The sequence below is a fragment of the Metabacillus sp. KUDC1714 genome (assembly GCF_014217835.1).
GTDB classification, from domain to species: Bacteria; Bacillota; Bacilli; order Bacillales; family Bacillaceae; genus Metabacillus; species Metabacillus rhizosphaerae.
In genome coordinates this window covers 1,603,358-1,702,500 of the sequence record NZ_CP055263.1, presented here as the reverse complement: position 1 = coordinate 1,702,500, position 99,143 = coordinate 1,603,358, and the positions used below count along the sequence as shown (strand labels likewise).

Genomic DNA, 99,143 nt, shown 5'->3' with positions numbered 1-99,143 from the left:
GTACCGGGGCTAAACGTATCACCGAAGCTGTGGACTGTTCTTTTAGAACAGTGGTAGGAGAGCGTTCTAAGGGCTGTGAAGCTAGACCGTAAGGACTAGTGGAGCGCTTAGAAGTGAGAATGCCGGTATGAGTAGCGAAAGAGGGGTGAGAATCCCCTCCACCGAATGCCTAAGGTTTCCTGAGGAAGGCTCGTCCGCTCAGGGTAAGTCGGGACCTAAGCCGAGGCCGAAAGGCGTAGGCGATGGACAACAGGTTGAAATTCCTGTACCACCTCCTCACCATTTGAGCAATGGGGGGACGCAGAAGGATAGGGTAAGCGCGCTGTTGGATATGCGCGTCCAAGCAGTTAGGCTGACAACGAGGCAAATCCCGTTGTCATATAAGGCTGAGCTGTGATGGCGAGGGAACTATAGTACCGAAGTTCCTGATTCCACACTGCCAAGAAAAGCCTCTAGCGAGGTGAGAGGTGCCCGTACCGCAAACCGACACAGGTAGGCGAGGAGAGAATCCTAAGGTGAGCGAGAGAACTCTCGTTAAGGAACTCGGCAAAATGACCCCGTAACTTCGGGAGAAGGGGTGCTTTTTAGGGTGAATAGCCCGGAAAAGCCGCAGTGAATAGGCCCAGGCGACTGTTTAGCAAAAACACAGGTCTCTGCGAAGCCGCAAGGCGAAGTATAGGGGCTGACGCCTGCCCGGTGCTGGAAGGTTAAGGGGAGAGGTTAGCGTAAGCGAAGCTTTGAACCGAAGCCCCAGTAAACGGCGGCCGTAACTATAACGGTCCTAAGGTAGCGAAATTCCTTGTCGGGTAAGTTCCGACCCGCACGAAAGGCGTAACGATCTGGGCACTGTCTCAACGAGAGACTCGGTGAAATTATAGTACCTGTGAAGATGCAGGTTACCCGCGACAGGACGGAAAGACCCCGTGGAGCTTTACTGTAGCCTGATATTGAATTTTGGTACAGCTTGTACAGGATAGGTAGGAGCCTGAGAAGCCGGAGCGCTAGCTTCGGTGGAGGCGTCGGTGGGATACTACCCTGGCTGTATTGAAATTCTAACCCACAGCCCTTATCGGGCTGGGAGACAGTGTCAGGTGGGCAGTTTGACTGGGGCGGTCGCCTCCTAAAATGTAACGGAGGCGCCCAAAGGTTCCCTCAGAATGGTTGGAAATCATTCGTAGAGTGTAAAGGCACAAGGGAGCTTGACTGCGAGACCTACAAGTCGAGCAGGGACGAAAGTCGGGCTTAGTGATCCGGTGGTTCCGCATGGAAGGGCCATCGCTCAACGGATAAAAGCTACCCCGGGGATAACAGGCTTATCTCCCCCAAGAGTCCACATCGACGGGGAGGTTTGGCACCTCGATGTCGGCTCATCGCATCCTGGGGCTGTAGTCGGTCCCAAGGGTTGGGCTGTTCGCCCATTAAAGCGGTACGCGAGCTGGGTTCAGAACGTCGTGAGACAGTTCGGTCCCTATCCGTCGTGGGCGTAGGAAATTTGAGAGGAGCTGTCCTTAGTACGAGAGGACCGGGATGGACGCACCGCTGGTGTACCAGTTGTCTTGCCAAAGGCATAGCTGGGTAGCTATGTGCGGAAGGGATAAGTGCTGAAAGCATCTAAGCATGAAGCCCCCCTCAAGATGAGATTTCCCATAGCGTAAGCTAGTAAGATCCCTGAAAGATGATCAGGTTGATAGGTCTGAGGTGGAAGCGCGGTGACGTGTGGAGCTGACAGATACTAATCGATCGAGGACTTAACCACAAAATATACAGCAGCCTAACGGCTCCTGTAAAAGCAAGAGAAGCTTAGTGAATTGAATTGTGAATCGTTATCTAGTTTTGAAGGAATAACCCTTCAATTTCATAAATTATCTGGTAATGATGGCGAAGAGGCCACACCCGTTCCCATGCCGAACACGGAAGTTAAGCTCTTCAGCGCCGATGGTAGTTGGGGGTTTCCCCCTGTGAGAGTAGGACGTTGCCAGGCAAATCAAAAAGAGTTAGCAAAGGCTGACTCTTTTTTTAGTCTAGATATTCATTTGACCAGCTCTCTTTTTATGCCATTTGTTCTACAGAATATGTCTAAGGGTTTCTTCGGTTTAACGAAAATTTATCCTGTTAAATTTCAATAATTATAGGAAGGATCATTGGCTTTCTCTTAGTTTGAGTAAATAAATATTGGCCAACTGATTTTTTTATGCTTTGTTTAATCACGTTCCACTGAATTTTATTCCCTTTTTGTAGATCGTTAACAGTTTTTGTAATAAGGCGATTAACTTCTCTTATGAGTTCCTCAGAATCTCTATTAAACACGAACCCACGTGAAATGGTGTCAGGTTCAGAAACTAGCTTTCCTTCCCTTTTACTCATCGTTAAAACAATCACGAGCATTCCGTCTTCAGAAAGTTGTTTGCGATCTCTTAACACCATGTCCCCGACATCACCTACACCTATTCCATCCACATAGGTATTGCCTGCTGGTATTTTGCGAGTTTGGCGGGCAATAGAATTTGTAATATCTACAACATCACCATTGTTCATAATAAATGTGTTTCCTTGTTCTACTCCAACAGATTCGGCTAATAATCGATGATGGTGTAACATTCTATACTCACCGTGGATGGGTATAAAGTATTTTGGCTTCATTAGTGTAAGCATTAGTTTTAAATCTTCTTGATAGCCATGACCAGATACATGCATTCCTGATGTACTTCCCGTTCCGTAAATCACTTTGGCTCCAAGTGTGAGTAAGTTGTCTACGATCCGTGTGACATTCCGTTCATTCCCTGGTATTGGACCTGCTGCAAAAATAACCGTATCCTCTGGTAAAATGTCAACACCCCGAAAGTTTCCAGTAGATAATCGGGCAAGGGCTGCTAATGGTTCACCTTGGCTCCCCGTACATAAGATGGCTACCTTTTCAGGGGCCAATTCATTGATTTCATGTTGTTCAATGATCATCCCATCAGGAACTGTTAAATAACCACGTTCAATTGCAATATCCACTACATTTACCATACTGCGTCCAAGTAACGATATCTTTCGATTTGTTTTTTGTGCAGCATCCACAACTTGCTGAATGCGATTAATATTAGAAGCGAACGTTGAAAGAATTACTTTGCGTTCTGCTTTCATGAAGGCGTCCTCAACATGTTTACCTACCATTTGCTCTGATGGGGTTAAACCAGGACGTTCTGCGTTGGTACTTTCAGATAGTAGAAGGAAGACGCCATCTCTTCCGATTTCTGCCATTTTATGAATATCCGAATGTTCATTATTCGCGGGGGTCAAATCGAACTTGAAGTCTCCAGTATGTACGATTTTTCCCTCTGGTGTGTTAAAAACAACCCCTAAGCAATCAGGAATACTATGATTTACTTTGAAAAAAGTTACATTGATGTCATCGAAATTTAAATTTGAGCTAGAGTCAATTTCAATCAGTTCAGTATCCCTTAAGAGTTTATGTTCTTCTAATTTTAATTCAATTAAACCTAGTGTGAAACGTGTTGCATATACGGGTACATTTAATTTTTTTAAGAAGAACGGGATTCCTCCGATATGATCTTCATGTCCATGAGTAACGATTAATGCTGTTATTTTATCTTTATTTTCTAGTAAGTAGGTAATATCAGGAATAATCAAATCAATTCCTAATAAACTTTCATCTGGGAACTTATTACCACAGTCGATAATCACAATATTATTGGAATATTCAATTGCATACATGTTCTTTCCGACTTCATTTAAGCCACCTAAAGCGAAAATAGATAATACATTCTCTTTTGTGCTCAAGATTATAGCCTCCTAGATTCAATATATATTAGCTAATATTCCCTTTGAGGGATCAATTATTAGGGAAAGAAGGTATAAAGGGCATTGAAGTGAAGTAAAGTGATCATTATTATTAGAATTTACATAAACTGTACAGAAGTTAATTTGAGAATTTAACATTATCAATTCTTAAATAAATAGAAACAAAAGTGGCTTAAAGCAAGGGACAAACCTATATTTTTTATAGTGTATAAGAAGTTATCTCTTGCGTTGTTGCAAATGGTTCTTTACAATAGTAAAGTTATAGAAGAATGATGAAAAGGGAGTGTCTACATGTCAGAAAGCACACCTGTTCAAATCCATGTTATATCGGAAATCCACAATGAGCACGATCATGAAAAAGAAACAATTGAGGTCCATACAACAGGGGAGCATGTCCTAAAGGGAAAGACCATTTATTTACGATATGAAGAAGAGCATGAGCTTGGCTTTGTTAAAACAACAGTAAAAGTAACGCAAAATGAGGTTGTTGTAATGCGCTCAGGAGCTGTTACTATGAAGCAACGCTTTATTCAAGATGCGCAAACCTTAACAAATTACTCTACACCTTTTGGCAGGCTTCAACTAGAAACAAATACAAAATCGCTATCATTTGAAACACATGAGCTTGAAGGTAAGCTCGTTATTTTATATGATTTGCAAATAGATGAAAAAGAGAAGCATGTACATAAACTAATGTTGACATATAAGGAGGAACAAAAATGAATATCGTTGAACAAGTTAAAGAACGATTAAAGGATGAAATCAAGGCCGCTGTGATCAAAGCAGGTCTTGCAGAAGAAGCACAGGTACCTGACGTTCTTTTAGAAATTCCAAAAGAAAAAGCACATGGGGATTATTCGACAAACATGGCGATGCAATTGGCTCGTGTAGCAAAAAAAGCACCTCGTATGATCGCGGATGACATTGTCGCAAATTTTGATAAAGAAAAAGGGTCGATTGAAAAGATTGAAATCGCTGGTCCAGGCTTTATTAATTTTTATATGAACAATAGCTATTTAACAGAATTAGTCCCATCTATTTTAAAAGCAGGGGCTAACTATGGTGAAACAAATATTGGTAACAAAGAAAAGGTTCAAGTTGAATTTGTTTCTGCAAACCCAACAGGTGACCTTCATCTAGGTCATGCTCGTGGTGCTGCAGTTGGCGATTCCTTATGTAATGTTCTAACAAAAGCAGGCTATGATGTGTCACGTGAATATTACATCAATGACGCTGGAAATCAAATTAACAACCTAGCTCGTTCAGTTGAAGCGCGTTATTTACAAGCTTTAGGTAAGGACGCTGAAATGCCTGAGGATGGCTATCATGGTGCAGATATTATCGGAATTGGGAAAAAGCTTGCTGAAGAATTTGACGACAGATTTGCTGAGCAGGACAGTGAGGAACGTTTAGGATTCTTTAGAGAATATGGCTTAAAATATGAAATGGGCAAGCTAAAAGCAGACCTAGAAGAGTTCCGTGTCGCATTTGATGTTTGGTATTCAGAAACATCGCTTTACCATAATGGGAAAATTGATGAAGCTCTGGCGGCACTTAAGGAAAAAGGCCATATCTATGAAGAAGAAGGCGCAACTTGGTTCCGCTCAACAACATTTGGAGATGACAAAGACCGTGTACTCATCAAAAATGACGGTTCTTATACGTATTTAACACCAGATATTGCTTACCACAAGGACAAGCTTGACCGCGGATTTACAAAGCTTATCAACGTATGGGGAGCAGATCACCATGGCTATATCCCACGTATGAAAGCTGCCATTGAGGCGCTTGGCTATGGCAAGGAAACACTTGAAGTAGAGATCATTCAACTTGTTCATCTATATAAAAACGGTGAAAAAATGAAAATGAGTAAGCGTACTGGTAAAGCAGTGACAATGAGAGATTTAATTGAAGAGGTTGGTCTTGACGCAGTTCGCTACTTCTTCGCGATGAGAAGTGCTGATACACATATGGATTTTGATCTAGATCTTGCTGTTTCAAAATCAAATGAAAACCCTGTTTACTATGCTCAATATGCACATGCGCGTATTTGCAGCATGCTTCGCCAAGGAGAAGAGCAAGGCTTAACATTTGACGACAACTTAAAGCTTGATGAAATTTCATCTGAAAAGGAATTTGACCTTTTGAAAAAATTAGGTGAATTCCCTCAAGCAGTTGCAGAAGCAGCTCAAAAACGAATCCCACATCGCATCACAAATTACATTTACGATTTAGCATCAACACTACACAGCTTTTACAATGCTGAAAAGGTGTTAGATCCTGAAAATACAGAGAAAAGTCGTGCAAGACTCGGTTTAATGAAAGCAACACAAACAACATTACAGAACGCTCTTACATTGATTGGCGTTTCGTCGCCTGAAAAAATGTAATTAGGTAAAAACTCAGATGGGAATTCTCATCTGAGTTTTTTTATGTAAAATTTAATGGTGACTTTGCAATCTTGGTCAATATTTTTGCAAGTATGAAGATGGATTTTGGCAAAATAGCCACTAGTTTTGCAAGATAGAAGAGTGATTTTGCAATCTTAGCGACTAATTTTGCAAATATAAAGAGGAATTTTGCAACTTGACCAAATAATCTTGCAAATCCAAGGAGGAATTTTACAACTTAACCAAATAATCTTGCAACTCCCCAATTCTATGCATCTACCACTCAATCGTTGCACCCCCAACCCGTTTTACACCTCTAATTTTGCTAAGATCCTCACAAAGTCTAAGAGCGGCTTTATCCTTTTGCTTTGCTTCAATCATAAAGTCTAAATCCACATTCATTTCCTTCAACACCTTCACTAAAGGCAGCAAAAATTCAGCATCGACATAGTCGGCATGACTTCTGTATTCCTTTTCAGATTTAGGTGAGGATACATGAATTTTGGGCTGGATGCCAATCCAAGACCATGTTTTAAAAATGTCAGGTAATAAGTCTTCAACAGCCTCATCATCCTCTTTATTAGCCATAAAATGATGATAGTCAAAAAGCAAAGGGATTCTCTCCTTTTGACAAATTGTTAACGTTTCTGTTGCAGTATAGGTTTTATCATCGTTTTCAAGTGTCATGCGCTTCTTAATATAATCAGGGAGTTGCTTAATATTGGTGTGAAAACGTTCGGTTGCAGCCTGCTTGTTTCCATATGCACCACCAACATGGATATTAATAATCGCTTCATTCGCAAGTCCCATTGCCTCTAAAACGTCATAATGGTATGCCATATCACCAACTGCATTGTCAGTGATATGTGGTTTATCACTCGTGAACAGTGTAAATTGATTTGGATGAAAACTAGTACGAAGCTTATGTTTTTTCACAAGTTGTCCAATTTCAGACAGTAAATCCTTAAAAGGAGTTCTGTAATCCCAAAGCACCTCAGGATGTGTTGCTAACGGCACAATCGATGATGAAAAGCGGTACAAATAAATTTCTTGAGCAATATTATAATGAATCATTCGTAGCGTGTGCTCAAGATTTTTTCTCGTCACATAAAGAAGCTGCTGTTTTCTCTCGTTTTCATCAAGTTTTTTCCAGCGAGTAAACGTTAATGCTTTTGCTGGAGAGCAATCCCAAAGAGAAAGTGCATGTGAAACATATCCAAATCGAATAATCATCCAATTCCCCCTTGTATACTAATCAAGAGACTCTTTATAAAAAGTGAGAAATTATCGTTGCAAATACTTCTTTGCCTCGTTTTAGATAGGAACGCTTTTTATAAGCCTCATAGGTTAAAAGCTCAGATCGACGAAAATCTTCACTGATTTGTTTTTTAACAATTTGGATAAACTCTTGATCAAAGATTAAACAATTCATTTCATCGTTCAAATATAAGCTTCGTTTATCAAAATTAGCTGTTCCAATGTCACAAAGATGGTCATCGATTACGATGCACTTCGAATGATAAAATCCATAGTAAAATTGATAAATTTCACAGCCTGCAAGTAAAAGCTTGCCAAAGTAAGGGTAGGAGGCTTCCTGAACAAGGGGATGATCTTCTTTCATCGGCACCATAATTTTTACGTTTACTCCTCTTGCGATTGCGGCTAACAGTTCATTAAGTATTGTTTTACCTGGAATAAAATAGGGGGAGCAAATAATGATTTCCTGTTGGGCATCTCTTATGAATGAAATAAAATGGTCATTTAAATGTTCGCCATAAGTTGAAATGAACTTATGTGTCTTTGTCCCCTCAGGCTGACTAGGGAAATAACGAGTATCCTTACGTTTATCTTCCTCAGTAGCATCATACCAATCCTTAAAAAATTGTTCTTGTAAATCGTTTACCCCTGTACCAGTAATTTTAAGATGATAATCTCTCCAATAACCGAATTTAGGATCCTTCCCAATATACTCTCTTGCAATATTAAAGCCTCCCAAATAGGCGAATTTCCCATCAATAACAGTTATTTTACGATGATTTCTAGCTTGAAGTGTGTAAAAAATATAAGGGAATTTTACTTTGTGTGAATAGGCAAAGTTAACACCTTTATCCTTTAGTTCGTTAATTTTGTGTTTTTTAAGCTTAAAGCATCCTACATAATCAAGTAATAGGCGTACTTCAATTCCTTGAATTGCCTTTTCACCTAATAATGAAAGAAATTCGTTACTAACCTCATCATTTTTTACAATAAAAAATAAAACATGAATGCTATGTTGACAATTTTTAATTCGCTCAAATAAGTCCTCATATAGCTTTTCTCCGTCGATAAACAGGTTAATCTCACTTTTCCTCAAAGGATATTGAGTATATTTGGATTTGGAAAGATGATCTCTTCTTCCAAGATGATAGTCGATTGTGAACCAACAAATAAGTGCCACTAATATCAAACATATGGTAATGAAGATAGCCAAATTTCATTCCTCCTAGTAGCAAGCTATATTTACAATAGTCTTGGCTTGAGGTGCATTTTTTATGTATTGATCCACACGACGCATATTTTGTTTTCAATTGAATACATTTGGAACAATCATTTATACATTCAGTATGAAAAAGTATTGACTGAATGCTCATTCATTTATTATCATAGTAGTATAATGTAAATGCAGAATTTTAGAAGCGTTATGACCAAAGGGGAGAATTACCAAGTAAGAAATGGCCTGCAACAACTGGGAGATTGGGGGAAAAGGAATGGATGCATTACTATGGGTTAATTTTATTGCATTCTTAATTGTAACCGCTTACGCAGTACACTTATTTATCTACTTAATTCGAACGAGGATGGCCTACATTAAGCTAGGGAAAAAAGTTGAATTCGATGGTGAGGTAAAAGAGAGACTTCAAAAAATATGGGTGAATGTTTTTGGACAGAAAAAGTTGTTAAAGGATAAGAAGAGCGGGATCATCCACGTAATGTTTTTCTATGGGTTTATCCTTGTTCAATTTGGAGCGATTGATTTTATTGTAAAAGGGCTAATTCCTGGTGCTCATTTACCACTTGGACCGCTCTATCCAGCTTTCACCTTTTTTCAAGAGATGGTTACGTTCATGATTTTAGTAGCTGTCGTTTGGGCGTTTCATCGGCGCTATGTTGAAAAGCTTGTTCGACTAAAACGTGGCTTTAAATCAGGATTAGTCTTAATTTTTATTGGCGGACTTATGTTATCTGTCCTTCTTGGTAATGGAATGGGGATTATCTGGCATGGACATGAGCTTACATGGTCAGAACCAATTGCCTCATCATTAGCCTTTTTACTTAGCTTTGTAGGAGATACTGGATCAATTGTCGTCTTCTACATAGCATGGTGGATTCACTTATTATTCTTACTAACATTCCTAGTATATGTGCCGCAATCAAAGCATGCCCATCTAATTGCAGGACCAGCAAATGTGTATTTTAACAGAGTTTCAAATCCTGGCAAACTTGAAAAAATTGATTTTGAAGACGAAACACAAGAAACATTTGGTGTTGGGAAAATTCAAGACTTTACTCAGCCACAATTAATTGATTTGTATGCATGTGTTGAATGTGGACGTTGTACAAATATGTGTCCTGCTACAGGAACTGGGAAAATTCTTTCGCCAATGGACTTAATTCTTAAGCTTCGCGATCATTTAACCCTTACCGGTGCTGCTGTTACACAAAAACAGCCATGGGTACCAGCTGTAGCGTTTAACAATACAAAGGGGAACCAAATTGCGATGATGGCAGCAGGTTCTGGCGTACAAGAGTCTGCAGCAGCAGCTGTTGATTACAATCCATCCTTAATCGGTGATGTCATCACAGAAGAAGAAATCTGGGCCTGTACAACTTGTCGGAACTGTGAAGATCAATGCCCAGTAATGAATGAGCATGTTGATAAAATCATCGATATGCGCAGATATCTTGTGTTAACAGAAGGAAAAATGGATGCTGATGGAAAGCGTGCAATGACAAATATTGAACGTCAAGGCAACCCATGGGGATTAAACCGCAAAGAGCGTGAAACATGGCGTGAGGCTCGTGAAGATGTTATCGTACCTACCGTAAAAGAAATGAACAAGGCTGGTGAAGAGTTTGAATACCTATTCTGGGTCGGCTCAATGGGCTCATATGATAATCGCAGCCAAAAAATAGCCTTATCATTCGCAAAGCTTCTAAATAAAGCAGGAGTGACATTTGCCATTCTAGGTAATAAGGAAAAGAACTCTGGTGATACACCACGTCGTCTCGGAAATGAGTTTTTATTCCAAGAGCTTGCGACTAAAAACATTGATGAATTTGTGAAAAATGATGTGAAAAAGATTGTCACCATCGATCCGCATGCCTATAACATCTTTAAAAATGAGTACCCTGACTTTGGTCTAGAAGCTGAAGTCTATCATCATACAGAACTACTTGCAAAATTAGTGGAGGAAGGAAGATTGAATCCACAACAGCCTGTCAATGAAACCATTACCTTCCACGATTCCTGTTATCTTGGAAGATACAATGAAGTATACGAGGCACCTCGAACAATTTTAAAAGCGATTCCTGGTGTAAAACTCGTTGAAATGGAACGCAATCGTGAAAAAGGAATGTGCTGTGGTGCAGGCGGTGGCTTGATGTGGATGGAGGAAGACACAGGAAGTCGCATAAACGTAGCAAGAACAGAGCAAGCCCTAGCTGCAAACCCAACTGTCATCAGCTCAGGATGCCCATACTGCTTAACAATGCTTAGCGACGGAACAAAAGCTAAAGAAGTAGAAGAGCAAGTAAGCACATATGACGTAGCAGAACTATTGGAGAAATCAATCCTTTAAGAAGAGGGGGACAGTCCCCTCTTTGACAATGAGTACAAGTTGAGCGAGCGTTCGGTCAGTCAAGTTAGGATTGTAAACGGTTACTGAAATATCGAGTGGGATTTTAAATAATAAGTTTGACAGATTTCGGGGACAGTCCCCAACAATCAACAATACAATGTTTGGGGACAGTCCCCAATAATCAAAAAGGGGAGAGATAACATGGCAAAAACAGTGATTTTAAGTGGAGTAAGAACACCGGTAGGGAAATTTGGTGGATCACTTTCAACGTTAACGGCATCTGAGCTTGGTGGTATCGCTATAAAAGAAGCGCTAAAACGTGCTAATGTTGCTGGCGAACAAGTTAATGAAGTGATTTTTGGAAATGTTCTTCAAGGTGGGCAAGGACAAATCCCGTCACGCCAAGCTGCGCGGCAAGCAGGCCTCCCGTGGAATGTAAAAACGGAGACAATTAATAAAGTTTGTGCGTCAGGATTAAGAAGTGTCACTTTAGCAGATCAAATCATCCGAGCCGGGGATGAGGAGGTTATCGTAGCTGGTGGGATGGAATCGATGAGTAATGCACCATACCTTTTACCCAAGGCACGCTTTGGACTAAGAATGGGTGATGGTACTGTTAAAGATTTAATGATCCATGATGGGCTAACTTGTAGTTTCACAGGTGTTCATATGGGCACATACGGTAACAGCACATCAGCAGAATTAAATCTTACTCGAGAACAACAGGATGAATGGGCACTAAGAAGCCATCAGCGTGCCGTTCATGCACAAGAGTCTGGTTTACTAAGTGAAGAGATTGTACCAGTAGCGGTTCCACAGCGTAAAGGTGATCCAATCGTAGTTGAAAAAGATGAAGCACCACGTAAAGATACATCAATTGAGCGTCTTTCAAGTCTTGCCCCTGTTTTTGATCATGACGGTACAATTACAGCAGGTAATGCCCCAGGAATTAATGATGGAGCTGCAGCACTTGTTCTCATGAGTGATGAAAAAGCACAAAAGGAAGGGCATATTCCGCTAGCTACCATCATTGGACATACAGCAGTTGCAGTAGAAGCGAAGGATTTTCCAAAAACACCGGGACTTGTTATTAATGAGCTTTTAAAGAAAACAGGAAAAACCGTCAGCGATATTGACTTATTTGAAATTAATGAAGCATTTGCAACAGTAGCATTAGCAGCTAACCAAATTTCAAATCTTGATCCAGAAAAGGTCAATGTAAACGGTGGAGCTGTAGCGCTAGGACATCCGATTGGCGCAAGTGGGGCAAGAATCATTATTACCCTTATTCATGAATTAAAGCGCAGAGGCGGAGGAATTGGTGTTGCGGCGATTTGCAGCGGCGGAGGTCAAGGCGACGCAATTATGATTGAAGTGTAATCTAGCGATGGGGACAGTCCCCAATTGCTCTGTGGGGACTGTCCCCCATTTAAAACCAAGGGGGATGGATATGGAGATTCAAAAGATAATGGTCATCGGGGCTGGGCAAATGGGCTCAGGTATTGCCCAGGTATGTGCAAGTGCGGGCTTCGATGTCATTTTACATGATATAAAAGAGGAATTTGTAAATAAAGGCTATCACTCCATTGAAAAACAGCTGCAAAGGCAAGTGGAAAAAGGCCGACTAACACCACAAGAAAAAGATGAAACACTTCAAAGAATTACACCCTCTGTAGAACTCTCAAACGCACGTTTTATCGACATCGCCATTGAAGCAGTTGTTGAAAAAATGGATGTGAAAACAACCCTTTTTCATGAGCTTGATCAATTAGCACCAGACCATGCCATTTTAGCAACCAACACATCATCATTGCCGATTACTGAAATTGCTGCGGCAACAAAACGCCCAGAAAAAGTAATTGGTATGCACTTTATGAATCCAGTGCCAGTCATGAAGCTAGTTGAAATTATTCGCGGGCTTGCAACAGATGATGAAGTATTTCAGAACATCTACGACTTGACAAAAAAATTAAATAAAGTCCCAGTTGAAGTAAATGATTTTCCAGGCTTTGTATCCAATCGAATCTTAATGCCAATGATTAATGAAGCAATTTATACCGTTTATGAAGGGGTTGCTTCACCAGAGGCAGTCGACGAGGTCATGAAGCTTGGGATGAATCATCCAATGGGACCACTTACATTGGCCGACTTTATTGGTCTAGATACATGTCTTTTTATTATGGAAACACTTCACGAGGGCTTTGGTGATGATAAATACCGACCATGCCCATTACTCCGTAAATACGTTAAGGCAGGATGGTTAGGGAAGAAGACAGGTAGAGGATTTTATAGCTATTAAAGGTTATTCAAAAAGCCATCAAATGATAAGCAGCGAATCATAGGAGTGCTCGGTTTTTTCGGTTTAAATGTCCGCAAAACTATAGTGACCTGACGTTCTTGCTTCTAGTTTGTCAGCAATTTGATTTCGATTAGTAAGGTTTGACCTATTCCAAAGGGGTGGCATCAAGTGAAATTACATTTTACAGAAGAACAAATCATGATGCGGAAGATGGTTCGCGAATTTGCAAAGTCTGAGATAGAGCCGTTTGTTGAAAGTATGGAAAAAGGAGTATTCCCGCGAGTAATCCTAAAAAAGATGGGAGAGCTTGGGCTAATGGGAATCCCTATTCCTGAAGAGTACGAGGGCGCTGGCATGGACTTTACTTCATATATGATCGCAATCCATGAAATTTCAAAAGTAAGTGCAGCACTAGGAGTGATTCTTTCTGTTCATACTTCAGTTGGAACCCTCCCGATTTTAGCGTTCGGATCAGAAAAGCAAAAGAAAAACTATGTGACGAAGCTAGCAAAGGGTGAGAAATTGGCAGCGTTTTGCCTGACGGAACCAAGCTCTGGCTCAGATGCCGCTAGCATGAAAACACGTGCAGTTAAAAGTGGAAATCATTATCTATTAAATGGTTCAAAAATGTTTATCACAAATGGCGGTGAAGCCGATACGTACATTGTTTTTGCAAGAACTTCGAGTGGATCTGGAAGCGCTGGGATTTCCGCATTTATTGTTGATAAGGATGCTCAAGGATTAATAATTGGGAAAGACGAACACAAAATGGGATTGAATGGCTCTAGAACCGTTCAATTGATCTTTGAGAATGCCCAGGTACCTATAGAAAATCTTCTTGGTGAAGAGGGTCAAGGGTTTAAAATTGCGATGGCAAACCTTGACGGTGGCAGAATTGGCATCGCAGCACAGTCGCTTGGAATTGCTGAGGCGGCGCTTGAAAAGGCAACATTATATGCAAAAGAGCGACATCAATTTGGAAAACCAATTGCTAGCCAACAAGGTATTGCTTTTAAACTAGCAGATATGGCGACAAATGTGGAAGCGGCAAAACTATTAGTCTATCAAGCTGCATACTTAAAGGGAAATAACCTGCCATGTGGAAAACAGGCAGCAATGGCAAAGCTATTTGCTTCTAAAACAGCGATGGAGGTAGCGACTGAAGCTGTCCAAATCTTCGGTGGCTATGGCTATACAAAGGATTATCCGGTAGAACGATATTTTCGCGATGCAAAGGTATGTGAAATTTATGAAGGTACGAGTGAAATACAACGAATTGTTATCAGTAAGCACCTACTAAAAGAAAGGTTCAGTTAAAGCTCACTGTTGTTTCTTGCACTTTGTTGATTGGAGGCTCACGTACCGCCCGCGGAAATCAACAACCAAATTTAACAGAACCAAAAGAAAAGTAAGATGACTCGGGGGATGATCACATGTATTTTAAGTTATCTGATGAACACGAAATGTTAAGAAAGATGGTTAGAGACTTTGCGAAGAAGGAAGTAGAACCAACAGCAGCTGAGCGTGATGAGCAGGAACGTTTTGATATGAACATTTTTAGAAAAATGGCTGATTTAGGATTGCTAGGGATTCCATGGCCTGAGGAGTATGGCGGCATCGGTAGTGATTATTTAGCATATGTCATTGCTGTTGAGGAGCTATCAAGAATCTGTGCCTCAACTGGTGTGACACTATCTGCTCATACATCTTTAGCTGGCTTTCCTTTATTCAAGTTCGGAACAGAAGAGCAAAAGCAAAAATACTTAAAACCAATGGCATTAGGGGAGAAAATTGGTGCGTACGGTTTAACAGAGCCTAGCTCGGGTTCTGATGCTGGCGGAATGAGAACAAATGCTAGATTAGAAGGGGACCATTATGTCTTAAATGGCTCGAAGATTTTCATTACAAATGGTGGTATTGCTGATATTTATCTCGTATTTGCGATAACAGATTCGTCTAGTAAGCATAAAGGAACAACAGCCTTTATCATTGAAAAAGACTTTGAAGGATTCTCTGTAGGGAAAAAAGAGAGCAAGCTCGGGATTCGATCTTCACCAACAACAGAGATTATTTTTGAAGAATGTAAGGTACCAAAGGAAAATGTGTTAGGCGAAATAGGAGAAGGCTTTAAAATTGCGATGATGACATTAGATGGCGGTCGAAATGGAATTGCCGCCCAAGCAGTTGGAATTGCGCAAGGAGCATTAGATGCAGCTGTTGCTTATGCGAAGGAGCGAGAGCAGTTCGGAAAACCAATTGCCGCACAACAGGGAATCAGCTTTAAGCTTGCTGATATGGCAACAAATATAGAAGCGGCACGGCTCTTAACCTATCAAGCGGCATGGCTTGAATCCGTTGGCCTACCATATGGCAAAGAATCAGCGATGTCAAAGCTATTCGCTGGGGATACTGCGATGAAAGTAACGACTGAAGCTGTCCAAGTATTTGGGGGCTATGGTTATACAAAGGATTATCCCGTTGAACGTTATATGAGGGATGCGAAGATTACGCAAATTTACGAAGGTACACAGGAAATCCAACGCCTGGTTATTTCCCGTATGTTAACGAAATAAACAAAGTTTCTAGGGTGAAAACATTAAGTTTGGAACAATTTTAGCTTTATAAAAAGAGGTAAAGCGGATCCGGCCACTTACCTCTATAGGATTGGTGGGAGGTAGATGAAAAAGCGTGAGGTGCTTGCATCTGTCAAGGATGAGAGATTAATAGAAAAGCGGCGGGATCAGATGGTTAAAGGTGCGGTAACCCTTTTTAAAGAAAAGGGGTTTCACCGGACAACTACTAGAGAAATTGCTCGCTCTGCAGGTTTTAGTATCGGGACATTATATGAATACATTCGGCAAAAAGAGGATGTGTTGTACTTAGTTTGTGATACGATCTATGATCAGGTACACATCCGGCTTGAACAGGATATTGATATGAAGCAAGGAACAATCGAAAGCTTAAAGCTAGCGATAAAAAATTATTTTAAAGTAGTCGATGACATGCAGGATGAAGTTCTTGTTATGTACCAAGAAGCAAAGTCCTTATCAAAAGATGCACTTCCATATGTATTGAAAAAAGAAGCTGAAATGGCTGCAATGTTTAAGAAGATTATTGAAAGCTGCATCAAAAATGGTGAATTAACACTAACAGAGCAAGAATCAGAACTAATCTCCCATAACATAATCGTTCAAGGGCAAATGTGGGCTTTTAGAAGATGGACGATTCAAAAAAACTATACGATTGACGAATATATTGAGCTGCAAACAAAGGTGATTTTACAAGGCGTTGGTGAGAAATAGTATTCATTTCTCACAGAATGCCATGAAAAGAAATCGAAGTTCACCGATATCACCAAATTTCATCCTGGCCATTCACATCAAGAGCTACATTTCATCCGAACTAAAAAAATATTAATTTTACACAACTGAAAATAAAAGGGGGGTATATAGATGGCAACAAACGAAATCTACAAACCGAAGCACCCAGTTCGCTTTGTAACGGCATCAAGCTTATTTGATGGGCATGATGCTTCGATAAATATTATGCGTCGTATTCTACAAGGGAGTGGTGCTGAGGTCATTCATCTTGGTCATAACAGATCAGTAGAAGAAATTGTATCAGCAGCTATTCAAGAGGATGCTCAAGGAATTGCCATTTCCTCGTATCAAGGGGGACATGTTGAATTTTTTAAATATATGTATGATCTTTTAGCTGAAAGAGGAGCTGGGCATATACGTCTCTTTGGTGGCGGCGGTGGCGTCATCATTCCTCGGGAAATAAGAGAATTACATGAGTATGGGATTGCAAAGATCTTTTCACCTGAGGATGGTAGGGAATTAGGTCTGCAAGGAATGATCAATTATATGTTAAAGGAATGTGATTTTTCAACTGTAAATGAAAGTGACATGGACCTTGAGAACCTGAAAATAGGAGAGCCTAAAGCTGTTGCAACGTTCATTTCCTATGCAGAAGCAAAGGTTCTTCATAATGAAGTATCTGCTGGTGTTGAATCACTTTTTAAGCAAGTTAATCAACTCGAATCAAATGCACCAGTTATCGGTATAACGGGAACAGGTGGAGCTGGAAAAAGCTCATTAACCGATGAATTAATCAGAAGGTTTCTAAATGAAGTACCTGAATTGAAAATTGCTGTGCTTTCTGTTGATCCGACTAAGCAAAAAACGGGTGGTGCGCTTTTAGGAGATCGAATCCGGATGAATGCGATTTTTTCACCAAGAGTGTATATGAGGAGCCTAGCGACTCGGAAATCAAAAACCGAGCTTTCCTTAGCGATCCAAGACGCCATTTCAGTTGTAAAAGGTGCTGGCTTTGGCTTAGTTATTGTTGAGACGAGCGGAATTGGTCAAGGAGATGCTGAAATAGCGGAAATTTGTGATCTATCTCTCTACGTCATGACAAGTGAGTTCGGTGCACCATCACAGCTAGAAAAAATCGATATGATCGACTATGCAGATTTAATCGTCATTAATAAATTTGAGCGCAAAGGCTCTGAGGATGCAAAACGCCAGGTGCAGAAGCAATATCAACGAAGTCGGCAATTATTTGATCAGCCGCTAGATGCTATGCCAGTGTATGGGACAATTGCTAGTCAATTCAATGACCTCGGTACAAACACATTATTTGCTAGACTTTTGGAGTTAATTAATGAAAAGGCAAATAAAAAGTGGCAAACGTCCTTGCCAGTAGCGGATGATGTTGAAAAGCAAAACGTAATTATTCCCCCAGAAAGAAGATATTATTTACGAGAAATTAGTGAAACAGTAAGAAATTATCACAAGCAATCAGAAGAACAAGCAAATGCAGCAACAAAGCTCTTTCAAGTAAAAGGAACAGTAGAGACTCTTGCAAGCCAAGAAGGAAACGAAGAAGTGATCCGCTCGTTACAGGAATTACAAGTAAGACTTGAAGAAAATTTAACGACACAATCTAAAACACATCTAAAACAATGGGAAGAAATGAAAGAGAAATATGCTCAAAATGAGTTTACAACTGTTATTCGAGACAGAGAAATTATTACTAATTTAAAGACTGTTTCATTATCCGGTTTATCCATCCCAAAGGTGTCATTACCTAAATATAAGAATGATGGCGACATTTTATCCTGGCTTTATAAAGAAAATGTACCAGGTTCTTTCCCTTACACTGCTGGAGTATTCCCTTTTAAACGCGAAGGTGAAGACCCAAAACGACAATTTGCAGGTGAAGGAACGCCGGAACGAACTAATCGCCGTTTCCATTATTTATCAAAGGATGATACTGCAAAACGGTTAAGTACAGCTTTTGATTCGGTGACTTTATATGGCGAAGATCCAGCACATCGCCCAGATATTTATGGGAAAATTGGTGAGAGTGGAGTAAGCATTTGCACATTAGATGATATGAAAAAGCTATATAGCGGCTTTGACCTTTGTGCTCCTTCTACATCAGTGTCGATGACGATAAATGGTCCGGCACCGATCATCTTAGCAATGTTTATGAATGCGGCAATTGAGCAACAAGTGGAGAAAAAAGAAGTAGAACTTAATCGCTCCCTTACCGAGCACGAATATGATGCAGTAAAATCCTTAACCCTACAAACTGTTAGAGGAACAGTCCAAGCAGATATTTTAAAAGAAGACCAAGGACAAAATACATGTATTTTCTCAACAGAATTCGCATTGAGGCTCATGGGGGATATTCAACAATATTTCATTGATCAAAAGGTGAGAAATTATTATTCTGTCTCAATTTCTGGCTATCATATCGCAGAAGCTGGGGCAAACCCAATTTCCCAGCTAGCGTTTACGCTATCAAATGGTTTCACGTATGTAGAATATTATTTAAGCAGAGGCATGGATATAAACTCATTTGCGCCAAACCTGTCCTTCTTCTTTAGTAATGGACTTGATCCAGAATATACAGTAATTGGTCGGGTCGCAAGAAGAATATGGGCTACTGTTATGAGAGATAAGTATGGTGCAAATGAACGAAGTCAAAAGCTTAAATATCATGTTCAAACATCAGGGCGTTCTTTACATGCTCAAGAAATTGATTTTAATGATATTCGTACGACATTACAGGCTCTAATGGCGTTACATGATAACTGTAACTCCCTTCACACAAATGCTTACGATGAAGCAATTACAACTCCGACAGAAGAATCTGTTCGTAGAGCAATGGCGATCCAAATGATTATTACAAAAGAACACGGCTTAACCAAAAATGAAAATCCGCTGCAAGGCTCTTTTATTATCGAGGAATTAACGGATTTAGTAGAGGAAGCAGTTCTTCAGGAATTTGATCGAATCAATGAACGCGGCGGTGTACTTGGCGCCATGGAAACCCAATATCAGCGGGGGAAAATCCAGGATGAATCAATGCATTACGAAATGAAAAAACACACTGGTGAACTGCCGATTATTGGCGTCAATACGTACCTTAATCCAAATCCCCCATCACAGGAATCGGTTGATAATATGGAGCTTGCTCGTGCAACTAAAGAGGAGAAAGAAACACAAATTAATAATTTAAGTGCTTTCCAGCAAGCAAATGCCAAGAAAGTTGATGAGGCGTTACTAAGATTAAAGAAAACCGCAATTGAAAATGGTAATATCTTTGCAGAGCTTATGGAAACAGTAAAGGTAGCAAGTCTTGGTCAAATAACACAAGCACTCTACGAAGTTGGCGGACAGTATAGACGGAATATGTAATAATATATCTCGCTCATGATTAGCAGGCTGCTAATCATGAGTTTTTAATCGTAGTTTAAATGAAAAAATTGCAAGATTATTACCCAAACTTGCAAAATTCTCTTCTATAGTTGCAAAATAAGTACTTAAAGTTGCAAGATTCCGCTTCAAAGTTGCAAGAACACCCCGAATTTAGAGGTTAGAGGCCAGATTATGTGACCTTCTATTAAATTCAAAGCGCAAAAAGTTCTTTTGAATATTTTTTACGTGATAAATGTGGCATAAACTGCTAGAATTTGTTTATAATGAATGGTATGATTTGCAGACTTGACTTTAGATTTATACATATTTACGTATTAAATAGATGATTTACCTAGAAAGGGAGTGCCGAGCTTTGAGTCTAAAGCAATTAACAGACGAACAAATAAAAGAAATGGCAATGGTAGAGGTTGCCTATGAACTTTTTGTAGAAGGTAAAAAACCGTACATTTTTAGTGAATTAGTAGAGGAAGTTTCTTCGCTTCTTGGGTTAACAAAAAAACAAGTAGAAGATAAAATCGCTCAATTCTATACAGATATTAATATCGATGGCCGTTTTATTTGTGTAGGAGAAAACATGTGGGGATTACGTACTTGGTATCCTTATGAGCAAATTGAAGAAGAAATTGTGCCAGTTGCGAAGCCTAAAAAGAAAAAGGCGAAAAAAGGTGTCGAGGATGATCTTGAGGATGACTTCGATGTCATTGATGAAGATCTAGATTACGATGACTTTGATGACACTAGTGACGATGACGACGATGATGATGATTTCGATGATATAGACGATGTAGATTTAGACGACGATGATGATGATGATCTCATTGATGATGACGATGAAGATTATGATTTAGATGATGATGAAGACGATGATGAAGATGAACTAGATGATGAAGAGGAAGAAAAATAAGCGTAAATCGTCTTGACTTTCTTTTTTCAACTAGGTAGAATCTATTTTGGGCTCTTAAAAAAGCAATCGTATTGTATTTATTATACATTTACAGCTCCCTTTCAACTTGTTTGGAAGGGGGCTTTCTATTTTTATGTGGAAAATGAGGATTTTGAGCTTAGTTTTTTATTTAGCTCTAGTGTCTAGACCCTAGACCCTTGAGGTCATAAGCCAATTTGCATGAGGCTGAGCAAGGCGCTTTTCGCTTTTCTAGTAAGATTTTTAAGTTTTTGTACAAAATAACATATATAGCTTCTTTAGGGGGAAAATCATGACAAAGTATATTTTTGTAACAGGTGGAGTTGTATCATCATTAGGAAAAGGAATAACAGCTGCTTCATTAGGTAGATTATTGAAAAACCGCGGTGTAAGTGTGACAATTCAAAAGTTTGATCCTTACATAAATGTGGATCCAGGAACAATGAGTCCCTATCAGCATGGTGAGGTTTTTGTAACAGGTGATGGCGCTGAGACTGACCTTGATTTAGGTCACTATGAGCGTTTTATTGATGTTAATCTAACTAAGTTTAACAATGTGACAACAGGTAGAATATATTCAACGGTATTAAAGAAAGAACGTCGTGGCGATTATCTTGGCGGAACAGTTCAAGTTATTCCTCACATCACGAACGAAATTAAGGATCGTGTTTTCCGTGCTGGAAAAGAAACAGGTGCAGACGTTGTTATTACTGAAATTGGTGGAACTGTTGGTGATATCGAATCATTACCATTTTTAGAAGCAATTCGTCAAATTAAGAGTGATGTCGGCCGTGATAATGTTATGTACATTCACTGTACACTCATTCCATATATCAAAGCAGCAGGTGAAATGAAAACAAAACCAACACAGCATAGTGTAAAAGAACTTCGTAGTTTAGGTATTCAACCAAACGTGATCGTTGTTCGTACTGAAATGCCGGTTTCTCAAGATATGAAGGATAAAATTGCCTTATTCTGTGACATCGATACCAATGCTGTGATCGAGTGCCGTGATGCAGAAACACTTTATTCAATTCCATTGGCTTTACAAGATCAACATTTAGATTCTATCGTATGTAAACACTTGAAGCTTCAATGTAATGAAGCAGATATGACTGAGTGGAAAGAACTGGTAAAACGTGTGACAAATCTTTCTAAAACAACAAAGATTGGTCTAGTTGGAAAATATGTTGAATTACAAGACGCTTATATCTCTGTTGTAGAGGCACTTCGTCATGCGGGTTATGAATATGATTCAGACATTGAGATCAAATGGATTAATGCAGAAACATTGAATGAAGACAATGTGAAGGAAGAACTTGAAGATGTCGATGGAATTTTAGTTCCTGGCGGATTTGGTGACCGTGGGGTAGAAGGAAAAATCCTTGCTACAACATATGCACGTGTGAACAAGGTTCCATTCTTAGGAATTTGTCTTGGTATGCAGGTTGCATCAATTGAATTTGCACGTAATGTTGTAGGCTTAAAAGGTGCCAATTCATCTGAAATTGATCCTAACACGCAATACCCTGTTATTGACTTACTTCCGGAGCAAAAGGACATTGAAGATTTAGGTGGAACATTGCGCCTAGGATTATCTCCAAGTAAGTTGATCGAGAACTCACGTGCTTATGAAGCATACAAAGATGAAGTTGTGTATGAGCGTCATCGTCATCGTTATGAATTTAACAATGAATACCGTCAAGCAATGGAAGAAGCAGGCTTTGTTTTCTCTGGGACAACTCCTGATGGACGCCTTGTTGAAATTATTGAAATTAAAGATCATCCATGGTTTGTGGCATCACAATTCCACCCGGAATTCACATCTAGACCAACTAAACCACAACCATTATTCCGTGATTTTGTTCGTGCGTCATTATCTGAATCAGGGAAAAATTAACAATACACTGGTAAAAAATAGTTAAATAGCTTTTTTAGTATAGGAATTGAGCTAACTTATCTTAAAAGGATAAGTTAGCTTTTTTGTGTAATGTTAATTTGCAAGATTGTTTTCTGAAGTTGCAAGATTTTGATTAAAAGTTGCAAGATTCCCCTTCAAAATTGCAAGATTCCTCATGAAAGTTGCAAAAAAAACTTACTTTTTGCAATAAAGATATAAAAAAAGCAACTAGCTCTTGCCAATTGCTTAATATTCATCCTCATATTCATTTAACATCTCTTTAATAGTGAAGGTGATCGCATAATATACATATAACGATGTCATTAACGCAGGGAATCCGTATCTTTCCCCGTCATCACCAGGAATTAGTGGCTGACGTAGCTTAGCATCTACATGAAGGTCTGTAATAGATTCCAACCCTGGAGCAGCATTTTTAACTAAAGCAGAAACACCAACTGTTTGCACTCCCTGGTTTGAAAGAGTTTTGGCAATAGAGATTGCTTCTTCATCTGTTGATCGATACGTAAAAAGAAGCACTCGATCTTCTGAAGAAAGCTTTTTTACTTGTCCATTTTGATCAAGAAGTGCCTCAGCACGATTAAAGGGCTCACTACTCATTAAAGCCTCCAAGACAATACCATGAAGCTCGTTAACCCCATAAATATATAGGGTTCCTTCTCCGATTAAAGCTTGTGCAAGAAGTCTTGCACTATCTTCTATATTTATTTCTTCTTGGTCTAGTATTCGATTAAAGTGACCAGTTAATTGTGTCGTGAAAATTTTCATCATAAGTAGCAAAGATCTCCTTTCACATTTCACATGTATAAGGTATTATAACGAAAAGTAGTAAAATCTAAAAGAGAACCAGTTTTCCGTGAGACTGTAGGGGAAGATTAGATATTACTTAAATGTCATTAGATCCAGCAAAATATGACAATGATAAGCAGAAATTGTCGACAAATGATTCGAGTTATTTTGCAGGAAATAATAAGTAAGAAAAGAATTACTTAAGTTATGATATAGATAATTTAATCAACAATGTGGACGAATGTTAATGAAAAACCCTAGTTAATTGGTTAAAAAGCTACGGTCTTTAGTACCGATTGCTTAAACTGGGTTAGTAGGAAGCAAGCTAGATTAAGTAACGAACAGAAAGTGCTGATAAACTTTGTACAGAGCTAGCTTGTACCGTCTAGTGCTTAAAGCAAAACACAAAATTTATTTCGTTTTTAAGATGGCATAATGCCATTGGGGTTAAGTATGGAAAAATAAACTAAGAGGTGTAATGATATGTTGAAGGAAAAAATATTAATTGTTGACGATCAATATGGGATTCGAATTTTATTGAATGAGGTTTTTCAAAAAGAGGGGTATCAAACATTTCAGGCAGCAAACGGTTTTCAAGCCTTAGAAATCGTCGAAAAGCATTCCCCAGACTTAGTATTATTAGATATGAAAATCCCGGGTATGGATGGGATTGAAATTTTAAAACGAATGAAAGTTGTCGACCAAGATATTCGTGTTATCATTATGACGGCTTATGGGGAATTAGATATGATTCAAGAAGCGAAGGATTTAGGTGCATTGACACATTTTGCTAAACCTTTTGATATCGATGAAATTCGTGATGCAGTAAAGAAATATTTACCATTAAAAACGAACTAAAACATTATATTACCCAAATATCTGTCGAATTGTTGCTGATTTTCGAAGAAATTGGTATGCTATTAGATGTGAAAAGTATCATGCAGACTCTACATATTAGTGAATATTCTGGTCAAGCTAGGTATGATATACTTTTCTGTATCAGAAAATAAGGTTCATTAGGAGGATTTTTCGACATGCCTTTAGTTTCAATGACAGAAATGCTGAAAACAGCAAAAGACAAAGGATATGCAGTAGGTCAATTTAACTTAAATAATCTTGAGTTCACTCAAGCGATCCTACAAGCAGCTCAAGAAGAGAAGTCACCAGTTATTCTTGGTGTTTCTGAAGGTGCAGCACGCTACATGGGTGGATTTAAAACTGTTGTAAAAATGGTTGAAGGTCTACTTGAGGATTACAAAGTTACTGTACCAGTAGCGATTCACCTTGACCATGGTTCAAGCTATGATAAGTGTAAAGAAGCAATTGATGCTGGATTTACATCTGTTATGATCGATGCTTCACATCACCCATTTGAAGAAAATGTTGAAACAACGAAACAAGTTGTTGAATATGCTCATTCAAAAGGTGTTTCTGTTGAAGCTGAGTTAGGAACTGTTGGTGGACAAGAAGATGACGTTATAGCAGAAGGCGTAATTTACGCAAATCCACAAGAATGTAATGAACTTGTACAACGTACTGGTATTGACTGCTTAGCACCAGCACTTGGTTCTGTTCATGGACCGTACAAAGGTGAACCAAACTTAGGCTACAAAGAGATGGAAGAAATCGCTAACCTAACGGATATGCCATTAGTACTTCACGGTGGTACTGGTATTCCAACACACGATATCCAAAAAGCTATCTCTTTCGGTACAGCGAAAATCAACGTTAACACTGAAAATCAAATTGCTTCTGCAAAAGCGGTTCGTGAAACGTTAGCTGCAAAACCTGAAGAATATGATCCACGTAAATATTTAGGACCAGCTCGTGACGCTATTAAAGCAACAGTAATCGGCAAAATGCGCGAATTTGGTTCTTCAAACCAAGCATAATACAGCTTTAAATATAACCGCCTTTTATAAGAGGCGGTTATATTCTGAATAATAAGAAAGCGCTAACAAGCGGTGTGAAGACCTTCTCTAACCTTAACCTAGCTGACTAGAGATAATAGACTCATAGAGTAACGGACAAGAATAAGCCTTGTCCGTTTTGTTAATACCTCCTCCTTTAGTGTGATCATCACCCATCCCAATTCCAAGAAGAATTCTTAAACTTAAACATTGTTGTCCTGCTTAATAGATGGTTTAATAATAAGAGAGATTATTTATAAATAGTCAATCATTAAACTCTAGGTGAAAGCAATCATAGAAACCAACATTAAAGGAAGTTTCACTTATCTAGTATTGTGATGTATTTACTAAGGCATAAAAGGAAATAAAAGAGATAAACAGGTAGTATTTTTTTACTATCACCAGAATTTGTATCAAAATGGATGATCGTAAAGAAAAAGGCTTTCGCCATTTAGAGCTTGGCGACACCTCAAGCTTTTCGAAGCAATAAAATCCGAAATATTTGTTGACAAGAGATGTATTATTCGGAAAACATGATGGCTAATGAATGTTTAAGCGTGTTTCGTGTAAAGTGAATACATATGTGTGCGAAAATTGCGCAAAGCTCACCCTCCATGTTCTTTCCGGAAAGTCAACTTCTGAAGAAGGGAGACTATTATGGAAAAGTTAAAAGTTGCCGGTGGAGATTTACTGAAAGGTACAGTAAATATAAGCGGGGCAAAAAATAGTGCAGTAGCTTTAATTCCTGCAACCATATTAGCTGAATCACCAGTCACAATCGAAGGATTACCAAACATTTCTGATGTAAATATACTTGGAGATTTATTGGAGGAAATCGGTGGAAAGGTGCTATTGAAAAATAATGAAATGATTGTTGACCCGTCATCGATGATTTCAATGCCTTTGCCGAATGGAAAAGTTAAGAAGCTACGTGCATCCTATTATTTAATGGGAGCAATGCTTGGCCGTTTTAAAAAGGCAGTTATTGGCCTTCCTGGTGGCTGTCATCTAGGACCGCGACCAATTGATCAGCATATTAAAGGTTTTGAAGCATTAGGTGCGCAAATAACGAATGAACAAGGTGCAATCTATTTGCGTGCAGATGAACTGCGTGGTGCGCGAATTTATTTAGATGTTGTAAGTGTAGGAGCAACAATTAACATTATGCTTGCTGCTGTTTTAGCAAAAGGTAGAACGATTATTGAAAACGCTGCAAAGGAACCAGAAATTATTGATGTAGCAACATTGCTTACGAGCATGGGGGCAAAAATTAAAGGGGCAGGAACAGACGTCATTCGAATCGATGGAGTTGAGAGACTGCATGGCTGCCGTCATTCAATTATTCCTGACCGGATTGAAGCTGGAACTTACATGATTATCGGAGCAGCAATGGGAAGAGAAGTGATGATCGATAATGTCATCCCACTTCATTTAGAATCACTAATTGCAAAGCTAAGAGAAATGGGTCTTCATATTGAAACGAGCAATGATCAAATATTAATTATCGGCGGTCAAAAGGAACTAAAGGCTGTTGATATTAAAACCCTCGTTTACCCAGGATTTCCAACTGATCTTCAACAGCCGTTCACTTCATTCTTAACAAGAGCTACAGGAACGAGTGTTGTAACTGATACAATTTACTCTGCTAGATTTAAACATATAGATGAGCTAAGAAGAATGGGCGCTATAATAAAAGTTGAAGGCCGTTCTGCAATTGTCTCTGGCCCAACAAGACTTCAAGGTGCTAGAGTTAAAGCAAGTGATTTACGAGCAGGAGCAGCTTTAGTATGTGCGGGCCTTATGGCTGAAGGAGTAACAGAAATAACTGGTTTAGAGCATATCGATCGTGGATATAGTCAGTTAGAGGAAAAGCTATCAGGACTAGGAGCTACGATCTGGCGTGAAAAATTAACAGATAAAGAAATCGAGCAACTGCAAAATTCATAAGAAGAGGGCATGTGCCTTGTTCATCTGATGGAACACATAGCTTAAAGAAAAAACCAACCTACCGCACTACTTGGTAAATAGCAACAAATTTTGGCGAGTCAGCCTAATAAAAAAAGATAAAGATATCTACATTTTGGAAAGTGAGGGAATAAAATCTCACTTTCCTTCTATAAAAACCTCTAACTTCAAATAGATTTTCCAAAAATGATTGATTAAATCTCTAAAATAGGGTAAAAATAAAGAGTGCTGCATGAATTACTGCAAATCTACTTCAAGCTCACCTTCATTTTCCTTCTCGATCCAAACGTGATAGTTTTTTCTTCATTAATGCAACTGATGGTAAATCTTCTAATATGTGAAATTTGCTATCTAATTACGTTTTCATTACCAGTAGAAATGAATTTGACAATCGATAGATGGAAAACAATTGTAAAAAATTGAAAATTAAAAAGAGTGGTGTTTTTATGAATCAAGTTTCAATTTCTTCATTAGAACATATGAAACTGAAAGAATTATATGAGCTTGCCCGTCATTATAAAGTTTCCTATTACAGCAAGCTGACGAAAAAAGAATTAATTTTTGCTATATTAAAAGCAAATGCTGAACAAGAGGATTTATTATTTATGGAAGGTGTCTTAGAAATCATCCAGTCTGAAGGCTTTGGCTTCTTAAGACCAATTAACTATTCACCAAGCTCAGAAGATATTTATATTTCAGCTTCCCAAATTAGGCGTTTTGATTTGCGAAATGGGGACAAAGTATCTGGTAAGGTTCGTCCTCCAAAAGAAAATGAACGCTATTACGGTTTGCTTCATGTAGAAGCGGTTAACGGCGAAGATCCAGAGACGGCAAAGGAACGTGTTCACTTCCCAGCATTAACTCCTCTCTATCCAGATAGACAAATTTACCTAGAAACAAAACCAAATTATTTATCCACAAGAATTATGGACCTAATCGCACCAGTTGGTTTTGGTCAACGTGGATTGATTGTTGCCCCTCCTAAGGCAGGGAAGACAATGCTGTTAAAAGAAATTGCGAACAGTGTTACAACGAACAATCCTGAAGCTGAACTAATCGTTTTATTAATCGATGAGAGACCTGAAGAAGTAACTGATATTGAACGTTCTGTAGCTGGAGACGTGGTTAGCTCGACGTTTGATGAAGTTCCAGAAAATCATATTAAAGTAGCAGAGCTAGTGCTTGAGCGAGCGATGCGTCTTGTTGAACATAAAAAGGATGTAATTATTTTAATGGATAGCATTACACGTTTAGCACGTGCATACAATCTGGTCATTCCTCCAAGTGGTCGAACATTATCTGGTGGTATTGATCCAGCTGCTTTCCATCGCCCTAAACGTTTCTTTGGTGCAGCACGTAACATTGAAGAGGGTGGAAGCTTAACAATCCTTGCAACAGCGCTAGTCGATACAGGTTCTCGTATGGATGACGTTATTTATGAGGAATTCAAAGGAACTGGTAACATGGAGCTTCATTTAGACCGCTCACTTGCAGAAAAGCGTATCTTCCCAGCAATCGATATCCGTCGTTCTGGTACAAGAAAAGAAGAGCTGCTTGTTCCAAAAGATCATCTTGATAAATTATGGGCAATTCGCAAGTCAATGACAGATTCTCCAGACTTTGTTGAAAAGTTCCTAAGAAAGCTTCGTCAAACAAAATCAAACGAAGAATTCTTTAGTAATTTAGATGTTGAAATGAAATCAGCTAGGAAAGTAACTAAGTAGTATTAGTGGGGAGCAAGGCACCTGCGCTTTTCGAATTGTCTAGCTCCGGTGCCTAGCCCCTCGGGGTCATAAGCCACTCACGAATTGAAGGTAAAGAACACCTTCTATTCGTGTGTGTCTTATGCCTGTCGGGGCTGAACAAGGCACCTGCGCTTTTCGAATTAGTAATATTTAACTTCGGCTTGCTTTTAAACTTGGCACTTGTTATAATTTCATCATGTGCTTTTCTAGTGATGGTTCGTCAACCGGACGAGTTACACCTAGATATTTAACTCTGTTTCGAATGATTCAGGGCGGAAGGAGATGAAAAGAATGAAAACAGGAATTCATCCAAACTTTAATAAGGTTATGGTGAACTGCGCTTGTGGTAACGAATTCGAAACTGGCTCTGTAATGAAAGAGATCAAAGTTGAGGTTTGTTCTGAGTGTCATCCATTCTACACAGGACGTCAAAAATTTGCAGATGCAGGTGGACGTGTAGATAAATTCAATAAAAAATACGGCATTAAGCAACAGCAACAATAAAGGCTTTTTCCAACAGGCAAGACGAAACTGCTCTTGCCTGTTTTTTCACGCCAACTTTTGTGATTTTTAGGCCTTAACCCATATTATTTGGAGAATTTGATCACTTTAGTGAGTGTTAGATAGGTTTATCTAGCTTCGGTAAGAGTGGAAAGAAACCTCAATTGTGGAAGTTTTACTTTAGGATATCCTACATATATTGGTAGGGATTTTTGAACGTATGTGATGCATGAAGTTTCATGTTTTATATAGATGGTAAAGTACCAATATAAACGGTACGGTCAATCGACTCGGGAATATGATGACGAAGGGAGAGGCCGTTTTAATGTATGTAATGAAACAAAGTGGATGGCTTGAAATTATTTGCGGAAGCATGTTTTCAGGTAAATCAGAGGAACTCATTCGCAGAGTTCGACGTGCGCAATTTGCGAAACAAGAAGTAAAGGTGTTTAAACCTAGTATAGATAACCGCTATAGTGAAGAAGAGGTAGTTTCACATAATGGTACGGCGATTATTAGTAAACCAGTGGCTTCCTCTATTGAAATTTTAGAATATATTACTGAGAAAACAGACGTTATTGCTGTTGATGAAGTACAGTTCTTTGATGAACATATTTGTGATGTGCTAACACTCTTAGCTAATCAAGGTTACCGTGTAATAGCTGCAGGGTTAGATCAAGATTTTAGAGGCGAACCTTTTAGTGTTGTACCACAATTAATGGCAATTGCTGAATTAGTCACAAAGCTTCAAGCTGTTTGCTCTGTTTGTGGATCACCGGCAAGTCGCACGCAAAGACTGATTAATGGTAAGCCTGCGTCATATGATGATCCAATTATTCTTGTGGGGGCATCAGAATCGTATGAACCTAGATGTAGACACCATCATGAGGTTCCAGGATCACCTGTGAAGGATTTTAAGAAAGAGAATAGTGCAACGAATCGTTAATATTTCATATAAGAAAGCCACCTTGCAAAAAAATGCAGGGTGGCTTTCTTATATGAAGTTAAGATGAAATGCCCCTGCCTATATACAGGAATTTTTAGAGTGATGTCAAAGAATGTCTTATTCTATTAGAGTTTTGTCAAAGAATTATTTCCTCCGTGTAAAGAAATGTTAACCTGATGAATCGCTAAAAAATTCCTTTTAATGGAATTTATTAGGGTCTTATGTACTATCAAAGTGATTGTCGTCTAAATTTATCTAAATTTTAGGTATTATGCCTTTATGAATATATGAGTGAAAACTCCTGAATTTAAAAACAACATAACTTTTTCATTTTACAAAAAATTAATAATAAGCGGAAATATTTATAAACATTTACACCTCCTTTAATTTTAGTTTACAAAATTCGATTACTATTGACATGAATGTAAATAAAATTTAAGGAGGAAGCCATGAATAAGCGGAAAGTACGACTTAGGGTAAGAAAATTGTTTTTATTTGTCTGTATGGTATCAATTGTACTATCCAACTTTACTACGGTTATTCCTGTGAAAAGGATTTATGCAGAAGAAGTGATTGATAACACGACTTCTAATAATGAAAATCAGACAGGAAAAACAGGTACAGTTGACAATGGACAAATAACAACAAATGAAACAGAACCAGTTTTAGAGGGAGCAGAAGCAACTGAAAGTACTGATTCTTTAGAAGAGACTGTTGAAGAAGAACCACTTACAGTTGATGAAAAACCTCTGACAGAAAATGAGCAGCAAAATCAAGAAAATGATACTGTCCAACAAAAAGAAGAAACATCTGAAGGTACCACTCAACCAGTGGAACAATCTAGTGAGGTTGTTCCAGCTCAAACGTCCCAAGAAAATCAGGGAGAAGTGAAGGATGAAGCAGAAACACCAGCAGCTCCTGAAACTTTAGTAGAAGAAGATTTTAATAGCAATTCACCCTTACTAATTACTGAAGTATCGCCAAACTCAAATGGCACAGATAACTACGAGTTTTTTGAAGTGTACAATAATACGAATCAGCCATTATCTTTAACTAATTATGCGTTTATTTATCGTTATACGGATACTGGAAAAGAAGTAGTATTTCAAGTCCCTCATACAACGATCGCTTCTCAAGAAACTCTAGTATTTTGGTTTAATAATGGCGTACTTTCTTTAGCCGATTTTAATTCACATTATGGACTTGAGTTAACATCAGACCAAGTCATCGAATTTAAGGATGTATTCCCGGGTTTTGCAAATGGTGGGAACAGAGCGGCTGTTATTAAAGATAAAGAAGGAAATGAAGTAATATCTGCAGGTTATTTACCAGGTGAAACAGATAATAGTGGATTAGGTGTTCAATTTAAATATGCTTTAGCAAAAACGGCGATGGACAAGCATCAAGTATTGGCAGCACCAACTCCAGGAACAATTGACTCTGTTCAAGTCCCAACAAAGCCGGTAGAACTAACAGAGATCTCAGCAGACAACGAGTCACCGGTGATCACTCACACGCCTGTTACAGAAAGCAAAGTAGCTTCTTCTGTCATGATTGAAGCAAAGGTAACAGATAATTTGGCAGCGATACCAACTCTGACACTTTACTACAAAACTACTAAAGAAGAGACCTTTACATCTGCCACAATGAATGTAAGTTCAGACGACTGGACAAATTTTTCAGTGGAAATACCAGGCGCTAGTGTGGATTCAAATATTACGTACTATATTGAAGCAACAGATGGTAGCAATAAGGCAAAGAGTGAGGAATATACAATTTCTGTTGAGACTCCTCAAGAAACCTATAGCGAACAAACGCTATTAATTACCGAGCTGTCACCAAATACAGAAGGTGGAGGAACGGATTATTACGAGTATTTTGAACTCTATAATAATACCAATCAACCACAATCCTTAATGAATTATTCCTTTGTCTACAAATATACGGATACTGGTAACGAACTAGTCTTTCAAGTTCCTGCTACTACAATTGATCCTCAAGAAACACTTGTTTTTTGGTTTAATAATGGTGATCGTACTCTAGCGGATTTTAACACTCATTTTGGATTGAATTTATCAAGTGAACAAGTAATTACATATAAGGATAGTTTCCCAGGTTTTGCAAATGGTGGAAACCGAGGAATCGTGATAAAAGATAACACAAGCTCAGAAGTTGTTTCTGCAAGTTATCTTGGAACTGACAATGATAACACAGGCGCTGTTATTCAATATATGTTTCCAAGCGAAGGTACGGAAATGGAAAAGCTTAAAGTACTAGCAGCACCTTCACTTGGTACAGTTGAAGCTGTTCAAGTCCCAACAAAGCCAGTTGAGCTTGATGAAATACCTGTTGATACGGAGGCGCCAGTGATCACGCATACGCCGCTGACAGAAACCGATGCATTTTCTCCGATCAGCATTGAAGCAAATATAACAGATAACATGGCTGTACCATTTGCTACCTTGCATTATAAAAAAGAGGGGGATGAAACATTCACTTCCTTATCAATGAATGCAAGCGCTGATCCAGCAAGTTACATAGCTGAAATCCCTGGAATTAATGTTGATTCAAACATTACGTACTATATCGAAGCAGCAGATGGAACAAATACAGTTAAAACTGAGGAATATGTAATTGCTGTTAAGAAAGATGAAGTGGATTATAGTAAGATGCCTAAATTCCTTGTAACAGAAGTTGTCCCTGATTCAGAGAATGTAGGTTCAGCAGATGGCTATGAATTTATTGAGATCTACAATAATACAGACAAGGATTTAAACTTTAAGGATTATAAACTTCAATATCGCTATGGAACAGATCCGGCAAGTGATGTTGTTTGGCCTTCAGTACCAGATGATGTTGTCATTCCTTCAAAAAGAACACTCGTATTCTGGATCATCAATTCGATGAATGGTGAACAAACAGTTGCAGATTTTAATGGAAATTTCGGTACAAGCTTAATTGAAAACAAAGATATCGTCAAAATTCATAGTGATGGTATGGCAAATGGAAGCCCGAGAGGACTTGTCGTAGCCACAAATACAAAAGAAGAAATCACAGTTTCTTATTATAACGAAGTGGCAAACACAGATGATACTGTGCCTAACAAAGGGATTGTTTACAAGTACCCTGAAGATGGTTCAACCCAATCAATGAAGGTAAGTGCAGGTATCCAAGACGCTACACCAGGTGCTGTTGAAGCATTCCAGGTCCCGAAACAACCGATCCACATTATTGAAGACACAGTTGCTCCGACGATTGAAAATAAGACAGCTGTTACAGACGTTAATCAAACAGATGATATCGAGATCGCTGCATCAGCATCAGATGATAAAGGCGTCAAATCTGTTAGGTTATATTATCGTACAAATGATCAAGCAGATTTCAAAGAAACACTTTTAGGACTTGATTCAGAAACTCATTTATATAAAAATATGATTTATGCTTCAGACCTGATTGCAAAAGAATATGTAGAATATTTCTTTGTCGTTTCAGATGGTTCAAATGAAGTAAAAAGTGACACGTATAAGATTTCTATTAATAATGAGATTGACAATTCTGATCTACGTTTAAATGTTAAAGATGATGATATCCTTTCAGGTGAAAAAATTCTAAAAGGTACATCTAAGAATGAACCGGCTGATAATGTGAAGCTATTCATTGATAACTCAGAATTGCAGGCCGATACGTATAAAGCGTTAGAAACTGGGGCCTACTTTGCTTTTGAAGTAAATGGTCTTAATACGTATTTCCAAAATGCAGTAACAATGGGTGATGACATTCTTTACTTATTGGATAAAGATTGGCTGTCACATTGGAAGACATTCACTGTACCAGTAGAAGCGGACCGTCTCCAGGTCGGAGAAAATATCATCACCGTTCGTGCTGGAAATAAAGCCTCGCCATTCCAGTTAGAAGAAGATGAAGAAAATCGCGACGATTATAGCTTGCGAAATGTTCGTCTAATTTTGGCAGATGGAACAGTTTTAACAGATCCAGCAAAGAATGATCCAACGAAAGTATATGATATGGGTGATGATGGCACATTCCGACCATTTGAAGATTTCACCTTTACGATTACAGAACAACATACTCCATCAAAAACGTTTATATGGGATACAACAACTGTTGAAGATGGTAAACATGTTGTCAAAGCTTTAGATTCTGACAATGAAGTTACTTCTAACGTGCTAATTGATAATACTGCACCAGTTGTAAAAACAAACATCATTGAAGGAAAAGAATACAAAGGTGCTTTTACAATTGATACCGATGTTACGGACGAAATAGCTGGTGTCAATTCTGTTCAAGTCATGTTAGATAATGAGCAAATCAAAGTGCCATATGAAACGTCATCATCAAAGCTTACTCCTGGTGAGCATAAGCTTATCATTGTCGCAGAAGATAAAGTTGGAAATAAAGCAGAGTTAACTGTTCCATTCTCAGTAAATAATGAAAATCCAACTAAGCCTGAGCTTATTTCACCAGCTGATGGTGCTGCATCTATAAATGGTAATCCAAAATTAAAAGTCAAGGTAACAGATCCAACAGGTGATGACCTAGATGTAACCTTCTATAAAGGGTATAAATATGATGCAAGCAATACTAGTGAGGTAAAAGCATTTAAGAATGCAACTGATGTTGAACCACCGCAAATGATGGTTCCAGAAGGTGAAGCGGCCTTTTCGGCAGATGACATCTCTTTAGTATCAGAAAAGGATGGCAACTACCTAACGACTGATTCAAGTACACAATTCCCATACCATCGTTTCGATGTAAAGGTTGATCCAACAATTGATGAAAATGATGTTGTTGAACTGTCTTGGAGTGGTAAATCTCTTGAAGGCAGAAAAGTATCAATGTACGCTTGGAATCACCAAAGCGGTAAATGGACATTGATCACATATAACATAGCTGGAACCGAAGACTTTGAATTAAAAGGAAATGTTGCGGTCAATGAGTATGTAAAAGACGCGAAAATCAATGTAATCATTCAAGATGAGATTCCAAAGAGCCCAGAGGAATATGATTATACATTTGTTTGGATGTCAGATACGCAATATTACGCTGAAAGCTATCCATACATTTTTGAAAGACAAACAAATTGGATTGCAGAGAAGCAAGAAGAGTTGAAAATTAAATATGTATTCCATACAGGAGACCTTGTCGATGAATTTGATAAGGTAGAGCAATGGCAATTTGCCGACGAGTACATGGGAGTACTTGATCAAAACAATATCCCATATGGTGTTTTAGCAGGGAATCATGATGTAGATCAACTATCAAACGACTACACTGAATACAGCAAATATTTTGGTGCAGACAGGTTTGAAGACAAATCGTATTATGGTGACACATACAAAAACAACCGAGGACACTTTGATCTAATCTCATCTAACGGAAATGATTTTATCATGGTATATATGGGTTGGGGCGTACAGGATGAAGATTTAGAATGGATGAACGATATCCTAAAACAATATCCGAACCGAAAAGCCATTCTTAATTTTCATGAGTATCTCTTAGTTTCAGGGAATCGCAGTCCAATTGGTGACAAAATTTACACTCAAGTTGTGGAAGAGAATGAAAACGTAATAGCGGTCCTAAGTGGTCACTATCACGATTCTGAAACTCTTGTAAGTGAAATTGATGACGATGGTGATGGTATTGCAGACCGCGAAGTATATCAAATGCTTGGAGACTATCAAGGTGGACCTGAAGGCGGCCAAGGCTACATGAAACTGCTACATTTTGATCAAGACAATAACAGAATTATCGTCAATACGTATTCACCATATTTAGATGATTACAATTTCTATGACCCAAGTGAATTCCCGGGTAAAGATGAGTTAGTTATTAATTTAGATTTACAAGTTGATGAAAAACGAGTTGCTACTGATTATTTTTCTGTAAATGTGAAGACAGATACAGAAATTGGCAAACAAGAAAATGTTAAAAGTGGAACCGAAGCAGAAGTAAAGTGGAAAGGACTTTCCAAAAATAATACGTACTCATGGTATGCAGTCGCAGAAGACGATTATACAGGAAAAGCAGTTTCAGATATTTGGACATTTACAAAAGGGAAGGGCGAACAACCTGACCCAGGTAATGGAAAAGAAAAACCAGGTAACGGAAAAGATAAGCCATGAGATGGTACAGACTAACTTGTTAATGGAATTGGTCATTTCGACTTACCTAGCACTGCCGCAAATATAGTTAATATGCTGCTAATAGGCTTACTGAATAGTTTGACAGGCATAGCGATAGTCCTTTCTCAACAAAAAAGAACAAGTTTGAATCAATAATAGTTTAATGTTCAAAAACCTTACTCCATTTAATTAGTGAGTAAGGTTTTTTGATGTAAAAGCCATACTATTAGTAAAAACAAGTGAAGTTCTAAAATTTCATCTGGAAGAGGCCATTATGAATGAGGAAGAGTTATCATTAGGACCAATGATCATTATCGGACATTACATAAATGTAAAAGTATACACAACCGAGGAATTGACAGAAGATCAAAAGCTGCAGAAGATAAGGGAAATTCACAGCAAAATGGTCAGTGCTTTGCCAAGATACCAAATTGATGTGGACTTAGATGTAAAATAAAAGAGGGGACTGAAGACCCCTCAAAAGCTAAAAATTGAGCTGATTAAATTTTTTCTTCGCGGTTTTTTTGGTGCAGATGACTGATCAAAGACTAAAACGTTGTCTTTGATTGGTTCGCGCTTTTGCTGTAATTTTTCAAGCTCTTCAACTTTTTTCTCTAAAGAGGAAATTTTGTTGATCAATTCTTCCATCTCTCTACGGTGTTGAAGAAGTTGATAGGAAACAACATCATCAGCTTTGCTTTGCATTTTCCGTTCAAGTTCATCCACTCGTTCGTTTAGTGCAGCGACTTTACTCGCATCTACAGACGTTTCACTTTTTAAAGTACCTGATCTGCTTGTGTGACTCGTTTGTATAGGTTGTGGGAGTGATTGATAGTTTGTTTGTTCTTGTATTTCTTTTAAGCGATCAACATCTGCTTCAGTAAATTGATAGTGACCTAGTTCATTTTTATCCAATTCCATATTTAACTGACTAACCCATCTCATTACAGTTCTTCTCGAAACCCCAAGTAACTTTGCAACGGCTGCTGTACTCATATCTTTATTCCTCCCCAATGTTTAAGTACAATCCAAAAACGACGCCAACTTTCAACAATGAAAATAAGGAACAGATCCCGATTTGTGACCTTCTGTTTTACGTTTTCGACTTCCGAAGCTAGTTACCTTCACGTTAGACAAAACAAGTATCGATTCGGCAAAGAAAGTGGAGGTTTTACATATTACCAATTCTCTTTGTCGATACTTGACCTAAGCTTCATAAAGTTCAAGTGGTAAGCCGTCTGGGTCCTTGAAGAACGTGAATTTTTTATCTGTATGTGGGTCAACTCTGATCGGTTCAACTGCTACACCTTTTTGAATAAGTTCTTTGACTGCTTCATCAATATTAGAAACTTCAAAAGCAAGATGTCTAAGTCCAACGGCTTCGGGTGTAGTAGGCCGCTCTGGTGGATTTGGAAAAGAAAATAATTCAATTTGATAAGTATCATTGACCATTAAGTCTAATTTGTAAGAGTTTCGTTCTTCACGAAAAACCTCAGCTAACACTTTAAAACCGAGTGTCTTTGTATAGAAGGTTTTTGAAAGATCATAATTTGAGCTGATAATGGCAACATGATGGATTTTATTGATGTTCAATGTGATGGCCTCTTTTCGTTTTAGTATCAGTATTTATTGTACTTAGTTTCTAGGTTTTGCTCCAGTATCGAGTCCTTAATGGTCGCACTCTTAGTCCATACGCCGCTAAACGGTCGCTTCCGCTTTTCTAATTCAATTTGCTTTTGACGCTTTATGTGACCTATACTATAATTAAAACGTTATGCATGAAAATTGAGGTGAACATGTGTGTTAGATCGTTTACAATCGGTAGAAGACCGTTATGAAAAATTAAATCAACTTTTGATGGATCCAGATATTATTAGTGATTCTAAAAAGCTGCGCGAATATTCAAAAGAACAATCTGATATACAGGAAACAGTTGAAGTATATCGTGAATATAAAGAGGTTCGCGACCAAATTTCTGATACAAAATCAATGCTTGATGAAAAGCTTGATGCTGAAATGCGTGAAATGGCGAAAGAAGAGCTTTCTGAATTAGAGGCTCGTCAAGGAGAATTAGTAGCACGTCTAAAAATCCTTCTTGTACCTAAAGACCCGAACGATGATAAAAACGTTATTATGGAGATCCGTGGAGCTGCTGGTGGAGAAGAGGCTGCTTTATTTGCGGCGAATTTATATCGTATGTATAGCAAATTTGCAGAGGTGCAAGGCTGGAAAACTGAAGTAATGGAAGCTAGCCATACAGGTACAGGCGGATATAAGGAAATTATCTTTATGATTAATGGTAAAGGCGCATATTCGAAATTAAAGTTCGAAAATGGTGCCCATCGTGTTCAACGTGTACCTGAAACAGAGTCAGGTGGACGTATTCATACGTCAACAGCAACTGTTGCTGTTTTACCTGAGGCAGAAGAGGTAGAGGTTGAAATTCATGACAAGGATGTACGTGTAGATACCTTTACATCAAGTGGTCCAGGCGGACAAAGTGTTAATACGACAATGTCAGCTGTACGATTAACACATTTACCAACAGGGACAGTTGTTTCGTGTCAGGATGAAAAATCGCAGATCAAAAACAAGGAAAAAGCGATGAAAGTATTACGTGCGCGTGTTTATGATAAGTTCCAACGCGAAGCACAGGCTGAGTATGATCAAACCCGTAAGCTTGCAGTTGGTACAGGTGACCGATCAGAACGTATTAGAACATATAACTTCCCGCAAAACCGAGTAACGGACCACAGAATTGGCTTAACGATTCAAAAGTTAGATCAAATTCTTGAAGGAAAGCTTGATGAGATTGTTGAAACATTGATCGTTGAAGATCAATCAAGCAGACTTCAAGATGCGGAAGAGTAAACAATATGAACTATGTATTTGAAGCCCTCAAATGGGCTTCTTCTTTTTTAAAGGAAGCGGGAAGAGATGAAAATGCGGGTGAACTACTGCTGCGTCACCATTTAAACATGGAACGAGCAACACTACTTTCAAACTTGAGACTGGTCCTCTCAAACGAACTACTACAAGCTTTTAAGTCTGATGTCATAAAACATGCTGAGGGAACTCCTGTTCAATACTTAATTGGCTATGAAGAATTCTACGGCAGGCGGTTTAATGTGAATGAAGAAGTGCTCATTCCTCGACCTGAAACAGAAGAACTCGTCGAAGGGATCCTTCAGCGTGCTAATTATTTTCACGGAAATGGTGAACTACACGTAGTAGATGTTGGTACAGGTAGTGGAGCTATAGCTATTACATTAGCATTGGAAAATCCCAGATTCCGCGTAAGTGCAATTGACATTGCAAAGGAATCCTTACAAGTTGCTGAGAAAAACGCGAATGAACTACAAGCAAATGTTCAATGGCTGCACGGTGATTTACTAGAGCCTATTTCAAAAGATTCTAAAATGAAAAAGATCGATATACTAGTATCAAACCCGCCCTACATCCCTGATTGGGAAATAGAAACACTATCCCCAGTCGTAAAAGATCACGAACCAATGCGTGCCTTAGCAGGCGGAAAAGACGGATTAGACTTTTACAGAAGGCTCATTAAAGACATGCAACCACTACTAAACGGGGCAGCAATCATCGCCTTTGAAATCGGAGCTGGACAAGGCCAAGACGTAAAAAACCTACTCACACAAGCCCTACCAATGGCTGAAGTTGAAATTGTATATGATATAAATAGGAAAGATCGAATGGTGTTTGCGACTTTATACGAGTGAATGGAGTGAAGGAATGGGGACAAAGTAATGGGGACAGTCCCCATTCTTAGGTGGAATGTCTCTCATGATGGAGAAATCAAAAAATGGGGGACAGTCCCCCATCCAATAATTTATATATAGATTACCAATTTCAAGACAATGGGAAGTCGTTTTAACATCGTTTTGGGGACAGTCCCCAAACTAGTAAACTATTTTTTCAAAAACATAGTTTAAGAATCTCTCATGCTGTCCATACTGTTTACCAAGGGAGCGTGAGAGAAGATGAAAAAACAACAATTAGCATTTATATATATATTCTTATTATTAATAGGAGCAATTGTGAACGTATATAGAGAACCGGTGGCTGCGAGTACACAGGAGCCAGTTGTTATTCCTGATGAGGCGATACGTTTACGTATTCTAGCAAATAGTAATTCTGATGAAGATCAAGAGTTAAAAAGAATGATTCGTGATGAAGTAAACAAAGAAATTACGCAATGGGTTGCAGAGTTAACTTCAGTTGAAACTGCTAGACAATTAATTCAGTCAAGACTTCCTGACATTGAAGCAATCGTTGAAGATGTATTAGAAAGAGAAAACAAACCGCAATCATACTCAGTTAATTTTGATAATGTAAGCTTTCCAACAAAGCTATATGGTAATTTCATTTATCCAGCAGGTGAATATGAAGCGATTTTAATTAGTTTAGGTGAAGCGAAAGGTGCAAATTGGTGGTGTGTGCTATTTCCGCCACTATGCTTCTTAGACTTCTCAAATGGTGAAGCTGTACAAGCAGCTGAAGCAGAAGAAGTAGAAACTGAAACAGTGAACGACAAAGATAAAACTAATGAAAAACTTGCCTCACTTGTTGTGGATGAAGAGGAAGAAAAAGAAGAAGTAGAAGTGAAATTCTTTATTGTAGAATGGTTCGAAGGTTTATTTTCTTAAGGTGCGGTTGAAAGGTGGGGGACAGTCCCCACCTTTTTTCATGCCTCTTTTAACAGCTTTTGTGATAAGAAAGTTGCGAATATGAAGTGTTTCGGGGACAGTCCCCGAAATAGGCGGGGGACAGTCCCCACCACTTTCTTCTCCCTTTCTAGCAGTCTTTCTGAGAAGAAAGTTACAAAAATGCAGTGTTTCGGGGACTGTCCCCGAAATAATGTCCCCAAAATAATGTCCCCAAAATAAATAGAATAAATTTACTTCCCCCCTCATAGAGTTGATGTAGGAATATAAAATGGGGTGAAGATAAAATATGTTTTATCAATTAAAGATTGCGGAAGAAAAGGACCTTGGGAAGCTAATTGGCTTTGTTGAAAAGGCAGGGGTTAGTTCAGAAGGGTTTGAAAGTTTAATAGATTATTTTGTCATGATGGAAAATGGTGAGCATGAGGTTGTAGCTTGTATTGGTGTAGAGCCGGTGGGTGAATATGGTTTATTGCGTTCGCTTGTTGTGTCGGACAAGCTAAAACAGGCGCATATTTTAACACTTTTTCAAAGTATTCAAACGTTAGCAGAGCAAAAGGGAATCAAGCATTTATTTTTAATTACAAATAAAGAGGCTTCTGTTCAGTTTCTATCGCTAATGGGCTTTGAAGAGATCAATCAGTCATCTATCCCCAATCAACTACTAACATTGGAGCATATGAAGGGATCTCTTGAACAAACCAATGTAATGATCATGGTAAAGTCTTCATAAAGTGGATATATCCACATAGTTTTCCACAAAAACCACAGCCTTATCCACAAATTGTGGATAAGGCTTGTTTTGTTGGTATTCTTTTTATATACTTTCAAGGAGTTATTCACCTAATGATAGTGAAAAGTATTGGTAAAAATGATCGGTAAACAAGGGAGTTAGAACATATGAATACAAAGTTATGGGTTGTGGACAAAATTACTAACTTATCCACAACTTACCCACATATTACACAGGCAGCACATTTATTGAGAGAAAATGAAGTGGTTGCTTTTCCAACTGAAACAGTTTACGGCTTAGGAGCAAATGCTTGTTCAGACGAAGCTGTTCGTAAAATTTATCAGGCAAAAGGGAGACCTAGTGATAATCCACTGATTGTCCACATTGCATCTGTTAACAAGTTAGATGAAATTGTTAAAGATATCCCCGATTATGCTTACAAATTAATAAATGAATTTTGGCCAGGTCCATTAACACTAATTTTACCGAAAAAAGGGGATCGGCTATCCACACTTGTAACAGCAGGTCTTGAAACAGTTGGTGTGAGAATGCCAAGCCATCCAATTGCGCTTTCACTTATACGTGAGGCAGATGTACCAATTGCAGCACCTAGTGCGAATCAGTCAGGAAAACCAAGCCCAACCCATGCCTCACATGTTTATCATGATCTGAATGGGAAAATAAGCGGGATTATTGATGGAGGTGCGACTGGAGTTGGCGTTGAATCAACTGTACTAGATTGTTCGTCAACTGTTCCAACGATTTTGCGACCAGGCGGTGTTACGAAAGAGCAACTAGAATCTGTTATCGGAGAAGTGCAACTAGATCAAGCTCTTATCGATGAAGGGCTTGCACCGAAATCTCCTGGAATGAAATATACTCATTATGCGCCTAATGCTCCTGTCGTGCTCGTAAATGGTCGACTTGAATTTTTGCAGAAGATTATCAACAAGCATCAAAAAGAAGGGAAGAAGGTTGGTGTGTTAACAACTGAAGAAAACATTAACCAGCTGCAGGCAAATAAGGTCATTGCTTGTGGGCGCCGTGCAAATTTGCAGACAGTTGCAGCAGAGCTTTATGATGTACTAAGAAAATTTGATGATGAAGAAGTGGATATCATTTTTAGTGAAAGCTTTCCCCAGATTGGAGTTGGCGAGGCGATTATGAATCGCTTACTTAAAGCTGCAGGTAATCAGGTGATCGAAGAGTATTGAACCAATTTGCAAGGAGAGGAAGTTATTTTATTCTTTTCTTCATATTCAATTAAGAAAAAAACAAGCCCAATCTCCTATCATTATTCTAAGTTCTAATCCAAATCGGGTACGCATAAAGTTAAGTAGGCGTGTCCGAGGAGGGTATTTATGAATGTTGAAGCGATCTTGGGAGAACTACTTACATTATTAATAATGGCACTGGCTTTAGGAATGGATGCATTTTCTGTTGGACTCGGAATGGGATTAATCAGACTAAGGGCCAGACAGATTTTATACATAGGTATTACAATTGGTATTTTTCATATCTGGATGCCATTAGCAGGAATGTTAATTGGCAGAGTATTAAGTGACACCTTTGGAACAATCGCGACTTTATTAGGCGGGGGTCTATTAATATTACTAGGTGTACAAATGGTTTTTGCTTCTTTTAAAAAAGATGAAAAACCACTAATTACACCAGTAGGATTTGGGTTAATTGTCTTTGCACTTAGCGTTAGCCTAGACAGTTTTTCGGTAGGGTTAAGCCTTGGAATTTATGGGGCGAAAACATTTCTAACAGTTGTCATTTTTGGAATTGTAAGTATGGTATTAACCTGGATTGGTCTATTAGTGGGCAAGCGTGTTCAGTCCTGGTTAGGTTCATATAGTGAGGCGCTTGGAGGGAGTATCCTATTAGCGTTTGGCATAAAACTAATCTTTCCTTTCTAAAAAGCCGGTTGTCAATTCATAACCGGTTTTATTCCTCTCTATTTTTGTAAAGAAGATATCGAATGTGTAAACCTCATGTAAATCCACCTCTAAATATATTTTACTAGACCTTTCTGAAAATCCTCACAACAAAAGAAAAATCAAAAAGTTTATAGTACTTATATCCTGATTTGTAAATAAAAAATGGAACAATTTACCTAATGGTGATCCTTTCCTATCTTTTAAAGCGATTTACAATATCGTTACACCCCCTTAAAAGTAGATTAAAACTATCTATTTATAATCAAGCTTAGAATTGATTAGGGGGAATTATTTATGTTTAATAAGAAAGTTAAAAAGAAGCTATTGCCTTTAGCTATTATGACTACAGTAGCGTTTGGTAGTTTAGGAGCAACATTCTCAACTGCTGAAGCGAAGGTAACAAAGTCGAACAATGCGGAAATTAAAAACGTTATCTTCCTAATTGGAGACGGAATGGGAGTTTCGTATACATCTGCCTACCGCTATTTACAAGACAGCAATAAATCAAAGTTTGCAGACCCTACTGAGCTTGATAAATATTTGGTTGGCCAGCAAATGACCTATCCAGAGGATCCAGAACAAAACGTGACAGACTCAGCATCTGCAGCAACTGCAATGTCTGCTGGTATTAAAACGTATAATAATGCAATCGCAGTTGATAATGATGGATCAGATGTCAAAACAGTATTGGAAGCAGCAAAAGAACGTGGTAAAGCAACTGGACTTGTTGCTACATCTGAGATCACTCATGCAACTCCTGCATCATTCGGTTCACATGATCATAGTCGCCAAAATATGAATGCTATCGCCAATGACTATTTTGATGACCTAGTAAATGGTAAACATAAAGTAGATGTTCTTCTTGGTGGAGGAACTGATTTATTCGTTCGTGATGATCGTAATCTTGTTGATGAATTTAAAGCAGATGGCTTTAGTTATGTAACAAACAAGGATGAGCTATTAAAAAATAAAGATGATCAGATTCTTGGTCTTTTTGCAGATCGTGGAATGCCAAAAATGATTGACCGTACGGAGGATATTCCGTCATTAGAAGACATGACAACTTCTGCAATTAATCGTCTAAACAAAGACAAGGACGGTTTCTTCTTAATGATCGAAGGAAGCCAAATTGACTGGGCTGGACATGATAATGACATCGTTTCTGCAATGAGTGAAATGGAAGACTTTGAGAAAGCATTTAAAGCAGCAATTGAATTTGCGAAAAAGGACAAGCATACATTAGTTGTTGCAACAGCTGACCATTCTACTGGTGGTTATTCAATTGGGGCAAACGGCATTTATAATTGGTTTGGTGCTCCAATTAAAGCAGCAAAACGTACACCTGATTTCATGGCAAATCAAATTGCTAACGGTGCAGATGTTGAAGATACTTTGAAAGAATATATTGACCTAGAGTTAACTTCTAAAGAGATCCAATCTGTTAAAGATGCGGCTTCTAAAAAAGAAGTAGATATTGATAATGCAATTGAAAAGATCTTTGACAACCGTTCAAACACTGGTTGGACGACTGGTGGTCATACTGGTGAAGATGTACCAGTTTATGCATTCGGACCATCGTCAGACCGTTTTGCTGGCCAAATCGACAATACTGATAATGCAAAAATAATCTTTGATCTTTTAGAAAAAGGTAAAAATAAAACAGTTATTGAAGATAACTAAGTTGCTTTAGAGGAGAAGGGTCTGACACATAGCTTGTCAGTCTCTTCTTTTTTAGATGATCTAAAACTTTGTCCTACGTTTTGGTCTCTAGCTCCAGCACCTAGTCATAATTATGTCACAGGTCTAATTGACTAAGGCGTTTGTACTTTTAAAAAAAATTGGCTGATAGAGGGGTTTCTCATGAACAAAATTATTGTCCTTATGACATTATTATCTTTATTATTAGTAGCTTGCTCAAACAACGAAAGCACAAGTATTGCTCCAGTAAAGGAACAAATAGATACTGAGTATGTAAAAGATTACTCTTCAAACCCACAAGTAACAGACGATCGTACATTGCTAGAGGTGGGCCAATCCTTTTCAGATGAAAAAGGTGAAGCAACCTTAAAGGCTATGAACCAAGTAAATAAAACGTACGAGGTCGGTCCAATTAAACTTAGTGTGAAAGATGCGAAGGTCATCCACTTAAGACCAGATTACAGCCTAATTGACTATTTTCATATGTTAACACATGAAGAGGAGTTCGATTTTGTTAAGGTCTTTGTCGAAATCGAAAACACTTCTACTGAAAAGGTGAATTTTGCACCAATAGCAATGATCGAAACGAGCTCAGGAGAGAAATTTGATTGGGGAAAAGATATCTATCTTGAAGAATTAAATGGTGAAATTGAAGGGGAAACAATAAAAAAAGGCAACTTAGGCTTTATTATTGACTCTTCCAAAGATCTTGAATGGATTGAAATAACAACAAGCGATGTATTTGATAAAGATGAAAAGAAAATAAATGACTCTCAAAAAATAAAAATAGAGTTTTAATAATTGGCTAGACCGAAAAAAGTATAGAGGTGCTCTATGCTTTTTTTCTTTGCTTTAGAAGAGAATAATCAATTATTCAAGATACCTTACTATTCTCTTCATAACGTTTCCATTATAATAGTGGAAAGGAGTGTTTTTATATGACAAATGTTCTATTCGTATGCACCGGGAATACATGTAGAAGTCCTATGGCAGAAGCATTGTTAAAACATGCTAAAAACTCTGATGAGCTTGACGTGAGGTCTGCTGGAGTTTTTGCATTAGATGGAAATGATGCATCAGCCAATGCTATTGAGGCATTAAGTGAAAAAGGAATACAATGCACCCATCAATCCTCAAGTTTGAGCGAAGAGCTCATCGAATGGGCAACGATTATCTTAACAATGACGAATAATCATAAGCAATCGGTCATAGACCTCTACCCACATGCAGGTCGAAAAACCTATACTCTTGTAGAATATGTCGCAGAGGACAACGTGGAGAAAAGGGATATCACAGATCCATTCGGTGGCCCGCTCCATATGTATCGCCAAACATTAGAAGACTTAGAAGGTTTAATTAATAAATTAATAACCAAGTTTGAGCAATAAAGCTACGGGGAGAAACAGGATATGAGAAGAGAAAAAAAGTATACATTTAGCTTGCGGCTGAAGCTGGTTATTTTTACAACAGTCTTAGCCCTGATTACATATTCGACAAGTGCATTTTTTATTCATTTCCTAGTGAAGTATGCTGATCACATTGTTTCACCAGAAATCTTTACGTTAATAACGCTTTTACTAGGTATTTTTTGGTCTAGTGTATTAGCATATTTTGGATCAGGCTTTCTTACTAGAGCGTTGCAATTGCTTGAAAGTGCAGCATATAAGGTTGCGGAAGGTCAAATTAATGAAGATGTTCCAGTTTCAAAAAGTGACGATGAGATAAGAGGCTTGAGTATAGCATTTAACAAAATGCTGCATAACATGAGAAGCATGGTTCAAAGTATTGACGAAAATTTTCATGTAACAAACGAACAAGTGAACAAAATGGCAGCTGCCTCAAGCAATGCCTCGATACAGGCTGAAGCTATTTCAATAACGGTTCAAGAAATTTCAAGGGGAGCAGACCAATCTGCTAGTTCGATTCAGGAAACCGCTACTTCTGTTGAGGATATTATTGAATTTGCTGCACAGGTAGAAGACAAAGCATCTTCTTCTGAGAAAATGTCCAAAGAAATGGTTGCCTCTTTAACTGAAAGTAAACAGGTATATGATGCCCTAATAACGGGTATTCAAAAATTAGCTGAAGAAAACGAAGAATCAATGACAGCAGTTCGTCGATTAGAAGAGCATGCGAATGAGGTTTCAACGATTGTATCTCTAGTAGGAGATATCGCAAGTCAAACGAATTTACTGGCATTGAATGCTTCAATAGAGGCAGCAAGGGCTGGGGAGCATGGGAAAGGCTTTGCGGTTGTAGCTGAAGAAGTACGAAAACTAGCTGACGAAAGTGCCAAGGCGGTTAAAGGTATATCGGGATTAATTCAAAACATTCAACAAGAAGTTCAAAATGTTGTAGGACAAATTGGTGAACAAGTAAAAACAGCAAAGTTCCAAGCGGATAAAGGACAAACGTCAACTAGAATGCTAGAGGAAACAAGTCAATCCATTTTGGAAGTTGCGAAATCTGTAAATCAAATAAGTGATCTCGTTCATCATCAAATGAACTCTCTACAAAAAACAGGTACACAGTCACAAGAGGTTGCGGCCATTGCTGAACAAACGTCTGCTGGTGCACAGGAAGTTGCGGCAGCTATAACAGAGCAATCAGACAACATCGTGCATATAAACCAACTAGGCAAGAATTTAGCTGGAAGTGCTGAAGAGTTAAGGAAAACAATTGATCGTTTTATTAGATAAGCGATAAAATAAAGATAGAAAAAATTAATAAAGTCATTTCAACCAACAGGAGGATAAAATGAAAGTAGCAATAGCATCAGATCACGGTGGAAAGAATATACGAAGAGAAATTATCTCATTACTAGAAGAATTGAACATTGAGTATGATGATATGGGCTGCGAGTGTGACACCTCGGTTGACTATCCCGATTATGCATTACCAGTTGCAAAAAAGGTAGCCAATGGCGAAGTGGATCGTGGAATCCTTATTTGTGGTACAGGCATTGGCATGAGCATTGCTGCAAATAAAGTCAAGGGCATCCGCTGTGCACTAGTCCATGATATGTTCAGTGCTCAAGCGACCAGGGAGCATAATGACACAAATGTATTATCAATGGGCGAACGTGTCATAGGTCCTGGCCTTGCAAGAGAAATCGCGAAAATCTGGTTAACAACCGAATACCAAGGTGGGCGTCACGCAACACGAGTTGGTAAAATTAGTGAATATGAAAATGAGCACAACTAAAAAGGATGTCGTATAAACGATGACAAATCTTGAAATATGGCAGCAAGACCTATCTAATCTTTTGGAAGATTTTAATGCCCAAGCCAATCTGGTAAAAGACGATATTGTGGTAATTGGTTGTAGTACAAGTGAAGTGATTGGTGAAAAAATCGGTACAGCAGGCTCAGAAGAAGTAGCTGATATGATTTTTCAAACACTAACAAAGTTTAAAGAAACAACAGGTGTGCATCTCGCCTTCCAATGCTGTGAGCACTTAAACCGTGCATTAGTGATCGAAAAACCAGTAGCCAAAGCAAATAAATTTGACGAAGTCACAGTCATTCCAGTTAGAAAAGCTGGTGGAGCAATGGCAACGCTTGCTTACCAACAGATGGAAAGTCCAGTCGTCGTTGAGTTTATCAAGGCTGATGCAGGAATTGATATTGGCGATACATTCATAGGCATGCACCTAAAGCATGTCGCAGTACCATTGCGCAGCAAAATCAAGCAAATTGGATCAGCGCACGTTACCATGGCAAAATCACGTCCAAAGCTAATTGGCGGCTCAAGAGCTGTGTATGAAGCTACGAAAGAGAATAGTTCATGCCACTAAAAGTAGAGGGATCAACATTTTGAAGGTTGGTTCCTTTTTTTATTTGGGAACGTAAGACGTAAAATTGTAAATTTACCTCTCTCACTGGAATCCGAGGTCAGAACCAATCTGCTCGGAAATTGAACCGCAACACCAAATAATTGAACCACAAATCAAAATAATTGAACCTGGCACTAAAAATACCTGTTCAAAACGGAGTAGATTGAACCACTCTGCCAAAGAATTGAACCGCAACACCAAATAGTTAAACCACAAACCAGAATTATTGAACCAACTCAAACTTACCACCACTAACGTCAAACTATAAATAAAATTACAAATATTCACTTTTTAAGGTTGACTTTGTCAGAAAAAGTAACGACAATAGGTTGTATCAATTTCTGTCTTTTAAAAAATACTATAAAGAACAGTAATGGTAGTGTTTCCAATCAAACGAATGTTTTTAACAAGAACTACTACTAATATTCGTATTTAAGCCTATTGTTCAGCCAAAAAGGCAAAAATAATAAAATTTTTTCAGAAAATCTTTTACAATGCAGCTAATAAACGTGTACAATATAGATGGAAATAGACGTTGAAAAAGCTGTGTCAGATAAAACCATAACTAGTGTTTTTAATGAAGGGAGATTCAAACGAAATGAAACATTTACCAGAACAAGATGCAAAGGTATTTGAAGCCATCCAACTTGAACGTACTCGTCAGGAAGCGAAGATTGAATTAATTGCTTCTGAAAACTTTGTAAGTGAAGCTGTCATGGAAGCGCAAGGATCCGTTCTTACGAATAAATATGCTGAAGGTTATCCAGGTCGTCGTTATTATGGTGGCTGTGAGCATGTTGACGTAGTAGAGGATATTGCAAGAGATCGTGCGAAAGAAATCTTTGGTGCAGAATATGTAAATGTTCAGCCTCACTCAGGTGCGCAAGCGAACATGGGTGTATATTTCACAATTCTAGAGCAAGGTGATACGGTTCTAGGAATGAATTTATCTCATGGTGGTCACTTAACACATGGTAGCCCGGTAAACTTTAGTGGAGTTCAATACAACTTCATTGAGTACGGTGTTGATGAAAAAACACATCTAATCAATTATGATGATGTATTAGAAAAAGCAAGAACTCACAAGCCAAAGCTAATTGTTGCCGGTGCAAGTGCTTATCCAAGAGCAATTGACTTTAAACGATTCCGTGAAATTGCTGATGAAGTAGGCGCATATTTCATGGTCGATATGGCTCATATCGCTGGTTTAGTTGCTGCTGGACTACATCAAAATCCAGTACCATATGCTGATTTTGTTACAACGACAACACATAAAACACTTCGTGGACCACGTGGTGGTATGATTTTATGTAAAGAGGAATTTGGTAAGAAAATTGACAAATCAATCTTCCCTGGTATCCAAGGTGGACCTCTTATGCATGTAATTGCGGCAAAAGCAGTATCTTTTGGTGAAACTCTTCAAGATGATTTTAAAACATATGCACAAAACATCATTGACAATGCGAAGCGTTTAGCGGAAAAATTACAATCAGAAGGTCTTACACTAGTTTCAGGTGGTACAGATAATCACCTATTATTAGTAGATGTTCGTTCACTTCAATTAACTGGTAAAGTTGCTGAGCATGTATTAGACGAAATCGGAGTTACAGTTAATAAAAACACAATTCCTTTCGAAACAGAAAGTCCGTTTGTAACAAGTGGTGTTCGTATTGGAACTGCTGCTGTAACAAGCCGTGGCTTTGGTGTTGAAGAAATGGATGAAATCGGAAGCATCATTGCGTTTGCATTGAAAAATCATGAGGACGCAACAAAGCTTGCTGAAGCAAAACAACGCGTAGAAGACTTAACAAGCAAATTCCCTTTATATAGAAACCTATAATATAATCAACAGGGACTGACTTACATTTTGTGAGCCAGTCCCTGTTTTTTATTGTCTATTTATGTCGAATGGTCAATATCCCATTGATTTCGGCTGATATATTTCAGTTTCGGACAATATAGCAAGTAAGCTGGACAATAAACCAGGATTTTCAGACAATATGACATTTTCCGCTTAGAAAACGGAGAGAATAAAAAGAGTTAGAAAGTTTAAATAAATAGAACTCACTTGAAACTATAATTGAATTTCTGTAAAATCTATTGAAGTGTTAAAAGAAAAGGAGATGATTTGATGGGGAAAGTATACGTGTTTGATCATCCATTAATTCAACATAAACTTACATATATTCGTGACAAAAGTACAGGAACAAAGGAATTTCGTGAGCTTGTTGATGAAGTGGCAAGCTTAATGGCGTTTGAAATTACCAGAGAACTTCCATTAATGGAGGTTGATGTTGAAACACCTGTTTGTTCGGCAAAATCTAAGGTGCTTTCAGGGAAAAAACTAGGGATTATCCCGATACTTCGTGCAGGTTTAGGAATGGTTGACGGAATCTTAAAGCTAATCCCAGCTGCAAAGGTTGGACATATTGGCTTATATCGTGACCCAAAAACACTACAACCAGTTGAATACTATGTAAAACTTCCTTCAGATATTGAAGAGCGTGAATTTATTGTTGTTGACCCGATGCTCGCAACAGGCGGATCTGCAGTAGAAGCAATTAATTCCTTGAAAAAACGTGGTGGGAAAAATATCAAATTCATGTGCTTAATTGCATCACCTGAAGGCGTCGAAGTAGTAAAGGAAGCACATCCTGATGTTGATATTTATATTGCTGCTTTAGATGAAAAGCTTAACGATCATGGCTATATTGTCCCTGGATTGGGAGATGCTGGTGACAGACTTTACGGAACGAAATAATATAGTAGAAAAGGGAAAACCTCATTTAACGGGTTTTCCCTTTTTTTGTACATGTTTTTCTAAATGAGGAACAAACTAAAAAGGGAGGTGGAATTAGATGGGAATCATCAAGAAGATTATACCTTACATCATTTTACTACTATTAATATCCTTCACTGCCACAACGAATGGTGAAACCTATCCTAAACGACCACCACTTCCTAGTGAGAATCATTTAGAGGAAAAAATTCAAAGGATCATGATAGTAGTAAAAAAAGAACAGTTTCATCATTTTAAAAAGAGAATAAGTGAACAACCTCAATTAAGCATTCATCAAACCTACCAAAATGTATTTTATGGATTTTCAATAGAAGGTCCTCTCGAAATACTACAAACTATCCAGGAAGATAAGGCTGTGCTTCATTCAAGTCAAGTTGTTTCCTATGCACCACATATAAATGAAAGTGTTCCGTTTATTGGAGGAGAAGAAGTAAGGGGACTATTTGACAGGGATGATCATAGACTCACTGGAAAAGGTGTAAAAGTAGCGATAATTGATACAGGGGTCGATTATCATCATCCTGATCTGTATCGAAATTATCGAGGTGGCTATGATTTAATTGACGGTGATAAAGATCCAATGGAAACGATGGCAGCTAATGGAAGTGAAACAATTCATGGCACACATGTGGCTGGTATTATTGCGGCTAATGGTAAATTTAAAGGAATTGCTCCAGAGGCAGATATTATTGCATACAGAGCACTAGGCCCTGGTGGAATGGGAACATCTGATCAAGTGATAGCTGCAATTGAAAGAGCAATAAAAGATAAAGTAGATATAATAAATCTTTCATTAGGTAATAATGTAAACGGTCCTGATTGGCCAACAAGCTTGGCGCTTGATCATGCCGTTGAATCTGGAATTGTAGCCGTAACCTCTAGTGGGAATTCAGGACCAGGAGTATGGACGGTTGGTTCACCTGGTACTTCAGAAAAAGCAATTTCTGTAGGAGCGTCCTCACCGCCACTGCAAATGCCTTACTTAAAAATATCTGGTGAGAAAGAATTAATTCCTATGAATTCTTTACAAGGAGCAAAGCCTTGGGAGCTAAAAGGCTTAGATACGATTGTATTTGGTGGCCTTGGAGAAACGAAAGATTTAAACGAGACAATGCGAGGCAAAATCGTGTTAATAAAAAGAGGGGAATTGACCTTTACAGAAAAAGCTCGTAACGCAAAACAGCAAGGAGCAAAAGCGGTTATTATTTATAATAATATAACAGGGGGTTTTTCTGGGGCTCTAGAAATACCACTAGATATTCCCGTTGTATCGATCTCAAAAGAAGCTGGATTATTAATAAAAAAACAGCTCAAACTCAAGCAAAATTCAGGCATTCGTACAATATATAAGAAAGAAGAAGATGAACTAGCTGATTTTAGCTCAAGGGGACCAGTTACAAATACTTGGGCGATAAAACCAGATGTTGTTGCACCAGGAGTTGCCATAGATAGTACCGTTCCAGGTGGATATTTAGCCTTACAAGGAACAAGTATGTCAGCACCACATGTAGCGGGTGCCTGTGCGTTAATCAAACAAGCACATCCAGAATGGAGCCCCGAACAAATCAAGGCATCCTTAATGAATACAGCAACACCTTTGAAAAATGCTCAACATAAGAAGCTAATGCCGAATGAACAAGGAACAGGGAGAATTAATGTAAAAGCTGCGATTGAAACAGAGGTTTTAGTTTATCCAGGTACACTTACATTTGGACAATACTATACGGATCATTCCCGAACAAAAGGAGTAAGAAGTCTTACACTTGATAATCAATCAGATCGTAAACAAACTATTTATTTTAAATCACCAATCTACAAGCCGGGTATTCAATGGAATCTTCCTACTAAAGTAACTTTAAAACCAGGAGAAAAAAGACAAGTTACAATTAGTCTTGATATAACACCAAACCAAATTAATCCAGGAATCCATCAAGGGTGGATTCAAATCGAACAAGAAGAAAATATAATAGAACTTCCTTATATTTTTGTGATGGATGAACCAAATTATCCGCGAGTAATGGGATTTGAATTGGTATATGGTGATCAACCTGATATATATAAGTACCAAATGTATTTACCAGGTGGGGCCGATGAAATGGGAATTGCTTTATATGATCCAGATACAATGACCTTTGCTGGATTTTTAGACTGGAATAGAAATGTACCTAGAGGAGTTTTTAAAAAAGAGATAAAAAAAGAAACGCTAAAAGAATTAAAAGATGGTATTTACAAAGCAATCATTTTTGCAAAGAAAAGTGGAAAAGAAGACCAAATTGAGGTAGATGTTTTACTAGGTGAATAATTCATTACACTTAACAATGTCAAGGGGGAGATGGGTTGAAATGTGAACGATTTGTGATGTTTCAAATAGTTTGTGAATATTTTAACTTTAAACAGATTGACATCACATATATGCTATTGTATGCTAAACGAGGGTATAATGATAAGGTTTACAATGTCAATAAAAAACCCAGCTTTTAACCTCTAAATCCGTTATAAATCTAGTAGCGAGGATTTATAAAATGCGTCAAAAACAACGCCATCCGCTCCATGCGATGGGCCTCATGTCAGCAATCCTTTCCCAATTAGTAGGTTCAGTCTTGATTGGTATTTTTGGAGGAAAATGGATTGACAATTACTTTAAAATAGAACCGCTTTTTTTGATCGTCGGCCTTCTGCTTGGACTAGCTTTTGGAGTTTACGCCATGCTTAGATTGATCCACTACTATTCTTTAGGAGAATAAACATTTCATGTTTGATATGCATCTGATGTTTCGCAGATATCGAAAGTACATATTTTATCTACTAGCCCTCTATGTAATTGGGTGGGGTTTTACGGAATATCAGTCTGTTTTTCTAGGGTTAATCCTAGGAACTTGCATTACTCTGTATAATTTGTGGATCATGGTGAGAAAACATAATCAGTTTGATCGCGCCATTGAAGAAGGAAGAAAAGCGGGATCGTTAGGAACAACATCGCGAATGGCAGCAGCTGGTGTTGCAGTCTTCTTTGCTATTAAGTTTCCTGACTATTTCGATCTAGTTAGTATCATTATTGGATTAATGACGATGTATATCGTTATTATGATAGATTATGCAATTCAACATTCACGCGCTTAGCTGGGAAGAGAGGTGAATCAATTGGGTCACGAAGCTCCTGTGGTACATTTTTTAGGACTATATTTTAATTTATCAAACGTATTAATGATTACGATATCTAGTATCATCGTTTTCTTAATCGCACTTGCGGCTACACGCAGATTAGCAATGAAGCCAACAGGTATGCAGAATTTTGTTGAATGGGTTGTCGACTTTGTAAAAGGTATTATAGGCAGCACGATGGATTGGCAGACGGGTGGACGTTTTTTAACGTTAGGTATGACATTATTAATGTATGTATTTGTATCAAATATGTTAGGTCTACCATTTGCAATAGTTGTTGACCATGAATTATGGTGGAAATCTCCAACTGCTGATCCTGCAATTACATTAACTCTAGCAATTCTTGTCGTAGCATTATCACATTACTACGGTATTAAAATGAAGGGTGTATCTGAGTACGGTAAGGATTTCTTCAAGCCGATGCCTTTCATGTTCCCACTTAAGATTATTGAAGAATTTGCGAACACATTAACGCTTGGTCTTCGTCTTTACGGGAATATTTACGCAGGTGAAATTTTATTAGGCTTGCTTGTTAGCCTTGGAACAAGCGGATATGTAGAAAGTTTTGGAAGTGGAATTATCGGCACACTTGCCGCAGCAATTCCAATGTTAGCATGGCAAGGGTTTAGTATCTTTGTGGGTGCAATCCAAGCATTTATTTTCACTATGTTAACGATGGTTTATTTGGCACACAAAGTGAGTCATGACCATTAATCAATATATGTTCATACTTATTGAACTAAAACAAAAGAAATACTACTTTTCATACATTTAAAGGAGGAAATTAACAATGGGTTTATTAGCAGCTGCAATTGCAATTGGTTTAGCGGCACTAGGTGCTGGTATTGGTAACGGTCTTATCGTATCTCGTACAGTAGAGGGGATTGCACGTCAACCAGAAGCTAAAGGTGCATTACAAACAACAATGTTTATCGGGGTAGCATTAGTTGAGGCGATTCCAATCATCGCGGTAGTTATCGCATTTATCGTTATGGGTCAATAATTCGATAAGTAAAAAGTATTAATATGGCGAAGATCATTCAAAGCGAACCTTCGCCTTTCCTTTATGCACAGATACGTAAACTTTTGATTAACAGTAATAGTTTACCTTTTAAACTTTATACAGAATAGAAGGGTTTCTTAGGAACGAGTAGTTCATCGGAAGCCGAACACTATCAACCCATCATGGAACTCTTGAAGGGAGTGAAACCGAGCTATGTTAACGTTTGATTTAGCGTTAGGTGCGTCTACTGGCGGCCTTAACACAGGTGATATCGTATTTCAGCTTGTAATGTTCTTAATCCTACTTGCACTTTTAGGTAAATTTGCATTTGGACCAGTTATGAACATAATGAAGCAACGTGAAGAGCATATTGCTAATGAAATTAATAGTTCTGAAGAAAGAAATATTGAAGCACAAAAGCTAGTTGAAGAGCAACGTGATCTATTAAAACAAGCACGTGTGGAAGCTCAAGCTCTAGTGGAAAATGCGAAAAAGCTTGGTGAGCAACAAAAGGAAGATATCATCCAAGCAGCTCGTTCTGAAGCTGGCCGTCTTAAAGATGCAGCACTACAGGAAATCGAGAAAGAGAAAGAGCAAGCAGTTGCAGCATTACGCGAGCAGGTTGCATCTTTATCCGTATTAATTGCTTCTAAAGTAATTGAAAAAGAGTTGAATGAACAAGAGCAAGAGAAATTGATCAACGACTACATCAATGAGGTAGGCGAAGGTCGATGAGCAAAGGGATCGTTGCGAAACGTTATGCAGTAGCTCTTTTTCAACTTGCAAAGGAACAAAACATAATCGATCAAATCGAAAATGAATTGCTCGTTGTAAAACAAGTATTTACAGCGAATAAAGAACTAATAGATGTCCTTAACCATCCTAAAGTTACAAATGAAACGAAAAAGTCAATTGTAAAGGAATCATTTGCAAGCCTTTCAAAACAGGTAGTAAATACACTTTACATTTTAATTGACCGACATCGTTCAGATATTGTAGCAGATGTTGTCAATTATTTCGTGCAACAAGCAAATGAAGCGCGTGGTACAGAGGATGCAACTGTATACTCTGTTCGAGCACTTACAGATCTTGAATTAACGTCAATTTCTACTTCTTTTGCTAAGAAAATTGGCAAAACTTCACTTCGTTTACAAAACGTTGTTGATAAGAACCTAATAGGTGGCGTAAAGCTACGTATTGGCAATCGTATTTATGATGGCAGTATAAGCGGTAAGCTTGAACGAATAGAACGACAATTAGTCGCAAATAGATTGTAGATAGGGGTGAAACTCATGAGCATCAAAGCTGAAGAAATTAGCGCGCTGATAAAGGCGCAAATTGAGAACTATCAGTCTGATATAAAAGTTAGCGATGTTGGTACTGTAATCCAAGTTGGGGACGGTATCGCTCGTGCTCATGGCCTCGACAATGTCATGGCTGGAGAGCTAGTAGAATTCGCAAATGGCGTTATGGGTATGGCTCAGAACCTTGAGGAAAATAACGTTGGTATTATTATTTTAGGACCTTTCACAGATATTCGTGAAGGTGACGAAGTTCGTCGAACAGGACGCATCATGGAGGTTCCTGTAGGTGAAGCTTTAATCGGTCGTGTCGTTAACTCATTAGGACAACCTGTTGATGGATTAGGTCCGATTGAAACAACAAAAACTAGACCAATTGAAAGTCCAGCACCTGGCGTTATGGACCGTAAATCTGTTCATGAACCACTTCAAACTGGTATTAAAGCAATTGACGCATTAGTACCAATTGGGCGTGGACAACGTGAGTTAATCATCGGTGACCGTCAAACTGGTAAAACTTCTGTAGCAATCGATACAATCTTGAATCAAAAAGATCAAGATATGGTTTGTATCTATGTTGCAATTGGTCAAAAAGAATCAACTGTACGTGGTGTTGTTGAAACATTGCGTAAGCATGGTGCATTAGATTACACAATCGTTGTAACTGCATCTGCATCACAACCTGCTCCAATGTTATTCTTAGCACCTTATGCTGGGGTAACAATGGGTGAGGAATTCATGTATAACGGCAAGCATGTTCTTGTTGTATATGATGACCTTACGAAGCAAGCTTCGGCATACCGTGAGCTTTCATTACTACTTCGTCGTCCTCCAGGTCGTGAAGCATACCCTGGTGACGTTTTCTACTTGCATTCTCGTTTACTCGAGCGTGCTGCAAAATTAAGTGATGCAAAAGGTGCAGGTTCATTAACTGCATTACCATTCATTGAGACACAAGCAGGTGACGTTTCGGCTTATATTCCAACAAACGTTATCTCAATCACTGACGGACAAATCTTCCTTCAGTCTGACCTCTTCTTCTCTGGCGTACGTCCAGCGATTAACGCAGGTTTATCTGTATCTCGTGTTGGTGGTTCAGCACAAATTAAAGCGATGAAGAAGGTAGCTGGTACATTACGTCTAGATCTAGCTTCATATCGTGAACTTGAATCATTTGCTCAATTCGGATCTGACCTTGATAAAGCAACACAAGCTAAATTAAACCGTGGTGCGCGTACTGTTGAAGTACTAAAACAAGGATTAAATAAACCATTAGCAGTTGAAAAACAAGTTGTCATTCTTTATACCTTGACTAAAGGATTCTTGGATGATATTCCTGTATCAGATATCACTCGCTTTGAAGATGAGTTCAATGCATATTTAGATCAAAATAACAAAGCACTTCTTGAAGAAATTCGTACAACAGGCGGACTTCCAAAAGACGAAGATATACAAGCAGCAATTCAAGGCTTCAAAAAGACGTTTGCTGTTTCTGAATAATTATATAAGAATTTTGCTGCGGTGAAGGCTCTCTGAGCTTTCACTTAGCACGTTATAATCAAATTTGCTGATTTTTAAATAAAGGTGGTGAGAACCTTTGGCATCATTACGCGACATAAAATCCAGAATTACTTCAACAAAAAAGACAAGTCAGATTACAAAAGCAATGGAAATGGTTGCTACTGCAAAGCTTAAACGTGCAGAAAATAATGCGAAGGCATTTGTACCTTATATGAATAAAATTCAAGAGGTTGTTGCAAGTATAGCAAATGGTAGTACTGATGTAAGTCATCCAATGCTAGAAAGCCGTCCTGTTAAGCGTACTGCATATTTAGTCATTACTTCTGATCGTGGTTTAAAAGGGGCTTTTAACAGTAGTGTAATCCGTGCTGTTTTCCAAGCAACTCAAAAGCGACATAAGTCGAATGATGAATTTGTAATAATCGCACTTGGTAAAATGGGTCGTGACTTCTTTAACAAGCGTGGAATGAACGTTATTTCTGAAATCACTGGTATTAGTGATGAAACATCTTTTGCAAGCATAAAGGATATTGCAAGTAATGCAGTAAACATGTATGCAGATGGAACATTTGATGAGTTGTATATGTATTACAATCATTTTGTTAGTCCAATTCAACAAGATGTTACGGAGAAAAAACTTCTTCCACTAACTGATATTGCTTCAAGTAGTAAATTAACATCTTATGAGTTTGAACCAAACCAAGAAGAAATTTTAGAAGTGTTGTTACCACAATATGCTGAAAGTCTCATCTATGGAGCATTACTTGATAGTAAAGCTTCTGAGCATGCAGCACAGATGACAGCAATGAAAAATGCAACTGACAATGCAAAAGAGCTAATTAATGGTCTTACATTGACATATAACCGTGCACGTCAAGCTGCGATTACACAAGAAATCACAGAAATCGTTGGCGGCGCTGCGGCACTTGAATAGATTAACTAATTCGTTATAGAAAGTAAATTTCGTAATTTGCTTGGTGTCTAGCTTCAGCGCCTAGACCTTCGAGCATAAGCCAATCAGGAAATGAAGGCAAAGAACGCCTTTTTTTCCTGCTCGTCTTATACTTGTCAGGCCTAAGCAAGGCGCTTACGCATTTCGTGATAGGAGGGAAAACGATGAATAAAGGACGCATTACGCAAATTTTGGGTCCGGTTGTTGACGTAAAGTTCGAAAGTGGTCAACTTCCAGACATTTATAATGCCCTTACAATTAAAACCGAAGCGAATGATAATGAAGTCGCTATCGATCTTACTTTAGAAGTTGCCCTACATTTAGGTGACGATACAGTACGTACTGTTGCGATGTCTTCTACAGATGGACTTGTTCGTGGAGTAGATGTTACTGATACAGGTGCACCAATTTCTGTACCTGTTGGTGATGTAACTCTAGGTCGTGTATTTAACGTATTAGGTGATAATATCGACTTAGATGAGCCAATTCCTGCAGAGTCTCGTCGTGATCCAATCCATAGACAAGCTCCTAAATTCGATCAACTTTCAACTGAGGTTGAAATTTTAGAAACAGGAATTAAAGTTGTAGACTTACTTGCACCATATATTAAAGGTGGTAAGATCGGTCTATTCGGTGGTGCCGGAGTAGGTAAAACCGTATTAATCCAGGAGTTAATTAACAACATCGCACAGGAGCACGGTGGTATTTCTGTATTCGCTGGTGTTGGTGAGCGTACTCGTGAAGGTAATGACCTTTACCATGAGATGACTGACTCTGGAGTTATTAAGAAAACAGCAATGGTATTCGGACAAATGAATGAGCCACCTGGAGCACGTATGCGTGTTGCTTTAACAGGTCTTACAATGGCTGAATATTTCCGTGATGATCAAGGACAGGACGTTCTTTTCTTCATGGATAACATTTTCCGATTCACACAAGCAGGTTCAGAGGTTTCTGCCCTTCTTGGACGTATGCCATCTGCCGTTGGTTACCAACCAACATTAGCAACTGAGATGGGTCAATTACAAGAGCGTATCACATCTACTAACGTAGGTTCTGTTACATCTATCCAAGCAATTTACGTTCCAGCCGATGACTACACGGATCCGGCTCCTGCAACGACATTTGCTCACTTAGATGCAACAACTAACTTAGAGCGTAAATTATCTGAAATGGGTATTTACCCTGCGGTGGATCCTCTTGCTTCGACTTCACGTGCTTTATCACCTGAAATCGTTGGAGATGAGCATTACTCTGTTGCTAGACAAGTACAACAAACATTACAACGTTATAGAGAGCTTCAAGATATCATCGCGATTTTAGGTATGGATGAGCTTTCTGATGAAGATAAGCAAACTGTTGCTCGTGCTCGTCGCATTCAATTCTTCTTATCTCAAAACTTCCACGTTGCAGAACAATTTACTGGACAAGCTGGTTCATATGTTCCTGTTAAAGAAACTGTTCGTGGTTTCAAAGAGATTCTTGAAGGTAAGTATGATCACCTTCCAGAAGATGCGTTCCGTTTAGTAGGACGTATTGAAGAAGTTATCGAAAGTGCAAAACAAATGGGTGTAGAAGCCTAATTTTGGGACCTAGGAGGGTATGAGTATGAAGACAGTATTAGTCAATGTCGTTACTCCCGATGGCCCAGTTTACGATGCAGACGTAGAAATGGTGAGCGTAAAAGCTCATAGTGGTGAGCTTGGTATCTTACCAGGTCATATTCCTATGGTTGCTCCATTGGAAATTGGAGCAGTTCGTCTAAAGCAAGGGAGTGGCACTGAACTCGTTGCTGTTAGTGGTGGCTTTATTGAAGTACGACCTGACAAAGTTACGATTTTAGCTCAAACAGCTGAAAAATCAGAGTCGATTGATGTAACTCGTGCCCAAGCAGCTAAAAAACGTGCTGAAGAGCGTCTAAATCAAAAAACAGATGAAATCGATTTTAAACGTGCTGAATTAGCACTTCGACGTGCAATCAACCGTTTAGATGTAACGAAATAAATAATGAAAAGGATGGTCATAGAGTTTTGCTCTACGACCATCCTTTTTTATTAGATAATGTTATTAATAAAATTGCACACGGCTTCAAATAGGTAAAGTGCACATTTTGATAAGCAATCTATTACTTATCTGTGATGATCAAGGTACATACACATATTTGTAATTGGGATATGTCCAACACATTATTCAGATATGAGCAGGCCTCTCTAAATACGTCAGAAATCGATTTTAGAGTTCTGCCTCATCTCTACTTACTTACAGTGCTTATTCATCCTTAAGAATCGCTTGTAGAACGTCTGACCACTAGCATCCTTATTTGATAAATAATGGTGAGGGAATAAATTCTGAAAGTGTAAATGATATCGACCATAGCGAATACCCATTGTGTATTTATGATCAACATGAGAATATTCCTCCACAAACCATTCCGCTTTATCACTATTTTTTTGGATTACTATTTCACACAAATAAACACTAGTCAATTGCTCAAACTCTTCGATGCTTATTTGAAAGTCATAGAATCTATTCTTTTGAAAAAAATGAAAGTATAATTCCTCAAGGTAGATTAGGCTTTTTGGTGAATAATCAAGGGAAAGGTTAACTTCTCTACATATTTCTACTAAAAGCAAAAGCTGTTCCTTCCGTTGCTGATAATAGTGTGTTTGAGCAGCGTAAAGGTTATCAAAAAATGGTAATTGATCTGCATACTCGAAAAACACATCTCGTGGACTATCAAATATTGGCTCCATTTTCTCATCCTTTCTATTTGCGTGTCCTTGATTAGGAAGCAATAATGTTATACCCGCAAAGTATAACATAGAATGTTGGCCAATAATTCTGTAACAATTTATTCATAATTAAGGAATTTATTGGAGGTCAGACCATAGTAGAATTGAGTAGTAACAAAATGTAGTTTAAAGCATGAACTGTAAATTATAACCTAAATACATTAAATTTTTGTTAAAGCTAAAAATCAATCATGTAACACCATTTTTTATATATAATGTTCAAGGGTATATACCGAGGATAAAAATGGTTATAGTGGTTGTTTTTCCCTTATTTATAGGTAAATATAAGCTTGTTTTTTTGAAAAAATGAGGTATGATTTAAGTTGCTTTGTGTCTTTATGATCGTAAAATGGAGGGATGAAAGAATGCCCGACTATGGCCAAATGGCTTTAATAAGTATGCTTGTAAATCTTGGCTTTATGGTTATAACCTGGTGGTCTTTACAAGCATTGAACATCGAGAAATGGATAAAAACGGGCAAAGTAATACAAGCAAGAGCACTTTTAATACTATTAACAATTGCAATAGGATCTATGGTTAGTAATTTTTTCCTTGATTACTTGTTATGGGCTCAAGCATTGCCTATGTTATTTTAATCAAGGCAATTAATTGAAACACAGTTACAAAGCTTTTCCTATTAGTGTTTATAGGCATTTTGATCGGGGTATGAATGCTACATACAACCCCTATTGCGTATAACAGTGAGAATCTAAAAAAGTGTTGCATACGATAAACAATTTTTCTTATTCCGTGGCTAAGGTTTGTCTAATATTGACGACTATTTCCACGTATGTCTACTTCTAATCCGGTAACAATGTTACTAAGGAGAGGAAGTGACCGTGATGAGAAAAAAAGAGATAGCAATTGTGGCTTTTACAACAATGTTTATTGTGTTTACATTGGTGACTAATCATATAGGAGCAGAAGGAAATGAGGCAAAGATTTCACGTATTGCTGAAGTGATGCTTAACCAAGACGTACAAATTGATAAGTGGTCCTTGTATTCCAAAAAGATTGTCGATAAAAAGTCAATTAAAGAAGTGAAACAATTTGTAGACCAGCATCGTCAATATAATTGGGCGTATGAGCAAGACAATGAAGTATCTAAAGCGATCGGTGTTTATGTGAATGAAAAGAAAAACATAATTGAGAAGCTTCAACTAGTAACCACCCTCACAAACAATCAATCACAATCGTATATCCTCTATGAGGTAATGGGTGAAGGTAAGCAAACAAACTGGAACAAAATGAATGAATATTTTACCAACCAGTCATTCGACATATTTCACGAAAATGTTACAACTTTTGCTTGTGTAGAAGGAATGCTTGATGATAAGATGAAAGTTAGTTTGTACGAAAAGTCAATTGAAGTATTAAAGGAATTTGATGCTAGTCCTGTTGAAAAACTTCAGGAACCAGATTTTATTTCTGTATCAGGAAAAACCTCATTATGGGAAGACTTTATTCCAACAAACAACGATGAAATGAACATTCAAATTGCAATGAGAACGGACGGAATGGGCAATAATACTACACTTGTAATAGGAACACCAATCATTACGTCTGAATATTAATATAGAGAAATTGGGACGCGGAGGGGAATACTTTGGAAAAAATCATCGTCCGCGGCGGTCGAAAGTTAAACGGTACCGTGAAAGTTGAAGGAGCAAAAAACGCCGTTTTACCAGTTATCGCTGCATCTTTGTTAGCTAGTGAAGAAAAAAGTATCATCAGTGACGTACCTACGCTCTCCGATGTGTATACAATTAATGAAGTTCTGCGATATTTAGGCGCAGATGTCCATTTTGAAAATAATCAAGTGATTGTAGATGCATCAAAGGAGCTTACAACAGAAGCACCATTTGAATATGTAAGAAAAATGCGTGCCTCAGTATTAGTAATGGGAGCACTATTGGCTCGTAATGGTCGTGCACGTGTTGCGTTACCTGGTGGATGTGCAATTGGTTCAAGACCAATTGATCAGCATTTAAAAGGTTTTGAAGCAATGGGAGCAACGATTAAAGTAGGAAACGGATTTATAGAAGCAGAAGTTAACGGAAGACTTAAAGGTGCTCGTATTTATCTTGACTTCCCAAGTGTTGGAGCTACTGAAAACATCATTATGGCTGCTGCTCTTGCAGAAGGAACAACAGTAATTGAAAACTGTGCTAAAGAACCTGAAATTGTAGACCTAGCGAATTACATCAATGCAATGGGTGGGATCATTCGCGGTGCAGGTACAGGGACAATCCGTATTGAAGGTGTTGCATATTTAAAAGGTGCACACCATACAATTATTCCTGACCGTATTGAAGCAGGAACATTTATGGTTGCTGCTGCTATTACTGGAGGAAATGTACTAGTTCGAGGAGCTGTGCCTGAACATCTAACATCTCTTGTTGCTAAAATGGAAGAGATGGGCGTTAAAATTGTAGAAGAAGAAGATGGTCTCCGAGTAATTGGACCTGAAAATTTAAAACCAATCGACATCAAAACAATGCCACATCCTGGATTCCCAACAGATATGCAATCGCAAATGATGGCACTACTTCTTCAAGCAAAAGGCACTAGTATGATTACTGAAACAGTTTTTGAAAATCGTTTCATGCATGTTGAAGAATTCCGTCGCATGAATGGAGATATTAAAATCGAAGGACGTTCTGTCATCATCAATGGTCCTGTGGGATTACAAGGAGCAGAAGTTGCAGCTACAGACTTACGTGCAGGTGCAGCACTTATCCTTGCAGGCCTATGTGCTGAAGGTCATACACGTGTAACAGAGCTTAAACATCTAGACAGAGGTTATGTAGACTTCCACACGAAACTTGCGTCAATCGGTGCTGACATCGAACGTGTGAAAGAAGAAATTCAAACAACATCTGATCAGCAAGCAGCTGTATCAGACTAATTATATGCCTTCATAAAAGAAGCAGGAGCCTTAAATGGAAACCTGCTTCTTTTAATTTTGTCTTTAGGAAACGTTCTTTTCACGACTTTACTAGAATACCTATATTAGTTGGAGTTTATACATGAATATGTGAAAAAGTTGAGATATTTGGAGGGAGGGCGATATAAGGTTAAAAGAGGCGATGAAGAATTGAATTGACGCAATAATAGAGTGATGTGACGCAACAAAGTACCGAATTGACTTAAACATAGTGTCAAAAAGACGCAACAAGCTCATGTTTTGACGAAGCCTCTCGAGTCTATCCTAATCTTTACTATAAAAACCATACCCAAAAGGCCACATAAATCACAAATCAAAAAGAAATCTCCACAATGCTAAAATTCCAATCTAACCACTAAAAAAGTGCCATACCCACACCCCTGTCCATCCACCGGAAAATAATGTGCTGTCCAAGTTTTTTCCTGTCATAATTGCTTGTCCGAGCCCATAAGATGAACTATAGATAAACACTCATCAACTCAACCTAAATCTTATTGGAGGCCTTAAAACATGAAATCAATGAAACCAGTTCTCTTTGCATTTGGCGCATTATTCATTATTATTCTCCTTATTCCAACTCTACTAGTGACTCCGTTTATGGATCAATCCAAAGGGAAATTAGGTGAAGAGCTTTCTGTTGCTAAAAGTGATGCACCGGTATTGGCTGAATCCCCTGTTGCAGTTCCTGTTTATAGAAGCCAAACAAAGAAAATTGAAAATATCCCGTTAGAAGAGTATGTCATTGGGGTAGTGGCTTCTGAAATGCCAGCAGAGTTTGAATCAGAAGCATTGAAGGCTCAAGCTTTAGCGGCAAGAACATATATTACAAAGCAGATGATGAATGATCAAACCTTAAGCGCACCAGAAGGATCTATCGTAACAGATACCCAAATGCACCAAGTATATAAAAATCCTCAAGAGTTAGAAAGTCAATGGGGAGATGACTATGCATGGAAATTGGAGAGAATAACAGAAGCCGTTGCCGCAACGCAGGGTAAAGTTCTTACATATGAAAATCAACCAATCGATGCCCTATTCTTTTCAACTAGCAATGGGTACACGGAAAATTCTGAAGCCTATTGGACAGAAGCTATTCCTTATTTAAAAAGTGTTGAAAGTACGTGGGATGAGGATTCACCAAAGTTCTACGATCAAAAGGTTATTTCCATTAAAGAATTTGAAAACAAATTGGGAGTTAATATAGATAATAATGGATCTGTTGGAAAGATAACCGCACTGACACCTGGAAAGCGTGTAGCAACAGTTGAGGTTGGTGGCAAAGAGTTTAGCGGTCGAGACGTGAGAGAAAAGCTTGAATTAAAATCATCTGATTTCACATGGGAGATGAAAGGTGATTCGGTTGTAATTGAAACAAAGGGCTTTGGACATGGAGTTGGAATGAGTCAATATGGTGCAAACTTTATGGCTGAGGAAGGTAAAAATTATAATGATATTGTATCCTACTATTATCAAGGAGCAAAAATTTCTGCAGCAGAGCCATTTTTAACGAAATATACTGTAAAAAAATAAATAAAAAGGCAGTCAAAAATAGTTCACCTATTTTGACTGCCTTTTATTGTTCGGCGAGTTAGCCTTCTTAATAATAAATATCATTATTTCACACTGAAAAATTTTCGCTTCGCAATTAAATAGGAAATAGTAACCCCAATCGTATCCTTCACAAAATCAATCACTGTTGCTGAACGAGCTGGAACAAACGATTGATGAATTTCATCTGTTAGACCATATAGGATTGCTATGATCGCTGCCACCAAGCTTGCTCGTTCACTCCATTTTTTATGTGCCATAAATGCGAATGCAATCAGCCAATAAAGAATCGCAAATTCTATTAAGTGTAGGGATTCCTTCAATAGCGTGTCGAAGGAAAATGGTGTTTTAACAAACGCGTCAGCTGGATTACTAGATAATATCCAAATTAGCACCATATATAGAAGGGGAAGAATTGTAATGAGCAGCTTTTTCATGCGATAAACTCCTTTATTTTAAAAAATTTTCTAATCGGTACATATTATTATAAACAACGCACATACTAAATTTAAAAAAATTTTTTTAAAGATGTGTATATAATTCAGCGAATCTGATCAGAATGATTGCTGAGGTGATGATAGAATGAGAGAGGAAGAAAAGAAACGTACTTCTCAAAACACAAAATTTCAACAATTTTTTAGAAAACGTTGGGTATTTCCGGCAATTTACCTAATGAGTGCTGCAGTTATCCTTACAGCGGTTTTATGGTATCAAAGCATTAGCAACAATGTAGCAGAGGATTTGCAAACTCCTGATCAAGGAGAAAACGCAATGAATGATCCTGAAGCAGTAGAAGTAAATGCACTTAAAGAAAACGTTAAAATGCCTGCTTTAGATCCAGATGCAGTTTCAGTCGTTAAAAAGTTCTATGATCCTAACGCTTCAACTGAAGAGCAAGAAGCGGCACTAGTATCCTATAACAATTCTTATAGAATGAATAAAGGGATCGACATTGCAAATGAGGATCAAAAACAATTTGATGTTGTTGCATCACTAAGTGGTACAGTAACAAAAGCAACGAAAGATCCAATTTTAGGCTATGTTGTTGAAATTGAGCATGAAAACGATGTAGTAACAGTTTATCAATCATTAGCTGAAGCAAATGTACAAGCTGGTGATAAAGTTGAACAAAATGAGTTAATTGGTAAAGCTGGTAAAAATCTTTACAATGAAGAAGATGGTAATCACTTACACTTCGAAATTCGTCAAAATGGTACAGCGATTAACCCGTTAACATATATGGATAAGCCGGTAACATCCATTGAAGAGCCAGTTCAAGAAGAAGCAACTCAAGAGGAAGCTACACAGGAAGAAGCTCCAAGTGAAGATGCTGAAGCTCCAAAAGAAGACGCTGAAGCAGATGACAAGTCTGCAGAGGAATCTCCAGAATCAGATAAAGATGCCCAAAAGGGAGAAACTGAAGGAAGCGAACAATCTAACGAGCCTGAAGCTTCAAATAACACACTAAATTCGTAAGGATAAATCCGATACGAGGTTGAACTCAAAAGTAAATGAGATCAGCCTCGATTTTTTTTGTTAAAAACCTTCGATAATAAAAAACCAATGACCCCGCCGAATGTATTCAATAGTAAATCATCTACATCAAACGCCCCCACACGGAATATCAGCTGAGCGATTTCGACTGAAAAAGAAAAGGCAATAGTACACCCTACCATACGGATAAAAGATCCTAACCTAGGAATGAAAAACGGTAAAAGGAAACCAAATGGAACAAATGCCAGGACATTCCCTACAAATTGATCCGTAATTGATAGTCCATCGAAATTAGAAAAATAGCCTAGTATTGTTTGAAAAGGCCTAATATTATGTGAGCAGTCCCTCTACAGATTGTCTATATGAAGAGAAAAATAATAAATAAAAGAGTACACACACATATAATAGAAAGCAAATTAGTAAAAAGAAACGCTTATAGCTTTTCATGTTAACCTCCTTAATAAAAAGTATCAAAAATCTAGCAAACTTGCTATGAGATTCCAAAATATACTTTGTTTAAAGCGTTATCCTCGAACCATGTCGAGAAAAAACCATATGACAAATATCCTTTTTTAGCCAACTTCTGTTGACCGATTGATATATGGGTCTCATAATAAAACTGATCGAATATTTAGTACAAGATAATAGGAGGAGGTTCTTTTTATCCCATTCTTAACGGGCAGTAAGACTTCCACTTCAAGATTCGAGAGAAACAAAGAAGATAAGTGGGAGATAACTGCCCGTAAAGATCCGATAAGTTTCGCTAACCATCGGTGGGGGATGAAGAAAACCCCCACCGATGGAAGTCTCACTTTATCGAATAATAATGTTAACGCTTACAAAAGGAGGGTTAGAACCATTGACGATTTTATTGATTATGTTATTAATAACGGGATTTAGCCTAGTAATGGGCTTACGCAAACGAAAACCTCAATTTTTACTAATACCTATCTTATCACTACTACTCTACTTCATTGTACAAATAGCACTTGTCCCAGCACCATTTTTTGAAACCGTTAAATTTATTTTTAGCTTATCTTAACTAGCAGCAATCCGTAACCGAAGAATGTCTTTACTTTACCTTATTTTTCAGGAAATCACTCGGAGGTGGCTTAATGAAGAAAATTGATAAGAAAGTGGCAGATGCATACTTTAAAGAGCGCACACGAAATATTGTCATTTATTTAATTATTGGGTTTCTATCCTCTTTTGGTGTTGTTTTATTTGCTGAGTTTTTTAGTAAATTTAGTATTAATGGCTTTCCTTTTCATTATTTTATGGGAGCACAAGGTGCTGTCGTTGTTTTTATTCTATTATTATTTGTTAATGCAAAAGTCAGTGATTCAATTGATCGGAAATACGGAATTGATGAAAGTAAAAATGAGCAGTTAAGTGCTGGTAAAACGTTAGATCATTAAAGATGGACAAGGGGTTTATATAGAGCAACAATGGGTTGATATAATTACTTACTGATGAGTCAAAGAATACTTGTGACAATAAGGGGGATCTTGATTGGACACACAATTTATCGTTTCTTTAACTATCATTCTGTTAACATTTGCTTTATATATTGGTATTGCAATTTATAATACTGCTAAAGAAACTTCAGATTTTTATGTAGCAGGGCGTGGTGTGCCACCTATTTTTAATGGAATGGCGATTGGTGCTGACTGGATGAGTGCAGCATCCTTTATCGGTATGGCTGGAACGATTATGTTGCTAGGGTTTGATGGACTTGCTTATATTATGGGCTGGACTGGTGGATATTTACTCCTTACCTTTCTATTAGCGCCTCAGCTAAGGAAATATGGTCGCTACACTGTACCTGAATTTATTGGGGATCGCTATAATAGCCATGCAGCACGTGTCATTGCAGCGATTTGTACAATTATCATTAGTTTCACCTATTCAATTGGGCAATTATCTGGATCAGGAGTTGTTATCGGGCGTCTTTTTGAAATTGATGCAAAAATTGGCACGATGATTGGCGTTGTTTTAATCGCATTTTACGCGGCCTTCGGTGGAATGAAGGGGATTACCTGGACACAGGTTGCTCAGTACTTAATTTTAATCATTGCATATCTAATTCCTGTTATTTTTATGTCACTTCAAATTACGAGCAACCCAGCCCCTTGGCTATCCTACGGTAAAATTGTAGAAGAAATGGGTGAACTAGATCGACAGCTAGGTATCTCAGAATATTTTGCTCCCTTTACAAATGGTACGAAGTGGCAGTTCCTAGCGCTAATGTTTACATTAATGGCAGGAACAGCAGGACTCCCTCATGTTATTGTCCGTTTTTATACCGTTTCAACGATGAAAGCTGCAAGATGGTCTGGTGCATGGGCACTTCTCTTCATCGGACTATTATATTTATCAGCACCTGCCTATGCTGCGTTTTCTCGCTTTATTTTAATGACAAATGTAGCGGGTAAAAAGCTTTCCGAATTACCCGCATGGACCGAATCTTGGGTAAATACAGGCAAACTACAAATTGCTGATGGAAATGGCGATGGTATCCTCCAATGGAGTGAGCTGATCATCTCAAATGATATTGTCGTTATGGCAACACCTGAGATTGCAAACCTCGGTATGTTCGTAATTGGCTTAGTTGCTGCAGGAGCAATGGCTGCAGCCCTATCAACAGCAGGTGGCTTAATGATTGCCATTTCGTCTTCCTTTGCCCATGACATTTACTATCGTGTATTGAAGCCAAATGCAAGCGAAAAAAATCGTTTAGCTGTCGCTCGTTGGTCGATTGTTATAGCAACCTTGTTCGCGGGATTAATCGCTCTAAACCCACCAGGTGCAATTACACAGATCGTTGCATGGGCCTTTGCCTTAGCATCTGGCACGTTCTTCCCAGCTCTTCTCATTGGAGTATGGTGGAAGCGATCAAACACTCAAGGCGTCATCTCTGGAATGCTAGTCGGTTTAGCGGTAACACTCATTTACATCTTTGCCTCAAAATACGGCGGTTTCACGATCGCCGGCATTATTGACACAGGTGCAGGTGTGTTTGGTGCAACAGCAGCAATCTTAACCAATATTATCGTCTCACTTGCTACAAAAGCTCCTTCAATTGAAACACAGGAAGAAGTTCTGAATTTACGTTATCCTGAGCAAATGACGTATAAGGATGGAGAAGTGTGGATGGATAAATAGCAATGATAAACAAACCACAAAGTTGTTTTAATGCTTTGTGGTTTGTTTTTGTTTGGAATAGAAATGGGTAAGATGGCCGTGAACTCTACTAATTCAATAGATTCATTTTTCTTTACAAATTGTTATATTGGTTTGTTTCACTGGACGAATATGGTATTTGTATTATGAATATAAAAACAAACTACATACCATGAGGAGTAAATAGCATGTCATGTATTATAATTAAAAAATATTGATAAAGTTAGCCTCAGAAGCCCCACCATCCATCGACAAATTTCTCGGGAAATAATCCAACGTAAGGAGTTAAATAAAAATTCAAAAACTATCCCGCAAAAAATAATTCCTATTTATTTACCCTCCAAAAACCAATAAAATCACACCAAAATGTAATGAAATTCAAAAAAAATCAAATAAACCCTTGTCCCTCTTGACTTTTCTTGCATAATCTCTGACCCAAGCTAATAAAATGTTACAAACCTATCAAAGAGAGTGTTTGAGGTGAGGGATCGTGAGTGTACATTCTAATCGCAGTAAAAGAGGCATCATACATTCATCTAAGAGAAAGTCAGCCACAGTGTCTTGGTATGCGAGTCTCATTTCACACTTCTCACATCCATATTAGGGAGGTCGAGTGGTGTGCACGATTACATCAAAGAACGCACAATCAAGATTGGGAAGTATATCGTGGAGACAAAGAAAACAGTTCGCGTGATTGCGAAGGAATTTGGAGTTTCCAAAAGTACCGTCCATAAAGATTTAACGGAAAGGCTACCTGAAATAAATCCTGATCTTGCGAATGAGGTAAAGGAAATTCTTGATTACCATAAATCAATAAGACATCTTCGAGGTGGTGAAGCAACTAAGCTTAAGTACAAAAAGGACGAGATTTTAGAAGAACAACCAGTAAAATAAAAATTTCTATCTAATTCTCTATAAATCGACAAATTCCTACATAAACTAGTTAATTTATTTTACAAAATCATACTATTTTTATGATTTTATGATACAATACTTAATTAGGTTAGTAATTAGAGGAATGCAGATTTGCAAGGAGGATATAGATAGAATGTTTGCGAGGGATATTGGTATAGATCTTGGTACAGCAAATGTATTGATACATGTTAAAGGTAAAGGCATTGTGCTAAATGAGCCATCGGTTGTTGCGTTAGACAAGAATTCAGGGAAGGTTCTTGCTGTTGGTGAAGAAGCGAGACGTATGGTAGGACGTACTCCTGGGAATATTGTTGCAATTCGTCCTTTAAAAGATGGTGTAATTGCAGATTTTGAAGTAACAGAAGCGATGTTAAAACACTTTATTAATAAGCTAAATGTAAAAGGATTACTTTCAAAACCGCGCATGCTGATTTGTTGCCCAACGAATATTACATCAGTTGAACAAAAGGCAATTAGAGAAGCAGCTGAAAAGAGCGGTGGAAAAAATGTTTATCTTGAGGAAGAACCAAAAGTAGCAGCAATTGGTGCTGGTATGGACATCTTCCAACCATATGGAAATATGGTAGTTGATATTGGCGGTGGAACTACAGATGTCGCTGTTTTATCAATGGGCGATATTGTCACCGCCTCTTCAATTAAAATGGCAGGGGACAAGTTTGACCTCGAAATTTTAAATTACATTAAACGTGAGTACAAGCTATTAATTGGTGAACGTACGGCTGAAGACATTAAAGTAAATGTTGCAACAGTATTCCCAGGCGGACGTAATGAAGAAATAAGCATACGTGGCCGTGATATGGTAACAGGTCTACCTCGAACAATTACAGTGAATTCCAAAGAAGTTCATGAAGCACTTCGCGAATCAGTTGCTGTTATTGTACAAGCAGCTAAAAGCGTCCTAGAGCGTACTCCACCAGAGCTTTCTGCAGACATCATTGATCGCGGTGTTATTTTAACCGGTGGTGGAGCCCTATTAAATGGTTTAGACCAGCTACTAGCTGAAGAGCTAAAGGTACCAGTTCTAGTTGCAGAAGCACCAATGGATTGTGTTGCAATTGGTACAGGAATTATGCTAGATAATATGGATCGTCTTCCGCGCAAAAAACTAGTTTAATAAATATTACGATGAAGAGTCTGATTTTCAGACTCTTTTGTTATAGAAAAAAGAAAAATGGTTCCTTCATCCTAAATCTTTTCATAATTTCCCCAAAAATATAGCATACATTTCCTAAAAAAATGTAATGAGAAAACAGTCGTTCTCCTTTATAATTAATTATAGGGAATTCTGTCGAAAGAATTCAGATTGTGCGGAATTTTAAAACTGAGGTGGATGTTAAACATGTTAAGAGGTTTATATACGGCAACTGCAGGTATGCTCACACAACAAAAGCGTACGGAGATGCTTTCTAATAATATGGCAAACTCCAACACACCTGGCTACAAAGCAGATCAATCTTCAATTCGTGCATTTCCAGAGATGCTTTTAAAAAGAATGGACAATAATTCTGTTCCAGCAACAGTCGGGACATTAAATACAGGGGTTTATTTACAAGAACTCAACAGTCAAAACATTCAAGGTGAGCTACGTGAAACTGGGTTAAAGAGTGATCTAGCCCTTATCGAACAAAATGTACCATTTAACCAAGATACAAATGTAAAAGGTACACTGCTTTTTGCAGTAGAAAATCAAGCAGGTGAAGAGCGCTACACGAAAAATGGACATTTCACACTTGATGAAAATGGAACATTACTTTCTGATGGTAACCAGGTTTTATCAACAACTGGTCAGCCGATATCGATTCAATCAAGCAACTATCAAATAACGGCTGATGGCGATATATTTGATGCTGATGACGAGTTCGTAGCACAAATTGATGTACGCTTTGAAGATGATGTCCGTAACTTAGTAAAAGAAGGCAATGGATTATTTCGAACAGTTGATGAACAGGCATTACCTACAGCGATCAACAATGGGGCAATAACATATAGCTTAAAGCAAAATCACTTAGAAAATTCTACGGTTGATGTTGGACGAACCTATACAGATATGATGACAGCTTATCGTTCATTTGAAGCAAATCAAAAGGTACTACAAGCATATGATAAAAGTATGGATAAGGCCGTGAACGAAATTGGCCGCTTAAGATAATAGGGGGAACATATTATGTTACGCTCAATGATTACAGCGACTAATACAATGGGCCAGCTACAAAAGCAGCTTGATACCATTGGCCACAATTTAGCTAATATCGATACCCAAAGCTATAAACGAACTGAAACATCATTTTCTGAACTCGTTCGTCAGCAATATGATAATCAAACAAAAGAGACAGAAGAAACAAACACTAATGGCGAATTAGGGATTAGTCAGGGAACAGGTGCAAAGCTCGGGAGCAGTCTTGTCTTTACCCAAGGAAGTCTGAAACAAACCGGGAGAGCATTAGATATAGCGCTAACTGTACCAAATCAGTTCTTTCAAATCGAAGTTAATGGAGAAATTCAGTATACTAGAGATGGTGCACTTTACCTATCACCAACAACAGATGGTACGAATCGTTTAATGCTAGCGACAGCTGAAGGAAATCAAGTACTTGATGAAAATCAAAACCCAATTATGTTTGAAGATAATTTTAAGGAACTCGTGATTTCAAAGGATGGGACAATTACAGCGGTTCCGAGAAATGATGAGGAACTTCCACAGATTTTCGGTATAGGTGTTGTAGAATTTGAACGCCCACAAATGCTTGTTCAAAATGGGAATAATCGCTATAGCTTAAAGGACTTAGGCAATAATCAACTAGGTGATGTGCTTACCTTTTTAGATGGAGAGCTTCGAAACGAAGTATCAATGCAGCAAGGTGCACTTGAAATGTCAAATGTAGACTTATCAAAGGAAATGACCGATTTAATGATCTCACAACGTTCCTATCAGATGAATGCAAAATCCATCACAATGGGTGACCAAATGTTGGGATTAATAAATGGTGTAAGATAGGAGTTTAGACTATTGGTTGCAAAAGACGTGGCAAAAGTAGCTAGCCGAGAAGAAGTAAAAAAAGCAAAAAAAGCCAAGAAGGAACAAAACACAAACGAACAAAATGATAAAAATCGAATCCGTATCCGTATCAGATTAATACCGATATGGGTGAGGGTTTTGCTCGTGCTAATTTTCATGGTGCTTAGTACCCTTGTTGGACTAATTGTAGGCTATGGTATTATTGGCAACGGTAATCCTGCAGATGCACTTGAAGAGTCAACATGGCAGCATATTATTGATTTGGTTGAAAAAGAATAAACAGAAGATTATACTTTGCATATAGGGGAGGTGAATACCTTCCTTTTGTCGTATACATAAAAGAAACCTAGGTTAGCCCTGAGGCTGAGAGGGTATTTCCCAAAAAATAGTTAAGGAGTACATACAATGTTAGATATCCAACAAATTAAAGAAATTATCCCACACCGTTACCCGTTTTTATTAGTTGATCGCGTTTTAGAGGTTGAAGAAGGAAAACATGCGGTAGGTATTAAAAATGTAACAGCAAACGAAGAATTTTTTAATGGTCACTTCCCAGATTATCCGGTTATGCCTGGAGTATTAATTGTTGAAGCACTTGCACAAGTAGGTGCAGTCGCAATGCTTAAAAAAGAGGAAAACCGCGGTAGGTTAGCATTTTTTACAGGTATCGACAATTGCCGCTTCAAAAAACAAGTTAAGCCAGGTGACCAATTACGTCTTGAAGTCGAAATCATCCGCTCAAGAGGAGCACTTGGAAAAGGAAAAGCAACAGCTACAGTTGATGGCGAAATCGTATGTGAAGCGGAAATCATGTTTGCACTTGGTGAGAAAAAAGAAGAAGAATAAGCAAAGAGACAAATTGACCACAACTAGGTCGTTTGTCTCTTTTTTAATTCAAGAGGTTTCATCGAAAGGCGGCATGTCTATATAGATAATATCGTTACCCTGTAAAGAATGAAATTATTAAATCTGGGAAACATAAAAAAGTACCTGCCCAAAAAAATAATAGTGAAAGGAGCAATTATAATGACTAAAAAATGGCTTATGGCCTTATCAGGTCCACTTCTTGCAGCAATCATCGTAACTGGTTGTGCTGATGACCAAGACCCTGCACCACCAGAAGATACGAACGAACAACTACCTGACGAAAACGGTGAATCTCCAGTAGACGAAAATCTGGATGAAAACATGGACCCGCAAGGTACCGGAGAAGATAATGGAAACGGTGAACTAATGGAAGAAGAAGGCACTGAGGAAGGTAACACAGGAGAAGAAACAACAGAAGAAGGTAAAACTGAAGGCGAGAATGCAAAAGAATAAATGTCTGGTGAAAGGGCTAACTCTCTCTTGGTTGGCCCTTTTTTGTGGATTGAACCTGGGAATAATTCGATCATTAATAGAGAAAGGTGAAGCGATTTGGTTCAATCCACACTGTCATGAGAGGTTGAAAATAGGTATTGTTCAATAAAATGCGTAAATGGTTCAATGCCAGAGAAAGATGGTTTAATAAATCAGAAAGATGGTTCAATTAAGTAAAAAAGTGGTTCAATCCGCATCAATTAATCAATCATAAGCAGGAAAAACATGCTAGATATAATCAAAATAAGCAATTTGCACCCTCACCACCCATCAAACATCAAAAAAATGTAAAACACCCCCAATCTATAACCCCAATAAGTTTACCAAATTAAATAAATTTCAACTTTTTCAATAAAACACTCATAAGTATGATTCTGCTATGAATATGATGGTGGTAGAGTACTTAAAAACTCATAAATAGCTACTGTATGAAAAATAGTGGTCTAAAGTGGATGGGTAAACTTACCACAAGTGTACTGATAACCACTTTGCCACATAACAAAGAGGTGTGATAAAGGTGAAAGATATGAATGATCCTCATGTGCAACAAGCAGCATTCACCCCAATGAAAGCCTATAGACCGTTTCATAGTCGATTTGATCCTTGTCGACCAATCGGATTGAAGTTTTATTCAACACCACCACAACTATATATGGGGTTTCAGCCACCAAACCTTCAGCAGTTTCCGCCTAAGGTTGCGTTGAGAAAGGGGACTCTTTGGCCAGCATTGTATGATCCATATGAGAATCCTTATGAGGGAAAAAGGGGGTAGGAAGTGTGCAGCAATTACCTGATGAATATTACCAGCTACTTGAAGAGATTCAAGCAGTAGATTTTGTCCTTGTTGAGCTTACACTTTATCTTGATACACATCCACATGATGTTCAAGCACTTCAACAATTCAATCAGTTCGCTTTACAAAGTAAGCAGCTTAAGCAATCGTTTGAGGCGAAGTTCGGGATGCTTCAGCAATTTGGTGGAAGTTTTGCAGATGCAAATTGGAGCTGGGGAACTGCTCCATGGCCATGGCAAGTGTAAGGAAAGACAAATCAAGGATCGGCGATGTTCCGATCCTTTTCATAAGAAGGGAGTAGATGAACATGTGGGTATACGAAAAAAAGCTCCAATACCCTGTAAAGGTGAGTACGTGTAATCCAACTCTTGCAAAGTATTTAATTGAGCAATATGGTGGTGCAGATGGTGAATTAGCAGCAGCGTTACGTTATTTAAACCAACGATATACAATTCCAAGTAAAGTTATCGGCTTATTAAATGATATTGGCACAGAGGAATTCGCCCATTTAGAAATGATCGCAACGATGGTCTATAAGCTAACAAAGGATGCAACACCAGAGCAATTAAAAGCAGCAGGTCTCGCTTCTCACTATGTTAACCATGACTCTGCTTTGTTTTATCACAATGCTGATGGTGTACCATTTACGGCAACCTATATTCAAGCAAAAGGAGATCCAATTGCTGACCTATATGAGGATATTGCGGCAGAAGAAAAGGCGAGAGCTACATATCAATGGATTATCGATATCTCAGATGACACTGATCTAAATGATAGCCTTGCCTTTTTAAGAGAACGTGAAATTATTCACTCCCAACGATTTAGAGAAGCTGTGGAAATATTAAAAGATGAACGTGATAAGAAAAAGATATTTTAATGGAAAAACTCGGAGCGAAGGCAGCGTTCCGAGTTTTTTTATAGAGAAAAAAGGCTGCACAACAATCATAGTGCAGCCTATAAGAAGAAGTTATAACTTAGTCGTTTCCTTACGCTGATGAACATTTCCTGAAAAAGCCTCAATTAAACTATCCCCTGATAAACCTTGTCCCATCAAGGAACGGAGTAGCACCTCTGGATCATGAATAGGTTTTGATGTCAGTAATCGACCATCTAATAAAATTGATAAGTGTTGATCAAGTGGTGTTAATGTTCTAACCTTTGCAACGATTTGAGCGGGTGCATTGCTTTTTTTAGAAATTGTAACAAAAGCCCTTATTTTAGTCTGGGCGTCAAACAATTTTTCAAAAAAAGGTTGTAGATCCTTAGAAATTAATGCTTCAATTAACCAAGAGTTTTCGCCATCTTCCCTGTTAAGGACTAATCCATCCTCGAGCGGAATCTCTTTGATTGTTTTCTCTTTCAAAGCCTCTTCTTCAATTTTTAAGCCTACAAGCTTGAACGTCTTCATTATTATCACCCTCGTCAGCTCATTTTTCTTTATTATACCATATGAAGGATGATACAAAACTTCAATGAAAAATGGTTCGAGATTGTGCTAGTTACTCTAACCTTTTCGTCGACTTTTCAATTACGGTAATAAGTATATCTTCAATTAACTTCCTCTCCCTTGGTTTTGCATATAAAAGTTGCTGCAAACCTGTGGACATTTTTGGCTGTTTAATTAAGTAATCGATAATTTGTGAAAACGAATGTTCATTACCGTAGTCACCATAAACCTCGTAAAGTAAATCATCTGTTACTTGGTCTCTGCCAATAAGATGATCAATGCTAACAGAGAATGTCTTACTTAAAAGAAGTAAGTAAGATAAAGCAGGCTCTTGTTCTCCTGTTTCAAGGCGTGTTATTACGGGCCGAGATACATTGATTTTGTCCGCTAACTGCTCTTGTGACCACCCCTTGCGTTCACGATAAAATTTCATATTCATCTTGAATTTCTTCAGCTCTTTCATAAATCAATCCACCCTCTCTTATTTCTAATGTTTTGATTGTGAACATATTTAGAATCGTTCAAAAATCGAACGAAAATAGATATTTAGACCTATTTAGAGAATAATGGAAAAATATGAAGAAAGAACGAGATGAATGTTAAATTTCTCTTAAAATTCGTCAAATTTCACTTCATATCACTCTTGGGTAAATTTAGAAATTTTTAACAATGACATATACTTACAATGTAAATTAATCGAAAAGAGGTCATAGAATGGTTGAATTTAAACTAAAGAGTCTTTATTTAAAACAGAAAAAAACCGATTCTTTACAAGTAAAGGAGACAACTACACAAGATTTGGTCATTTTAAGAATAGGAGATTATAACCAAAATAAATCAAAATATCATCATTTCCATGTCCCCTTACATGGAATCGTTGAGATCCAATATGAAACACCAGATCACAATAACCTATTACGCATTGTCTTCCAATTAAACCAGAGAAATCTATCAATTCAATACTATACTTGGAATGAGACAGATCAACACTACATAGAAGCACCCCTTGAAAACGAGATTATCCATTCTCTTTCCTTTCAAGCAATTCTACAAAGTATAAGCTTCTCTAATGATAATCATTTATCTTACATTGTGAATTCTCTTCAGCCATTAAATGATATACAAAAAGGTTGAAAATTGCTGAATTTGCTGAAACAATAAACAATTCTTAATAAAAATTCAAAAACTGCTTAGGAGAAAGATCTTTTCGTCAATTAGTTGGCATCCAAAACAAATTTTCACTTGTTTTTCCAATCATTTAAAATCTACTACAATACATTTGTACATGAAATGAAAGGAGGAACGAAGTGATCAACCAAGTCATATTAGTAGGCAGACTGACGAAAGACCCGGAAATTCGCTATACAGCAGATGGAGCTCCAGTTGCAAACATCACCCTTGCTGTAAGTCGACAATTTCGCAATGCTGCTGGAGAAATTGATACAGATTTCGTGAATTGCTCTGTTTGGAGACGAACAGCAGAAAATACAGCAAATTACTGTCGAAAAGGTTCAATTGTAGGCGTAACAGGAAGAATTCAGACGAGAAGCTATGAAAATGCAGAACGAACTCGAGTTTATGTTACTGAAGTTGTTGCTGATTCCGTTCGCTTTATGAGTGGAAAACCACGTGAACTAGTTGAACAAGAAAGTTAAAATTCATCTTTTTCTGCATAAGAAAAAATCAATGGTATCCCCTTAACTCCTCAAATCTAAAGGCTGGTTGCTCATATCAACCAGAGTAATCAGCCGATTTTTTATGGATGAGACATGATTTTTCCCTACTGCCATTTCAACGGATTTATCAACGATTATGAACAATTTATCTTCGATTTACCGAATTTATCTTCGAAAACAGACCATTTATCTTCGATTATTCACATTTATCGACTATTAGACAAATTTCGACTTTTTTCTACATATTCATTAAATTAAAAATGAAAGAATTAAGAATAGGTACATAACTCTGGTCGCTATGAGAAAATTAACAATTTCACTTCGATGAAAATATTTATAAAAAAGACTTGAAATTTTGAATTCGTTTTCATATTATATTACTAAAGGTAGTAACTTTTATTTAAAGGTCACTACGTTACAATGAAAAAGAAAACATAACGATAAATTTAAAGGAGATGTATTATTTATGAAATATTTTTTAGATAGTGCAATTATTAGTGAAATTCGTTACGCCTATGAAAATTGGGCAATTGATGGGTTAACAACAAATCCTAAGCACATTATGAATAGTGGGAAACCATTCTTAACTGTTGTAGATGAATTAGCTAGTGAATTTAGAGGTGTTGAAAACTTCCCAGTTTCTGTTGAAATCAATCCTCATCTAAATGATGCAAAAGAGATGGTGACTGAAGGGAAAAAAATTGCATCTCTTTCATCAAATTTTGTCATTAAAATTCCATGTACAGAATCAGGCTTAATTGCTGCTAAGGAATTGAAAAAGGAAGGAATTCCAACAAATGTTACTTTAGTATTTTCACCGGCTCAAGCAATTCAAACAGCTAGAATTGGAGCTACTTTTGTTTCTCCTTTTGTTGGTTGGAAAGAGAATCATGGAGAAGATACAGGACAATATATTCAAGATATTGCAAGCATTTATAAAACATACGGCTATGAAACTGAGATTATTGTTGCTGCATTAAGAAATGGGAAACAAATTGTTGATGCTGCTAAAGCAGGAGCAGATATTGTAACTTGTGGATTCGATGTGTATAAAAATAGTTTCGATCATGCATATACCGATTATGGTTTAAATATTTTCCGTAATGCATGGGACAATACAGCAAAAGAAGAATCGGTTTTAAAATAAAAACTAGTAAGGGGCCCTGTAAGAATGAGGGCCCTTTATAAAAAAGGAGAAATCATCCTTGTCAAACTATGAACTAGTAAAAAAGAAAAATCCTCATTTAAACTTTTATCATATAAAGGATAGTCAGTTCAGAGATTATGGAAAAATTCTAGAAAACTATGAATTTGAGGAATTGATGGTACAGATGGAAAAAACAGAGATTCCTCAAGATGGCAACATTTATGTAGCATCAGATTCCCAATTAGAGGAAAAAAGATTAATGGAAATAATTGAAGCTAGTATTTACGGGAATATGCCTATTCAAATTGGCTATTGTAATGGTAGAAATTCGACATTAAATGGTCTAGAATATCATAAGGGAAGCGAGATTAATATTGCTATTACAGACTTAGTCCTATTATTAGGTAGAGTACAAGATATCGAAAATAACAGTTATAATGCAAGAGATGTATCCGCTTTCTATATTCCTGAGGGCACTGTGATCGAATTATATGGAACAACACTTCATTTTGCACCTTGTAAGGTTACAGATATTGGGTTTAAGACAGTTGTCATTTTACCTAAAGGAACGAATCAACCTTTGGAAGGGGAATTCGAAAAAATCACCTCTGAAGATCAACTGTTGTTTATGAAAAATAAGTGGTTAATTGCTCACCCTGAACGTAAGGTTCTTATTGATAAAGGGGCATTTCCCGGTATTAAAGGTGAAAATATAGAAGTTTACTATTAATAGGCAAGGGGGTTTATTAAATGGCTGATCAAAATGTATTATTTACATTACTTTCATGTTTATTTTTTATGGTAGTAATGGGAATATGGACATATAAGAAGACTAAAGGTTCAAATTCAACAACAGAAGGTTACTTTTTAGCAGGACGTGGTTTATCAGGTGGCTTTATTGCAGGGGCACTTATTTTAACGAACTTATCTGCTGAACAAATGATTGGTTTAAATGGACAATCCTATGGTGCTAATATGACCAATATGGCTTGGGAAGTTACGGCAATTTTTGCGATTGTAATTATGACATTAATCTTATTACCACGCTACTTGGGAGGCGCGTTTACAACTTTGCCTCAATTTTTGAGAGATCGTTATGATGAAGGTGTTAGAAGATTAGCTGTACTATTATTTATGCTAGGTTATGTCCTAGTTACCATTCCTTCAACATTATATTCTGGTGCTTTAGCTGTAATGAAATTGTTTGATGTGCCAGAATTGTTTGGTATTTCATACACACAATCTATTTGGTTAATGGTTTGGACAATAGGTATTATTGGTGCAGTGTTTGCGATATTCGGAGGAATGAAAGCGATTGCTGTATCTGATACTTTTATTGGAGTTGGTTTATTAGTTGTTTGTACACTTATTCCAGCAATCGCCTTATTCCAATTAGGCGATGGAAGCGTAGTTGAAGGGTTTAAAACAATTTCAACAAATAGCCCTGAGAAATTGAATGCTGTTGGCTCAAGTACAGATTCAGTACCATTTGCTACGATCTTTACAGGAATGATTTGGGCTAACCTGTTTTATTGGGGTACGAACCAATATGCTATTCAGCGGACACTTGGAGCTGCTAATCTAGCAGAAGGACAAAAAGGTGTTTTGTATACGGGATTTTTTAAATTATTAGTTCCAATCTTTATGATGATCCCTGGAATTATTGCTTTCCATTTATATGGTGGAGATTTAAATCCTGTCGATCTAGCATTTCCGACTTTAGTAGCAAATATATTACCATGGTATTTGCAAGGCTTTTTCTTAGTCGTACTTCTGGGCGCGGTATTTAGTACATTTAATGCATTGATTAATTCAGCTGCAACAATGTTTGCTTTAGATGTTGTACAGCCATTAAAACCATCCATATCTGACGAAAAACTGCTTAGTTTAAGTAAATGGTTTGGTGCTGTATTAGCGATCATAAGTTTCTGTGTGTCACCATTATTAATGTATGCACCAGATGGTTTATGGGAATTAATTCGTCGTTTTACCGGATTCTTTAATATTCCAGTTATTGCTGTTGTATTAATTGGAATCTTTGCTAAGAGAGTTCCGCCGATAGCTGCAAAAGTAGCAATTGTCTTCCATGTCATTGTGTATTACATGCTTGTATGGGGAACGAATCATTTATTTGGATTCAAAGTAGAAATTAACTTTATTCATATTTATGCAATTCTGTTTTTCACTGAAGTAGCAATGATGTTGATTATTGGTAAAATTGCGCCTAGAAAAGAAGCGTGGAATTTTACTCCAAAGCCAAAGGTAGATATGCAACCTTGGAAATATGCTCTATGTGTTTCAATCATTTTAATTGGGTTAATGTTTAGTTTCTATATTGTTTTCTCACCGATTGGTTTAGCTTATAGTGAAGCAATAGTATCACCTTATTTCTGGCCAGCTCTGCTTTCATTGGCTGCGGTGACAGCAATATTCGCTTATATTTCTGTGAAGAAATGGAATAAAAAATATAGTAACTATGTGAAAAAACAAATTACACCGGTTGAGGTTGATAAATCAAAATTTTCAGCATGATGGACTAGGAGGATAACAATGCAAAATACGCTAAAGGAATCAAAATTAGTTTTAAATAAGATCGAATCAGGATTCGAGGTAATTCTTAATCATGTTCTCCTGTTTCGTCATACAAAGGATTATCCAGTCATATTTGTTGGTCGCGGTGAGGAAAAAATTGATATGTACCGAGGGAATTTCGATATTAAGGATTATGTAATCGAACGTATCCCACTTAAATATGCTGAAATAAAGGAATATAACAATGAATATGAAATTGACTTTTCAAGTTTTGATGGCGGAGAAGTATTATTAAATCTCTCTATTAAAATTGAAAATGGTCGTTTGAAAATGGAATATATCAATAAGGATTCAAGTATTAATCGCTTTTGGTTAAGAATTGCAGCAAATCCAGATGAAAAAATTTACGGATGTGGTGAACAGCTATCCTATTTTAATCTACGTGGAAAAAACTTTCCATTGTGGACTTCTGAACCTGGTGTAGGGAGAAATAAAAATACGTATGTTACCTGGCAGGCTGATGTGAAGGACAAAGCAGGTGGAGATTATTACAATACAAATTTCCCACAGCCAACATATGTATCAAGTCAAAAATATTACTGTCATACTGAAACAACCGCATATGCAGACTTTGATTTCCGTCATCCAGAATTCCATGAATTGCAAGTATGGGAAGTACCTAAATCTTTGGTATTTGAAACAGCAGAAACGTATATTGAGCTTGTTGAAAAAATTTCAAATTTGTTTGGTAGACAGCCAGAATTACCGGAATGGGTATATAATGGTGTCATTTTAGGGATTCAGGGCGGAACTGAGGTTGTAGAGCAGAAGTTAGAAAAAGCTCTTGCTGCAGGCATGAAGGTTTCTGGAGTATGGTGTCAAGATTGGCAAGGGAAACGAATCACTTCATTTGGTAAGCGCTTAATGTGGAACTGGCAATGGAACGAGAATGAGTATCCTGAATTAGATAAAAAGATTCCACAATGGAAAGAAAATGGGATTCGCTTTTTAAGCTATATCAACCCTTATGTAGCAATTGAAGGCCATTTGTATAAAGTTGCTGAAGAAGAGGGCTATTTGGCACTAAATGACAAAGGTGAAATCTATTTAGTCGATTTTGGCGAGTTTTATTGTGGTGTAGTTGATTTTACAAATGAAGAGGCTTGTGAATGGTATAAACAAGTGATTAAGGAGAACATGATTGACTTTGGTATAGATGGTTGGATGGCAGATTTTGGAGAATACTTGCCAACGGACGTTGTTCTAAAGAATGGTGTAGATGCACGTATTATGCATAATGCATGGCCAACTCTGTGGGCGAAAATAAATTACGAGGCTGTATCTGAAGCTAAGAAACTAGGCGAAGTGGTTTACTTCATGCGTGCTGGATACACAGGAGTTCAGAAATATTGTACGATGCTTTGGGGTGGTGACCAAAGTGTTGATTGGTCACTTGATGATGGTTTAGCATCTGTTATTCCTGCAGCACTTTCTTCAGGTATGATAGGCTGTGGCTTGCATCACAGTGATATCGGAGGTTACACAAGCTTACATGGAAATAAACGATCAAAAGAATTGTTAATGAGATGGTCGGAAATGGGAGCCTTCACACCCATGATGAGAACACATGAAGGAAATCGTCCTGACGATTGTTTCCAGTACGATGATGACCAGGAGTCATTAGACCATTTAGCAAGAATGACGAATATCTTTGTTACTCTTGCTCCTTATACAAAGTCATTAGTAAAAATGAATTCAGAAAGAGGCATTCCAGTCCAACGTCCACTGTTTATGCATTATGAAAATGACGAAATAGCATATGACCTTAAATATCAATATTTATATGGTGAGGATGTATTAGTAGCACCTGTACATCAAGAAAACCAGAGTGAATGGGAGGTTTACTTGCCAGAAGATACATGGGTACATCTATGGAGCGGGCGAGAATACCAAGGAGGATATGTAACTGTTGAAGCACCAATAGGTTATCCACCTGTATTTTATCGTAAAGAGTCTAAATGGAAAGAGTTATTCTTAAAATTATCTGACATCTAATCGAGATAACTTTTTAGAGGGTTGTTGAAGTTTTCAACAGCCTTTTTTTAATCGTTTACGAAATTATAAAATTCTTGAACTGTGGATAAGCGCACGACATCCAGCTCCAGCGCCTAGCCCCTCTAGGGTCTAGCTAATTTAGAATTGAAGGCAAAAAACGCCTTCTATTCTAAATCATCTTATTTGCCTGAGGCTGATCAAGGCGCTTGCGCTTTTGTTCATTCAGCATAGAGGAAGATCGATTTGGTTTTAAGCTTGAAATCATGGAAAGATAGTAATGTATGTTATAATAGTTATGATGAAAGTTAAGAAATAGGGGCTGGATAAAAAAGTCTATGAGTAGAAACATCAATATAAATTGTGTTGTTAAATAAGAAAGTTAGTAGATTGCAATAGAAAGCGAAGGGAGAAATAAAATTGGCAAGTATGGTTGATCCTCATAAGAATATTTCCTTATATCTTCAAGTAAAAGATATTCTTGTTAAACGAATTCAAGAAAAGGTATGGGCTCCTAATACGTTAATTCCTACCGAACAAGAATTAATGGAAGAATTTAATGTAAGTCGTACAACTTTACGTCAGGCTATTTCTATCCTCGTGCAAGATGGACTATTAGAGAAAAGGCAAGGAAAAGGGACGATTGTAAAGTCACAACTACTTACGGGGAATGGAAGACTAAAGGGCTTTGCTGAAGAGGCAACTGATAAAGGGTTGACTCCTAATTCTAAGCTACTGCGAGTCGAATTTAAAAATGATTTATATCATGAAAAATCCATGCTAAATATTCCGGAAGATGAGGAGGTCTTAGTAATTGAACGTATTCGATTTGCTGACCATGTACCAATTGCGATTGAACGTACATGCTGGCCTGCTCATATTGGAAAGCTATTTAAAGATCAGGACTTAGATAGCGCAAAGTTTTATGAAATCCTGGAAAATAACGACATCATTTTGAAACGTGCACAAGAAAAGATCTCCGCTATTAATGCAACATTATTTGAGGCGGATTTATTAGGAATACGTGGTGGAGAAGCCATGTTAGAAAGAGAAAGATTAAGTTTTGGACTGGATGATAAACCAATTGAATTTTCTACAATGAAGTTTCGTAGTGATAAGTACCATTATAATATTGAACTTACTAGATAAATTAGAATACACCTATTATTCTAACGATTGGACAGTGATTTAGATCATTGTCCTTTTCTAATTGATATAGTTGTATATGACGTTTCGCGTAGGTCTACAAGGTACACGATTAATAAAATGAAGAGTTTTTAAGAAAATTGAAGAAAACACTTGAAATATTGTAGACGGTTTCATATTATAGTATTAAAGATACCTACTTTATTATTAAAGGTAACTACGTTTTATGCTTGAAGTGTATGTTTAAACAAGCTAGTCTGATTAGAACTTCAACTTGCATTTTTTAAAAAACTAGAATGATAATGAATTTGCAATTATGTATTTTTTTACACCTAAAGGTAACTATGTATATTTTTTTGTAATGATGAATAGTTAGTGAGTGTAGGTAGAATGAGTAGAGGAGAAAACGTCATGACAAATACAGTAATCTTATATCTTCCAATTGGAAGAAAAACATTTGATCTTGAAGCAGGAGAAATGTATCGTGATCAAAGCATGAAATGGCTTCAAGAAAGTGGCCATACGATTGTAGCCCCGAATGAAATTCTTACTTCTGTAGAGGAACTTGATCAATTTTTAGCATCAGTATCCATTGAAGTAGACACCGTTTTGTATCAAAGCGTAACATTTGCAGATGGCGAATTCATGGTTAAGGCACTAGAGTATTTTAAGGTACCAGTTATTGTCTGGTCAGTTCGAGAACCAAGTGTCGGTGGTCGTTTACGATTAAATTCGTTGACAGGTGGCAATAGCACAAGCAATGTCCTGCGTAATCATCGTCACCCATTTGCATTCGTATTTGGAAATCCAGATGAAGAGAAGTTGCAAAAGGAATTGCTTCAGAAATTCGGTGTCATGAAAGTATATAAATCTTTGAATCAATTAAAAATTGGGGTTGTTGGGGAGTATCCGCCTGGATTCTTCTTTTCAGATGCCAATGAAGGTGAACTTAAAGAAGTCCTAGGTATAACACTTCATAAGATGGACCTTCAAGAGGCATTTAAAAAGTGTGTAGAACTTCCAGAAGCAGAATGGATTGGGGAAATTGATCGGGCAGAAGAACAAGTAATTGGCTTGAATCGAGAGGATGAGACAGTCAAGAGATTCGCACAGTTCTCAACATACGTTAAAAAACAGATTAAGGAAGAAGAGATTAAATCAATCGCTATGAGATGTTGGCCGGACTTTTTCAACGAGTTAGGGGCAGCACCGTGTTCGGTATTATCACAGTTTACGGAGGATGGAATGGTTTCTTCATGTGAATCAGATATACACGGATCAATTTCTATGTATATTTTACGAGAGTTAACTGGAGGAAGTGCTCCATATTTAGGAGACTTGGTCCATGTAAATGAAGAAAAAAACTCAGTTGTATTTTGGCATTGTGGGGCTGGAGCCTACTCTCTTGCTCATCCATCTACAGGAGCAACAGCTGGTCTACATCCAAACCGTAAGATGGGATTTGCAATGGATTTCGGTTTAAAAGCTGGGGAAGTGACCATTTTCCGGGTAAGTCATACGCCAGATGGATATCGACTACTTGTCATGAAAGGCGATGCACTTGATGTGGAACAACCCTTTAGCGGAACCTCTGTTGAAGTAGCAATAACTACAGACGTTACAAGTACGCTGTATGACCTTATGAATTCTGGATATGAGCCACACTTTGCTTTAGTGTATGGTGACGTAACCAATCAGCTTATTGAACTTGGCAGATTACTTAACATTGAAACGAATGTTTTTGTCTAAGAAGTATGGTTTTTACTTCCACACTTAATGACTAGAATTTTTTATTGTTGAAGGGAGTTTTTAATAAGTGGGGAGTAGTTTTGAGCCTACTAAAAATAGTTCACTTTATATACAGGTTAAAGACTCAATTATCAAACGGATTCAGGAAAAAGTTTGGTCACCTCATTCAATGATTCCGACTGAAAATGAGTTGATGGTCGAGTTTAATGTGAGCCGAACAACAATACGACAAGCGGTCTCTATCCTTGTCCAAGAAGGAATCCTTGAGAAGAAACAGGGGAAGGGGACAATCGTAAAGCCTAGAGTTTTTGTAGGGACCTTAGGTAAGTTAAAGGGATTTGCTGAAGAAGCTTTAGAGAATGGGATTATCCCAAGCTCTAAATTGCTGTTAGTTAAAACGAGTAAAGATTTGAACTATGAAAAGTCAGTACTTAAGGTGCCGATGGAAGAAGAAATCGTTGTCATTGAACGTCTGCGTTTTGCTAATCAAACACCGATTGCAATAGAGCGCTCATGTTGGCCTTATGACATTGGAAAGTTGTTAATTGATCAGGATTTAAATGGCGCAAACTATTATGAAATATTGGAAGAGAATCATATTATTTTGACGCATGCCTTAGAGAAAATCACTTCGATTAATGCCACGTTATTTGAGGCTGATTTGCTTGGTATCCGAGGTGGTCAAGCGCTGTTAGAAATGCAAAAACTTAGTTTTGGAAGAGAAAATAGGCTAATAGAATTTACAACGACAAAATTCTGTAGTGATAAATATCAATACAATATTGAATTGGTCAGATAAGGTAATGCTTAAAAAATATAAAGGAGTGGGAACTATGACAACACTAACGACTGGTAAACAATATGGATTGTATATAAATGGGAAATGGGAACAAACCGCAGAAATGATGGAGGTATTAAATAAATATAATCAAGAGGTAACTGCTCATATTTCAGTTGCAGAAAAGGAACATGTGGATGCTGCAGTACAAGGTGCAAAAGAAGCAGTAAAAGCTCCATTTTCACCGTATGCGCGCTATGAAGTATTAATGAAAGCAGCGCAACTATTAGTCGAACGTTGTGAGGAATTTGCTCAAGTACTTGCCTTAGAAGTGGGGAAACCAATTCGCGAGTCTCGAGGGGAAATTGAGCGTGCTGCTCAAACATTAGTAATTTCAGCTGAAGAAGCTAAACGTATTCATGGCGAAGGGATTCCAGTAGAGGCAGCACCAGGTTCTGAAAATCGAATGGCTTTTACAGTTCGTGTACCTGTTGGAGTGATTGCTGCTATCACACCATTTAATGTACCAGTTAACCTAGTTTGCCATAAAATTGGTCCTGCCTTAGCAGCTGGAAACAGCGTTGTATTAAAGCCTGCAGAAGTAACACCAATTTGTGCGCTGATGTTAGCGGAATTAATGGAAGAAGCAGGTCTTCCAAAAGGTCGTCTTCAAGTATTAACAGGGGACGGTGCAAAAATCGGTGAATGGCTGTTAGAAAACAAGGATGTAAATATGTTTACGTTTACTGGAAGTCCTCGGGTTGGTGAATATATTCGCTCGAAGGCAGGATTGCGTAAAGTGGCATTGGAACTAGGAAACAACTCAGCAACAATAGTTCATAATGATGCAAATATAGAACAGGCAGCATCTTTGATCGCACAAAAAAGCTTCAATAATGCCGGTCAGGTTTGTATATCTGTCCAGCGTGTTTACGTTCAAGAAGACATTTTTGCCTCATTTATTGCTTTATTAAAGCAAAAAACTGAAAAACTTGTCGTAGGTGATCCGTCTGATGAATCAACTGACATTGGTCCTATGATTCGTATCGGTGAGGCTGAGCGTGTTGAAAGCTGGGTAAATGAGGCAGTTGAGCAAGGTGCTACAATTGCATTAGGCGGAAAGCGTAATGGTGCACTATATGAACCTACTATTCTTACACATGTAAATGACGATATGAAAGTGTGTCGCCAAGAAGTATTTGGACCAGTTGTTTCAGTTGCTACCTATAAAGAAAAAGATGAAGTTATAGCCAAAGTAAATGATTCAGATTATGGCTTACAAGCTGGTCTTTTCACAAATGATTTACAATTTGCAATGAAAGCTTCCCGTGAAATTGAGGTTGGTGGACTAATTGTAAATGACGCATCTGCATATCGTGTTGATCACATGCCATATGGTGGAGTGAAAAACAGTGGTAATGGTAAGGAAGGACCGAAGTACGCAATTGAGGAAATGACGGAAGAGCGTATTATCGTATTAAATTTATAATCATATTTTATTAGTAAAGGAATGAAGGTGAATAGAGTGGACTTTTTCCTAATCCTTATTCCGATTTTTGGTATATTTGCGCTCGGTTTTATTGGTCAAAAAAAAATAGGGTTCCATACGAAAACAATTTCGACAATGGCTCTTTATTTAATGTCACCTGTTTTGGTATTTAGAACCTTTTATACAACGAAATTCGAACTAACTTACTTATATATGACACTCTATACATTTGCGCTATGTTTTTCTCTCATTATAGTTGTCTATTTGATTGCATTTATACGAAAGTATTCAGTTAAAGAAACGTGTGGAATGATATTAGCCTCCTCCTTTATGAATAATGGTAATTACGGAACCCCCGTAGTGTTATTACTGTTTGGAGCAGCAGGCCTTGATTATGCAATCGTATTAATGGTCATTCAACAGCTCGTTATGTGTACAGTAGGTGTTTATTACGCAGCAAAAGGCAGTCCAGAAGGAGATGGCATTCGCTCTGCTATTCGGGCGGTTCAACGCATGCCAATGGTTTATGGAGCAATTTTTGGATTAATTCTCCAAATTATGAATATTAGTTTGGGGAATTCAATTTTACAAGCGGTTGACATGGTTGCCGATGCAGCTATTCCAACGGTAATGATTGTACTCGGAATGCAACTTGCTAAAATTTCAGTGAAAAAATTAGAGAGAGAAAAGGTTTCACTCTCTCTTATTACAAAGTTAGCAATATCACCAGCAATTGCCTATTTATTTACTTTGTTCCTTCCTGTTGACGTAATGGTAAAGCAAATAATGATAATAATGGCAGCAATGCCGACAGCAGCGAATACGACTATGTATGCCCTACAGTTTAATACAGAACCAGAATTTGTCTCAAGTGCAACGTTGATTAGCACATCCCTAAGTCTAGCTACTTTACCTATTATTTTTCTGATCGTTCTTTGATGTAGTCTTAACTTAAGTACCTGTTCATCTTAAAAGGCTTTCTCCCTTGATATGAATTACTTTTAACATCATTATGTTTTAGCTGGGACATTTAGGAATAAAAACAAAGGGGTGAATACAATGCCTAAGTTATTAAAATTAATGATTTTCTGGGTAATAATATTTCCAGTTACGCTAACAGGTGCTGCAGTTTTAGCTGAACTCCTCTTTGGAGCGAAGTTTGAGTTTGTACATTATGTACCAATATTTTTAGGCTGGGCTATAACGGGAATGCTCGTAGGATTGGTCATATATATAATTCAAAAGCGAAATTTGATTCGACATTAGCTAATTGTGTTTAATATCCTCATTATAAATAAACAAATGAAAACCGCTTGATGGCCAAAGCGGTTTTCATTTGTCTATATTTAAGTATAATAATTTCGCAATCAAACTGCCGCGCTACTTCGAAACCTTCTTTTCAATTAGCTTAACAAGCTTCTCCCACTGCGGGGCTTTTTTTTCCTCTATTTTCTTTGCCTTTTTCTGCTTAGCTGCCATTTCAAGAACCCCTTTTAAAGAACAAACTGATTTATCAACGATTATGAACAATTTATCTTCGATTTATCGAATTTATCTTCGAAAACAGACCATTTATCTTCGATTTTTCGCATTTATCGACTATTAGACAAATTTCGAGTTCCCCCGACAAGACTAAATCGATAAGGTAAAGAGCTCTTCAAGTTCATCTGCCGAAAGCTCAGTGATCCAATTTTCACTTTGGATAATTTCATCGTTTAATGACTGCTTCTTTTCTAGCATCTCATCAATTTTCTCTTCAATTGTCCCAGTTGTGATGAGCTTATGGACGTGGACAAATCGGTCTTGACCAATGCGATAAGCCCGGTCTGTTGCTTGGTTTTCAACGGCTGGATTCCACCAGCGATCATAATGGATGACATGATTAGCGGCCGTTAAGTTTAATCCGGTTCCGCCAGCCTTTAATGAAAGAATTAAGAATGGGTACTCCTTATTTTGAAAGGATTCAACCATACGATCACGTTCAGCCTTCATCACACTTCCATTTAAAAATAACACCTTTTCCCCAAATTCCTTTTCAAGTAAGCTTTTCATCATTTCACCCATGCCAATGTATTGCGTGAAAATAAGACAGCTTTCCTGCTGCTCACGAATATTTGTTGTTAATTCAACAAGCTTCTCAATCTTATGGGAACGTGTAACAAGCTGCTTCGGCTGCTGCTCTTTTAAATATAATGCAGGGTGATTACAAATTTGCTTTAGCTTTCCTAGCATTTTTAAAATTAATGCCTTTCGCTGCATCCCAGCAAGTGATGTTACTTGTTCAAATGTATCTTTAACAAGCTGCTCGTAAAGTGAGGCCTGTTCGATCGATAATGGAATATATTCCTTTTGCTCCTGCTTCTCAGGGAGATTTAATGCAACTTGTTCATCACGTTTCGTTCTTCTAAGCAAAAATGGTTTAATATAGCGCTGCAGCTGTTCAATTTGTTCAACATTACGTTCCTTTTCAATCGGTAATACGTAACGCTTATGAAAGCTGTGCAAACTTCCTAAATAACCGCGATTTAGAAAATCATAAATCGACCAAAGCTCAGTTAAGCGATTTTCCATAGGTGTACCAGTTAATGCAATATGATGCTGACCACGCAGCTTACGAATCGCTCGTGATTGCTTTGTATGAGCATTTTTAATATTTTGTGCTTCATCTAGACAAATCGTACTCCATGCAATTTCTGAAATTTCCTCATAATCAGCATGTGACAATCCGTACGATGTTAACACAACATCCGCGTCCTTGATCGACGGATTAAACTTTTCTCCCTTGGCACGATTTGCTCCATAATGAAGCTTCACGCGTAGATGTGGAGCAAACTTCTCAAATTCCTTCTGCCAGTTTCCAAGCACAGATGTTGGCGCAATGATCAGTGCAGGTTGTTCAGGCTGTTCTTTTTCTAATACATATGAAAAATACGCAATCATTTGAATCGTTTTTCCAAGACCCATATCATCTGCTAAACAAGCTCCAAAGGAAACACTTCGTAAAAATAACAGCCAATCAACACCGTTTTGCTGATAGGGACGTAATGTACCAAGGAATTCGTCAGGAATCGCATGTGTAGGCAGCTCACTCGTATCTGTAAGCTTTTTAAGCATGCCCCTCATTTGCTGATTTAGCTCAATTTGAATATTGGCAAAGGCACGAGTATCAAGGACTTCATCGTCATCAGCATCTACATCCTTTGCATTTAGCTCCTGATGTAAAATATCTGAAAGATGCATACCTTCCCGGTCAGCCTTTTTCAAAATTGCCTGGACCTGCTTAATAAATGCGGGATCAAGCTTTATCCATTGCCCTCTGAAATTAACAAGGCGTCGCTGCTGTGAAACAAGTGCTAGAAATTCCTCTTCACTCATTTCCACACCATTTGTTGCAAAGCGCCAATTAAAATCAATCAGTGAATTCATCCCAACAAAGGACTGTCCACGTGGAGAGGACGAGACCTTTGCTTTAAGCATAAGCTGAGATTCCTTAACAACCTGCCACCATGATGGAAGCAAGATTTCCACACCCATATTAATGAGTGTTTCACTTGCATCTGTTAAAAACAACCACGCCTCATCCTCTGTAACAAATGTTGTCCCAGTTTGAAAGCTTAACCATGGAACTACCTCGGAAAAGCGCTCCTGCTCACGCTCAATTTTGTGTTGATATGGACGCCATTTTTTTGGGAGCTCACCTTGAAAGTGGACAATTTCATCCTCATTTGCCTTGCTACGAAGAAGGATTTCAAGCTGCCACTCATCACCATCTAATTCTGGCTCATTTAACCGAAGGCCTACAGTAAACGGTGTATCATCGATATGCCAGCCAATTTTCTCGTGGAAATCCGTCTCATCGATAAAATGCCCTTGGAAGGTTGTTAAGACAGGATAAGCATTAACAATATCAGACCAGGCATCATGTAGAACACGATCGTTGTTAATTAAGTCGGTAAGCGCAGCTGAGAACCACTCTAACGCGAAGCCTTCTAATTCGTTTTCAGTATCCTTAAAGCGTGTCACACCTTGCTTCCAGCCTGAAAAATCAGGAGCATATTGCCCATTTGCAATCAGCTCATAGATGGAGTGTGCCTCATTCGCTAGTTTTTCAGCATCCTCTGATAACGTTATTGTCGCAAGCGAATTATACGTTTCTTTTCCAAGCAGCTCGACCATCATCCATGGTGACAGCTGCACCGCGGGCATCCCGATATAGCTAATGTCTTCCAAATTTGTTCCATAAAAGGAGGACTCATGCCAGGTGAAAAGGTAGCGGGTAAATTCAGCAATTTCTAATGGGCTGTCATCATGCTCTGATGTACAATACACATAAAAATGATAGTCCTCAATTTGCTCCGCATGAATGACAATGTTAACCGTATTAATCATGAATTAGCTTCCCCTTCTTAAGTTCTTCTTTAAAGGCACGAAGACGCTTATGCTCCTCTGAAAGATGCTGGATATAATTTTCCCACGCTTCTTCCTTTTTTAACTTTTTATATTGGGATTTAATGCGTTTTAAGTAACGTACAGCCATTTTATAGTTTTCCCTTGTTTTCATGCCAATTTCATCCTGAACTGATTTCACATAAAGCGGCAAAAGTACACCTGGTTCACTTTTTTCAATGTCCTTTAAAACATAGGAATCCATTTCATTGAGCGAAAACCCTAATAAGGTTTGGAGCTCAATCCATGTTTTATACTGCTCTTTATCAAGCAGAAAATCATGATACTCGGCATAGCTAAATGGAAGCATTTTACGACAAGCTTTTTCAAAAAGCGGATCATCCTTTGTTGCGTTTCCATACTGCTTAATTAATTGCAGCATATAGCGAATCGTTTGTCGTTTTTCCTCAAAGGGCAGTGAACTATTTATATATTCTGTCGAACTGTTCATCATGTAAGAAACCCAACCTGAAAGGCGCTTCCAATTCTTCTTTTTCAAAATATCCTCAATCCAGTTAAATGTAAATGGCAATGCAGCTGGAGTCAGTTTACCCAAATTGGTGAAAATCTGCTCATCACGGGATTGAAGAAAATCCATATGCATTAAAGCTGTTTCCATTTCTACTGCAAAATCTGATCTCAGTTTTTGCTCTTGTTCAAGACGCTCCTCAAGCCACTCTCGCTCAATCGAGATAAACTTATCACGTCTTAATAACTCAATCCAAAGCAATTGATAAAGATTGCCCCGTTCATACTGGTAGTGCTTGCTCGTATAAAGAAGCTCCCTAAAACGCTCGACACTATCAACCAAAAGTGGATCAAGCGCAAATGGCAATGCGTAACGCTTCATCTCACGGATCGCTATTTGAACATTATCGATCAGCTGATCAATAAATGGATAAATAATATGTTGTAACATATAGTCAGTTGGCTTCGTCTCATTAATAAGATGCAATATTTTTAAAAACACAGTCACCGATGCTTGCACAATAAAAAATTGCTTCATCTCAGGAGACTTAGGTGCCTTTTTTTTAATAGAAGAATAATACAGATGAAAAAGACTCTGAAAAAGCTGGTGATTTGAAGGAACCTGCTCATACCATTCATCATACTCACGATCAAAAAACGCAATCCAGCTTGCTAAGGATGAATCTTCATAATCTTTTTCCGGTTTAAAGAATGAGCTAGCCTTCCGAACATGCTTTAGTACATCATCGACCGGTTTATCCTCTTTCCATAGGTCAACAAACGTTCCGACGCGGTCAACGCTTGCATATACATAAAGGAAAGTAGCTATCCGGTGCCTGCAAATAGTAGATGAAGGACACGTACAAGTACTCATTACAAAATCGTCTAAATCTAGCTCAACTTGAACACTTGTAACATCCTGAACCCTTGCCGAAACAGTATGACTAGTTGTGCTTACATTATAAATACTGCCTTGTCGAAATAAGATGAGTCCTTTTTTAATTAAATTCCGATCATCCTCATCCTTATGAGAAAGCAATTGTTTAATTTGTTCACCGGCACCAAGCACAAGCTCTTTACTAAGTTCACGACCAAGCATATACAATGAACCCCTTTCATATGAAAAGCTAAAGGCCTAACTTAAACATCTCGGGCTTACACGAGAGGCTAGACGCTAGAGCTAGAAATAAATCTATGTACAAAGAATGTAAACTGTTCTTCAAATAAAAAACCTAATTCTTCTATTATAACTCATAATGATTTGTTCAAAAAGGTTTAGGGCGAGATTAAACAGGGGACATAAAAAAGAAGCAACAATCGAATTGTTTGTTCGTGAGAAGAAGTTAAGTTAATGATGAGTAAAAATCGCACAAAACAACACACTAAATTTTACAGTAGTAGGTATATCCTAAAAATGGCATGATCTAGATTTATTATTTTCTTGCAAGTTTTTTTGTTTGCAAGTATAATAGTCCCGTATTGTCTGAAATTGTAAAAAAAGAAAGGGATTTGTAAAAATGAAAGATAGTCAGCTAAAACAAGAAGAGCTGCTGCAAATTCTGTTACGCGCTCACGATAAAGGCGAAAAAACAAACGATATTA

The 99,143-nt window shown here is 37.8% G+C and carries 87 protein-coding genes and 2 rRNA genes (2 of these 89 running past the window's edge); 76 read left to right on the top strand and 13 right to left on the bottom strand.

Going from position 1 to position 99,143, the window contains the following annotated elements; translation table 11 throughout:
• Both HUW50_RS08150 and rrf read left to right on the top strand, forming a co-directional pair.
• Positions 1–1,756, top strand: a 23S ribosomal RNA gene (locus HUW50_RS08150); it begins 1,175 nt to the left of the window's first position.
• 109 nt (positions 1,757–1,865) lie between these two features.
• A 5S ribosomal RNA gene (gene rrf, locus HUW50_RS08145) occupies positions 1,866–1,981 on the top strand.
• A gap of 131 nt (positions 1,982–2,112) precedes the next feature.
• Here the strand turns inward: rrf and HUW50_RS08140 are convergent.
• Positions 2,113–3,786: a ribonuclease J gene (locus tag HUW50_RS08140; protein WP_066328489.1), complete on the bottom strand. Its 1,674-nt coding sequence runs from the start codon at positions 3,784–3,786 to the stop codon at positions 2,113–2,115.
• Between the two features lie 312 nt (positions 3,787–4,098).
• On the opposite strand from HUW50_RS08140, the gene HUW50_RS08135 reads away from it, so the two are divergent.
• Both HUW50_RS08135 and argS read left to right on the top strand, forming a co-directional pair.
• Positions 4,099–4,530, top strand: coding sequence for a YwiB family protein (locus tag HUW50_RS08135; RefSeq protein WP_066328490.1), 432 nt, complete (start codon positions 4,099–4,101; stop codon positions 4,528–4,530).
• A complete protein-coding gene (gene argS, locus HUW50_RS08130) occupies positions 4,527–6,197 on the top strand; it encodes an arginine--tRNA ligase (protein ID WP_066328495.1) in 1,671 nt (556 codons plus the stop codon). Before HUW50_RS08135 ends, argS begins: the two co-directional genes overlap by 4 nt.
• 276 nt (positions 6,198–6,473) lie before the next feature.
• Here argS and uvsE read toward each other — a convergent pair whose 3' ends face one another.
• Both uvsE and cls read right to left on the bottom strand, forming a co-directional pair.
• Positions 6,474–7,430, bottom strand: coding sequence for a UV DNA damage repair endonuclease UvsE (gene uvsE, locus HUW50_RS08125; RefSeq protein WP_066328496.1), 957 nt, complete (start codon positions 7,428–7,430; stop codon positions 6,474–6,476).
• A 34-nt stretch (positions 7,431–7,464) separates the two neighbouring features.
• Positions 7,465–8,661 (bottom strand): cardiolipin synthase, encoded by a 1,197-nt coding sequence (gene cls / locus HUW50_RS08120; RefSeq protein ID WP_396652623.1) that lies wholly within the window; start codon positions 8,659–8,661, stop codon positions 7,465–7,467.
• Positions 8,662–8,944: 283 nt separating this feature from the next.
• Here cls and HUW50_RS08115 point away from each other — a divergent pair, with 283 nt between their 5' ends.
• From HUW50_RS08115 to HUW50_RS08075, 9 genes are all read left to right on the top strand, one after another.
• Positions 8,945–11,035, top strand: a complete 2,091-nt coding sequence (locus tag HUW50_RS08115; RefSeq protein WP_066328497.1) for a (Fe-S)-binding protein — start codon at positions 8,945–8,947, stop codon at positions 11,033–11,035.
• 201 nt (positions 11,036–11,236) lie between these two features.
• On the top strand, positions 11,237–12,415 hold the full coding sequence (locus tag HUW50_RS08110; protein WP_066328499.1) for an acetyl-CoA C-acetyltransferase: 1,179 nt from the start codon (positions 11,237–11,239) through the stop codon (positions 12,413–12,415).
• Positions 12,416–12,485: 70 nt separating this feature from the next.
• Complete coding sequence (locus HUW50_RS08105) at positions 12,486–13,334, top strand: 3-hydroxybutyryl-CoA dehydrogenase (protein ID WP_066328500.1); 849 nt, start codon at positions 12,486–12,488, stop codon at positions 13,332–13,334.
• Positions 13,335–13,502: 168 nt separating this feature from the next.
• Positions 13,503–14,651, top strand: coding sequence for an acyl-CoA dehydrogenase (locus HUW50_RS08100; RefSeq protein WP_185653822.1), 1,149 nt, complete (start codon positions 13,503–13,505; stop codon positions 14,649–14,651).
• A 116-nt stretch (positions 14,652–14,767) separates the two neighbouring features.
• On the top strand, positions 14,768–15,907 hold the full coding sequence (locus tag HUW50_RS08095) for an acyl-CoA dehydrogenase (protein ID WP_185653821.1): 1,140 nt from the start codon (positions 14,768–14,770) through the stop codon (positions 15,905–15,907).
• 105 nt (positions 15,908–16,012) lie between these two features.
• On the top strand, positions 16,013–16,636 hold the full coding sequence (locus HUW50_RS08090) for a TetR/AcrR family transcriptional regulator (RefSeq protein ID WP_066328513.1): 624 nt from the start codon (positions 16,013–16,015) through the stop codon (positions 16,634–16,636).
• 150 nt (positions 16,637–16,786) lie between these two features.
• On the top strand, positions 16,787–20,047 hold the full coding sequence (gene icmF / locus HUW50_RS08085) for a fused isobutyryl-CoA mutase/GTPase IcmF (protein ID WP_185653820.1): 3,261 nt from the start codon (positions 16,787–16,789) through the stop codon (positions 20,045–20,047).
• Positions 20,048–20,420: 373 nt separating this feature from the next.
• Positions 20,421–20,972 carry a DNA-directed RNA polymerase subunit delta gene (gene rpoE / locus HUW50_RS08080; protein WP_066328521.1) on the top strand — a complete coding sequence of 184 codons (552 nt, stop codon included), beginning with the start codon at positions 20,421–20,423 and terminating at the stop codon, positions 20,970–20,972.
• A gap of 310 nt (positions 20,973–21,282) precedes the next feature.
• Positions 21,283–22,890: a CTP synthase gene (locus tag HUW50_RS08075; protein ID WP_066328522.1), complete on the top strand. Its 1,608-nt coding sequence runs from the start codon at positions 21,283–21,285 to the stop codon at positions 22,888–22,890.
• Positions 22,891–23,136: 246 nt separating this feature from the next.
• Here the strand turns inward: HUW50_RS08075 and HUW50_RS08070 are convergent, their stop codons facing one another.
• Positions 23,137–23,679, bottom strand: coding sequence for a DUF2529 family protein (locus tag HUW50_RS08070; protein WP_185653819.1), 543 nt, complete (start codon positions 23,677–23,679; stop codon positions 23,137–23,139).
• 501 nt (positions 23,680–24,180) lie between these two features.
• Between HUW50_RS08070 and HUW50_RS08065 the strand changes: the two genes are divergently transcribed.
• The 8 genes from HUW50_RS08065 to HUW50_RS08030 all read left to right on the top strand — a co-directional run bounded on the left by HUW50_RS08065 (position 24,181) and on the right by HUW50_RS08030 (position 37,367).
• Positions 24,181–24,555 carry a response regulator gene (locus tag HUW50_RS08065; RefSeq protein WP_157094309.1) on the top strand — a complete coding sequence of 125 codons (375 nt, stop codon included), beginning with the start codon at positions 24,181–24,183 and terminating at the stop codon, positions 24,553–24,555.
• Positions 24,556–24,731: 176 nt separating this feature from the next.
• Complete coding sequence (locus tag HUW50_RS08060) at positions 24,732–25,589, top strand: class II fructose-bisphosphate aldolase (protein WP_066328528.1); 858 nt, start codon at positions 24,732–24,734, stop codon at positions 25,587–25,589.
• Between the two features lie 675 nt (positions 25,590–26,264).
• Entirely contained in the window at positions 26,265–27,554 is a 1,290-nt protein-coding gene (locus tag HUW50_RS08055; RefSeq protein WP_066328529.1) for a UDP-N-acetylglucosamine 1-carboxyvinyltransferase, read from the top strand.
• Between the two features lie 464 nt (positions 27,555–28,018).
• Positions 28,019–29,296 carry a transcription termination factor Rho gene (gene rho, locus HUW50_RS08050; RefSeq protein WP_066328530.1) on the top strand — a complete coding sequence of 426 codons (1,278 nt, stop codon included), beginning with the start codon at positions 28,019–28,021 and terminating at the stop codon, positions 29,294–29,296.
• A 312-nt stretch (positions 29,297–29,608) separates the two neighbouring features.
• Positions 29,609–29,821 (top strand): 50S ribosomal protein L31, encoded by a 213-nt coding sequence (rpmE, locus tag HUW50_RS08045; protein WP_066328533.1) that lies wholly within the window; start codon positions 29,609–29,611, stop codon positions 29,819–29,821.
• 322 nt (positions 29,822–30,143) lie between these two features.
• A complete protein-coding gene (locus tag HUW50_RS08040; RefSeq protein WP_066328535.1) occupies positions 30,144–30,764 on the top strand; it encodes a thymidine kinase in 621 nt (206 codons plus the stop codon).
• Between the two features lie 449 nt (positions 30,765–31,213).
• On the top strand, positions 31,214–36,910 hold the full coding sequence (locus HUW50_RS08035; protein WP_185653818.1) for a lamin tail domain-containing protein: 5,697 nt from the start codon (positions 31,214–31,216) through the stop codon (positions 36,908–36,910).
• 274 nt (positions 36,911–37,184) lie between these two features.
• A complete protein-coding gene (locus HUW50_RS08030; RefSeq protein ID WP_066328539.1) occupies positions 37,185–37,367 on the top strand; it encodes a hypothetical protein in 183 nt (60 codons plus the stop codon).
• A gap of 20 nt (positions 37,368–37,387) precedes the next feature.
• On the opposite strand, the gene HUW50_RS08025 is transcribed toward HUW50_RS08030, so the two are convergent.
• Positions 37,388–37,906, bottom strand: coding sequence for a MerR family transcriptional regulator (locus HUW50_RS08025; protein WP_066328540.1), 519 nt, complete (start codon positions 37,904–37,906; stop codon positions 37,388–37,390).
• 210 nt (positions 37,907–38,116) lie between these two features.
• Complete coding sequence (gene gloA2 / locus HUW50_RS08020; protein WP_066328542.1) at positions 38,117–38,503, bottom strand: SMU1112c/YaeR family gloxylase I-like metalloprotein; 387 nt, start codon at positions 38,501–38,503, stop codon at positions 38,117–38,119.
• A gap of 207 nt (positions 38,504–38,710) precedes the next feature.
• On the opposite strand from gloA2, the gene prfA reads away from it, so the two are divergent.
• From prfA to HUW50_RS07895, 25 genes are all read left to right on the top strand, one after another.
• Entirely contained in the window at positions 38,711–39,781 is a 1,071-nt protein-coding gene (gene prfA, locus HUW50_RS08015) for a peptide chain release factor 1 (protein ID WP_066328547.1), read from the top strand.
• Positions 39,782–39,786: 5 nt separating this feature from the next.
• Positions 39,787–40,650, top strand: coding sequence for a peptide chain release factor N(5)-glutamine methyltransferase (gene prmC, locus HUW50_RS08010; RefSeq protein ID WP_066328551.1), 864 nt, complete (start codon positions 39,787–39,789; stop codon positions 40,648–40,650).
• A gap of 261 nt (positions 40,651–40,911) precedes the next feature.
• Positions 40,912–41,577, top strand: coding sequence for a stage II sporulation protein R (gene spoIIR / locus HUW50_RS08005; RefSeq protein WP_066328553.1), 666 nt, complete (start codon positions 40,912–40,914; stop codon positions 41,575–41,577).
• A gap of 307 nt (positions 41,578–41,884) precedes the next feature.
• Positions 41,885–42,328: a GNAT family N-acetyltransferase gene (locus tag HUW50_RS08000; RefSeq protein ID WP_066328559.1), complete on the top strand. Its 444-nt coding sequence runs from the start codon at positions 41,885–41,887 to the stop codon at positions 42,326–42,328.
• 167 nt (positions 42,329–42,495) lie between these two features.
• Positions 42,496–43,542 carry an L-threonylcarbamoyladenylate synthase gene (locus HUW50_RS07995; RefSeq protein ID WP_066328560.1) on the top strand — a complete coding sequence of 349 codons (1,047 nt, stop codon included), beginning with the start codon at positions 42,496–42,498 and terminating at the stop codon, positions 43,540–43,542.
• Positions 43,543–43,689: 147 nt separating this feature from the next.
• Positions 43,690–44,250, top strand: coding sequence for a manganese efflux pump MntP (locus HUW50_RS07990; RefSeq protein WP_066328561.1), 561 nt, complete (start codon positions 43,690–43,692; stop codon positions 44,248–44,250).
• A 315-nt stretch (positions 44,251–44,565) separates the two neighbouring features.
• On the top strand, positions 44,566–45,951 hold the full coding sequence (locus HUW50_RS07985) for an alkaline phosphatase (protein WP_066328569.1): 1,386 nt from the start codon (positions 44,566–44,568) through the stop codon (positions 45,949–45,951).
• A gap of 180 nt (positions 45,952–46,131) precedes the next feature.
• The gene (locus tag HUW50_RS07980) at positions 46,132–46,767 is read left to right on the top strand and encodes a hypothetical protein (protein WP_066328577.1); all 636 of its coding nucleotides are present in this window, start codon (positions 46,132–46,134) and stop codon (positions 46,765–46,767) included.
• Between the two features lie 140 nt (positions 46,768–46,907).
• Positions 46,908–47,357, top strand: coding sequence for a low molecular weight protein arginine phosphatase (locus HUW50_RS07975; protein WP_185653817.1), 450 nt, complete (start codon positions 46,908–46,910; stop codon positions 47,355–47,357).
• Positions 47,358–47,378: 21 nt separating this feature from the next.
• Complete coding sequence (locus tag HUW50_RS07970; protein ID WP_185653816.1) at positions 47,379–48,668, top strand: methyl-accepting chemotaxis protein; 1,290 nt, start codon at positions 47,379–47,381, stop codon at positions 48,666–48,668.
• A gap of 58 nt (positions 48,669–48,726) precedes the next feature.
• Positions 48,727–49,173 (top strand): ribose 5-phosphate isomerase B, encoded by a 447-nt coding sequence (gene rpiB / locus HUW50_RS07965; RefSeq protein WP_066328594.1) that lies wholly within the window; start codon positions 48,727–48,729, stop codon positions 49,171–49,173.
• Between the two features lie 19 nt (positions 49,174–49,192).
• Positions 49,193–49,765 carry a TIGR01440 family protein gene (locus tag HUW50_RS07960; protein WP_185653815.1) on the top strand — a complete coding sequence of 191 codons (573 nt, stop codon included), beginning with the start codon at positions 49,193–49,195 and terminating at the stop codon, positions 49,763–49,765.
• Positions 49,766–50,402: 637 nt separating this feature from the next.
• Positions 50,403–51,644, top strand: coding sequence for a serine hydroxymethyltransferase (gene glyA, locus HUW50_RS07955; RefSeq protein ID WP_066328598.1), 1,242 nt, complete (start codon positions 50,403–50,405; stop codon positions 51,642–51,644).
• Positions 51,645–51,935: 291 nt separating this feature from the next.
• On the top strand, positions 51,936–52,565 hold the full coding sequence (gene upp / locus HUW50_RS07950; protein ID WP_066328604.1) for a uracil phosphoribosyltransferase: 630 nt from the start codon (positions 51,936–51,938) through the stop codon (positions 52,563–52,565).
• Positions 52,566–52,662: 97 nt separating this feature from the next.
• Entirely contained in the window at positions 52,663–54,906 is a 2,244-nt protein-coding gene (locus tag HUW50_RS07945; protein ID WP_185653814.1) for a S8 family serine peptidase, read from the top strand.
• A 220-nt stretch (positions 54,907–55,126) separates the two neighbouring features.
• Positions 55,127–55,348 (top strand): AtpZ/AtpI family protein, encoded by a 222-nt coding sequence (locus HUW50_RS07940; RefSeq protein ID WP_066328605.1) that lies wholly within the window; start codon positions 55,127–55,129, stop codon positions 55,346–55,348.
• A 7-nt stretch (positions 55,349–55,355) separates the two neighbouring features.
• Entirely contained in the window at positions 55,356–55,724 is a 369-nt protein-coding gene (locus HUW50_RS07935) for an ATP synthase subunit I (protein WP_185653813.1), read from the top strand.
• Between the two features lie 21 nt (positions 55,725–55,745).
• A complete protein-coding gene (atpB, locus tag HUW50_RS07930) occupies positions 55,746–56,480 on the top strand; it encodes a F0F1 ATP synthase subunit A (protein ID WP_066328609.1) in 735 nt (244 codons plus the stop codon).
• Positions 56,481–56,556: 76 nt separating this feature from the next.
• Positions 56,557–56,769 carry a F0F1 ATP synthase subunit C gene (atpE, locus tag HUW50_RS07925; protein ID WP_066328611.1) on the top strand — a complete coding sequence of 71 codons (213 nt, stop codon included), beginning with the start codon at positions 56,557–56,559 and terminating at the stop codon, positions 56,767–56,769.
• A gap of 213 nt (positions 56,770–56,982) precedes the next feature.
• Complete coding sequence (gene atpF / locus HUW50_RS07920) at positions 56,983–57,504, top strand: F0F1 ATP synthase subunit B (protein WP_066328613.1); 522 nt, start codon at positions 56,983–56,985, stop codon at positions 57,502–57,504.
• Positions 57,501–58,046: a F0F1 ATP synthase subunit delta gene (locus tag HUW50_RS07915; protein ID WP_185653812.1), complete on the top strand. Its 546-nt coding sequence runs from the start codon at positions 57,501–57,503 to the stop codon at positions 58,044–58,046. The genes atpF and HUW50_RS07915 overlap by 4 nt, the downstream gene beginning before the upstream one ends.
• 15 nt (positions 58,047–58,061) lie before the next feature.
• On the top strand, positions 58,062–59,570 hold the full coding sequence (gene atpA / locus HUW50_RS07910; RefSeq protein ID WP_066328622.1) for a F0F1 ATP synthase subunit alpha: 1,509 nt from the start codon (positions 58,062–58,064) through the stop codon (positions 59,568–59,570).
• Between the two features lie 97 nt (positions 59,571–59,667).
• The gene (atpG, locus tag HUW50_RS07905; RefSeq protein ID WP_066328624.1) at positions 59,668–60,525 is read left to right on the top strand and encodes an ATP synthase F1 subunit gamma; all 858 of its coding nucleotides are present in this window, start codon (positions 59,668–59,670) and stop codon (positions 60,523–60,525) included.
• Positions 60,526–60,707: 182 nt separating this feature from the next.
• The gene (gene atpD, locus HUW50_RS07900) at positions 60,708–62,126 is read left to right on the top strand and encodes a F0F1 ATP synthase subunit beta (protein WP_066328626.1); all 1,419 of its coding nucleotides are present in this window, start codon (positions 60,708–60,710) and stop codon (positions 62,124–62,126) included.
• 25 nt (positions 62,127–62,151) lie between these two features.
• On the top strand, positions 62,152–62,547 hold the full coding sequence (locus tag HUW50_RS07895; protein ID WP_066328627.1) for a F0F1 ATP synthase subunit epsilon: 396 nt from the start codon (positions 62,152–62,154) through the stop codon (positions 62,545–62,547).
• Between the two features lie 251 nt (positions 62,548–62,798).
• Here HUW50_RS07895 and HUW50_RS07890 read toward each other — a convergent pair whose 3' ends face one another.
• Positions 62,799–63,296: a hypothetical protein gene (locus HUW50_RS07890; protein ID WP_066328631.1), complete on the bottom strand. Its 498-nt coding sequence runs from the start codon at positions 63,294–63,296 to the stop codon at positions 62,799–62,801.
• 404 nt (positions 63,297–63,700) lie between these two features.
• Between HUW50_RS07890 and HUW50_RS07885 the strand changes: the two genes are divergently transcribed.
• The 4 genes from HUW50_RS07885 (at position 63,701) to spoIID (ending at position 67,812) form a co-directional block, all read left to right on the top strand.
• Positions 63,701–63,931, top strand: coding sequence for a DUF1146 family protein (locus HUW50_RS07885; RefSeq protein ID WP_066328633.1), 231 nt, complete (start codon positions 63,701–63,703; stop codon positions 63,929–63,931).
• A 246-nt stretch (positions 63,932–64,177) separates the two neighbouring features.
• The gene (locus tag HUW50_RS07880) at positions 64,178–64,909 is read left to right on the top strand and encodes a YwmB family TATA-box binding protein (RefSeq protein WP_157094310.1); all 732 of its coding nucleotides are present in this window, start codon (positions 64,178–64,180) and stop codon (positions 64,907–64,909) included.
• Positions 64,910–64,941: 32 nt separating this feature from the next.
• A complete protein-coding gene (gene murA / locus HUW50_RS07875) occupies positions 64,942–66,243 on the top strand; it encodes a UDP-N-acetylglucosamine 1-carboxyvinyltransferase (protein WP_185653811.1) in 1,302 nt (433 codons plus the stop codon).
• Between the two features lie 558 nt (positions 66,244–66,801).
• Complete coding sequence (spoIID, locus tag HUW50_RS07870) at positions 66,802–67,812, top strand: stage II sporulation protein D (protein ID WP_185654048.1); 1,011 nt, start codon at positions 66,802–66,804, stop codon at positions 67,810–67,812.
• Positions 67,813–67,895: 83 nt separating this feature from the next.
• Here spoIID and HUW50_RS07865 read toward each other — a convergent pair whose 3' ends face one another.
• Entirely contained in the window at positions 67,896–68,267 is a 372-nt protein-coding gene (locus tag HUW50_RS07865; protein ID WP_066328641.1) for a VanZ family protein, read from the bottom strand.
• Between the two features lie 145 nt (positions 68,268–68,412).
• Here HUW50_RS07865 and HUW50_RS07860 point away from each other — a divergent pair, with 145 nt between their 5' ends.
• Entirely contained in the window at positions 68,413–69,306 is an 894-nt protein-coding gene (locus HUW50_RS07860) for a stage II sporulation protein SpoIIQ (RefSeq protein ID WP_066328642.1), read from the top strand.
• Positions 69,307–69,347: 41 nt separating this feature from the next.
• On the opposite strand, the gene HUW50_RS27500 is transcribed toward HUW50_RS07860, so the two are convergent.
• Positions 69,348–69,653 (bottom strand): VanZ family protein, encoded by a 306-nt coding sequence (locus HUW50_RS27500; protein ID WP_185654047.1) that lies wholly within the window; start codon positions 69,651–69,653, stop codon positions 69,348–69,350.
• A gap of 786 nt (positions 69,654–70,439) precedes the next feature.
• Here HUW50_RS27500 and HUW50_RS07850 point away from each other — a divergent pair.
• From HUW50_RS07850 to cotJC, 12 genes are all read left to right on the top strand, one after another.
• Complete coding sequence (locus HUW50_RS07850; RefSeq protein ID WP_066328661.1) at positions 70,440–70,742, top strand: DUF4212 domain-containing protein; 303 nt, start codon at positions 70,440–70,442, stop codon at positions 70,740–70,742.
• A gap of 94 nt (positions 70,743–70,836) precedes the next feature.
• On the top strand, positions 70,837–72,489 hold the full coding sequence (locus HUW50_RS07845) for a sodium:solute symporter family protein (protein ID WP_066328668.1): 1,653 nt from the start codon (positions 70,837–70,839) through the stop codon (positions 72,487–72,489).
• Positions 72,490–73,125: 636 nt separating this feature from the next.
• Positions 73,126–73,401: a sporulation transcriptional regulator SpoIIID gene (gene spoIIID, locus HUW50_RS07840; RefSeq protein WP_046588600.1), complete on the top strand. Its 276-nt coding sequence runs from the start codon at positions 73,126–73,128 to the stop codon at positions 73,399–73,401.
• A gap of 154 nt (positions 73,402–73,555) precedes the next feature.
• Entirely contained in the window at positions 73,556–74,557 is a 1,002-nt protein-coding gene (mreB, locus tag HUW50_RS07835) for a rod shape-determining protein (RefSeq protein WP_066328673.1), read from the top strand.
• A gap of 225 nt (positions 74,558–74,782) precedes the next feature.
• Positions 74,783–75,592 carry a flagellar hook-basal body protein gene (locus HUW50_RS07830; protein ID WP_066328675.1) on the top strand — a complete coding sequence of 270 codons (810 nt, stop codon included), beginning with the start codon at positions 74,783–74,785 and terminating at the stop codon, positions 75,590–75,592.
• A 15-nt stretch (positions 75,593–75,607) separates the two neighbouring features.
• Complete coding sequence (locus tag HUW50_RS07825; protein WP_185653810.1) at positions 75,608–76,438, top strand: flagellar hook-basal body protein; 831 nt, start codon at positions 75,608–75,610, stop codon at positions 76,436–76,438.
• Positions 76,439–76,450: 12 nt separating this feature from the next.
• Positions 76,451–76,738, top strand: a complete 288-nt coding sequence (locus HUW50_RS07820) for a DNA-directed RNA polymerase subunit beta (RefSeq protein WP_066328681.1) — start codon at positions 76,451–76,453, stop codon at positions 76,736–76,738.
• 126 nt (positions 76,739–76,864) lie between these two features.
• The gene (gene fabZ / locus HUW50_RS07815) at positions 76,865–77,305 is read left to right on the top strand and encodes a 3-hydroxyacyl-ACP dehydratase FabZ (protein ID WP_066328692.1); all 441 of its coding nucleotides are present in this window, start codon (positions 76,865–76,867) and stop codon (positions 77,303–77,305) included.
• A gap of 180 nt (positions 77,306–77,485) precedes the next feature.
• On the top strand, positions 77,486–77,779 hold the full coding sequence (locus tag HUW50_RS07810; RefSeq protein ID WP_066328697.1) for a hypothetical protein: 294 nt from the start codon (positions 77,486–77,488) through the stop codon (positions 77,777–77,779).
• Positions 77,780–78,344: 565 nt separating this feature from the next.
• A complete protein-coding gene (locus tag HUW50_RS07805) occupies positions 78,345–78,590 on the top strand; it encodes a spore coat associated protein CotJA (protein WP_066328939.1) in 246 nt (81 codons plus the stop codon).
• Positions 78,591–78,595: 5 nt separating this feature from the next.
• Positions 78,596–78,856: a spore coat protein CotJB gene (locus HUW50_RS07800; RefSeq protein WP_066328700.1), complete on the top strand. Its 261-nt coding sequence runs from the start codon at positions 78,596–78,598 to the stop codon at positions 78,854–78,856.
• Between the two features lie 62 nt (positions 78,857–78,918).
• Positions 78,919–79,488, top strand: coding sequence for a spore coat protein CotJC (cotJC, locus tag HUW50_RS07795; protein ID WP_066328704.1), 570 nt, complete (start codon positions 78,919–78,921; stop codon positions 79,486–79,488).
• A 90-nt stretch (positions 79,489–79,578) separates the two neighbouring features.
• On the opposite strand, the gene HUW50_RS07790 is transcribed toward cotJC, so the two are convergent.
• The gene (locus HUW50_RS07790; protein WP_066328718.1) at positions 79,579–80,019 is read right to left on the bottom strand and encodes a YwpF family protein; all 441 of its coding nucleotides are present in this window, start codon (positions 80,017–80,019) and stop codon (positions 79,579–79,581) included.
• 91 nt (positions 80,020–80,110) lie between these two features.
• Positions 80,111–80,521: a helix-turn-helix transcriptional regulator gene (locus HUW50_RS07785; RefSeq protein WP_066328722.1), complete on the bottom strand. Its 411-nt coding sequence runs from the start codon at positions 80,519–80,521 to the stop codon at positions 80,111–80,113.
• 251 nt (positions 80,522–80,772) lie between these two features.
• On the opposite strand from HUW50_RS07785, the gene HUW50_RS07780 reads away from it, so the two are divergent.
• The 12 genes from HUW50_RS07780 (at position 80,773) to HUW50_RS07725 (ending at position 93,893) form a co-directional block, all read left to right on the top strand.
• Positions 80,773–81,192 (top strand): hypothetical protein, encoded by a 420-nt coding sequence (locus HUW50_RS07780; RefSeq protein WP_066328725.1) that lies wholly within the window; start codon positions 80,773–80,775, stop codon positions 81,190–81,192.
• Between the two features lie 173 nt (positions 81,193–81,365).
• Positions 81,366–81,713: a single-stranded DNA-binding protein gene (locus tag HUW50_RS07775; protein ID WP_066328728.1), complete on the top strand. Its 348-nt coding sequence runs from the start codon at positions 81,366–81,368 to the stop codon at positions 81,711–81,713.
• Between the two features lie 487 nt (positions 81,714–82,200).
• A complete protein-coding gene (locus tag HUW50_RS07770) occupies positions 82,201–82,881 on the top strand; it encodes a transaldolase family protein (protein WP_066328730.1) in 681 nt (226 codons plus the stop codon).
• A gap of 58 nt (positions 82,882–82,939) precedes the next feature.
• Positions 82,940–83,611: a DUF4867 family protein gene (locus HUW50_RS07765; RefSeq protein WP_066328732.1), complete on the top strand. Its 672-nt coding sequence runs from the start codon at positions 82,940–82,942 to the stop codon at positions 83,609–83,611.
• Between the two features lie 20 nt (positions 83,612–83,631).
• Positions 83,632–85,413 carry a solute:sodium symporter family transporter gene (locus tag HUW50_RS07760; protein WP_066328734.1) on the top strand — a complete coding sequence of 594 codons (1,782 nt, stop codon included), beginning with the start codon at positions 83,632–83,634 and terminating at the stop codon, positions 85,411–85,413.
• Between the two features lie 18 nt (positions 85,414–85,431).
• Positions 85,432–87,468 carry an alpha-glucosidase gene (locus HUW50_RS07755; RefSeq protein ID WP_185653809.1) on the top strand — a complete coding sequence of 679 codons (2,037 nt, stop codon included), beginning with the start codon at positions 85,432–85,434 and terminating at the stop codon, positions 87,466–87,468.
• A gap of 426 nt (positions 87,469–87,894) precedes the next feature.
• Positions 87,895–88,614, top strand: coding sequence for a GntR family transcriptional regulator (locus HUW50_RS07750; RefSeq protein WP_066328940.1), 720 nt, complete (start codon positions 87,895–87,897; stop codon positions 88,612–88,614).
• Between the two features lie 408 nt (positions 88,615–89,022).
• Complete coding sequence (gene sftI, locus HUW50_RS07745) at positions 89,023–90,360, top strand: sulfoquinovose isomerase (protein WP_066328737.1); 1,338 nt, start codon at positions 89,023–89,025, stop codon at positions 90,358–90,360.
• Positions 90,361–90,427: 67 nt separating this feature from the next.
• Positions 90,428–91,159: a GntR family transcriptional regulator gene (locus tag HUW50_RS07740; protein WP_066328741.1), complete on the top strand. Its 732-nt coding sequence runs from the start codon at positions 90,428–90,430 to the stop codon at positions 91,157–91,159.
• A gap of 34 nt (positions 91,160–91,193) precedes the next feature.
• Positions 91,194–92,627 carry an aldehyde dehydrogenase family protein gene (locus HUW50_RS07735; protein WP_066328746.1) on the top strand — a complete coding sequence of 478 codons (1,434 nt, stop codon included), beginning with the start codon at positions 91,194–91,196 and terminating at the stop codon, positions 92,625–92,627.
• Between the two features lie 36 nt (positions 92,628–92,663).
• Positions 92,664–93,566, top strand: coding sequence for an AEC family transporter (locus HUW50_RS07730; RefSeq protein ID WP_066328749.1), 903 nt, complete (start codon positions 92,664–92,666; stop codon positions 93,564–93,566).
• Between the two features lie 120 nt (positions 93,567–93,686).
• Positions 93,687–93,893: a hypothetical protein gene (locus tag HUW50_RS07725; RefSeq protein WP_066328750.1), complete on the top strand. Its 207-nt coding sequence runs from the start codon at positions 93,687–93,689 to the stop codon at positions 93,891–93,893.
• Positions 93,894–94,259: 366 nt separating this feature from the next.
• Here the strand turns inward: HUW50_RS07725 and HUW50_RS07720 are convergent, their stop codons facing one another.
• Positions 94,260–97,016, bottom strand: coding sequence for a DEAD/DEAH box helicase (locus tag HUW50_RS07720; protein ID WP_066328752.1), 2,757 nt, complete (start codon positions 97,014–97,016; stop codon positions 94,260–94,262).
• The gene (locus HUW50_RS07715) at positions 97,009–98,640 is read right to left on the bottom strand and encodes an SWIM zinc finger family protein (protein WP_066328754.1); all 1,632 of its coding nucleotides are present in this window, start codon (positions 98,638–98,640) and stop codon (positions 97,009–97,011) included. The genes HUW50_RS07720 and HUW50_RS07715 overlap by 8 nt, the downstream gene beginning before the upstream one ends.
• Before the next feature lie 418 nt (positions 98,641–99,058).
• On the opposite strand from HUW50_RS07715, the gene HUW50_RS07710 reads away from it, so the two are divergent.
• On the top strand, positions 99,059–99,143 hold the 5' portion of the coding sequence (locus HUW50_RS07710) for a YwzD family small protein (protein ID WP_185653808.1). The gene runs 59 nt beyond the window's last position; the window shows 85 of its 144 coding nt (coding positions 1–85); its start codon is at positions 99,059–99,061; the stop codon falls past the right edge of the window.

Bases quoted from the DNA above. Each gene is read 5' to 3' on its own strand.
- HUW50_RS08135 (WP_066328490.1), top strand. From the start codon at position 4,099: ATGTCAGAAAGCACACCTGTTCAAATCCATGTTATATCGGAAATCCAC.
- argS (WP_066328495.1), top strand. From the start codon at position 4,527: ATGAATATCGTTGAACAAGTTAAAGAACGATTAAAGGATGAAATCAAG.
- uvsE (WP_066328496.1), bottom strand. From the start codon at position 7,430: ATGATTATTCGATTTGGATATGTTTCACATGCACTTTCTCTTTGGGAT.
- HUW50_RS08115 (WP_066328497.1), top strand. From the start codon at position 8,945: ATGGATGCATTACTATGGGTTAATTTTATTGCATTCTTAATTGTAACC.
- HUW50_RS08110 (WP_066328499.1), top strand. From the start codon at position 11,237: ATGGCAAAAACAGTGATTTTAAGTGGAGTAAGAACACCGGTAGGGAAA.
- HUW50_RS08105 (WP_066328500.1), top strand. From the start codon at position 12,486: ATGGAGATTCAAAAGATAATGGTCATCGGGGCTGGGCAAATGGGCTCA.
- HUW50_RS08095 (WP_185653821.1), top strand. From the start codon at position 14,768: ATGTATTTTAAGTTATCTGATGAACACGAAATGTTAAGAAAGATGGTT.
- HUW50_RS08090 (WP_066328513.1), top strand. From the start codon at position 16,013: ATGAAAAAGCGTGAGGTGCTTGCATCTGTCAAGGATGAGAGATTAATA.
- icmF (WP_185653820.1), top strand. From the start codon at position 16,787: ATGGCAACAAACGAAATCTACAAACCGAAGCACCCAGTTCGCTTTGTA.
- HUW50_RS08075 (WP_066328522.1), top strand. From the start codon at position 21,283: ATGACAAAGTATATTTTTGTAACAGGTGGAGTTGTATCATCATTAGGA.
- HUW50_RS08070 (WP_185653819.1), bottom strand. From the start codon at position 23,679: ATGATGAAAATTTTCACGACACAATTAACTGGTCACTTTAATCGAATA.
- HUW50_RS08065 (WP_157094309.1), top strand. From the start codon at position 24,181: ATGTTGAAGGAAAAAATATTAATTGTTGACGATCAATATGGGATTCGA.
- HUW50_RS08060 (WP_066328528.1), top strand. From the start codon at position 24,732: ATGCCTTTAGTTTCAATGACAGAAATGCTGAAAACAGCAAAAGACAAA.
- HUW50_RS08055 (WP_066328529.1), top strand. From the start codon at position 26,265: ATGGAAAAGTTAAAAGTTGCCGGTGGAGATTTACTGAAAGGTACAGTA.
- rho (WP_066328530.1), top strand. From the start codon at position 28,019: ATGAATCAAGTTTCAATTTCTTCATTAGAACATATGAAACTGAAAGAA.
- rpmE (WP_066328533.1), top strand. From the start codon at position 29,609: ATGAAAACAGGAATTCATCCAAACTTTAATAAGGTTATGGTGAACTGC.
- HUW50_RS08040 (WP_066328535.1), top strand. From the start codon at position 30,144: ATGTATGTAATGAAACAAAGTGGATGGCTTGAAATTATTTGCGGAAGC.
- HUW50_RS08035 (WP_185653818.1), top strand. From the start codon at position 31,214: ATGAATAAGCGGAAAGTACGACTTAGGGTAAGAAAATTGTTTTTATTT.
- HUW50_RS08030 (WP_066328539.1), top strand. From the start codon at position 37,185: ATGAATGAGGAAGAGTTATCATTAGGACCAATGATCATTATCGGACAT.
- HUW50_RS08025 (WP_066328540.1), bottom strand. From the start codon at position 37,906: ATGAGTACAGCAGCCGTTGCAAAGTTACTTGGGGTTTCGAGAAGAACT.
- prmC (WP_066328551.1), top strand. From the start codon at position 39,787: ATGAACTATGTATTTGAAGCCCTCAAATGGGCTTCTTCTTTTTTAAAG.
- spoIIR (WP_066328553.1), top strand. From the start codon at position 40,912: ATGAAAAAACAACAATTAGCATTTATATATATATTCTTATTATTAATA.
- HUW50_RS08000 (WP_066328559.1), top strand. From the start codon at position 41,885: ATGTTTTATCAATTAAAGATTGCGGAAGAAAAGGACCTTGGGAAGCTA.
- HUW50_RS07995 (WP_066328560.1), top strand. From the start codon at position 42,496: ATGAATACAAAGTTATGGGTTGTGGACAAAATTACTAACTTATCCACA.
- HUW50_RS07990 (WP_066328561.1), top strand. From the start codon at position 43,690: ATGAATGTTGAAGCGATCTTGGGAGAACTACTTACATTATTAATAATG.
- HUW50_RS07985 (WP_066328569.1), top strand. From the start codon at position 44,566: ATGTTTAATAAGAAAGTTAAAAAGAAGCTATTGCCTTTAGCTATTATG.
- HUW50_RS07980 (WP_066328577.1), top strand. From the start codon at position 46,132: ATGAACAAAATTATTGTCCTTATGACATTATTATCTTTATTATTAGTA.
- HUW50_RS07975 (WP_185653817.1), top strand. From the start codon at position 46,908: ATGACAAATGTTCTATTCGTATGCACCGGGAATACATGTAGAAGTCCT.
- HUW50_RS07970 (WP_185653816.1), top strand. From the start codon at position 47,379: ATGAGAAGAGAAAAAAAGTATACATTTAGCTTGCGGCTGAAGCTGGTT.
- rpiB (WP_066328594.1), top strand. From the start codon at position 48,727: ATGAAAGTAGCAATAGCATCAGATCACGGTGGAAAGAATATACGAAGA.
- HUW50_RS07960 (WP_185653815.1), top strand. From the start codon at position 49,193: ATGACAAATCTTGAAATATGGCAGCAAGACCTATCTAATCTTTTGGAA.
- glyA (WP_066328598.1), top strand. From the start codon at position 50,403: ATGAAACATTTACCAGAACAAGATGCAAAGGTATTTGAAGCCATCCAA.
- upp (WP_066328604.1), top strand. From the start codon at position 51,936: ATGGGGAAAGTATACGTGTTTGATCATCCATTAATTCAACATAAACTT.
- HUW50_RS07945 (WP_185653814.1), top strand. From the start codon at position 52,663: ATGGGAATCATCAAGAAGATTATACCTTACATCATTTTACTACTATTA.
- HUW50_RS07940 (WP_066328605.1), top strand. From the start codon at position 55,127: ATGCGTCAAAAACAACGCCATCCGCTCCATGCGATGGGCCTCATGTCA.
- HUW50_RS07935 (WP_185653813.1), top strand. From the start codon at position 55,356: ATGTTTGATATGCATCTGATGTTTCGCAGATATCGAAAGTACATATTT.
- atpE (WP_066328611.1), top strand. From the start codon at position 56,557: ATGGGTTTATTAGCAGCTGCAATTGCAATTGGTTTAGCGGCACTAGGT.
- atpF (WP_066328613.1), top strand. From the start codon at position 56,983: ATGTTAACGTTTGATTTAGCGTTAGGTGCGTCTACTGGCGGCCTTAAC.
- HUW50_RS07915 (WP_185653812.1), top strand. From the start codon at position 57,501: ATGAGCAAAGGGATCGTTGCGAAACGTTATGCAGTAGCTCTTTTTCAA.
- atpA (WP_066328622.1), top strand. From the start codon at position 58,062: ATGAGCATCAAAGCTGAAGAAATTAGCGCGCTGATAAAGGCGCAAATT.
- atpD (WP_066328626.1), top strand. From the start codon at position 60,708: ATGAATAAAGGACGCATTACGCAAATTTTGGGTCCGGTTGTTGACGTA.
- HUW50_RS07895 (WP_066328627.1), top strand. From the start codon at position 62,152: ATGAAGACAGTATTAGTCAATGTCGTTACTCCCGATGGCCCAGTTTAC.
- HUW50_RS07890 (WP_066328631.1), bottom strand. From the start codon at position 63,296: ATGGAGCCAATATTTGATAGTCCACGAGATGTGTTTTTCGAGTATGCA.
- HUW50_RS07885 (WP_066328633.1), top strand. From the start codon at position 63,701: ATGCCCGACTATGGCCAAATGGCTTTAATAAGTATGCTTGTAAATCTT.
- HUW50_RS07880 (WP_157094310.1), top strand. From the start codon at position 64,178: ATGAGAAAAAAAGAGATAGCAATTGTGGCTTTTACAACAATGTTTATT.
- spoIID (WP_185654048.1), top strand. From the start codon at position 66,802: ATGAAACCAGTTCTCTTTGCATTTGGCGCATTATTCATTATTATTCTC.
- HUW50_RS07865 (WP_066328641.1), bottom strand. From the start codon at position 68,267: ATGAAAAAGCTGCTCATTACAATTCTTCCCCTTCTATATATGGTGCTA.
- HUW50_RS07860 (WP_066328642.1), top strand. From the start codon at position 68,413: ATGAGAGAGGAAGAAAAGAAACGTACTTCTCAAAACACAAAATTTCAA.
- HUW50_RS07850 (WP_066328661.1), top strand. From the start codon at position 70,440: ATGAAGAAAATTGATAAGAAAGTGGCAGATGCATACTTTAAAGAGCGC.
- mreB (WP_066328673.1), top strand. From the start codon at position 73,556: ATGTTTGCGAGGGATATTGGTATAGATCTTGGTACAGCAAATGTATTG.
- HUW50_RS07830 (WP_066328675.1), top strand. From the start codon at position 74,783: ATGTTAAGAGGTTTATATACGGCAACTGCAGGTATGCTCACACAACAA.
- HUW50_RS07825 (WP_185653810.1), top strand. From the start codon at position 75,608: ATGTTACGCTCAATGATTACAGCGACTAATACAATGGGCCAGCTACAA.
- fabZ (WP_066328692.1), top strand. From the start codon at position 76,865: ATGTTAGATATCCAACAAATTAAAGAAATTATCCCACACCGTTACCCG.
- HUW50_RS07810 (WP_066328697.1), top strand. From the start codon at position 77,486: ATGACTAAAAAATGGCTTATGGCCTTATCAGGTCCACTTCTTGCAGCA.
- HUW50_RS07805 (WP_066328939.1), top strand. From the start codon at position 78,345: ATGAATGATCCTCATGTGCAACAAGCAGCATTCACCCCAATGAAAGCC.
- cotJC (WP_066328704.1), top strand. From the start codon at position 78,919: ATGTGGGTATACGAAAAAAAGCTCCAATACCCTGTAAAGGTGAGTACG.
- HUW50_RS07790 (WP_066328718.1), bottom strand. From the start codon at position 80,019: ATGAAGACGTTCAAGCTTGTAGGCTTAAAAATTGAAGAAGAGGCTTTG.
- HUW50_RS07785 (WP_066328722.1), bottom strand. From the start codon at position 80,521: ATGAAAGAGCTGAAGAAATTCAAGATGAATATGAAATTTTATCGTGAA.
- HUW50_RS07780 (WP_066328725.1), top strand. From the start codon at position 80,773: ATGGTTGAATTTAAACTAAAGAGTCTTTATTTAAAACAGAAAAAAACC.
- HUW50_RS07770 (WP_066328730.1), top strand. From the start codon at position 82,201: ATGAAATATTTTTTAGATAGTGCAATTATTAGTGAAATTCGTTACGCC.
- HUW50_RS07760 (WP_066328734.1), top strand. From the start codon at position 83,632: ATGGCTGATCAAAATGTATTATTTACATTACTTTCATGTTTATTTTTT.
- HUW50_RS07755 (WP_185653809.1), top strand. From the start codon at position 85,432: ATGCAAAATACGCTAAAGGAATCAAAATTAGTTTTAAATAAGATCGAA.
- HUW50_RS07750 (WP_066328940.1), top strand. From the start codon at position 87,895: ATGGTTGATCCTCATAAGAATATTTCCTTATATCTTCAAGTAAAAGAT.
- sftI (WP_066328737.1), top strand. From the start codon at position 89,023: ATGACAAATACAGTAATCTTATATCTTCCAATTGGAAGAAAAACATTT.
- HUW50_RS07735 (WP_066328746.1), top strand. From the start codon at position 91,194: ATGACAACACTAACGACTGGTAAACAATATGGATTGTATATAAATGGG.
- HUW50_RS07725 (WP_066328750.1), top strand. From the start codon at position 93,687: ATGCCTAAGTTATTAAAATTAATGATTTTCTGGGTAATAATATTTCCA.
- HUW50_RS07720 (WP_066328752.1), bottom strand. From the start codon at position 97,016: ATGATTAATACGGTTAACATTGTCATTCATGCGGAGCAAATTGAGGAC.
- HUW50_RS07715 (WP_066328754.1), bottom strand. From the start codon at position 98,640: ATGCTTGGTCGTGAACTTAGTAAAGAGCTTGTGCTTGGTGCCGGTGAA.